Source organism: Methylomonas sp. 11b, from assembly GCF_000515215.1.
GTDB lineage: Bacteria > Pseudomonadota > Gammaproteobacteria > Methylococcales > Methylomonadaceae > Methylomonas.
This window is the reverse complement of sequence record NZ_KI911557.1, coordinates 576,340-691,682: the sequence shown is the minus strand read 5'-3', so window position 1 is coordinate 691,682 and position 115,343 is coordinate 576,340. Positions and strand designations below refer to the sequence as shown.

The window sequence follows — 115,343 nt, the reverse complement described above, 5'->3', positions numbered from 1 at the left end:
AGTCAGGCAGACGAACAGAAAACCGTATTTGCTGGCCCTATCAGACAAGGAATAGACATTGATCGGCTCCATCAAGCGGATCCCGAAGCTGTCGTAACAACTGATAGCCTGACACTTGTATAGGTTTTCGGCGACATTTGATGCCAGTGCATCGACCGACCATAGCGCATGAAAACCGCTCTCGCCAACTTGCTGGGTTTGTGGATCCGGCAGAAATCGGCCGTAAAAGCTGGGATGCTGCCAGGCGGAGGATAGCTCCACGCGGGTTTGCTTGCCGGCCGGAATAAAATCCAACGATTCGATGCCGCGTATTTTTAGCGTGAATGCAAACGGTATATTGATAGCGCCGAACTCGACTGGCGGCGCATCCAGTGTTACGTGCATGCCGTTGGCTTGGGGCATCGGTAATTCAGCACCTTGTTCGAATGCATACTGCTTGCCGCCCCATTCCACGCCAGGTGCTTCCAATACGCCGCGCATATCCGCCAATACGACGCTGGCATAAGGTGTGCCGAAACTGATCTGGCCGTTATGCAGCGGCTTGGGGTTACCGTAACCGCCAGGCAACTTCATGTCGCCCTTGATACTGACATTCAGCACGTAAGAGCGCACTTTAAACAGGCCACGCTGTTTGGTTTCCGTGGCCAGTTCGCCGGCAATATTCAAATGCTCCGGTAGAAAATACAGCAGACGATTATCGACACGTTCGATTTGCTCGCGTTGGGGTTCGCCGTCCTGTTTGGTTTCGATAATTTCGGTCCAGCGTTCGGTGTAAGGTACTACCAGTAAGGGGCCGAACAATTGCTGCGGCCCGGCCGAGCTGGCGGCAATGTCGTTTACCGCCTGTTGTTGGCGCTCGGCGCGTTCGCCAACCAGATTTTTTATCATGCCTATCGGTATCAGCAGTACCAAAGTCAGACCGAACATTATGCAGATCTTTTGCCAGAGTTTTTTTTGCATCGCGTTTATTCCGTAGAGTTAAAAGACGATGGTTAGCATGCTCCGACAAGGTGAGCGGACGATGTGGGGGATGTGAAGCGAGAGTGAAGTTGGCAGGATTGCCGTGTGCATAACGGGAGAGGAGGAGTATGGCTAAGTCTTTAGCCATACCCTAAAAAGCTTAATCTATGGTTTCCACCCAATGGCAACGCTCTTTAACGATAGGCGCGGTGTGCTCGTTAGCAATACCTTTAGCGATCAAGGCAATCACCCGGTCGTCGGTGTCGTAGCCGATATGGGCGTCCATAGGATTAGCCAGCTTACCCAATCCGAACGCATCATAAACTCTGGCGACGTTGATGTTGATGTTGGTGACATTAACGCACAAGCGCGAATCCAGATATTTATTCACAAAATTGTGCGGGATGGCATAGCTCAGCAAATCGTTGGGGTCGCTAAACGCGATCACCGAAGTTTTCGCCATGATCCGTTCGTTGTATTTGGCGCCTGCGGCTTGGCAATAGGTGTCGGCATGATTGGCGACTTCCGGTAGCGCCCGCCCCAATTGCAGCATGGGCAATTGGTTGGACATCATATAGATAGGTATCTCCTTATTTTTTAAGACGTTGGTCAATGCCGCGTAATAGCTGGCTGTTTCGCCGTTGCTCAACTTCGCGGCAATCTGTTGCAGACCGTCAATGGTAATGCGGCTGCCCAAACTATGCGAAATGAAAGCGTAACTGTCGTTATAAAACGGAGTGACGTTCTTGGTGGAACAGGTTTGCTTAGCGTCATCCGGCAGGCTGTTCCAGTCGCCGTGGATCATCCAGCAAAAGGATTGCGCGAATGCCGACAGAATATCTTCGCGCTTCTCGCCCAGGTAAATAATAGGGTCCGGTCCGGTATCGTTGGAGAACTTTTTTAACAGATCGTTGACTTCCGCGCGGCGAAACGACTGTTCTCCGGAGTTATCGTAAGACAGCACTTCTTTTTCCTTGGCGCTGATCTCGGACCAGGTCAGCTCGTAAAACAGCATTTCCTGGGATTTGCTGGCGTCCAGATAACGGTGGATACGCAAATTGCCCAGCGGTCGTTCATCGGCTTTTGCATCGGACAAGCGGATATTTTTGACATTTCTGCTGGTGACGGTCAGATCAAGTTCTTTGGCCAGCTTTTCCATGAACTGCGTGGAGTAACCCGGCAAGTGGTTGCCGACGCCGTGCACCATCAGCAGCTTCATTTTCCGATCATGCACTTCCAGTTGCGGTTTAATGCCTTCGAATTTGTCGCCTTTGATTTCGCAAATGCGGGTATCTTCCGCTTCCTGCTTTTCCAGAATGGCTTCGGTAATACCTTTGCCGAGACTGGCGCAACCGTTTAACAGCAGGCTGATCGCCAGTATCAGCAGCTTGGTGTGGATTTTTTTCATGTCTTGGATAGTGTTTATTGCTAAGGAGTGGAGGTCTTGAAGCGCAGCCTCCGCATTGGCGAATGGCTGCTTGATATCATGCGGAGATTTTATGATAAATCCCGGCTGCTCGGGAGGCTTAATCGGTGCGAGAATTGTAAAACGCGGTAAAAATGGCGTGTTTGCCGCATAAACTGAATTTCGTGCATTGCACCAGCGTAACCAGCTTACTCTTTATCCAGTTTTTTCTTGGCTGCCTCGGCTTCCGCGCCGATTTTTTCCACAGTATCGCGGTATTTGGCCTGCGCCTGGTTGGCATGATCGGCGATGATGCCGTTATCGGTGTTAGCTTCTTTGATCAAGCATTCGAAATAATCACGGGATTTTTGTTGCCAGGTGTTTATAGCCGCAATGCTTTTATTGTAGGCATCGATATTGCCGCCATCGATGGCAGGTGAGTCAGGCACTACGCCGCAACCGCTAGGTTGCCAACTGCCGTTGTTCAGGCTGCCGGCTTGGCCAGGGGTTACAAAAATCAAGGGCAGAAGGGCGGCAAACAGTAGTTTATATGACATGTAGTTAACTCCGTCGATAGAAAAAAGCCAAGAAAAATCAACGCCACGAATGGCAATGTAGGCAACCAAACCGGGCTGGGCAGATTATTCCGCAACTTGAGCAGATTGCCAACGCTTGCGCAGGGCGGTTTAGCTCAACATTTGTCGGATATGCTCGATCTCATCCTTTGCCTGATCGAGGATATTGATGCTTAAATCCGCGTCCAGATTGCCTTTAGCCAGTTTTTTATACGCCGGTAATTCGTCCAGCTTGGGCATTTGTTTGATGTCTATCTTGCCAATAAAGCTGTGCAATTGCGAGATCATGACTATGTCGCTGTAACAGGCCTGTTCGCCGCTGTCGCGGTGCCAGTTTTCGGCATGAATGATCACGTCTTCAAAGTCGCTGGGAAAATCCCATTTGCGGACGATTTGCACGCCTATCGGGCTGCGCAATTCCCTTACCGCTTCGGCCAGATCGCCCGGATTGGCTAAAATCTCCGGTTGCCGGTCGGCATAAGCCAGAATCGGCACCACACCTATGTCGTGAATCAAGCCGGCCAACATGGCCCGATCCGGATCGAAACCGGGGGTTTTGTGAGCAAACACCGCGCTGATCGCCGCTACGTAACTGCTATGGGCCCAAAGATCTTGCATCTTGCGGCGGATCACCGGGGATTTGGCGTTGAACACCGCTTTTAACGCGAAGGCGGTAATGATGTCCTGCGCGGCTTTTAAACCCAAGCGGGTCAAGGCCTCCGGGCAGCTCTCGATCTTGCGCCGGCCTCGGTATAGCGGACTATTGGAGATTTTTACCAAGCGCGCGGTAATGCTGGGGTCGATTTGCACGACTCTGGCGATTTTGTTGCTGTTGGCGTTGGGTTCGTTGATCGCCCGGCGGATTTTTACCGAGACATCCGGGATGGTCGGTAACGCCAAGGAATCGGATTGCATATATTTAAAGCAATCTTGATACAGACGATTTTTTGCCAGTTTGGCGGATAGCGCTTGAGAATGGGCCTCGGTCATTTACTTTGCTTTATTCGGGCAAGCGGCGGGGGATTGGTTTAAAATCCGCTGCTGCATTTTTAAACGTATTTTTAACTATAGACACGCTATGAATTTAACAGGCCCGGATGTTATCACAACCCTCAGCAGCATCAGAGACTATATTCGCTGGGCTGCCAGCCGTTTTGCCGAACATCGGGTTTTTCTAGGACACGGCACTGTCACGCCTTTGGATGAAGCAGCGGCCATTGTGTTGCATACCTTGCATCTGCCTTACGATTTGGATCATAGCTATTTGGATTCGGTACTGACTATGGCCGAACGGCAGGCGGTGGTGGCATTGATCGAACGCCGCATCGTCGAACGTAAACCCTCAGCCTATTTAACCCACGAAGCGATATTTGCCGGCCTGTCGTTTTATGTCGATGAACGGGTCTTGGTGCCGCGCTCGCCCATCGCCGAATTAATCGCCGAACGCTTCGAGCCCTGGGTTGAAGAAACACAGGTGTTCAATATCCTGGATTTATGCACCGGCAGCGCCTGTATCGCTATCGCTTGCGCTTATGCCTTCCCGGATGCACTAGTGGACGCGGTGGAATTGTCGGATGATGCCTTGGCGGTAGCGCAGATCAATATTGAAAAACATGAACTGGAAGAACAGGTCCAGCTTTATCAATCCGATTTATTCAACGAGTTGCCGGCAAAGCCTTACGATATCATCGTCAGCAATCCGCCCTATGTCGCCATCGCCGAATGGGAAAGTCTGCCCGCTGAGTTTCACGCCGAACCCGAGATGGGTTTTACCGGCGGCGAACATGGCCTGGATCTGGTGTTGCGGATTTTGGTTGATGCCAAACGTTATCTGGCGGAGCAGGGCATCTTGATCATCGAAGTGGGCAGCAGCGCCGAAACCTTGCAGGAAATGTTTCCCGACGTGCCGTTCCAATGGCTGGAATTCGAACGTGGCGGCGACGGCGTGTTTTTACTGACTGCCGCACAAGTCTCTCTCTATCACTCACACTTTCGCAGCGCGTTATAACCATGTCCGGAAACAGCATAGGAAAATTATTTACCGTAAGCACCTCTGGCGAAAGCCACGGCCCGGCCTTATTGGCTATCGTCGATGGTTGCCCTCCCGGACTGGAGTTGTCCGAAGCCGATTTGCAAATCGATCTGGACCGGCGCAAACCCGGAACTTCCCGGCATACCACGCAACGCCGGGAAGCCGATGAAGTGAAAATTCTGTCCGGCGTGTTCGAAGGCAAAACCACTGGTTGTCCAATTGGACTGATGATCGAAAACACCGATCAACGCTCCAAGGACTATTCGAAAATTGCCGAGAGCTTCCGGCCTGGTCATGCCGATTACACCTACCAGCACAAATACGGCTTTAGAGATTATCGCGGCGGCGGTCGCTCGTCTGCTCGGGAAACCGCGATGCGGGTCGCAGCAGGCGCCATTGCCAAGAAATATCTATTCCAAGCACATGGCGTCCTGGTGCGCGGCTACTTGTCGCAACTGGGTCCGATCAAAATCGACGCATTCGACTGGAACGAAATTCCCAATAATCCTTTCTTCTGCCCGGATGCCGGTAAAGTTGAAGAAATGGAAAAATACATGGACGCCTTGCGTAAGGAAGGCGAATCCATCGGCGCGAAGATCGAAGTAATTGCCAGCAACGTCCCGCCCGGACTCGGCGAACCGATTTTTGATCGGCTGGATGCCGAACTGGCTTATGCTTTGATGAGCATCAACGCGGTAAAAGGTGTGGAGATTGGCGACGGTTTTGAGTGTATCGATACCAAAGGCACGAAATTTCGTGACGAAATCACCCCGGAAGGCTTTTTAAGCAACCATGCCGGCGGCATTTTAGGTGGGATTTCCAGTGGCCAGGACATCGTGGCCCGGATTGCCTTGAAGCCCACCTCCAGCCTACGTTTGCCGGGCCGTAGCATCAACAGCAAAGGTGAAGTGATTGAAGTGGTCACCGAAGGCCGCCACGATCCTTGCGTCGGCATCCGCGCCACGCCGATTGCCGAAGCGATGGTGGCTATCGTATTGATGGATCATCTGTTACGGCATCGCGCGCAAAACCTGCATGTAAATTCAGGATTGCCGATTCTGCGCTGAATGAGCGTACCTTACTGGCGCTTATCCGGCTTTTACTTTTGCTATTTCGCCACGCTGGGTGCGTTCCTGCCGTTTTGGAGTTTATACCTAAAGCAAGTCGGCTTCGCCGCTACCGAAATCGGCGAACTGACTGCGTTTTTGGTGGCTACCAAGATCATCGCACCGAACTACTGGGGTTGGTTGGCCGACAAAACCGGCCGTAATTTACGCCTGATTCGCATCACCTCTTTGCTGTCCGTACTGTGTTTTGCCGGATTTTTATACCGTAGCGATTACCTATGGTTTGCGGCGGTGACAGTGATTTTCAGTTTTTTCTGGAACGCCACCTTGCCGCAGTTCGAAGCCGCGACCTTGTTTCATCTACAAGCCGAACCGCAGCGTTATAGCCAAATCCGGCTGTGGGGGTCTATCGGCTTTATTGCCGCGGTATTGGGCATCGGTCGGTTTCTGGATCAGTTTAGCATTGCCTATTTGCCGTGGATTATCGGTAGCTTGATGCTGTTGAATTGGTTGATGGCGCTGATTACGCCGGAAGCGAAGCCGCGTCTAACCCATACCGAAACGGGCGGGATTCGGCAGATTTTAATGAAACCGGAGCTGCTGGCATTTTTGCTGGTTTATATGTTGTTGCAAGTCGCTCACGGTCCCTATTACGTATTTTATTCGGTTTACCTAAAACAACATGGCTATTCGGCCACCGAAACCGGTCTGTTGTGGGCCAGCGGCGTAGCGGCAGAGGTATTGCTGTTCATGGCAATGCGGCAATTGTTGAAATGGCTCTCGCCGCGCACATTGTTGCTTGCTTCGGTATTGCTGAGCGTACTGCGTTGGCTGTTAATCGCTGACGGGGTGGATTCGCTGGCATTGACCATCTGTGCGCAAATTCTGCATGCGGCTACCTTTGGTGTGGCGCATGTGGTGGCGATGCAATTGCTGTATCACTATTTCGGCGAGCGCCATCAAAGCAAAGGCCAGGCACTGTACAGCAGTATCAGTTTTGGCTTGGGTGGGATGATAGGCAGTCTGTACAGTGGCTATTTCTGGGATATGCTGGGAGGGCGACTGGTTTATATCATCGCCGCCTTGGTGTGCTGTGTGGCTTTGCTGATTACCTATATCGGCGTGGCTCGGCAATCTCGCCCCGGATTGGGTTAAAATTGAATGGTTTCAAGAAAGAGGGATAGACAACGTGTTTGAAGTAATCAAAAACGGCGGCTGGATGATGGCGCCGATCATCTTATGTTCCATCGTGGCGATGGCGATTATCGGTGAACGCTTTTGGTCCTTGCAGCGTAAACGCATCATTCCCGTCGATTTGGTGCCGTACATTTGGCAATTGCATCGGGATAAAAAGCTGGACGAACCGACCATTCGGCGCATCAAACTCAGTTCGCCATTAGGCCGAATTCTGGCCGCCGGCTTATTGAATCGCAAGCATGGCCGGGAAATCATGAAATCCAGTATCGAAGAAGTCGGCCGGCAGGTGACACACGAGCTGGAGCGTTATTTAAATGCACTGGGCAGCATCGCTTCAATCACGCCTTTGTTAGGATTATTGGGCACAGTGGACGGCATTATCCGGGTGTTTTCCGACATTGCGATAGGCGGGATGGGCGATCCGGCTGTGTTGAGCGGCGGTATCTCCGAAGCTTTGATTTGTACCGCTACCGGTTTAACAGTAGCTATCCCCAGTCTGTTTTTTCACCGTTATTTCGAACGGCTGGTTGACGATCACGTAGTGCGGATGGAAGAAGAATCGCTGCGCCTGATCGACATCATGCAAGGCGCCCGCGAGGATATTTAATGCAATTCCGCCGCAAACGCCGCACGCAGGTCGACATCGGCTTAATTCCGATGATAGACGTGTTGTTGGTTTTACTGTTTTTCTTCATGGTGGCCACCACCTTTCGCCATCATTCCGAACTGAAGATCAACTTGCCGGAAGCCCAAGGCAGCGATGCCACGGAACAGGGTAAAACCATCAATCTATACGTCGATGTAAAAGGCACCTATGCCTTGGCCGGCGACGACAATCAGTTTCATGAGCTGGTTAATCAAAACCTGGAAGGCTTGAAAGCGGCCTTGGCGAAAACCGCCGGCGAGTCCAGGCTGTTACCGTTCATCATCAGCGCCGACGGCAAAGCCCCGCATCAAGCTGTAGTCAGCGCCTTGGATGTGGCGAATCAATTGGGCTTTCACCACATTACTTTTGCCATCAACAGACCGGAAAAACCGTGAACAAGAAACTCGTTAAATGGTTTGAGGACGCCTGGTACAAGGAGATGTATATCTCTGCTTGGCTGATGCCCTGGTCCATGCTCTACGTCGACGCAATCCGCTTGCGGCGCTTTTTGTACCGTATGGGCATATTAAAAAAAACCAGGCTGCCGGTGCCGGTAATCATTGTCGGCAACATCACCGTGGGCGGTACCGGCAAGACGCCGCTGGTGATCTGGATGGTCGAATTCCTGAAACAAAACGGCTACAAACCCGGCGTGATTAGTCGCGGTTATGCCGGCGCCGGCAGCACCAGTCCGCAAGCCGTAACCGCCGAGAGCGACCCGGCGCAAGTGGGTGACGAAGCGGTGTTGTTAGCCAAACGTTGCGCTTGCCCGATTGTGGTGGGAGCGGAGCGAGTAGCGGCGGGCAGGCAATTACTGTCAACCAACGCCTGCGACGTGCTGATTTCCGATGACGGTTTGCAGCATTACGCGCTGGAACGCGACATCGAGATCGTGGTGATAGACGGTCAGCGTCGCTTCGGTAACGGTTACTGCCTACCGGTCGGGCCATTGCGCGAGCCGCAGGAGCGGGTCAAACACGTCGATTTGGTAGTCGTCAACGGCCCGGACGAGTTGCTGGAAGGCGAATTGCCGATGCACTGCAAAGGCCAGCAATTAATTAATTTGCAAACCGGCGAAGTTAAAGCGCTCAGTGACTTCAAAGGCATGGCCTGTCATGCACTGGCGGCGATCGGCAATCCCGCACGCTTTTTTGCGCAACTGGCCGCCGCCGGTCTGAATTGTCAAACTCATGCCTTGCCGGACCATCACCCGTTTACTGCCGAAGACTTGCAATTTAAAGAACCGCGCCCGGTACTTATGACCGAAAAGGACGCGGTGAAATGCGCCCGCTTTGCTACCGACCAGTACTGGTATTTGCCTATCGATGCCGAACTGCCCGAGGCATTTTCCCAACAACTTTTAAAACTACTCAAAGACAAAGCTCATGGATAAAAAACTGCTCGAGATTCTGGCCTGCCCGCTGTGCAAAAGCTCCCTGATTTACGACAAAGACAAACAGGAACTGATTTGCAAAGCCGACAATTTAGCCTTCCCGATCCGCGACGATATTCCGGTGATGCTGGAAGACGAAGCCCGCGAACTGAGTTTTGAAGAATCGGACGCTTTGCGTAAATGAGCGCCGGCTTTAAAGTCGTCATTCCGGCTCGCTACGGTTCTACCCGCTTGCCGGGTAAACCCTTGCTGGACATTGCCGGCAAGCCGATGATCGTCCATGTTTGCGAACGCGCATTGGAAGCCGATGCCGAGCAAGTCGTGGTGGCGACCGACGATCAACGTATCTTCGACGCGGTCGGCGGCTTAGGCTTGCAAGCAGTGATGACCGATCCCAACCACCAGTCCGGCACCGAGCGTATTGCTGAAGTGGCGCGGATTATGGGCTGGGCCGACGAGCAAATCGTGGTTAATTTGCAAGGCGACGAACCATTGATTCCTCCAGCCTACATTCGTGACGCGGCTTTGGCGTTAGCCGGCCAAGACCAGGCTGGGATTGCTACCTTGGCCGCGAAGATTTTGGATGTGGAGGAAATCTTCAATCCGAATGCGGTTAAGGTGGTTTTGGATAAAAACGGTTATGCCTTGTATTTCAGCCGGGCGGCGATTCCATGGAACCGTTCCACTTTTCCTGATAAGCACGATATCGCGTCGTCTGGTTTGCCGCATCTCAGGCATATTGGTATGTATGCTTATACGGTTGGGTTTTTGCAGCGGTATTGCGGGTGGGCTGCGTCGCCGTTAGAAAGTGTCGAGTCGTTGGAGCAGCTTCGGATTCTTTGGCATGGAGAGAGGGTTTTGGTAAAGATTGTGGATAAGACGCCGGAGGCTGGGGTGGATACGGAGGAGGATTTGGTGAGGGTTACTTGGCGTTTGCAATCAAGTGCTCAGAAGTGATCCGTAATATATTTCTGCTGAACCGGCGGATATTGTTCAGAGTTTTGGCCTTGCTATTTATTATTTCTGAAATTACTTATGCTTCAGAGCCTTATTTCAGACATTGTGACTCTGTCTTAGAATCACCTGCTTTTAAGCCGTTGAAGTTGTTTTATGATTCTCGTCCTAATGAACCGCGTCCAGATAATTGTTTTCTACTGAACAAAAGCGAGTTCTTGGTTACTGTAACCAATAGCGGGCGGATTGGTCAGGGTTTGTATTTTTATGATGGAAGCGCCAATTCATACGAGCTTGTGGGCGGACACTCTTGGCCGGATATTTCAATAAAACGTGAGTTTCTCGGCGGGAACCAAAAACGATTCGTTCTAATAAATACGTCGAATCTATATCGAGGTAATTGGGAGTATGGTTACCGGATTCTTTATCTTGTTCCAGGAAAAAAATTACAATCTTTTGCTGTTAAAGATCTTCTTTTCGCTAAGGAAAATCCGGTTTCCGGTTTTTGTGGCCATGATAGCGATGGAGTTGAACTAACGGATATTTCGACTTCTATCAATGGCTTTGATGTAGTCGGTGAAGGAAGTGAGAATGTTCGCGTTGAATTTAATGTCGAAGAGGAAGATTGTAAGACAGGTACGCATCGAAAATATAAACGGGTATTTATGCTCCAAGCAGGCGATTTTACTGAAGTCGAATAGATCATGAATTGACGCTCAACAGCTCTGTGGGCTAAATGTGTCGCTGTCGCGACAGCTAATTCTAACGTCGGTTCTCGGACCGACGACCGAGATACTTTCTTTTGCTCCGCCAAAAGAAAGTATCCAAAGAAAAGGCGGCCCGGATGCGGCTTATTCCCTGCGCTCCGAAGCTTTTGAACGGGGTTGCCTGAAGGGGCTTCCCAGCCCCTGCATGCAACGCGCCGCTTCCTTGCGGCGCCCCTACGGGCTAATCCGTTCAAAAGCTCCGGTGCTCGGCGCGGCATACGGGGAAACACCGTTGCTGTGTAGCAGGGGGATTAATGTATTCTCGTGGTCTTAACGCTCCCTCTCCTTGCGGGAGAGGGTTGGGGTGAGGGGGAAAATACTTGCAGCATTTGTTTGGACTCCCTCATTCTAACCTTCTACCTGTGGGAGAAGTGATGGTTTTGATTATTACGACAGCTTTCCCTTAGGAGTGTGGTTTAGTCCCGTATTTCGACCCCGAGCATCGCAGTTTTTTGCAGGATTAGCCCGTGAGGGGAGCGGCAGGGATGCCGCTCGTTGGCGAAGGGGCAGGAAGCCCCTTTCGCCAACCCCTGCAAAAAACTGTGAAGCGCAGGATCAGGGCGAAATCCGGGTGGCTTTTCTTTTGGATACTTTTCTTTGGCCAAACACAAATTCGCTTGGAGCGAATTTGAACAGCCGATAGGCTGGCCCGAAGGGCGAAAACCAAGGATGGTTTTCGTAGCGAAAAGTATCTCGGCAGTCGGTCCGAGAACCGACTTCAAAAGGCGTCGCGATAGCGACACCTTGTAATTTTATTCAGATTGGTTGAACCGTAGATACAACAATGACCATCATCAACCTTTCCCAAGAACCCCACCAAATCCCCACCTTAGCCCAATGGCACCAAGCCGAATGGTCAAACCTGAATCCCGGCCAAACCCTGGAACACCGCATCGAAAGAATGCAAGCTTATTTAAACGACAAATTAGTTCCGAGCACCTTCATTTACAAACATGAAGGCCAACTGGCCGGCTCCGCAGCCATCATTGAAAGCGACATGGATACACGCCCGGAACTGACGCCATGGTTAGCCAGCGTTTACGTGGCGCCCGAATACCGCCGGCAGGGTTTAGGTGCGAAGCTGGTACAACATGTCATGCTGCAAGCTCAGGCTGCCGGTTTTGCCAAACTCTATCTGTTTACACCGGATCAGGCGAATTTCTACGCAAAACTTGGCTGGACTGCAATTGCCGAAGAATATTATCGTGGTCACCGCGTCACGCTGATGAGCGTGACGCTAAATCTTTCGGAAGACTAGGCGTTCTCCAAACCGAGAATAAAGTCCCATTGCTCGGCATTCACCGGCATGATAGACAGCCGGTTCCCGCGGCGTAGCAAAGCCAGATCGGCCAGTTCGGTTTTCAGTTTCAATTCGCGCAGACTGATATTACGTGATAGCTTTCTGACAAACTTTACATCGACCATATACCAGGTAGGTTTGTCCGGATTACTTTTCGGATCAAAATGTTTGTCGTCCGGGTCAAACGCGGTAAAGTCCGGATAAGATTCGCGCACAACTTGCATGATGCCGACGATGCCTGGTTCGTCGCAGTTGGAATGGTAAAAAAACACCTGATCGCCGATTTTCATGTCGTCGCGCATCATGTTTCGGGCTTGGTAGTTGCGGACACCATCCCAATGCTCGGTTTGTTCGGGTCGGTTAAACAAGTCGTCAATGCCGAAGGTGTCGGGTTCTGATTTCATCAGCCAGTAATTCATAGATTTCCAGTTTGGGATTTGTTGTCAGGTTTTTTCATTTATCCCAAACTCAGACACAATCGGCAAGCAAAATCGCGCAAAACAGTGGCCGAAAACACCAGCAGTGTCGTGGACTCTGAATAGGGGTGGGGTTTTGAAGCCTAGCGATAGCCAGTAGCCATTGAAACCGGGCTTTGTGTGAGCTAAATATTCGCCCGAAGTGGTCTAAACTTGACAGCCAGCGGGACAGCACTCAGGCCTGTCGTGGTATAGTATCCACACCAGTATTGTCGTTAGATAGATAGTGCTTAAATAAATACATATCCGCTTCGTTAAATAATTTCAATTAGTCTATTTACGGAGTTTACAACGGCCTTTTTTAAAGAATACGGTCGGTGTCTATTACTACGGTAGTTTTTCCTATTTCATCTGATTTATGTCTGCTAGTATTAAAAAAAGCAAAAGACGTCGCTATATCAGGTATGCGATTGATCTAAACGCTTTATTGATAATCGACCAAACCGATACACTGGAATGCCGTATTCTGGATTTTTGTAGCGGTGGATTTTATCTGGTTTTTGATAAAACTCATCCGCAGATTGTTTTGCATAAAAATATAAAAATCCGCTTTTCTATTCAATTAGAGTTTGAACTAAAAACTTTTGAAGTAGATGCACAAATAACGCATATCGGCTCGACGGGAGTAGGCCTTGTCACTGAACAGATGCCCGCCACCACGTTTAATGCTTTAAGAAAAATAGCAAGTGTTGGATCGCTGGCCTCAACGCATGACAATTTAGACACTTCACCAGATAATTTAAATCAAGAAAATTATAAAAACACATTTAAACAATTTCTAATAGAAAGTTTGCCTTCATTAGTCGATAGATTTTTTGACTCGCTCGGCGATTGTATGGAAGCTGCGAATACGCATTCTGAGTTTTTTTCAAGTTCGTCGGCTTTTGATGATTTAATTACTACGCTAAAGCTGAATAGAGAGATTATTAGTAGCGAGTTTTGTTGTTCTGTTATATATCAGGTTGATTATATTTCAAGTGACAGTGAAAAAAACTCAGATGCTTTATATCATGATTCGCTTTCATTAATAGAAAAAGACGACTTTGAAGACTGGTTGAATATGTCGGCCGCTATCAGAAAGCTTAAAAACTATTTTGACGACGAGCTTAGTCTTTTAGTTAGAGAATTATGCAGAGTGTTTGGTGTATTTGACAATACGGTCAATAATCCGATTGGTCCGGCGGTTTTATGTGACAGCTTTAGGGAAATATTCTTACAGCTAGAGCTGGGGAGTAATATAAAAAAGGCGATTTATAATTGCTTCGAAAAAACCTTAATTATCGAATTACCTAATTTTTACAAGCAAGCGGCTGCGACTTTATCTAAATTTGAATCGGCACGATTGAAAATGCCGGTTCATAGCAAGCAGAGCGGCCCTGCTTTTGATGCTAAAAATAGCGAAAAGCATCAAGTTTATTTCAATGATTATTTGGATGCAGAACCGATAGCCGTTCACAAAGCCATTCAACCTTTAAGCCAGGTTACAGGCAAATTACTTAACCTGTTAAGTGAAACAATGGGTGTATCCACCGACACTAAGCAGGAGGAAAGCAGTCAGCTGATCAGCAACGCCCAACAGGTATTTGACCCTGCGGAAGTATTATCTGCGATTGCTAAAATTCAAAGGGATATTACCGCTAAATCGGGCCTTCATTTAGATACCACAACACTACAAAAAAGCCTTACCGATAAATTACAAGCTGATAATCCGGAGGCAAAATCGTTGGCCGCAAACGATGTTCAGCGTCTTGAGCTGTATGGCAGGTTTTTTGATGCCTTGTTTGGTGAGCTTGAGTTTTCTAAAGACATTAAAGATTACTTGGAAAGCATTCATTTGCCTTTATTGTCATTACCTATGCAAGGTAATGATTTTCTGGATTCCGAATCGCATCCCGCCCGCAAGATACTTAACCAGCTAGCCGTTCTGGAGCCGGCGATTAAAAGTAATCGGGTAATCAAAAATACTAATATAAAAAATACCGTAGAAAAGGCCATCGCACGGATTTCCGCTGAGTCCATTAGCAATCCTAACGTCTTCACGGAAGTGGAACATGAATTGGAAAGCGTCGCTAAGCAGTTGACCAAATCCAATGAAACCAATGTCAAACGTATTATAGAGCCCTACGAAGGCCAACAAAAATTGGAGGCGGCCAGGCTGACTATTCAGCAGGAAGTCGATAAGCGCATAGCCGGCCGCTCCGTGCCATCGATTATTCCCACGCTGCTTGGGGCGGGATGGCAAGACCTGTTAGTGATTGCCGAGTTAAATAAGGAAGCTAATCCCGAAGAAAAAGCCTCCTATCTGAAAGTTATTGACGATTTACTATTTTGGCTTTACGAACAGGATTCGTTTCTAAATATGCAATCGGTCAGCATTCATACCACACTCAAATTTATCGAAGATAATTTAGGCACGGTTTGTCCTAACTTATTCAAACGCGATAATGTTATTGAGGAGTTATTTGCTTTGCTGGTAGGCAGCGGGGTGCCAAAAGTTAGGAAACCGATGGACACCATCAGAATTCCGGCCTCGAAATCCACGAAGGATGTTATTGAATCTGAATGGGCGGTACAGGTTGCACAACTACAGGTAGGAGAATGGCTGATAATTTATAGAGGTTCGGAAGGTTTTGAGCCGATGAAACTGGTCTGGATAGGGGATGTTTTACCGATTTGCGTTTTTGTTAACCGAGATGGACTAACTAAGTTAGAACTGAGTAAGAGCGAATTAGCATTACTTTTAGAAAACGGCGGGGCTAATAGAATCGAAAGTCTGGACGTGCCCTTAATGGATCGCGCGACCAATCAAATGTTGCAAAACATGCATAGCAAGCTGATTTATAACGCAACGCACGATGCGGAAACCGACCTGCTCACCAAAGACGAGTTTATTAAACAGCTAAAAGTAGAGCTAGTTAAACTCGATAGCACCGGGCATATACTGTGTCATATAGAGGTGTTGGATTTTCGAGTCATTACCAATGTTTGCGGTGTAAATGGCGGTAAACAATTCTTAAAAACTCTCACGCATTTAATTGGCGATCAGTTGCGCGATTGCGATTTATTCGCGCGAATCGGCGATAAATCGTTTGCGGTGCTGTTAAAAGATTGCACTGCGCAAACCGCTTATGATTTAAGCAAAAAACTGTTAAAAGTCATCAGCGAATCGCGATTTCAATGGCAAGATAAAAGCTATACCATCGGTGTAAGTATTGGTTTGGTGCCGTTCGAACAGAATAATTTCGATGTTAACGAGTTGTTGCAAAATGCCGATACTGCCAGTATGTCGGCGGAGCGTTCCGGTCCGAATAATGTATTACTTTTTACGAACGATGACGAGAATTTAAAACGTCAAAATAAAATATACGAATGGATAGGCAATATTGACAAGGTGTTTTCCGAGAATAGATTGTTTTTACGTTGCCAAATGATTGCCGCTGTCGATGAAACCAGTGCTAGCCATCAACATTACGAAATTCTGCTGGGTATTAAAGACGAAAACGATAATATTATTCCGCCCGATCATTTTATACCCGCCGTGGAACGCTGTAAGCGTATGCCGGAAATTGATCAATGGGTAATTACCAATGTGTTGTTGTGGATTGAGAATAATAGAAATTATTTTGATCATATCGATGGATTCGCTATCAATCTATCCGGCCAATCCATTAATAGCGAAGAGTTTTTAGGGTTTCTTAAAGGGATATTAGACTCGACTAGCGTGCCGACAAACAAACTTACTTTCGAAGTCACGGAGACAGTTGCAGCGGAAAGTTTTTACTTAACAAATAGTTTCATCAAAGCAATCAAGCAGTTTAATTGTAAGTTTTCATTGGATGATTTCGGGTCAGGTTACTCTTCCTACTCGTATCTGAAAAATTTAAATATCGATTACCTGAAAATAGATGGGGCTTTTGTTAAAGATATTTTAAATAGTAAAGCCGATATTGCGATAGTGAAATCCATGAACGAAATCGCCCATTCTCTGGGCTTGGCAACCATCGCTGAATACGTTGAAAACGCTGAAATTAGAGAGGTTTTAAAAACCATAGGTGTCGATTTTGCACAAGGCTACGGCGTGCATAAGCCGATGCCGCTTAACGAGTTGGTCATAGAACCACCACCGAGTGCACCGCTTTTTTCATTTGAAGACACCGAGTTTTGGGGATTTTGACAGCGGCGTCTAAAAACACCCAAATTACTGTTGCCACAAACAATTGCCGCTGACTTTGGCTATTTTTGCCAGGCGCTGTTGGTGCGCCAGTTCTTCCTCACTACTACAAGCAATTATTTTTAATGGCGCTCTGTCGGCAGATAGTCGCACGATAGCTTGTTCGCTACCATTGCCGGTGTGATCGCCTTCATCCAGCAAGGAGGCCTGGCCACCAGTCATCAATAAATAGACATCCGCGAGGATTTCGGCGTCGAGCAAAGCGCCATGCAATTCGCGGTGGCTGTTGTCTATGCCGTAGCGTTTACATAAGGCATCCAAACTGTTTCGCGCGCCGGGGTGTTTTTTCCGGGCGTAAGCCAGGGTGTCGAACACAGTGCTGTTGGTTTCAACGCGGCGTTGTTCGCCGGCTAACAGAGCCAATTCGTGATTCAAGAAGCCGACGTCAAACGGTGCGTTGTGAATAATCAGCTCCGCGCCCTGGGTAAAACGCAGAAAGTCTTCGACCACATTGGCGAAGCGAGGCTTATCTTTTAAAAACTCGTTGGTGATGCCATGCACTTCGATAGCGCCGGCATCGATTTCCCGGTCCGGATTCAGATAGACGTGAAAATGATTACGGGTCAAACGCCGGTTAATCAGTTCCACGCAGCCGATTTCGATAATCTTATGGCCTTCCTTGGGGTTGATGCCGGTGGTTTCGGTATCCAGTACCACTTGGCGGATTTGGCGGGGTTGTTGACTCATGGCGTATCCTATCCGCAAAACGCTTTGAGCAATTCGCTTTGCACTTGATAAATGGGTTGATCGCCGGCGCGCAAATGCCGGTATTGGCCGTCGCTTTGCAGTTGCCAGGCTTGGGCGTTATCTCTGAGATACGCATCCAGGTCGTTTAGAATTCGTTCCGCAATCCGCTTGTCGGCGATAGGGAAACAGACCTCCACGCGGCGGAACATATTGCGGTTCATCAAATCGGCGCTCGAGGCGTATACAGCCCAGTCGCCGCCGTTGCAAAACGCATAGATGCGGGTATGTTCCAGGAAGCGGCCGACGATGGAGCGTACTTCGATATTCTCAGAAACACCCGGCACGCCGGGGCGTATACAGCAAACCCCGCGCACGATCATTTTGATTTCCACGCCGGCTTGCGAGGCGCGGTACAGGGCTTGTATGGCCTGCTCCTCAACCACGGCATTGACCTTGATGATAATCTTGGCCGGCTTGCCTTTTTTGGCGTTCTCGATTTCCCTGTCAATCATCTTCATGATGCCGTGATGCAAAGTGAACGGCGATTGCAGAAGTTTATTGAGTTTGCTGACCTTGCCTAAACTGGTCAATTGCATGAATACCCGGCGCACGTCTTCGCCTAGTTCTTTTTCGCAGGTAAACAACCCATAGTCGGTATAAAGCCGGGCGGTTTTTGGATGGTAGTTGCCGGTGCCCAGATGCACATAATTACGTAATGTGCTGCCTTCCTTGCGCAAGACCATGCACATTTTTGCGTGGGTTTTATACCCAACCACGCCATATACCACGTGCGCGGCGGCTTCTTGCAGTTTCGCGGCCAGACCGATATTGTCTTTTTCATCGAAACGCGCCCGCAACTCGATGACAACCGTGACTTCCTTACCGGCGCGGGCAGCCTTGATCAACGCTGCAACGATAGGCGAGTCCACGCCGGTCCGATACAAGGTTTGTTTGATGGCTAATACATCCGGATCCGCAGCGGCTTGACGAATGAAATCCACTACCGGCGAGAAAGACTCGTACGGATGATGTAACAAAATATCCTGCTTGCGGATGCTGGCAAAAATGTCCTTATTGCGACCTAGCGCTGACGGTGTGCTGGATTTAAACGGCGTAAATTTCAGATCGGGCCTTTCGACCATGTTCAATATAGTTTGGATACGGCTTAGATTGACCGGGCCGTTGGCTAAAAATAGTCGGTCAGGTTTTAAATCAAAACGCGCTAACAAGAAATTCACAGTTTCTTCGGGACAATTGCCGTCGATTTCCAGACGCACTTCATCGCCGTAATTGCGCATCGCCAATTCGCCTTCCACGGCCAACATCAAGTCGTCGATCGCGTCGTCGTCGACAAAAAAATCGCTGTTGCGCGTGACCCGGAATTGATAGCAGCCCTTAACCATCATGCCGTTGAACAACTCGTTGACGAAAGCATGAATAATGGAGGACAGAAACACAAAATCGTAAGGGCCGCTATCGGTATCTGTGACAGGTAATTGCACAATACGGGGCAGGGCACGCGGCGCCTGCAAAATCGCCCGGCCGCTGTTCCGCCCAAACGCGTCTTTGCCGGTGAGGGAGATGATGAAATTTAAACTCTTGTTCAAAATCCGCGGAAACGGGTGGGCGGAATCGAGCCCGACCGGAGTCAGAATCGGCAACAGCTCTTCGTTGAAATATTTTTCCAACCAGATTTTTTGCGCCGGGCTCCAGCGGTCACGCCGCAGGAAACGAATATTTTCGGTTTCCAGGCAGGGGATCAGTACTTCGTTAAGCACCCGATATTGCTCGGCGACCAGTTCGTGGGCTTTGATCGAGATTTTTTCGAATTGCTCGTTAATGGTTAAGCCGTCGGAACTGACCAGATTAGGATCCATTTCCGCCATTTGTATCAAGCTGGCGACGCGTACTTCGTAAAACTCGTCCAGGTTGGAACAAGAAATGCATAAGTAATTCAGCCGTTCCAATAGGGGCAGCGTTTCGTCCAGGGCTTGAGCGAGCACCCGAAAATTGAACTCCAATAAGCTGTGTTCGCGGTTGATATAAAGCTCGGGACTAGTTAGATCGATTGATTCCATGTCGGCTGCTGGTTGGATTGGGGTCAGTCGATTATAAATGAAATTTTTTAGCCTTGGGTTACAGCGGCGCTTGAGGTCTGGAACTTGCTATAATCGCCGCCGTAACCTTAACCGGACGTTAAAGTCATGAATTTCCCAACCATAGAATCTTTTGTCGGAAATACGCCATTGGTGCGTCTGCAACGCCTGCCGGTCGCCGGCGGCAATACTATTTTGGTGAAGCTGGAAGGTAACAATCCGGCTGGTTCGGTTAAAGACCGCCCAGCCTTAAGTATGATTCAACATGCCGAAGCGCGCGGCGAGATCAAGCCGGGTGACCGCTTGATCGAAGCCACCAGCGGCAATACCGGCATTGCCTTGGCGATGGCGGCGGCGATTAAGGGTTATAAGATGACCTTGATCATGCCGGACAATATGAGCTCGGAACGCATCGCGTCAATGAAATCCTACGGCGCGGAAATCATCCTGACGCCAGCAAAAGGCAGCATGGAAGGCGCTATCGATTTAGCTCGAGCCATGGAAGCGCGCGGCGAGGGGCGGATTCTGGATCAATTCGCCAACCCCGATAATCCGTTGGCGCATTACGAAGGTACCGGCCCAGAAATCTGGCGCGACACGCACGGCAAAATTACGCATTTCGTCAGCTCTATGGGCACTACTGGTACCATTATGGGCACTTCCCGATATTTGAAAGAGCAAAATCAAGATATTCAAATCGTCGGCGTGCAGCCGGAAGGTGACTCAAAAATCCCCGGCATTCGCCGTTGGCCTAAGGAATATTTACCCAAAATATTTGAATCGGTAAGGGTGGATAGCATCATCGAAGTCAATCAGCTGAACGCGGAAAACACCACGCGAGCCTTGGCGGCGGAAGAGGGCATTTTTGCCGGCGTTTCGTCCGGCGGCGCAGTTTACGCTGCTTTGCAATTGTCTCAACAAGTTGAAAATGCCTTGATCGTGGCGATAGTCTGCGATAGGGGCGACCGCTATTTATCCACCGGCATTTTTCCAACCTAAACAACACAGCTTTATATTGGGTTACACCACGCTAACCCAAGCTACCCAATCGAGCAAATGGCCCACAAGAAAAAACTCCCCTTAGACCCCGTCACCGTTACCATAGAATCTTTGTCTCACGATGGCCGTGGTGTCAGCCATGTCAACGGCAAAGTTGTGTTCATCGATGAAGCCTTGCCCGGCGAAACCCTGGAATTTGTCTATACCGACAGCCGCAAAGATTACGCGGAAGGAAAGGTGGTTAATTTACTGACCCGTTCGGAACATCGGGTAGAGCCTGCTTGTCCGCATTTCGGCAGTTGCGGCGGTTGCAGTTTTCAACACGTTGACGACGCCGAACAGATCAACTTTAAAGAAGACTTGCTCCGCGATCAGTTCCGCCGCATCGGCAAAGTTGAGATTCCGCAAATCTGGGAAGCGCTGACCGGCCCGCATTGGGGTTATCGTAGCAAAGCCCGGATGGGCGTGAAGTGGGTGGCGAAAAAGAATCGGGTGTTAGTGGGCTTTCGTGAACGGCGTAATCCATTTTTAGCGGAAATCGATAGCTGCAAAGTGATGAATCCCATCGTCGGCGAAAAGCTGATTGCCCTAGGCGAGATGATCGCTGGTCTAACAGTGAAAGATAAAATTCCGCAAATCGAAGTCGCTATTGGCGACAACGAATGCGTGCTGGCGTTTCGAGTACTGGAACCGCCTACCGACGCCGATAAACAGAGGCTGCGCGAATTTGCCCATCAGCATCAGGTCAGCATTTGTTTGCAACCAAAAGGTCCTGATACTATCGTGCCTTTGGACGGCGAACCGGAAGTCATCCCGAGTTATGCCCTAGCCGAGCAGGGCGTTAAATTCAATTTCCGTCCGGCGATGTTCACCCAGGTCAATTACCAAATTAATCAAAAAATGGTGACCCGTGCCTTGGCAGCGCTGGAATTGACCAAGGACGATAGGGTGTTGGATTTATTCTGCGGTTTGGGTAACTTCACCCTGCCGCTGGCAACCCAGGCCGGACAGGTGGTGGGGGTGGAAGGCGACTTGCCGCTGGTCAAACATGCCCGCGAAAATGCTAAGTTGAATAATCTGGACAATGTCGAGTTTCATGTCTCCGATTTGACCAAGGACCTGAAAGACCAACCCTGGTCAAAGCAAAAGTTCACTAAAGTGTTGCTGGATCCTTCTCGGGCCGGTGCATCGGAAGTGTTACACAACTTAAAACACTGGCGGCCGGAGCGCATCGTTTACGTGTCTTGCAATCCGTCTACATTGGCACGCGATGCCGGGATTTTGGTAAACGAGCTGGGTTACAAGCTGGTGAAGGCTGGGGTGATGGATATGTTTCCGCAAACCGCGCACGTCGAATCGATAGCCTTGTTTGTAAAATGATTCCCGGTGCTGAGGCAGCCAACACAGCACGGTATATGGAGGTTTCCATTGCCGAGCAACGCCTGCGTTTATTAGACAATGGCGCGCTGCTTGCCGAGTTTCCGGTGTCTACCGCCAAAAACGGTCCCGGTGAGAAAAAGGGTAGCTACTGCACGCCTACCGGCTGGCATAAAATCCGCGCCAAAATCGGTGCAGGCTTGCCGATCAATAGCGTGCTGGCCGGCCGTCGACCGACCGGCGAAATCTACACGCCCGAATTAGCCTTGCTGCATCCGCAACGCGACTGGATCCTTAGTCGCATTCTCTGGTTGGGAGGCCTGGAACCCGGCAAAAACCGCTACGGCGATGTCGATTCCACTTGGCGCTACATCTACATTCACGGCACCCCGGATGGGCTGATGCAAGGCAAGCCGGAATCGCATGGGTGCCTGCGCATGCTTAACGCCGACGTCATTACCTTATTCGACTACGTCGCGGTTGGTTGCCGGGTATGGATTCATGAATAGTTACCTAATTTTATGCCGCGCATCGTTTTAGGCATCGAATACGACGGCAGTGCCTATGCCGGCTGGCAATGGCAAAACGGTAAAGCCACTGTGCAAGGCCAACTGGAACAGGCCTTGAGTAAAATTGCTAATCAGCCGATTACTGTTCTTTGCGCGGGCCGCACCGATGCCGGCGTCCATGCTTTAGAACAGGTGGTACATTTCGATTGTGAGGTCGAGCGTGACATGCATGCTTGGCTGATGGGCGGTAATAGTCAATTGCCCGACGATATTCGCATCACGTGGGCGCAATTGGCGCTCGGTGATTTTCATGCGCGTTACAGCGCCATCGCTCGTGCTTATCGATATGTGATTCTGAATCGACCCATGAAGTCGGCCTTATTAAGAACCCAGGCCACCTGGTGCTACCAGTCGTTGGACGAACAGGCCATGCATCAGGCGGCGCAAGCACTGCTGGGCGAACACGACTTTTCCTCGTTCCGCGCGCAAAGTTGTCAGTCGGTGAGTCCCAATCGTTTAATGCATTTTATCGATGTCTACCGAGACGAGCAGCGAGTGATCATTGATTTATGCGCCAACGCTTTTCTGCATCATATGGTGAGAAATATCGCCGGAGTACTGATGGAAATCGGCATGGGGCGAAGGTCTGGCGCTTGGACCAGCGAGTTGTTGGCTATTAAAGACCGCTCACAAGCGGCAGTCACCGCGCCCCCTCATGGCTTGCACCTGGCAGCCGTGTATTATCCTGAATGTTACGGCATAGGCAAAAATGCGCTATTTGATAAATTACCGGCCGGAGTGAAACGCTATGATTGAAATCTAGCTTGCAGAGAACATTGTTGTTCTCGTGGACCCTGCGCTGTTGGGGAATATTCGGCCCGTCCGCGCAGCGGAACAATCCGCCTGATTGCGTCATCCCCATCCGTATCGCCATGAACGAAGGCCTATTCATGCGCGGAATCGATTCCAACAAGGCCCACACCCCGGGTGCCAAAATAGCAGGCTACTGGTTCGGTAAAACACCGTCAGTTGACTACTTATCCGATAAAAGCAAGTTTTATACTATAAAGATTTGGCAATTCGCCATGGCCGTATACTTGGCAGAATGGCGCGCAAGCCATTTTACAACGCTCTAAAACTAATAAGGCATTCAGGCAAGTAATGTTAACTTGCGCATTCATAGTTGTGGCTTGCCCTTTGGCCTTTAGACTTAGCACTTAAGCCATTTCGGCTAGTGCTTTTGGCAAAACGCCGAGGGTGTAAGAATTTTTGTGTAAACGGCCCTGAGGTAGGAAACTACCGATCCTGACAAGGAGGAAACCATGACCGTATCATCAAAAGCCATACCGGATGACCTACTCGACGCCTTGATGTCGCACTATCAAAAACCCGAGGACCTGATCGGTGCCAATGGTCTGCTGAAGCAGTTGACCAAAGCGATAGTCGAACGGGCCCTGGAAGCGGAAATGACCGCGCACTTGGGCCAAGTGTAAGCATGAGGCGGTGACCAACGCCAGCAGCAATGCCCGAAACGGCAAAAGCCGGAAAACGCTGAAAGGTGACTTCGGCGACTTGCCTATCGAGATTCCCCGCGACCGTCATGGCGAATTCGAACCGCAGATCATTCCTAAGCATCAACGGCGCTGGACCGGTTTCGACGATAAGATCATTTCGTTATATGCCCGAGGACTGACGGTACGGGAAATCCAAGCCCATTTATTCGAGCTTTACGGCACCGAGGTATCCCCCACCTTGATTTCCTCGGTGACCGACGCGGTACTCGAAGAGGTGGGCGTCTGGCAAAGCCGCCCGCTGGATCCGATTTACCCGATTGTGTACCTCGACTGTCTGCATACCAAAGTGCGCGATAGTGGCAGCGTGCGGGTCAAGGCCGTCTATCTGGCCATCGGTGTCAATCTGGACGGCCACAAAGAAGTGCTGGGGCTGTGGATTGCCCAAAGCGAAGGCGCCAAATTTTGGTTGCAAGTGGTCACCGAGCTCAAGAACCGTGGCGTCAACGACATCTTTATCGCCTGTGTCGATGGTCTGAAGGGATTTCCGGAGGCTATCGAAACCGTGTTTCCCAAAGCGGCCGTTCAACTGTGTATTGTCCACTTGGTCCGTCATAGCCTCAACTATGTCAGCTACAAAAGGCGCCAGTCGGTTGCCGACGACCTCAAGCAGATTTATCGAGCCGCAACGGCGAGGGAAGCCGAGCAAAAGCTGACCGAATTCGAGGCCAACTGGCTGGAGACCTATCCCACGATCGCCCCCATCTGGCGACGAAACTGGGGGCACATCATCCCTTTTTTTGACTATCCGCCCGAGATTCGCAAGGTGATCTACACCACCAATACCATCGAATCGGTGAATCGAAGTCTGAGAAAAATCATGAAAAACCGCGCGGTCTTCCCCAGTGATGACGCCTTGTCCAAACTGCTCTATTTGGCGTTGCGCAATATCAGCCAAAATTGGACCATGCCCGTCTACGATTGGAAAGCCGCTTTGAATCGGTTTAGTATTCAGTTCGAAGATCGCTTCCCTAGCCATTAAACCAAACTACCGTTTACACAAAATTTGGGACACTCCCAAAACGCCTTGCCCGCGAAGCAATTTACCTTGCGGGCAAGGCTTTGAGCATGGCGTTTGGCTCTAATACGCTTGCGGCTTTAGTGCAAAGGCTTGCAAGCCATTCTTATCGCTATTCCGACGGAGTGCGAAGGCTAGGCGGAAAGCCAGAAAGCTTCGCAGGTCAGCCTATTTGCTAATCGTGTTTAGCTCGCAAGATGAGTGGCTTGGGTTTTTGGCTTGCCGCCACGGTTAAATCGGACAGACATCGCTTGCCGTAACGTTTCCAAGCCCGCGCCTTTGCCGGCGATTTTCAACGAGGCATAAGCATCCAGGCTAAAACTATAAATATCACTGCCTAGCGCCATGTCGGTATCTTCGCCTCTGCTCAATAAATCGCGCAAGCGATGCAGGCGAGGGCGGAGATTATCGAGAGTAGCTAGATCGACTTGCGCTTCAAGCATATCGAGACCCGGCGGAATTGCTTGCGTATTTTGGGTGGCCACCGTCAGCGTCTGGCGACAGAACGCTTCGGTTTTATCGCCCATTTTCAAGATGGTGCGGCGCTCTTCGGGGGTTAAAACCAGGAAGCCGGCGAAGCGTTCTTCCAAGGTCTTAAGCGCGGTGTCTATATCTGTCAGATCATTGTCGGAAAGGCTTAAAGAAATCAGATGTTGACTCATGTTTATCTCCTTTTGGTGTGGCTGATGCTGCGGATAAAAGGGGCTTTGTCAGCAGAGGAAAAGCGTAGGCTATATTTAGAAAAGCGCGTGATATTATTTGCTAGGAAACGGTGTGATTTTGGTGGAATCTGATTTCCAAGCTCTGGTTTGCAATCGGCGGCAGGCGGCCAATACCCGACTGTCGGACTCACTATCCAATTTTGACAGTTAAGGCAACCGGTGGCCGACTCGACTGTCCGGTATTCGGCGAGAAAATTGACTTTATGTCTGCCCACTATTCGTGGTGGGGATCAGCGCGGAGGGGCCGGGTTAACTGGTATTCCTACCGCGAACTATCAGTTTTAATTTCTTGATGGCGGCAAATGAACGTAATTCTGCCATTCCATCGCCGACTAATCAAAGCCACTAATATTTTTATTGCTCAGCGACTTAGTACATTTGTACTGGTACAAATGTAACGTTGATTAATGACACTATATATTACAAGATTAAACTCAAATGAATTGGTGTTATCGGCCAATTACGGACGACTGCAGTCAGTGGTCAACGGCGAATCTTGATCAATAGCAGCACTTGAATAGTGGATATAGATGTAGGACGCACCATTTTTAGATTTTGAGAAGAGTATTTTAAATGCGCAAATTATTGTTTTTTTAGATTATTTCTCTGCTGCAGAGCTTGTCCTTATGTAGTGATCTATATCTATGCTACTATTTCCTTGCAATTTGTATTTTTGAAATGAATGCTTATCTAATTTAATAAAATAGGACAGAATATGAAAATAAAATCTATTGCTTTATTAACTCTAGTTTTTCCGATAATATCGAATGCGAATTCCGATTCATGCAACGCCCTTTTAAACGTTGGCTTATACAATACAACCATTGCAAGTAGCGCCACTGATGCACATTCATTGGCATTATCTACTTTCTGTTCATTCGACTATAATAACAGCTTTATTTCGAGCGCCCAATCAGCACAAATTGAAGCTTCGTATGGTTTATTTTCAGGTGGCGCAGGTGGTTCTGCTAATCGTCAAGAAATTATTACAAAGCAATCTCAAGTATGTACTTCTGGCTTTAACAGTAGCGCATATTCTAATAAGGCATCTAGTTATTCTCAGTCCGTTTATCAAGGCACATTGGATGCCTGGAATAAATGCCAACAAATAGCGAATAAGGGACTTGTGTTTGAAGTACAGCCAACAAGTACCATGCAGGGTATCGGCGTTTCTATAACAGCTCCTTCAGGGTTCGATGCCACTTTTTTTGGCGTGAACCAAATCGGCTCAGGCACATCTAAATGCACAATAAACGAGAATGGTAATGTAATTACCTCTATTGATAAAAATCCGTTTAAATTCACTGCGTCTTCTAAAGTTACGGTAATATGTAAAAGAAATATGGATAAGCATGGCAATGATTTAAGCGCGGATCAGCAAGATTTAATATTTGTGACAAGTGCGGACAATTTGACAGTCCCTTTACCTGCTATTGGTGCTTTTTCTCGTGTAACCGCAGATAAGATCAAAGAAGATGCTATAACTAGCTCTAACAATACAGCCAACCAAAATGCTCAAACTTTATTTTCCCAAATCAATAATAGTACAACTAGTTTAGTTAGTTCATTACAATCACAAATTACTAGTTTGCAAAATGGTGTTGCTTTAACAACTACAATACCAAAATCTGTTGCAAATGCGGCAGTAAGTGGTTGTATCGATGGGCCGCAAATTGATTGTGCTGCTGCTGCTCATAGATATTGCTTATCTCAAGGATACAAAGGCGGTTTTCCACAAGAATGGGACGGCACAAACATAACTCTTATCTGTGTTAAATAGTCAGCAATCGAGTTACTCCGAAAGGCTGAATATTTAACGCATCTGCAATTGCTGCTGTCACTTAACTTAACCTTTAGGCAACATCACAGGCCGGAATATAACCTCAAGCTGTCATTGTAATTTCAAGCCCAGTGGCAGCTTGGGGTCGATTGTTACAAATTTTTACTTCAAAAAGCCGTCATTCGCCAATAGCGTAATCTTATCGGGATCGGTGGCCGGTAAGGGGAAATATGCGATTTATTGGATTTAATCTCGGGAGATTTAGGCGACGGGTGGACTTTTCCGAGCACGCACAGTGCGAATTCCAATCAAAATCCCCGCTCACTACTACAAAACCACTCAAACTTTGCATACCGACGTTGGCCAAAGAATAAGCGCGTAGCGCAGCTGAGCTAGGCCGTGATCGAGCTTGTCGATTTCACCGGGTCCTGGCAGCGAGTCGATTTTATGGGGTGGGTGTAGAGCCAACATGAAGCAAAAATTCTGATTCGCTGGGCGTCGGCTAATAGTAGGATACGGCTTGGTTTTCAGGCGCATTATCTTTGCCTATGCCTCCACGTCCAATCGACCCTAACACCCTAGCGGCTTCGCGGCTATGTCAGGAATATCGCCGGGGTGCTGATAGAGATTGGTATGGGCCGCAGGTCGGTAGAGTGGACAAACGAGTTGCAGGCGATTCGGGACCGCTCCCAAGCGGCGATGACCGCACCGCTTCGCGGTTTGCATCTAGCGGCTGTGTATTACCCAAATTCAACTGCGTTCACCCAAACCCGCTAACAGCTTTTCCAGTTCGATTTTTGCAAGTTTACCTGTGCCGTTGCGCGGAATCTCGGTAACGAAATGAATTTTTCGCGGCAGAAACACCTCATCCAGATAAGGCTGTAAGCCCAGCCGAATGGTTTGTTTGCTTAGTCCGCTGACCACGACAGCGGCCAATCGGCCATTGTCCTGGGTAAAACAAAAGCCGTCTTCCACGCCGTCTATATCCTGCAAGCGACGGTTCAGTTCGGTCAAGGAAGCACGCTTGCCACCGATTTTCACCATGTCCTGATCCCGGCCCAATACCGAAAAGCGGCCGTCGGCTTGGATTTGCAGCGTGTCTTGCAAAGGCACTACGCCGGCTAAATGCGCGGCTTGCAGACAGGTTTGTCCGTTTTTATCTTGACGCAATCTGCAGCCGGCGTAGGGTCGCCATTGGTTTTCAATTAATGTCTCGCGGCTGGCAAACGACAGGGTTTCGGTGCTGCCATAGATTTCACGCGGGGATTGCCCTAAAATTGCCGCCGTTTCACCGGCCAGCTTTTCGGACAAAGTGTCGGTAGCAGAAATAATGCCGGCCAGATTGTCCCAGGCGGCGTTGGTTTTGATTAAGGATCGCAAATGGGTGGGCGTGGAAGCCAATACCGTCGGCCATGGCGCGGTTTTAATCGTTTGGCGGATGTCTTCGGCGAAGAAAGGGCGGCCATCGTGCAGCACCAGTTGGGAAAACAACGGCCAAAATACCGAAGTTTCCAGGCCGTACATGTGTTGCGGCGGGGTGGTCGAAAGTATCAATAGTTGTTGTTCTGCTAATCCCAGACTGCTTAATGCCATTTCGGCAGATGTTTTGAAGGTATTCAGGCTGTGCGGGCAGGGCTTGGGTTTGCCGGTGCTACCGGAGGTGAAGGCGATTACGGCGGTGCGCTGCCAATCTAAATGCGGTGACGATGCTGCGGTTGCAGAGTTTGGCGCGATGACTTCGAACCAATCCAAACCTGTTTGCTGCGGAGCGTGTTCTCTGGCGATATACGCGCCGGGATAGTCGCGTAGAATTTCCAGGATAACCGCCATTTGCCCGGCGGGTGGCAGCAGGCAAATCTGCCCGCGTACCGTGGCTGCTAACAGGCAGAGACAAAATAGGTAGCGGTTTTCGCATAAATTAAATTGATAGGGCTGATCCGGCAATTGCGCGGCCAGGGCCGTCACGTCGGCCCATAAATTGCCGCGGCTTACCACTTGGCCGTTGTAGAGGGCAAACGGCGCTGTGTGGTTGGAATCGATTGGTGTCTGTGGGGCGGGGATTTTGTGGGATTCCTGCATGGAATGGGCTTTATTCTATTCGGTGCAATGCCGTTAAGTTATGCTTTGGCGTTGTTAATTCCCCTCTTTGAAAAAGAGGGGCAGGGGAGATTTCATAAATAAATCCCCCTCGAGCCCCTTCATGCCCATATGGGTACTTTTCCAACAGGGGAAGAACGTTAACTTAGCGGCATTGCCGCTGTTTCTGAATTTTTACTGGACGTATTTTAACCGGATAAGAGGGTTGGTAAGTAAATGGATGCAGATGTATTGATTATCGGGGCCGGCCCCTCCGGCAGCGTGGCTGCCAAGATGCTGAAACAACTCGGTCACCAAGTGGTGATTCTGGAAAAGGAACAGTTTCCGCGCTTTTCGATTGGCGAAAGCCTGCTACCGCAGTGCATGGCTTTCATGGAAGCCGCTGACATGCTGCCGGCGGTGACGGCGGAAGGTTTTCAATTCAAAAACGGCGCGGCATTTTCCAGAGCCGGCAAACTGACCGAATTCGATTTCACCCAGAAATTCAGCCCAGGCTGGGGCACCACCTTTCAAGTACCGCGCGCCCATTTCGATAAGGTGTTGGCCGATAGCGCCGAAGCGGCCGGCGTGCCCATTCATTACCAACAAACAATTCTGGCAGCCGATTTTAGTAATCCCGGGCATGCCAGCCTGACCAGCGTGGATGCCAGCGGCGTACACAAGGAATGGCGCGCAAAAATGGTATTGGATGCCAGCGGTTTTGGCAGGGTCTTGCCAAGATTGTTGGATCTGGAAACGCCTTCTTCGTTGTCGCCGCGGCGCGCGCTGTTCACGCATATCGAAGATCGGATTACTGTATCTGATTACGACCGCAATAAAATTCTAATTGCTATTCATCCGGAATTTCATGAAGTCTGGTACTGGCTGATTCCGTTTAGTAACGGCAGAAGCTCGCTGGGTGTCGTGACGCCAGCCGGTTTTCTGGACCAGCGCAGCGGCGAGCCGTTGGACGTGCTGAAAGAAATGGCGATGGAGGAGCCGCGGCTCGCTGAGTTATTGACCAACGCCCGTTTCGATACGCCCGCTAATACCATCGGCGGCTACTCGGCCAACGTCAAGCAACTCTATGGCCAGGGTTTTGCCTTACTCGGCAATGCCGGCGAGTTCTTGGATCCGGTGTTTTCATCCGGTGTGACAATTGCGATGAAATCAGCCGCGCTGGCCGTGCCCTTGGTTAACCGGCAATTACGCGGTGAGCCGGTAAACTGGTCTGTCGAATACGAACAGGCTTTGCGCAAGGGCATAGAAGTGTTTCGGGCTTATGTGGAGGCTTGGTACGATGGCCGTTTCCAACAAATCATTTTTGAAGAAGATCAGTTGGCCAGCGTCAAGGCCATGATTTGTTCCATCCTGGCCGGCTATGCGTGGGACGAAGCAAACCCGATGACGCAGCGCTCCGCCAAAAAAATCGAGGCCATCCTGGCAACTTATCAAACTGCCTGAACGGGTGTAGTTTTTGTATTTACGTGATTTAGGCATGGTCTGCGCCCTGGGCGGCAGCAAGGCAGATATTTTAGCCGGGTGGCTTGCCGGTCGCTCCGTTCAGCCGGTACCGTCGGCCTGGCTGAACTCAACCATTCCCGCCTTCGGCGTAATAACCCAGCTACCTGTCATTCCCTCTAAGCTCAAACAATACGATTGCCGCAACAACCGTTTGTTGCTGTCGGCGCTCCACCAGATTGAGGCTTCGGTCGGCAAAGCCATAGCCCGTTACGGCGCGGAACGGATCGGCATAGTGGTCGGCACCAGTACCTCCGGGATTGCCGAGGGTGAAACCGCCGTGCAAGTGTTGCGGGAAACCGGGGGCATGCCAAGCCACTATCACTACAAGCAGCAGGAATTGGGCGGTGCGGCGGAGTTTTTGGCGGCTTACCTGGATATTCGCGGTCCGGCCTACACCGTTTCCACGACATGCTCATCCAGTGCCAATGCCTTGGCCTCAGCGCGCCGCTTGATACGCTTGGGTGTCTGCGATGCGGTGTTGGTGGGTGGTGCCGACAGTTTATGCCGCACCACGCTGGAAGGCTTTTTTGCATTGGGTGCCCTCAGCAAAACCACTTGCAATCCGTTTAGTAAAAATCGCGACGGCACGATGATAGGCGAAGGTGCGGCACTATTTTTGATGACTCGCGAGCCGGGCGACATCGCCTTGCTGGGCGTTGGTGCCAGTGCCGATGCTTATCATATTTCCGCGCCACGCCCCGACGGTAGTTGCGCGTTACTGGCGATGCAGGCTGCGCTGGACGACGCGCAGCTAAAGCCTGAGCAAATCGATTACATCAATCTGCACGGCACCGCAACTTGGCAAAACGATGCGATGGAAAATCGGGCAGTCGGGCAGTTGTTCGGTAGCGATACGTTTTGCAGTTCCAGCAAGCCCTCCATCGGCCATTGTTTGGGAGCGGCCGGTGCGCTCGAAGCGGGTTTGTGCTGGTTGCTACTGTCTGATTTACATCAAGAAAGTCGTTTGCCCCCACATCTGTGGGATGGCGAGCCTGATCCCGATATGGTAAGGCTGCACTTGGTCGGGCTGGAAAACCAGTCGCTAAAGCCGCTACAATACTGCCTCAGCAACTCTTTTTCATTCGGCGGAAACAATGTGTCCTTGCTCATTGGACATCCCTGACAGTCCAGCGGCTTTCCCTTATGCCATCGAAACGCTAGTACCTCAGTCCGGGCGTATGGTGCTTCTGGATAGGGTGCTCGAAGTCGGTGACAGCCATATTGTCGCCGAACTCAATGTCCGCGACGACGGCCTGTTTTCCAGTGCTGAAAATAACGTGCCGGCCTGGGTGGGATTGGAATACATGGCGCAGGCCATTGCGGCGTACTCCGGTTATCATCGCAAGTGCCGGGGCGAAGCGATTGGTTTGGGGTTTTTATTGGGTACCCGTTACTTCGAGTGCTCGGTCGGTAGTTTTCCTTGCGGCACGAAGCTGACCGTGAGGGCGGAAAAGATTATCGAAGCCGCCAACGATATGTCGGTGTTCGGCTGCACGATAGCGGGGCCAAATATCAATGCCAGCTCGAAGTTAAATGTGTTGCTGCCACAGGATTCGCAAAAATTTCTCGCCGGAAAAGGAATATGAGCCAACCAACCATCCTGGTGACGGGATCCAGCCGAGGCATCGGCAAAGCTATTGCCTTGCGTCTTGCTCGCGAGGGCTACGATATTGTCGTCCATTGCCGTAGCCGGCTGGATGAGGCAGAGCAAGTACAAGAACAGATTGTCGAGATGGGTCGCCAGGCCCGAGTGCTGAGTTTTGATTTAGCCGACCGTAGCGCCGCCAAGGACAGTTTGGAAACCGACATCCTGGCCAACGGCGCGTATTATGGTGTGGTCTGTAACGCCGGGCTATCGCGAGACAACGCTTTTCCGGCACTGAGCGGTGAAGACTGGGACCAAGTGCTGCGCAGTAATCTGGATGGCTTTTACAACGTTCTGTTTCCGCTGGTAATGCCGATGATACAACGGCGCAAGCCGGGCCGTATCGTTACCCTGTCTTCAGTGTCCGGTTTGGTCGGTAACCGTGGTCAAGTCAATTACAGCGCGGCCAAGGCCGGCATCATCGGTGCAACTAAAGCGCTCGCAGTGGAATTGGCGAAACGCAAAATCACCGTTAATTGCGTGGCTCCGGGTTTAATCGAGACCGAGATGCTGGAAGGTTTGCCGCTTGAAGAGGCGCTTGCCGCCGTGCCCGCCAAACGCTTAGGTACGCCGGAAGAAGTCGCCGCGTTGGTGGCATTTTTGATGTCCGAAGATGCCGGCTACATTACCCGCCAAGTGATTTCCGTGAATGGAGGTTTGTGTTGACGCGGCGCGTGGTCGTTACCGGTATGGCCGGCTTTTCTCCCATCGGTAACGATTGGCAAGAAATACGCGGCAGACTTTCGGCAAAGCAATCCGGCATCCGCTATATCCCGGAATGGGAGATTTATAACGGTTTGCTTACCCGCTTGGCAGGGCCGGTGGAAAATTTTACGTTACCCGCGCATTACACCCGGAAAAACACCCGCAGCATGGGCAGGGTCTCGCTATTGGCTACCCGCGCGAGCGAACTTGCCATGATCGACGCCGGATTGCTAGGTGATCCGGTCATTAGTAGCGGTCGTACCGGCGTTGCTTACGGTTCATCGGTGGGATCGACGCCGGCTATCGCCGACTTTGGCAGAATGCTGATTAATCATGACATCGGTAATCTAAATGCCACCACCTATCTGAAAATGATGGGCCACACTACCTGCGCTAACGTGGCCTTGTTTTTTCAGGTGCGCGGCCGGATTATTCCATCCGTCAGTGCTTGTACCTCAGGTAGCCAGGGCATAGGTTACGCCTACGAGGCGATCAAATACGGTTTGCAGGATGTAATGCTCGCCGGTGGGGCGGAGGAGCTTTGTCCCACCGAAGCCGCGTTGTTCGATGCGCTGTATGCCACCAGTACCCGGAACTCAGAACCTGAATTAACCCCCAGACCGTTCGACCGCGATCGCGACGGTTTGGTGATAGGCGAGGGTGCTTGCACCTTGGTATTGGAGGAACGGGAACGCGCATTGGCGCGCGGCGCGCGGATCTACGCCGAAGTTGCCGGGTTTGCGACCAATGCCGACGGTGTGCACGCCACGCAACCCAATGCCGACACGATGCAAGTGGTGATGCGTCTGGCATTACAGGATGCGCAGCTTGAGCCGCAGCAAATTGCTTATATCAGCGCGCACGGTACCGCCACCGAGCAGGGCGACATTGCCGAAAGCCAAGCTACTGCGGCGGTGTTTGGCGGCAACACGCCGATTAGCAGTTTGAAAAGTTTCACGGGTCATACCTTGGGTGCTTGTGGGGCCTTGGAAGCCATGGTGGCAATTCAGATGCTGAGGGAAGGCTGGTTTCATCCCAATTTGAATCTGGATAATCTCGATCCGCGTTGTGCCGAACTGGATTATCTGACCGGCGACGGGCGTCATATCCACGCCGACTACATCGTCAGCAATAATTTTGCGTTTGGCGGTATCAACACGTCTTTGGTTTTACAGCGCTGGGATAGCTGAGTTGACCGAAAGCATTGCCGAATCGGGTATCGAAAGCCGTTTGGCGTTCACAGTAAAGCATTGGTGTTTCTGGCAATCCGTGCATCATCCCCAGACCAAGGTCTGGCCCAAAGGTGAAATATTGCCGCATAACCAAGGCAAGGCCGATATGGGGTTTTTACCGGCAATGCAAAGGCGCAGATTATCGCCTTTAGCCAGAGCCGCCTGCGCTGTGGCCTGGCGCTGTCGCGGCGAAAATGGCGACATGCCCTCGGTGTTTTTTTCAAACCATGGCGAAAGTCAGTATTATTTCGAGATGCTGGAAGAGTTGGCAGAGGGCGAACATGTCTCGCCTAGCCGCTTTAGTCAATGTGTACATAATGCCATCGCCGGCTTGGCGAGTTTTCATGGCTCCAGTTTTCTGCCTTATGTCGCCTTGGCCGGCGGTACGGAAGGGCTGTTTTCGGCTTTTCTGGAAGTCGGCGGCATGCTGCTGGATGCTCCCCAGGTTTTGCTTGTCTGCTACGAACAGCCTCTCCCCGACGCTTATTTACCCTTTCTCACCGGCAGTCAAACGACCTGGGCTTTGGCGATGACGCTGGCGAGGTCTGGCGACGTGGGGCCGCAATTGCAGTTGACGCGCGAGCAGGCAAATGGCCCGGCATCGCCGGAAAATGGCTTGCCGAAGTTAGTTCAATCAATCATATCTGGCCAGCAAAGCGGCTATTGTCGGCAGGATAGGGCTATCTGGCATTGGCGTTTGGATGGTGTTTCGTGATTTCGATTGCCAGCAGCGTAAGCGATCTGCCGTAACCCAGGGTATAATCCACGCTTGGCGTAGTAATTTATCGCGCGGTTGGCGCAGATACTTTGGTGCTTGGAGTGATGCCAGAGGACAATACAATATCAACCGATACTCGCTAAATCGAGGCTTTAGAGCGATTGTCAGGCCGAGTCGAGTATCGCAATAGGAAACAACACCCGTATGAAGACCCAAGAAGACGTATTCGCCACCTTAAGAGAATTGATGTCGGAAATGTTCGAGTTAACGCCCGATGACATTACCTTGGAGGCTAATTTGCGGCAGGATTTGGACATCGACAGCATCGATGCGGTGGATTTGATGGTCAGACTGCGCGAGATCACCGGTAAACGCATCAATCCAGAAGACTTCAAAAATGCCCGCACCATTCAGGACGTGGTCGATACCGTTTATCGGATCAGCGCTGAATAGGCTGAATGTTTAAAGACTTTCTCAGCAACCTGGTCCCGACGAAGATTCAGGCAAATCCCGATACCAGCGTTTGCCCAAAATCCCCAGCAGAGCCTCGGCAAATTATCCTTAATGTGATTATCGGGGCAGCGACTGTCAGCTATCCCTTTCTGATTTGGTATTCCGCCGATTATTTTCAGCCGCGGGCTATGGCCCTGGGGTTAGCCGGCCTATTTCTGCTGCGTTACTGGCTGCAAAAACATCGCAATTCGGCCGGCCTAGCCGAGTCTCGGCTGATATTGGCGTGCGCGCTGTTTCTGTTGCTTGGTGCACTGGTTAACGATGCTTACTGGCTGCTAGCTTATCCGGTGTTCGTCAGTCTACTGTTTTTTACGGTATTTTCCTTTAGTTTGATTCATCCGCCGACGGTGGTGGAACGGCTGGCCAGGCTGGAATTTCCGGATCTGCCGGCTCATGGCGTGCTGTATACCCGCAGAGTAACGCTGGTTTGGAGCTGTTTTTTTCTCGGCAATGCGGCAATTTCTTTGCTGACGATTTGCTATGGCGACCGCTGGTTGTGGAGTCTTTACAATGGTTGCATCTCTTATGTACTGATGGGTTTATTGATGGCAGCGGAAATGGCGGTGCGCCGCAAAGTGAAGGCCAGCTTTTGAGTATGGAAAATCAGGGAAGCGAACCAGATGTTTTGTTTCCGGAAACGCTAAGCGAACACATTCAGCTCGATGGTATGGTGCTGGCGTTGCGCATCCCCAAAGATTTAACTTATTTCAACGGTCATTTCGACGAAATTTCGGTGGTGCCCGGAGTCGTGCAGATTCAATGGGCGGTGCATTATGCCCGGCAATACTACGGTTTAGCTCGCGACTTCAGTCATATGGAATCGGTAAAATTCAAAGAGCTGTTGTTACCTGGACAAGAGCTGGAATTAGCATTGCACTATCTGCAACAAGCCGGCAAACTCACTTTTTGTTACCGTTCGGCAACCTGCGAATATAGCTCGGGTAGAATCTACTTTCATGACAACCTTATTTAAGCCCTGCATCCTGATTCCGGTTTATAACCATGAAAAGCCGCTCCCCGGCATTATTGAGCGTTTGGCGGCGCATGAACTGCCTTGTCTGTTGGTGGATGACGGTAGCGATGCGTCCTGCGCCCAGGTGATTCGCGGCTTAGCTGAGCAATATGACTGGGTGCAAAGTATCAGGCTAGAGGTAAACCAAGGTAAGGGCGCGGCGGTCAAGGTCGGCATTCTGGCGGCTCAAGCCCAAGCCTATTCGCACGCGCTGCAAGTCGATGCCGACGGCCAGCACGATTTAAACGATCTGGATAAATTTCTAAGCGCCGCCAGACTAGCGCCGGAAGCAGTGGTTATCGGCCGAGCCCTGTTCGACGCATCGATTCCTAAACTGCGCTACTACGCTCGCTACCTGACCCATATTTGGGTACATATCAACACCTTATCTTTCGCCATCCCCGACTCGATGTGCGGCTACCGGGTTTACCCGCTGGCATCCGCCGCGAACTTAATCCAAAGCATTGCCACGGAAGATCGCATGGGCTTTGATACGGAAATTTTGGTGCGGCTTTATTGGCAAGGGGTGTCTATCGTCTCCATTCCCACCCAGGTTCGCTATCCGCTGGATGGCTTATCGCATTTTCGGGCTTGGGAGGATAATCTGCTGCTCAGTCAAACCCATGCCCGTTTATTTTTCGGTATGTTGTTACGCTGGCCAAAACTGCTGCTGAGGCATTTGCAATGACACGCGCAACTGCCGCTACCCGGCATTGGGCCGCTGTAGAGGAAAACAGCCTGTTGTGGGGCATACAGGCTTTGGTATGGGTATATCGGCTGTTCGGCCGCTGGGTATTTCGTTTATTTTTGCGACCGGTGGTGAGTTACTACTTTCTGGCCGGGCGTCTTGCCCGCGAGTCTTCGAGGGAATATCTGCGGCATCTGTCCAGATTTTACCCGGAGTTGGGTTTAGGCGGCGGGCTCTGGCAAAGTTACCTGCATTTCTTAAGCTTCGGCGAAACCTTGCTGGACAAAATTGTGGTGTGGACCGGCAATATCACGCCGGAACAAGTGGATTTTCCTAATCGCCAGCTGCTGCTGGATTTGATCGAGCAAAAACGTGGCGCCATGCTGCTGTCCGGACACATCGGCAATCTGGAAATCTGTCAGGCCATCGCCACGATGCGCGGCCACATCCATCTCAACATCTTAGTGCATACCAAACATGCCGAGAAGTTCAACCGCCTGCTCGGCAGTCGCGGCAGCGCCACGATACAGCTGATACAAGTGACGGAGCTAAGTCCGGCGATTGCGATCAGCTTGCAGGAAAAGATCGAGCGCGGCGAATTTCTGGTAATGGTGGGAGACAGAGTACCTGTGCAAGGCAGTCGCACCGTGCCGGCCAGCTTTCTGGGAGAGGACGCCGAATTTCCGCAAGGTCCGTATCTGTTGGCTTCCTTGTTGCGTTGTCCGGTTTTTACCCTGTTCTGCTTCCCGGTAGACGGACGCTTCAAAATTCATCTTGAACCGTTCTCGGACAGTATTCGTATCCCGCGAGCCGAACCCAAACGACAAGACATGCTGCAATCTCTGGCCAGACAATATGCCGAACGGTTGGAAACGTATTGCCGCATTGCACCACTGCAATGGTTTAATTTTTACCCGTATTGGCGCAAGCCGGCCGCGGGTGATAGCGGTCAGATAGCCGCCGAGGACAAGTAAATATGTTGCGCGCCGAAGTGGAATTAACTGTGCCGTTTCACGACATTGATCTGCTAAACATCGCTTGGCACGGGCATTATTGCAAATATATCGAGATTGCCCGTTGCGCGATGCTGGATAAAATCGGCTACGGTTACATGGCCATGAAAGAAACAGGATACGTCTGGCCGATTGTGGATTTGCAGTTGCGTTATGTGCGTCCTGCGCAGTTCGAGCAGCGGATTCGGGTATCGGCGGAGCTGGTCGAGTGGGAATACCGGATGAAGATCAAGTATTTGGTCGCCGATGCCGAAACCGGCGAAGTCTTAGCCAAGGGCCATACCATCCAGGCGGCCGTCGATGCGGTCAGCCGCGAAATGTGCTTCGCTTCGCCAGCGGTATTTTTGGAAAAACTCGGCATTAAAATCGATTCGCCCTAGACAGACGCTAGCTATGGCGCTTGTGTTCAGGACTTTCCTGGCTTGTTCTATCTGTTGTACTGTCGCGTCGCTGTTTTGCTCAGCGTCAGCATGTTCCTAACCTTTTGCTCGAGGAATTTTGACTATGTTCAGAAAAAACTGCATTTTGATGTGGCTATGCCTGGCTGTTTTGGCGGTAGGTTGCAAGAAGGACCTGAAACCCGGCGAAGGTGCTGCCGCGGCCGTGCAGCCCGCTCAGGTTTATTACACGCAGTTCAGCCTGTTCGAGGAACAAAACAAGTTTCGCACCACCAATTATCGTAAAGGCCAATTGATTCCGATCAATACGCCGGTCGCGTTGCTGAAGCTGAATTCCGACGAAGCGGTGCTGAGGATAGAATCCAGCGGCCAACTGATTACAGTCGAAAACGTGCAAAAGTTTACCAAGGACGATATGCCCATCGCCTTCAGTAAAATTGCCGGTACCAGTAAGGTCGACCTTAACCAATTTACTGCCGCTGAGCGTGAGAGCATTTTGGTGGGGCAGGTGAAGACAGGCATGAGCAAAAAAGCCGTACTAGCCGCCATCGGCTACCCGCCGCAGCATGTGACGCCTTCGCTGGATAGCGACGAGTGGACTTACTGGTCCAACCTGTTCAACCGCTTTGTGGTGAAATTTAAAAACGGCAAGGTCGATAGTATTGTCGAATAAGCACCAAGCTTTTTATGAATCCAGCCCTTAAGTATCTTCTCTCCCGCGAAAGCGGGAGCGACGATGTGGGCTTCGTGGCGCGGTATAACGGCTCCGAGGAATTTAAGGGCCGGGTTAATAATCGCTGGCCTATTCAAACCCCAATCCTGCTTTTGCCCAAGCTTTGCTGCCTCCTTCCAGATTACTTAAATGCTCGTAACCCAGTTCGTGTAGCGTTTTGGCGGCGGCATTCCCCATTGGGCCGCCTTCGCAATACAGATAAATTGGAGTGGTTTTATCTTGGGGCAGTTTATCCAGGTGTTTCTCGACGCTGTTGTAAGGAATAAACGCATCGGTGCCTTTGATATGGCGCTGCTCCGGGGTATGCACGTCCACCAGAAAAATATCCTGACGTTGCATCAGCTGATTTAACTCCGGCGCCGTGACCATTTGTAAATAATCGGGTGCTTGAAACGCGCAACCGCTCAGAAACAGGGCCAACGCTGCACTGGCATAGGTTTTATTCATGGCTTAAATCTCCGAAATCAGATGGGTGCGTTAGGGATTTTGGCAACGATCCAAGCTTTCGCTTAACGTGACCGTTTGTAAATTCTCGGCGGTAATGGCGTCCAGCAGGGGCGGCAATACCTCCAGAATCACTGGTTGGCCGCTGCTGGTCCGCGCGACGTTACTGTCATGCAACAACAGAATGTCGCCAGCCTTCAGGTCTTTCAATAGTTTTGCCAGAACCACTTGCGGATTGCCGTCGATAGTATCAAAGCCGCGCCGGGTCCAACTCGCCAATTGCAGCCCCAAACGCTTGAGTACCGGATCCAACAGAGGATTTCGCAGGCCTACCGGCGGCCGGAAAAATCGCGGGCGAATGCCGGTCACTTTGGTCAGAGCCTCCTGGGCGGCGTTGAGTTCCGCCATCCAGCCATTTAACAACAGAAACGGCAAATGGTATTGGTGGTGCATGCTGTGATTTTCCACCGCGTGCCCGCGTTTGACGATGTCCCGGCATAGGTCAGGGTAGCGTTGGGCTTTGGCGGCGATACAGAAAAATGTCGCCTTGGCACCGCGCTGCTCCAGAATATCGAGCACGGCCGGGGTGATGTCCGGGTCGGGGCCGTCGTCGATGGTAATGGCGATTTCGCCGCGCGCCACAGAAGCGGGCGGTAACGAGGTCCAGTTAGATCCCGTCCAGTCGCAACGCGGCCAAAGGCCGGCAAAGGTTAACACCAAGTGGTCGACAATAATCGCAGTCAGGGCCCAGGGCCAGATACTAGGCTGCACGGCTACTGCCAACAGCGCAGCGGCGGTTAACCACAAGGAAGCCTTTATCAACGGCGTTGGTTGCCAATCTCGGTAAGCGGAAAAATTCATCATGAGTGGGATAGTGGGTTGGCCTTGTACGCGTCGCCGGTGCCGAGCAAGGCGGCGATCAGGTTTTTCTGCACTTCCGAACTGCCGGAAAACAAGCGGCCGGCCATGGCATCCTGCACCAATTCCGCCAGCGCACTACCCGATTCCAAGCCGGCCGCGCCCATGATCTGCACCGCATCCAGGCTGGATTGCAAGAAAGCCTCTGCGGCGTATAACTTGGTTTGCGCCGACGCCAGGGTAAGGCGTTGACCGGCGTCGCAAAGCCGCGCGCATTCGTTTAACCATAAAGCGATAGTATCCAGCCTTAGCTTCATCTCGGCAATCCGATGGCTGATGGCCTGATGCTTACCCAGATGCACACCGCCCGAGCGCCGCTCACGGCTGTAACGAACCACCTCCGTTAGCTGCCAGTCCATGATGCCGGCAATGCCGGCAAAGACAAAGGCCCGCTCGTATTCCAGCGCCTTCTGGATCATCTGCGTGCCGGCACCGATCTTTCCCAGCAGGCGATCAGCATCGAGCCGGCAATCCTGCAAAATCACACTACCGGTGGCGCTGCCCCGGCAAGCAACCAGCGCGGCTTCATCACTAACACGGCAGCCGTCATCGTTACGGGAAACCAGAAACGCGCAAATCTTGCCTGCCAATTTGGCGTACACCACCAAGCAATCGGCCACGGGGGCGTTGGTGATATAACGCTTTTCGCCGTTCAACACATAACTGTCGCCGCGTAACGCCGCTTGGGTTGTCATCGCCTGTACGTCGGAGCCGCAAGAAGGCTCGGTGATCGCATGCCCGCCCAGCCATTGTCCGCTGATTAAAGGCGGCAGAAATTGTGCTTTCTGCGCCTCGCTGCCGTACAACAGAATAGGAAAAACCGATCCCCACAAATGCGCATTGACTGCCAGCATCAGGCCAGGGTCGCGGCAAGTTTCTCCGAGTCGGCGATGGCTTTTGACTAGTGCAGCAAAGTCATCTGCAAAACCGCCTAAGTGTTGGGGGAGGGCATGGCGGAACACACCCAGCTCGGCGACGGCACGTAGCCGGGCTTTGATTTGGGCATCATTCGGTGGGCCTGCATAAGCGGGTATGCTGGAGAAATCGGGGATTTTAGTCATGATGGAGCTAGTGGCGAACCTAATAAAGCCCAATTGTATCGTTCCCACGCGGAGCTTGGAAACGCAGGAAAATCGCAGCCGTCATGTCGGCAGAAAAATGCAGCACAGTGGCAACAGATCTTGCCTCCTATTCCCAGGCACCCAGCTAAAGGTATCCAGTGGTGGGTGATCAAAACCTTCGCCCACCAATTTAGTTGCTAGTTGTTTTTTCGACATTCGGCCGTGAAGCACAAAAGGTGGCGGTAACTTGCTGTCCAACGCTAACAAAATAGCATCCAGATATTCGGTGCGCTCGTTTAGGACCAGTACTTTTCGTCCCAGATTAAAAGCTGTAATAATCTCCCGAGCAATCGCCGCCGTTCGATACAAACCCAGCCAAATTTTGAACGCCTTGGGTCGGCCAAAAGCCGCCAGAAGAAACAAAAGAGCCAATGGCAAATTTCTAACCTAAAGCCGGCGTAGGGTCCAGGTGAGCTTGCGAACCTCACCGCACGCTACGGGCAGATATGGTTCGCCCCCCTCCATACGGACACGACAATTAGTTTTTTAATATCCAAAATTTTGGATATCTTCAAGCAGGTCTTTAACCTGTTTCCCAATTCTCTTGTGAAAGTGGAACTCTATTTCCTCATCCGTTAGCGAACCGAGTTTAAAATCGAAATATTCAACCAACACGTCTTTTTTCTGATCAAGACTATAGTTATCGAAATTAGGTATGTAGTTAGTCTCGTATCTGCGGTAACTTAGCTCTTTAAAAGCCCGTGAAAATCGTTTCGGTTTTATTCCGACATTAAACCGTTTTATAAGCTTACGGACGTAATTATCTAAAGAATGCAATAGCGATTCATCATTTATTTCTGAAAAGAAGAACAGCCAGCCTTTGCTTTTATTTTCGAACACACAGCCGGTAATTCTTAGATTTAGGCGCCACTCCAGAAATTTTTCATTTTTTAGCTTTGAATGTTTGTGGCTTGTAAATATTGCTGCGATTGATTCTTTAAGCTTTTCGACTGTTTCTGTTCTGGCCGATACACTCCCGTCACTGAACTGATAACCCAAATAATCAAACCGGTCTTTGACGTCGCCAATGCTCGATTTTTCGGGAGCTTTAATGGGGTCGTGCACCCTTAATCCAATTCGGCTAAATCTCGAAATAACATCCTTAGCGACTTTTTCTGCCTGCTTAGAGTCACACAAAATCAGAACATCATCGACATAGCGAGAATATGCGATACCCGGATAAGAATTCATATGCCTGTCTATATTAAGCAAATATACAGCCGCCAAAATGTTTGATATAGCTAATCCTTGAGGCACACCAATTGCGGAAGGTTTATCAGATGCTTTGGATACGATAACTGTGGGCGACGTTATTGCAGCCAGGATGACATTCATTATTCCGGGATCTTTGATACGCTTGCGCAAGCGAGACTCAAGTTCCTTATGCTTGATAGATGGATAAAAGTCCGAAACATCTAGCTTAATGTAGCCAGAATATTTTCCAGATACGACATCAGTTTTTATTCGCTTGATGACATTTTGCGGCAACTCTAAGGATAAGCCTGACTTAAATCTTTCTGAAAGAAATTCACACATTGCTCTCATGGCGATGCGGTCTCTAACTGTCGATATAGCAATTTCCCTTGGCTTTTTTCCTCGACCTTTACTAACAAGTTTTAATTTGTATTTAGTAAACTGATACGTGCCAGCCAATATCTTTTTCGAAAGAATTGCTACCTGATCATTTAATTGCTTACGAAAGGCATATTGATCTAAATTGTCTATCCCTGTCGCTCCAGAATATACAATATGGTCGGTGAATATTTGTTTTAGGTTGTCTTCCGAAAAATAATTAGCGAATTGCTTCCGTACACTCACACTAAATCCTCTCCAAGCCAAAAAATAAGATAATTGGCAAGAAATACAAGAGCATTAGCAATAAATAATGTTTAAATATCCAATAACTTATACTGACCCAGTGATACCAGGTTGGCCTTCTATCTAGGTCTTTTTTTAATTTAGTTTTCGGGTCTTTAGTAGTGGTACAAGTTACATATTCAATACATAAGGCGAGGTAATAGTCGTAATCGGTATGGTTTTCGCAAAGCCCCAAAATTTGCTCATATTCTTTTGATATAGCATCTATATCGGCATTGGCTGTTTTTGCCTTTTGATAAAAAGTATTGAGAGCTTCATAGCATTCTTTGATTAGTCCTGCACGCTCTTTAAAGGAAAGACCGGTAATAAAACCGGACATGCAAAGTATTAACACTGAATAGACTACCCAGATGATTCCGGGCAAATCATTGTTAGGGCCTGAATTGTTGATCTTAAGATAATAAATAGAGGCTGCCACGCCGCAGAACGAATACCACAGCATTAATAGCTGAGATTGAAAGGCATTAGATAAAAGCCTTCTCTCTGCTTGAATCCGTGCTTTTCTTGTCCACCACACATTATCTATAAACGCCATAAATTTCCTTATTAGGGTGTTCCTGAGTGTCTATAAGTAGTAATAGTAACCACCCCTAGCACTAGGGGCAAAACACCGTAGTGTTTAAGAGACAAGCTCTTCAAAATTAGTTGCACTCGTTAGACGAGTGGCCAGTCGAAACTGGCACACTCAGGAACAAAACTGTTCAATTCTTAGCAGACGCCGGATTTTACGCTAAACCATAGCGATTTGCATCGTTCGCCATAGCTCGTAGGATGAGTCGAATCTTTGTGTTGCCGGAGAAACGAGCGAATCCCTCAAGAAGCTAAGGGTTGTTGCTACTCTCCCAATCAAGCATTGCAAATAATATTGAACGACGGGTATTGAACTAATAGTTGCTATTGAATCAATTTGAGCGACTGGCGGCAAAGGGTCGATTGTGCATTTCCATACACCCAAAAGCCACCATTCATTACTTACCTAGTCGTATCGGAACCGGTGGCGGTACTCGTTGTTATGTGCTTCGAGCAAAGCAATCAGTCTTGCGTTTTCAGCTTGAAGATCGGATAAAAGCGCATTACTAGTCATCAATGTCATATTCGGATAACAATATTGCCATATCTTCGCCAACACCCCAGCCGACATTCGAGCCTTGCTTTGCAACTTGCTCGAGTCTGTGTATAAAAGCTGGGCGTTTGGCTTCCGGCAAGGCCATGACATATTTCAATGCTTGTTCGAACATACGCACTAAGGCATCAAAATAGCCTTCATCGTCCATGCCGCAGTAACCCAGGAATACAAACACTTCCTCGCAATAAAAAACCGATAGTTCAGCCAGTCCTTCGGGTTGACCGAGCGCCTTTTTGTAATCGGTAATCGCTTTCTTCGCTTTGGCCACAGAGATGGGTTGATTGCGCATGACATCCGGGCAAATCCAGCGGGAAATCGTGTCCTTATAGGGTTTAAGAATATCCTCGCCCAACCCGAATCGTGCATGCAGAAACGTTTGATTATCTTTATTGGCTGCGTATAGATCCTGTATCAGCCCGATCAGACCAACTCGATCGACGTCAGCCAATTTGGATTTAACGTCGTTCCAGCTTGCTTTGCCTTTTTTCTGTTTGCTAGTCATTTGCTGTCGGTTGTTTTCTTTTGATTCGTTTTTGCAATTACCCTAAGTTATATCATTAGCATTCAGCGCTAACCATCACAGTCAGATAGATTTGACACAGAAAGGGGCTATTTTTCCCGAACGGGAACTTCGATGCTTGTCTCTCGTAAATTCTAAATTAATTTTCCCGTTCGGGAAATTAAACTTGCATATTGATTGTTTTCGCCTAATACTTTCCCGAACGGGAAAAACCTCATGATCAACATCCAATATACCCAACAACTTGGCCAAGCGCTGCGCGCCGCCCGCAAACAGCTCGGATTAACCCAATCCGAACTGGCGTTGGCGGCAGGTGTTGGCGTTCGCTTTATCGTCGACCTCGAAGCCGGCAAGCCGACCGTGCGTCTGGAAACGGTGATGCGCGTTATTGAAGCACTGGGTGGGCAGGTCATGCTCGATGGTCTGCCGGACATAACCGAAGTACCATGAGTTACATGCTCGCCGTCTATTTATTTGATCGTCGAGTGGGAGATTTGGCCCTGGTTGAAGGCAGACTCCAATTTAGCTACAGCGCCGACTGGCTGCAACAAGCCGACGCCGTCCCTCTGTCCTGTTCATTACCGTTGCAAGTAGAGGTTTTCAATGATCTGCAGGCGAGGCCGTTTTTTGCCGGCCTGTTACCGGAAGGCAAATTACGCCAATTGATCGCACGCCAGTTTCAGATCTCGAAACAAAATGACTTTGCTTTGCTCGATCATATTGGCGGTGAATGCGCCGGCGCCGTTTCGCTTTTGCCGCTAGACCGATTGCCCGCTGTATCTGATCAAGCGAACGAGATCGACTGGTTATCCGACTCTGACGTACTAGCCTTGCTGGATGAATTGCCACAGCGGCCGATGCTGGCTGGTCAGGATGGTTTGCGCTTATCATTAGCGGGCGCTCAGGATAAATTGCCGGTGGTGTTTGATGGTCAACGAATCGGTCTGCCCCGCAATGGCTCGCCCAGTAGTCATATTCTCAAACCGGCCATCTCAGCCGTTGAAGACAGTGTGATCAACGAAGGTTTCTGTCTGGCACTGGCAGATGCGATGCAATTCCAGACCGCACAGTCGAGGATTTGTGCCGTTCGCGACCGTTCATTTCTGCTGGTTGAGCGATATGACAGAACTCAAGCTGCAAATGGCCAACGCTTGCGTCTGCATCAGGAGGATTTCTGTCAGGCGCTTGGCGTAATACCAGAATTGAAATATCAGAACGAGGGTGGGCCGGGTTTGGACCAGTGCTTTGACTTGGTCCGCCGCGTGACCCGACCGAGTGCGCCGCAGGTGTTGCGACTGCTGGATGCGGTCATTTTCAATGCCTTGATTGGCAACCACGACTCCCATGCCAAGAACTTTTCTATCTTGTATGCCGACAAGGGAGCAGTTCTGGCACCACTTTATGATGTCCTGTCAACCGCCGTTTATCCCAGCCTGACGCCCAAGATGGCAATGCAGTTGGGTGGCAAATGCAAATTCAGCGAAGTGCAGGCCCGACATTGGGATCGCTTTGCTCAAGCGGCGGGCTTATCGGTAGCGCAAACCCGAAAACGTATCCTCGGTTTGTGCCAACGGCTACCCGTGGTTGCTCGCAGGTTGCAGACATCGGCGAACCATGAATTCGCCGGAAATCCAGTGGTTGAACAAATCGTACAACTGATCGAACAACGCGCGGCACTGACAGTCAGGCGGTTCGCCGGGTTTGATTAAACTCCAAAGCTCTTGGATACGCGACACAGACTATAGCAAGGCCGGTGACTGTCACTTATTGAAATGCTTGGGGTGATCTAATTGATATTTGGAAAAATAGGATAGCTCGCTTTCCTCTGGTGATACAGAGGGCAGATGAGAATAGAGCTTGTTGACCACATTTTTGAACCACAGTGGTCTGTAGATTAAGACAAATATCAGGATTGAGTCGGTGACCGGGACCGGGAGTATTTCCAAGCAGCCGATGGTGACTAAAACTAGAAACCACTTGAGACGCCATAGCAGCGGCGGATTTCTGCGTTTAAAGTGAAATATTTTCTTCATGTTCAACCAGTTTTACCAAGGCGTTATTCAAAGGGAACGTGGCAATCATTAGGCATAAAAAAAGGACCAGGTGTAAACCAAAGTCCTTAATTTTTATGGTGCCTCAGACCGGAATCGAACCGGTACGACCTTTCGGTCGCGAGATTTTAAGTCTCGTGCGTCTACCTATTTCGCCACCGAGGCCTTCTTACTGATGAAGTGCGAAGGCCGCGAATTCTATAGCATTGATTAAATTTGTCAATTGAAAAATGGCAAATTAATGTCGGTTTATCCGTTCGCGATGGCAAATCCTAATAGGCCTTAAACCGCTTGTTTGATTCTGAGTAAGGCATTTTCCAGATTGGTCATGCTGGTGGCAATAGAGATTCTAATGTGGCCAGGGCAGCCGAATGCTGAGCCTGGCACTAGGGCCACGCCGGCTTTTTCGATTAAGAATTCGGCAAATTCCAGATCGTCGTTGATACCGTCCAGTCTGCTCAGCAGTTTTTCCACATTGGGGAACACGTAAAAGGTGCCGTCGGTGGGCAAGCATTCAATACCATCAATACTGTTCAGTTCGGCGACCACATAATCGTGACGCTTTTTAAATTCCACCATCATCGTGTCTATGCAGCCTTGATCACCATTCAGGGCTTCTTCGGCGGCTACTTGCGAGATCGATGTGGGGTTGGAGGTGCTTTGTGACTGAATGATGCACATCGCTTCGATCAACGGTGCTGGCCCTGCTGCATAGCCGATCCGCCAGCCCGTCATCGAATAAGCTTTGGATACGCCGTTTAAGACGATGGTGCGATCATAAAAGCCGGGGTGGGCGTTAAGGATGTTGACGAATTCCCCTTTGTTCCAGAGAATCAACTCGTACATGTCGTCGGTAGCGATCAACACCTCTGGAAAATCCAATAACACGTCGCCCAGCGCTTTTAATTCCGCCAGGCTATAAGCCGCTCCGGTGGGGTTGGACGGACTGTTAATGACCAATAGGCGGGTTTTGGGGGTGATGGCTGCGCGCAGTTGTGCCGGGGTGATTTTAAAATTTTGCGCTTGACCGGCTTCTATTATAACGGGGACGCCATCCGCCAGAAGTACCATATCCGGGTAGGATACCCAGTATGGGGCAGGGATGATGACTTCGTCGCCGGGATTCAGTAGTGCCTGGGCCAGATTGAAAAAACTTTGTTTGCCGCCGCAGGACACCAGGATTTGGTTGGCTTGGTAATCCAGGCCATTGTCGCGTTTGAACTTAGCGATAACGGCTTTTTTTAAGCCGGCGGTACCGTCTACAGCGGTGTATTTGGTAAACCCGGAGTTAATGGCTTTAATGGCGGCGGCTTTAATATGGTCCGGCGTATCAAAGTCCGGCTCGCCGGCACCCAGACCGATAATATCTTTGCCGGCAGCACGCATCGCGGCGGCGCGGGCGGTAATAGCCAGGGTAGGGGACGGTTTGACCGCTTTTACGCGGTTAGACAGGGTAATGCTCATGATGCCTCGGTCGAAATTTACTCAAATGGTTTGCATTATACGGCATAACGCTAAAAGCGCCTTATTCCTGAAACAATCTGCCGGCTTTTAAATCGGCAAAAACCTCAATTCGAAAATTTTAAGCGTCGATCTTCCGCGTAGGCCGCCAGCTCGTTCAGTATCGCTTGATTTGCATTGGGCTCCTCCCGCATCAGCGCAATTTTGGCAGTGAAATGTTCCAGCGTCAGCCCGCCATTCGTTAGTGCACCGGTTAGTTTGTCGCGACAATATTGCTGCCAGAGCAGAGCGTCTTCTATCGATAGGGTATGCGGATAATTCCGGGCGCGATAGCGAAACAGCATTTCCGGCAAACGGACGTCATCGAAATCGGCAGCAAAGTCAGATAGTTTGTCGGGTTTTGCTTGCCTGATTCGCGTCATCATCGCTTTGTCGCTGTTGCTGAAAAATCCGCCGCTGTAAATCATCAAATCAGGATCGTTAGGTGAATCTTGATATTGACGGGTAAATACTTGCGACAGCTTTTCCGCTAAAGGTGGCGCAGTCTGAATCCGCTGCACATTTGCTTCGCATCTGCCTAAATCCAGTTGCAAGCGTTCGGCATCGACTGGGCGTATCACCGACAAAGGCGCCAATACCGGGGCTTTGTTGATATGTACGGTTTTTAACGGGATTCTGGCAACGCCTTCCGGCAGCGCGTCTCTGGCAACAAATAGCCGCTGCTGAATTTCTTCTGCACTTAACTCAAGCAAGGGGGCCGGATCGACCGAAAGGTCGTAAACGATGATTTCGTTGTTATTGCTTGGATGTTGTGCCAGAGGCAAGATCACGGCCAAGCTATTATTCCGTGCCGAAAATCGACCGGAGACATGAATTAAGGGAGTAAAGCTGCCGAGTTGCAATAGGTTTAGCGCAGCGTTTTTATATCGATTGGATAATAAATAGTTGAATAGTTTTGGCTGCCGTTCTTTGATTAATTTGGCCATTGCGATGGTCGCATAGACGTCCGATAACGCATCGTGTGCGGCTTCATGGGCGATGCCGTTGGCTTTGGTGAGTTCTTCCAATTTAAAGCTGGCGACGCCGTCGGCATTGACCGGCCGCTCGATACCTTCCGGTCTTAAGGCTTTGGCGGCCCGGACTACGTCGATAATGTCCCAGCGCGAGTTGCCGTTTTGCCATTCGCGCGCATAGGGATCGTAAAAGTTACGGTAAAGCAGGTTGCGGGTGACTTCATCGTCGAAGCGGATGCTGTTATAACCCACCCCGCAGGTACCGGGTTCTGCGAGCTGTTGATTGATCAAGGCGGCAAACTCTGCTTCGCAAACGCCTCTTTCCGCCGCCAATTGCGGGGTGATACCGGTAATCAGGCAGGCCTCGGGGTGCGGTAAGTAATCGTCGGCAGGCCGGCAGTAGGCCATGACAGGCTGGCCGACGATATTAAAATCATCATCGGTGCGGATGCCGGCAAACTGGCAAGGCCGGTCGCGTTGCGGATCTATGCCGAAGGTTTCGTAATCGTGCCAAAAAAAAGTTGCTGTAGTCATTAAATCCGTGAAGATAGGCGGACAGAGTCGGGAAAATTTCCGCAAACATGCTTTTGCGAATACTTGCGGGCAGATTTTATTTTATAATCGCCCGCTCCATTTTATGTGTCCATCATAGGAAAGTGTTATGAAAAAAACCTCGCTACTCGTTTCTACCGTTTTATTTTTGTTCGCCGGTTTAGCCAATGCTCATGGTCCGGTCAGAGCAAAAATGACAGCCACCATCACTGTCGATGCGCCAGCGGCAAAAGTGTGGGATTTGATCAAGAACTACGACGATATGTCTTGGCACCCAGGCATTAAAAGCGTGAAAGGCGACGGTACCAATAACAAAGGCGCCATCCGCGTTTTGACTTTGGCGAACGGCACTATCACCGAGGAATTAAAAGCCTATGACGCCGCAAAATTCTCTTACAAATACAAAATCACCGATATGAGTTCAACCGGCACTATTAAACATGCCGGCCAAGATGAGCCGCTGCCAGTATTGCCTGTCGGTAACTATGCGGCAGAATTGTCCGTGAACGATAAAGGCGGTAAAGCCGAAATTGAATGGGTGGCCACTTACTACCGTGCTTATGTCAACAACAATCCACCAGCAGAATTGAACGAAGAAACTGCCGATAAAGCGGTTAGCAATGTTCTGAAAACCGGTCTGGAAGCGATTGCCAAAAAAGTAGGCTCAGGTTCCGCGACGGTTGAGATCGACATTAAACGCTAAGTTACTGTTTCCGGTTCTCGGTAATTCGCGCCGAGAACCCTCGCTTCCCCTGCCTGTTATTCTCATCATGTGCATCAGATATTCGTTTTTGGTTTTTTCACTGCTGGCTGTATTCCTATCTAGCGCTAGCGCCGATTCGCGTGCCTTTATTACGAATCAGCTAGATAACTCGGTATCGGTAATCGATACAAAAAGCCAACAAGTAATAGAAACGATCAAAGTAGAGGGTAAGCCTGCCGGCGTTGCCTTGAATCAACCGAAGAAACAAGTGTACATCAGCACCCCGGAAGGCGGCGGTTTTGCGGTTTTAGATGGCGAGAAACTAACTACTTTGACCAAGGTTAAGGTCGGAGGGGCGTCGCTGGGGATCACTGCGGATAGAAAGGGCGAGCAGGTATTTGTCGCCGATTGGTATGAAAACTCGGTGACGGTTTTCGATACCAAAAATTTTGCGAAGATCAAAACCATTACCGTCGGCAAATCGCCATCCGGCATGACGGTCAGTCCGGACAATCGCTGGCTGTATGTCGCCAATCGCATCGACGATTCCATTTCGCAAGTCGATTTGAATAAACTGACAATCCGCAATACCACCAAGGTTGGCGCGCATCCATTCGGCATTGCTGTGGACAGTCAAGGAAAACGACTGTACTCCGCTAACGTGGAAAGCGATAACGTGACCGTTTTGGACGCCCGTAGCATGAAGCGTCTAGCAACCATCAAGGTCGGCGCCAGACCGTATGCAGTTTCATTGGCATTGAACGACAGTCTATTGTTTGTTACGAACCAGGACGATAGCACGGTATCGGTAGTCGATACCGCCACATTGAAGCAGATTGAGGTCATCGCTGTGGGCGATAAGCCGGAAGGTATCAGCACGCATCCTGACGATCAAAAGGTCTACGTTGCCAACTGGTTTGACAACAACGTGTCCGTCATCGACGCAAAAACCCTGAAAGTGGTAAATACCATTAAAACAGGGGAGGGCAGCCGCGCTTTTGGCGAGTTCATCGCGCGCTAGGCGATTCGCCATTTTGATGGCCGCGCTTGTATGGTAGACTGCGCGCCGTTGCTAACCTCATTGAGAAATATATGGCTGAAACCGTTGAAGATTTAACCATTAGTTACGAAGACGGCGGCGTTGAAACTGTCAAGGAACTGGACAAAAAAATCCTGAGTAAGGGCGCGTGGGCCACGGTCATTTACCGTTATCAGGATTGGGAACCGGCTAAGAATCAATATAGCCAGGATAGATTTAGTATTCGCCGCTATCAAAAGCGCAACGGCGAATATCAACAAAAATCCAAATTTAATATTTCCAGCGAAAAACAAGCGCAAGAGTTAATCGACGCGCTACAAGGTTGGTTGGCGGAAGGCCAATAAACAAGCTTAGCTTGGCGAGGCCTAAACCGCCTCGCTACACTAATCCACCCATTCGTAAATCTCGGTCAGGGTCGGATCGCATTTGCAACAGCTGGTACCGCATGAAGAGCCAACTGGGCTTAATCGCACTTTGCCTTTGTTGATCCACTTGCCCAGCATGCCGCGCAAGGCATCGGCATCCATATGAAAATGCAAAACCAGATCGCTCAAGGTGGCCCGGCGTTTCTCCTGCAAATAGCTGCGTAAGTCGGACAGTATCATTGCGGGACTCCACTAGTTTGGCGCACGCCGTAAAATCTCAGCAGGAATAGTACCCCGGCAAAGATAAGCGTTAGTGCCAATATCCAGCCAATTGCCGAATTGGGGTGCTGGGCATAAGTCATGCCTTGGTAGAAGAGGGTGGCAGTCAGGTAAGCCACAAACGTAGTCCAGCACACCACGAATAAAGCCCAACTGCCGTTGGTTTCTTTATATATCGCCGCAGTGGCGGCTACGCACGGCGCATACAGCAAAATGAACAACAAATAGGCAAAGGCGCCGATTTGGCCGTCGAAATGCGCTTGCATGACGCCGAAGGTATCGAGTTTGACTTGCTGCTGTTCCGCTGCCGCAGCCTGGTCTGAGATATTAGCGATGCCCAACCCCAATGGGTCGAGCAGCTTGTCGGCAATGGCCGTCAGGTTGTCCGGTACCGTTTGGCAAGCCTCTAACAAGGCTTGGGTTAAATCAAAACTTTTCTCTTCTTCTGCATGATCAGATACAGCCATTTGACTGTACAACGCGTCCAGTGTACCGACTACCGCTTCCTTGGCCAGCACACCGGTAAAAATGCCGACAGTTGCAGGCCAGTTATCGTGAGCGATACCCATGGGCTGAAATACCGGCGTCAACGCACGGCCAATTTCGCTTAGTACCGATTTATCGCTATTTTCCTGGCCGAAACTGCCGTCGGTACCCAAAGAATTCAACACATTCAACACCAGTACCATAGGCACGATGACTTTGCCGGCGTTGAATATAAAGGTTTTTAAGCGTTCCCAAGTTTTGGTGTATACGCCTTGCAAAGTGGGTAAATGATAGGCGGGCAGCTCCATCAAAAAAGGCGTAGGGTTGCCGCGTAACAAGGTGTGGCGCATGATTAAACCGGTCAACACCGCCACTACAATGCCGAATAAGTACAAACCAAACACCAGATTCTGGCCGCCAACCGGGAAAAAGGCAGCGGCGAACAAGGCATAAACCGGCAGACGGGCGCCGCAAGACATGAACGGATTCATTAAATTGGTCAATACCCGGTCACGCTGATTATCCAGGGTTCGGGTCGCGATAATGGCGGGCACATTGCAGCCAAAACCGACGATCATAGGCACGAACGATTTGCCGGGCAGGCCGATGATGCACATGAACCGGTCCATCACAAAGGCGGCTCTGGACATGTAACCGGAGTCTTCCAGCATCGATAAAAAGATGAACAAAAAGCCGACGATGGGAATAAAAGTAGACACCACTTGAATGCCGCCGCCGATCCCGCTGCTGATTAACACAACCAGCCAAGCAGGCCAATTCATGCCAGTTAATAATTCGCTCAATCCGTCAACCAGCAAGGCGCCGACCGCTTTGTCGAAAAAGTCAACGAAAGCGCTGCCAATGTTGATGGTGAACATGAACATGGCGTACATCACCAACAAAAAGATGGGGATACCCAGGAAGCGGTTTAGAACAACGCTATCAATCTTGTCGGTGGTGCTTCGGGAAACTTCGTTGAGCTTACAGACGCTGGCTTGTACCAGCTGGTTTACCAATCCATAACGAGCGTCGGCAGCTAGGATGTCAATTTCATCTTGGGTTTCGACTTCGATGTCGGCACGCAATTGTTCAGCAACTTTTTGTAGTGCAGTACCAGCAAGTTGCTTTGCTAAAGTGTCGTTTTCGAGCAAACGCAGCGCAAGCCAGCGACTGTCGCAAACTAATTCTATGGATTGTTGCGAGAATTGCGGTTGCAATTGGCTTACCGCAGTTTCTATGGCCGGATGGTAGTCGACTTGCAGTGCCGGAATTGGTTTGCTGATGCAGGCTTTGTTGATAACGTCGCGTAATTCCTTAATACCGGCACCAGTTGCCGCGGTAACCGGCACTACCGGGCAAGCCATTTGTTTTGCGAGCAGTTCGATGTCGATCTTGATACCGCGTTTTTTTACCGCATCCATCATGTTCAGGACCAATATCATCGGTACCCGCATTTCTATCAGCTGCGAGGTCAGGTAAAGATTTCGCTCTATATTGGAGGCATCGACAATATTAATGATTAGATCGGCTTGACGGGAAGCCACGTAATCGCGGGCTACTTTTTCGTCTAGGGAGATACTGTCGTCATCGGCCTCTAAAGAATAGGTGCCGGGTAGATCGACCAGACTTATCTGTTTACCTTGGTGTGTGTATTCGCCAGTTTTTTGTTCAACAGTCACGCCTGGCCAATTGCCGACATGCTGTTTGGAGCCGGTCAATGCATTGAACAGCGTGGTTTTTCCGCAATTTGGGTTACCAACCACGCCAACAGTAAAATCCATACTCATACTTTTTCTATAAGTAAGACCGACGCCTCGTTTTTACGCAGCGACAATGAAAAACCGCGAATTTTGATTTCAACCGGATCGCCCATCGGTGCAAAACGAGTAATGGTGAATTCGGTGCCAGGTGTTAAACCCATAGCCAACAACTTCTTGCGATAAACGCCACCTGATTGATCGAATCCAACTATACGGCCTGTATCGCCAGTCGCCAGCGTTTTAAGATATGTCGACATGCAAGCTAATTAATAATTGTTCTCATTAAGTTGCAATATAGCACATGATCCCAAAGGTACGACAGTATTAGTTTAAGGAATAGTTATAGAGAGCACATAATTCGCATAATGTATATTATGTCAAATTATAACAAGCATCCTAGTTACGCTCTTTCGGCTAATCGTTCATTTGCATAAATTTGTATCCGCTCGATATTGAGGGTGGATAAAACATTTCTGAATTGGTCATACACAAGCTCGTTGCCATATTCTGGAATGGGCCAGCAACGACGACGGTGCCGAACAGTACGGCGACATTCCGACCAAGGAAGCATTGGGGGCGTTGGTATTGCTGCGGGAGCACTTTCCACAACTGTAAATTCGCTTGATCAACGTGGTCGATCTCTACAAATTGGTGCCCGCCAACGAGTATCCGCACGGCCTGTCGGATCGGGATTTTGATAGCTTGTTTACCGTCGATAGACCGGTGATGTTCAACTTTGCACGTGCGCGGCTACAAGGAAAAAGGCAGTATTAACACCCCGCTGGAACTGGCGATTCAAAACGAAAATTACCGCTTTAGTCTGGCAATCGATGCGATAGATCGCATCCCGGCCTTGCAAGTGTCCGGCGCGCACGTCAAAGAAAAGCTGCGCGACCGGCAAATCGACTGCCGCAATTATGTCTACGAACAAGGCATAGACCGCTCGGAACACGATCAATGGCACTGGCTGCATTAAAGTTGACGATAAATAGCACGGTACAACTGCCGCATGCGCCGAATATGCGCGTCAGCTAACGGTTTGTCGCCGTAACGGGCCGCTTCGAACAAACCGGTAAATTCCGCGGCGCTGCGCCGCGCATCGCGATGCCTACGGCTGATTTGCGCCAGATATTCACGGGTATTGGCGGTGTCGGCGCGAGGCACATCGTGCAACGCACACAAGCGCGACATCGCCCGGTAATACTGGCGGGCGGCGGTTTCGCCGCCGGCATGGTGGCCGATCACTCCCAAACGCAGGTAATCCCATTGGCTTATCAGCCAAATCACCCACGGAATTTCCCGCAACAAAGCCCCGAAAGCCAGCAAAATCGCCAACAGAATTACAGCCAGCAAACCCAATATGGCCGCCAGCCAATGCTCGCGCAACCATTGTTTTAGCCATTCCCACCAATCGAAAAACACCGCAACGGCGGGTACCAAAGCCTGTTGTGCCGATTCGCTAAGGTCGGCAATGCGGTTGATTGCCGCCGCTTGCCAGGCCGGCATATGGACTCGCTTAGCGGCGGCACGCATGTCCGCCGGGCTCGGCCAACGGCTGCTGTCCCCCTCGCCTCCACCCGACGCTTGTTGTTGCTCGCCACCCGCTTTTTCGGCTGGCTGACCGGAATCGGTTTGGCCGCCGCTGCCGGCTTGTTCGATATCGCCGCCGGGATTTTGCAAGCTGACCTGGCCGAAACGCCACTCCAGATAAGGCCAGTTGATTTGTGGCGTGATCAGATAAAGCCCGCCACCGATGAGCACGATGGCGGCGGTGGCCGCCAAAATGGCCGCGCCCTGCCCTTGGCTGCTGGGCCGGCCAAGACTGGACCGCTGCAAGTCCGCGCCGCGCCGCTGGACTTGCTCGGCAACCAGACAAAACACCACCGCCACAATATAAGGGGCCAGATAAAACAACATGGTCCAGTCGGCGCGGTAATGCGAGGCGGCGAACAACACGATCGCCAACGACACCAACAGACCAAGATTCATCTCACGCCGGCCGGCGGTGACGCAATTGTAGGAAGCCTGCAACATCGCCAACAGATACAAACCGGCGCGCGGCATCCCCCAAATCGGCATAAATACCAATACGAACAGTAAAAAACCGATAAACAACACCGCCTTTTGCCACACCTTACCCGCTCCCGAAAGCCAGTGGCTTTGCCGCCAACCGACAATGGACGTACCACCGAAGACGATAGCCCAGAACAGCATTTCCCGCGCAAAGCTGCCGTATTGGATATCCAAAAACGCATTGCAGGCAACGGCCAGCCATTGTGCTAGAAACAATCCTACATAGACTGGAAAACTCAGCGGCGATGCGGTCATCGGTTAAACAGCTCCGTTAAGTTGTCGCCTCGCCTTACCGTGACGCAATGCGCGCTCAATTCCAACAAACCGGCGCTCAATGTCCGGTTGCCGTTGTCGCGACGGGACACACTGGCGGCGTTTAGGAAACTGTCACGTTCAAACAATACCGCGAACAAATACACGCCCTTGGCCCGCAGCAAAGCCAGCGCCTGCAGGGTTTCGGCATTGCGTTGGGGCGGCTCCGCCAATAACAGCAATACCGTTTCGCCGCGGATGCAATTCAACGCAATCTCGGTCAGCAATTTGGCATACGGCGTGTTGCCGTCTGCCTCTGCGACTGCCAGCGCGTCAAGAATGGTTTGATAATGAAAATCGCCCTTACCGGACAGAATCCGCAACGGCTGCGCGGCATTAGCCAACACGCGGCTGTGCATGTTCTGGCCACAGGCATAAGCCGCCACGGAGGCGGCAATGCGTATCGCGTATTCCAGGGTGCTGTGCTTGCCGCGGCCGATATTGGCATCCTTGGCTAAATCCAAGGGGATGCAGATGCAGGCTGACGCCAGGGGTTCGAACTCCTTGACCATCAACTCATTCAAGCGTGCCGTGGTCGGCCAATGAATATGCCGAGGATTGTCGCCCCGCCGGTATTCGCGCAGGCCGGAAAACTCAGCAGCACCGGCGCCCTCCGGCAAACAATAACCACCTCGGTGAATCTGGCTGGGCGCGCCGAACAGCGGCAGCGATAGGATAGGAAATACCATCGGGTAAATGGTCAGGGTTTGCAGGGAACGATCAGCGCGGCTGCGCGACTCCGCCAAGCCCAACGGAAAGCTGGACGCCAAGCCCATCGGCCCCAGTTTATAAAAACCGCGCTTTTCGCACAGCAAGGGGACGTCGAAACTACGCGCGCCGCGGCCCGGCACGTAAGCGACGCTGCCCAGCAATTTGTCACCGTCGCTGGCGCCTTGTTCTGCGGCACCGACGAACGGTAAGTGGTCGACCAACTCCACCATGAAGCGCGGCAGCCAGCCGCGATTTTGTACGTCGACCCGAAACACAATGGTTTCGCCTTCCAGCGCCCGTTGCGGCCCGATCCGCCGCACCGACAAACGTTGAAGCAACCAACGCGGCCAGAGCATGCCGGTCAATAAGGCGGCGCTGAGCAATGCGGCGATCAGCCATGGCAGACTCTGCTCGCGGCTGATCGCTGCCAAATACGCGGCCAGCGTAAAGCCGCACAAGATTAAAAATTTCAGCCTCAGCGCCATTGCGGTCTAGCGATCAAACTACCGGCGGTGGCAGCCGGTCGAGAATTTCCGCGAGAATCTCGCCGGCATTGCGCCCCAGTACCGCAGCCTGCGGTTTGACGATCAGGCGGTGTTCCAAAATGGCCGGCGCGATGCTTTTCACCAAATCCGGCGACACGAAATCCCGACCGCGTAAATAAGCCAAGCCTTGCGCACCGCGCGCCAGAGCCAAGGTACCGCGCGGGCTGATCCCCAATCGCAAATCGCTGTGCAGGCGGCTGGCGGCGCTGATGCCGACCATATACTTAGCCACGTCCATACTAATATGCACCGCCTTGACCTGAGCCCGCGCCGCCAGAATATCGGCTTCGGACGTGACGGCCGGCAAGCTGTCGATGGGATGAGTCTGGGTTTGTGCTGCCAATATCCGCATTTCTTGTTCGATACTGGGGTACTCCATGCGCAAGCGCATGAAAAACCGGTCCAGTTGGGCTTCCGGCAAGGCGTGGGTGCCTGCCATATCGATCGGGTTCTGGGTAGCCAGCACCATGAACAGTTTGGGAAGTTCATGTGTATGCCCGTCCACGCTGACATGAAACTCTTCCATGCATTCCAACAGCGCCGATTGAGCGCGCGGCGTGGCCCGGTTGATTTCGTCGGCCAGTAGTAAATGGGTAAATACCGGCCCCGGCCGGAATTCAAAATCGGCGGTTTTTTGATTGTAGATGGCGACGCCGGTAATGTCCGACGGTAATAAATCCGAGGTGCATTGCAGGCGTTTCATATCCACCGCCACGGAACGGGCTAATGCCCTGGCCAACATCGTCTTACCGGTGCCGGGCACATCCTCCAGCAACACATGGCCGCGGCACAGCATCGCCACCACGGCCAATTCGATGACCGGCCGTTTACCGATAATGACTTTTTCGACGTTTTCGATTAAAGAAAGCATGGCATCCATTAGCTCAGGATTGTCCTATTAAAGATATGGGCGGGAAATTAGAGAGCCAAGCTTAGCAGAGCCTGGCCGTTTGTCATTCCAGGCTATGGGTTAATGCGCTTGGCCGCGAATTCGGTATCGGAAAATAGCGCCAACACCGCGAATATCACAATCGCCACCAGTGTCGTGCCCGCTGCGGCAACAGATAAACCAAAAAACGTCAACCAGGAAACAAACGCATAATAAATGGCCGGCATGACGGCTTTATAACCAAAGGATATGCCTAAGACCCCGAGTAATAACCAGATGGCAAAATTCAAACCAACGCTAATCCGCGCCAGGTGATAAACCGGTTTAACAATACGGTCCTTACGCTTGCCCAATCCGAAAAATACCAGGCCATAGAGCACGATCAAAGCCGAACCGTAAACGAATAGTTCCGGGTGCTGGGCTGCCGACGTCGCTTGATCGAAGACATAAAGCACGCTTGCATTTATGTTGCTTTGCGCCAATAGATGGTTTGCCAATGTCCCGGGATTCTTGGACTCCGCAGCGTCCGGAATAAAATCCGGGAAATAGAAAACGGCTTGTTGCGGCACGATTAACGTCGCGTTGAGCAATGTATTCCGCGGATATTCAGCGGCCGGTTTGCCGTTAACCGACAATACGCCCGCCGTAAAACCGATTTCATCGCCGGGCATACCGACGATTCTGCTGATCTGCAGTTTGCCGGCAGCATCGTTAAAGCTGATCAAGCGTCCGGCTGCCAAATCGACTTTAGCGGACATTACCATAAAAGCGTTCTTGGACAATTCCTTGTATAAGGGATTGGGTGATGCCATGCGGCTGATTGGGTGGCACAAAACGGTATAAATGATCGGTAAGCCGAAAACGACCACCGCCAGCAGGCTGAGTAGCGTTGGCCACAACGAAGATTGATTAACGCTCATAGTGATTCATCTCAGTTGAAAGCCCTAAAGACTAGCACAGCCTAAAAACCGTGCATGTCGGTGACGTGGACAGCTGGCTGGCCGGGTTTTGGATATGCCTATTTCTCCGCAATGTTTGGCATTTCATTAACAGCGCCGATTTAAATTCGCTGTTGTGACTGTTGACCAAAAAGGTGTGGAAAAGTAAAAACGCTGCTTAGCCGGCAAAGATTGGAAATTTCTGAAAAAACTAACTTATGCTGCGGCGACCAGCGAGCAGGCTTTGTTGCAACTTGTTGTCGTCGACCCATAAGTCGCCAGCCAACAATTGGGCAATCTGAGCTTTCAGTTCGGGCGCGCGGTCAGCTTCGAAAAATAAGTTATGGACTATGTTGGAATGATAAAAGCGTTCTACAAACAGGCGCATGGTGTTGAAGCCTAGCAAATAATGGTAGTCATCCTCCGCGTGCAACTCGGGGTCGGCTTCCCATCCTTCGGTAAGCCCGAAATGGACGCGGTCGGCAACGCGGGCGGCGCCGGTGAGCGCCAAAAATACACCGGACGAAAACACCGGATCGAGGAAGCCGGCCGCATCGCCGCAGCAGGCATAGCGAACACCGTAGCGGCTTTGGTTGGTGTAACTGAAATCCGCTTCGACCCTTACCGGCGCGAATTGCTCCGCTCCTGTTGTTAAACGACTCAGGAGCGGCGAGGCCGCCAGATAACGGCGCAACAATTCTTCCGCATCGCAGTCCTTGGGACGCGCTTTCTGTACTACCAAGCCCACACTGAGGCGCCGCTCGGCCAGCGGAATGATCCAGATCCAGCCGATGTCCACGACCGGCACGTATATATTGCCGGAACGGAACAATTCATCGGCCTCCTCGCCCGGTTGAATGTTCTCGAAGTGGGTGTATACCGCAAACTTACCCAAATTTTCGATCCGTTTGATGCCTTTGTCTTTTCGGCCCATCAGCGCGCTACGTCCGGTGGCGTCGATCAGATAGCGGCAGCGGTATCGGCTTTTATCAGACACAATGCTGACGTCGTCCGCTTGACAGGAAACATCCAATACTTTTTCTTGCTGATGGGTTTCGACACCGTGTTTCGCGGCGTTTTCAAACAGCATTTGGTCAAACGGTGCGCGCTCTATTTGATAGGTTTTGCGGTGTACGCTCAGCGGGAAATACATACGTTGTTCGGTAGCTTCGTCCATAAATACCGCGCCGTTTTTCGATAGATTGCCGGTACTCCAATCTACGCCCAAACGCTGAATAATGGGCTCACTGAACGGCAGCATGGATTCGCCAATATGAAAGCGCGGATGTTTGCCGCTCTCCAGCAGCAAAACCTTATGACCATATTGCGCCAGCAAGGTCGCAGCCGTCGAGCCGGCCGGGCCGCCACCGACCACCACCACATCATGGTCAAAACTGTTTTGCTTGTTGTTTATCATCTTTAAAGATTGATGGATTAGTCGTTTGGATAACCGTCTTCCGCAGCGTTGTAAATGGCGCGGTAAACAGTCCAGTGCACGCCACCGATACCGGCACCGGTGTAAGTAATGATGCCCACACCTTTGTAAAACTCATCGGTGCGCATCACGTCCGGACCAAAATAAAACGGAATCCAGGCTTTGCCGGTTTGGTAAGACTTGGTGTCGGTGGGTTGGCCGAGAATTTCATGAACCTGGCCCTGGGTCATGCCCAGTTTGAGTTTGGCGAACGGGCTATTGGCGGGGAAGTTACCGTCAATTCGCGAGTCCGGCGCGGTACTGGACTGAGCCGCTGGCGCGCCTGCTTGCGCGGGTGCTTTATTGCTGGATGCGCAGCCAGCGCCCAGCGTTAAAGCGACGAAGAATGCTAATGTTTTATAGTGCTTCACAGAGATACCTTCCGGTTAATTTTGTTAGCGGTCAATAGTAGTTCAGTTACCGCGATTTTTCACCATCGTCTGTTTTCGTATAACAAGATGCCACTATTCATAACCACCCACATTAACTTGCCAACCCGGCGTATGCGAGGTTAGTGCGACGGCTTGCGGCATTCTTCCAGTTAAAGCCGCTTCAAGCAAAGGGATTGCAGCCAAAATTGGCATGCTATTTACCGAATTAGTCCAGGACGCCGGAAAAATGATTTCGCCAACTTGCGGTCTGCCAATGTGCATCAGACGTCCGTCTACTGTTCCGGCCGCCAATAGCAAGGCATAGGCAAAAGCCGGATTACCGGAACCGGGAGCCAGATAGCCCGGCCATACCTCATCGTAACAGACCAGCAATAGCTCGCCGCCCTCACAAGACAACTGGCACCAGGCCTCCAACAAAGCCATTGCCAAGGTATCTGATCCCGCCGCCAGAGCAGTGGCAGGCTGGATACATTGCTGAGCGATACTCCAATAACCCGCCGCAGTATTTTGTACGGAATTATGGAAAGCGCTGGGAGACATTACCCCGTCTGTTTTGACCAGTTCGTTACAAATCTGGTCCGTGGTGTTTATTTCTCCGGCCACGCTGGCAAATATCGCAGGTAAGCTTGAAGGCGAACGCTGTGCTTGCTCGCAGGCAGTGATTGCCGCGCTGAAGGCCATTTGCATCGCCTGGCTGCTACGCCGGCGCAATAGCGGCGGAATAGTCTCGCGATTAATATCATAGGCCGGAAACGGCAGGCTGGCCCGAAATGCGGCGTCCGGCGCACAAACGCCCACGCCAAGCAGACTCATGCATTCCATTAAGCGGCCTCCAACAAGACACTGGCATTGTTGCCGCCAAAGCCAAATGCATTGCTCAAGATCAGTCGGGGGCTGACGTTCAATGCTGGCGCTGCGACAAGCGGAAACCGGCACTCGGGGGCGGGCACTTGCAAACCGCAGGTGCCTGGTAAAAAACAGCGCTCCAAGGCCAACAGACTGACCACGACCTCCACGGCACCGGCCGCGCCCAACGTATGACCGAGTAAACCTTTGACGCCGCTACAGCGCGGCGGATGGGGAAACAAGCGCGCTACCGCTTTAGCCTCGGCGAGATCGTTTAGGGCGCTGGCGGTGGCGTGCAAATTGATGTAATCGACCTCGCTAACATCGTGTCCTGCCAACCGCAGGGCCTGCGCCATTGCGGTGGCGGCACCAAGACCCTCCGGGTGCGGGGCGCTCATATGGTGGGCATCGGAAGACTCACCCACCGCCAAAAGGCGGGGCCTATTTGCATTCTCAGCGCCGGGCTTTTCCAGCAATAGCAAAGCCGCGCCCTCCCCTATGTTGATGCCTTGCCGCCCGGCATCCATCGGATGGCAAGCGTCCGCAGAGATGAGTTGCAAACTGTTGAAACCGCGCAGCGTCAATCGGCATAAACTGTCTACACCGGCGACCAACACCGCGTCGCAACACTCTGAGTTAAGTAAGCGTTGCGCAGCGGCCAAGGCTTTGGCGCTGGACGAACAGGCGGTAGAGATGGCATAGCACGGCCCTTGCAAACCCAGTTCCAATTGCAAAAACTCGGCAGTCGCCTGGGCGGTCTGTACCTTGGTGAAATGGAAGTCACTGGGCATGACGCCGTCTTGTTGTAACCGAGCATAAGCGTTCTCGGAATCGTAGATGCCGGAAGTACTGGTGCCCAATATCAAACCCACTCTTGCCGCCCCGTAGTTTGCGATCACCCGCTCTACATCGGCACGAAAACCACCTTGGTTCAGGGCCTTTAAAGCCAACCTGGCATTACGGCAGTCGTAGGCTTGCAAGTTAGCACTTATTTTCGGTAAAGGTGATATTACTTCGCCCACCAGGGTATCAAAAGGAATAGCAAATAATGTCAGAGGCTTTAGGCAAGTTTGGTTGGCAAGCAGACTGGCGTACAAGGCTTCTACATCATCACCGGCAGCGCTGACGCACTGGTAGGCCGTAACGGCGACGGGAGAGATCAGCGGGGAGATAATCATTAATTCTTTGGCTTTTGGATCAGTAGAGGGCAAAGCAGAAAACCCAAGGTGACCCCCAAGCTTACCGAGAGCGCCAGAATTGGCAAGGTGGGCGTTTTACCCAAACCCAGCGCACCGAAGGACGCAATTGTCGTCAGTGTCGATGAGGCGATGGCGTGATAAGTCACATCGGCGTCTTTGCCGCGATTGTCGATAAAAAAGATGCCGTAATCCACGCATAGCGACACCGACAATAACAGGCCGATCACATGCAGGAAGCTGACTTCCTCACCCATTAGCGCCCAGGTGGCGAAAATGAACAGTACGGAGGCCAGGGAAGGCAGCAAAGTCAACAACACCTTGCGCAGATCGCGTTGTTGTAACCTAATAAACAAGGCCATCACGCCGATGCCGATACCTAGCATCACTAAAGATCGATCGCGATATTTGCTCGCCAAGTGATCGAGTTGATCCTTTTGGCTGAAGTAACGCGTGCCTTCCAAGCCAGCCAAACCGGCTATCAATTTTTCGGGATCGTGCTCACCCAGCCACAGCGTCAACATTACCCCAGTTTGGCCGTTCACTATTTGCCCGGACAGAATGTGCCTTACCGATGATTCCATAACTTGCGCGGGTAACAATGGCTCAGGTGCCGCAGATGACAAACTTCCCAATTTTTCAACTGACAGGCCCGCCTTGGCTAAACCCGCTTGCCAGGCTTGCTGAAACTCCGGCGTCAAACCCTGTTGATAAACCTTATGGTTCTGGGTTTGCAATTGTGCAGATACCAGCCACGGAAACAGACCATGATATTCGCCAAGCACACCGTCCTGCCGCAAGGACTGCAAGCGCCGCTCGGCGGCTTCTGAACGTTGTAGCGCCGTTTCCCAGTCGTCAGCTTGGATCAATACAAAACGGCCCGGTTCGATACTGGAAAAGTGCGAGCGCACCGCCGCATCCTGCTGTTTCAACACATCCATGTCTACCGCCAACTTCTGCATATCGTCCATCCAGCGGATTTGCGGCAGGCATAGCCCGGCTAATACCACGCTGAGTGCGAATAGACCCAGCAAGGCCTTGCGGTAACGACCGCAAAAATCCACCCAAGTCGCGATGCCGGGTAAATGTGCGGAGTGCAGTGCAGAATTAGTCAGCAAGGCCGGCAACACCCAGCGGGTCAAACCCAAAGAGGCGACGATACTGGCCAAGGCAAACACCGCAATTTGCTCAAAGCCGGGAAACCCGGTAAAGCCCAAGGCGCCGTAGCCGATCACGGTGGTCAAGCCGCCCATTAACAAGCTGGGCCACAACAGCCGAACTGCAGCTAAAGGCGTGTTGCGATGTTTGGCGCAATGCACCATCACATGTATAGGATAATCGGAGGAGATGCCGATCAAGCTGGCACCCAAAGCCAGAGTCAGGCTATGCACCTGCGGAAACACCAACGCTGTCGCCAAGGTGCCGATCACAAACGAAGCGCCCTGCACCATCATTACCCAGTGCAAGGCCGAAAACGAATGAAACAGGAATAGAAACACCAAGGCCACGGCCAGGCTGGATACCACCGAAACCAGCGTCACATCCTGACTAATCTCGCTTTGCGCGGCCACGCTAAACACCGGCACCCCAGCCATCGATAACTTAAATATGCCACCGGCTTCTGCATTCAAACTAGCAAAATTGGCGCGGATCGCCGTTTGCAAGCGGGTTTGCGCCTCGGAATCCAGCGCAGCCGGACGGCTTTGCAGGATTAAAGCACCGCCGCTGCCGAGCTTGGCTTGCTGCTGAAATTGGCCCTGCAAAGCCTTGAAGCCGTTCAGAGACAGCAGCAAAGGATCCTGTTTGGCGATGGTTTTCACAAAGCCGCCTTGCGGCGACAGCAGGGCTTGTTTCAATCCGTCGGCCTTGGCCTCCAACTGGGTCGGTTCAAACAATTCCGGCGCTTCTGCTTCCGGATTAAGGCTGAATATGCGGGCGTGGTGTGGCGCATACGAGGCAACGGCATCGACCCAATCTCGGGGCGGCTGATCGGCCGGCCAAATCTGTTCCACCTCATCAAGTTTGGCCAGCTGATTCACCAGTCGAGTGCTGAATGTGGCGACGGAAATGGGGGGTTCGCCGGTATTACTCAGACTGGCCGCTGTGGCTGGATCGGTCTTTTCGATGACTAGTAAGTAGCGCCGCGATAATTCACCAGACTTCAACAAGCCAGCCAATAGCCGGGAATCCTCGTCGTCCGTGGCGGTAAAAAACGCGTTCAGGTCAGTCTCGACCTTGACTTGCCAGAAAGTGATCGCCAACAACGGCAACAGCAGCACGAACCAGCGTTTTCGCCAAACAAAAGACACGCCCTATTCTCCGCTGGCTTCCCGCAACAAACGCGGGAGAGAATAGTCCTGTTGCTGCGCTGCCGTGGCTTTCTGCATGCGGTACTCGGTGGATTCGCCGTCCGACTGCTTGATTAAAATGCGCCGTTGTTCGTCTTTGTCATCGCCTGATATTTCGATAGAAGGGAGATCATCGCCGCTCAGCTCCGGTTTCGGCGTAAGCCGCAAAGTCCATTGCGGGCCTTGCTTTTCGGCGGCGATGGCATAGTTAGGCTGCAATTCTTCGGTACGGCCTTGCAGGATGCTGCGAAACACCTTGATTTGCTCGCCCGCAGGCCCTGCCGAATCCAAAGCCGCGCTGTGGCGCTGGTTTTGCTGTGGATCCCAGTAGAGCATGTGCTGTTCGGCGATAGCCATGATTACCCTCGCCGGTTGCAGTTGCAGTTTGACCAGGCTGCCGTCAGCGCCTGAGAGCATGTAACCTTGGCCATGCCATGGTTTGTCCGCCAGCTCTAGTACGCGGGTTTCATCATAATGAAACTGCGCCTGACCCGTTTGGCGAATGCGCGCCAGCAATTCGGTCAGCACGCTGTCATCGGCCGATCCAGCAATTGGCAATAAAGCCAAGAGCAAGAACATCGCGCGTTTAATCGTCATCCCTTAAATACCTTATGGCCGTTCATAGCGATGACTTTAAACGTCTCCAATGCCGGCGGAATCTCCAAATCCGGAAAACGCCGGTGCCGGTAAAACCACTCGCCGGTTCCGAGTAACCCCATCAACCCATACACCACCACACCGGTGTAAAGTGCCCAAGCGGTTTGCCCCGCGATAGCCGGCAAGGCGGCGCAGATGACTATATTAGAGGCAAAAAATAAGGTCCATATCCAGGTCAGATTCCGGCAATAGTCGGCAATGCCCGGCACTAACTCGGGAAATTGCAAACGCACCAAGCGTTCGATAAACGAAGGTGGCGACCACAGGGTATGTCCGAATAAGAATGTCAGCCACAGATAGGCGAATGATGGCACCAGCCAGACAAAATAAGTCGTCGCGAAATAGGCGCCGCCTAGTAACACCGCGGCCAGTAAAAAACTAGTTAAGCGTGCAACTAAGCCAGACGCGGTAAAACCGCGCCACAGTGTCAATGCTGCAAATACAATGAGTTCAAAGCTGGCAAAGCCCAGACTGGCCAGATAAGCACTGAGGAAGGGATAAGCAACAACAAAACAGGCAATGACGACCGGCTTGATGATATTACCCATACTTAACGGGTACGATTAGCGGCGACGAAGTCTGCGAGCGAGCGGAGAGAGAGAAAAATCTGATTGTTGCGTTCGTCGCCGGAGGTGATCTTGATACCGTATTGACGGTCCAGCATCACGCCAATTTCCAGGGCGTCGATGGAGTCCAAACCCAGTCCACCACCAAATAAAGCATCATCCGGCGACAGGTCATCCGGGACGATGTCTTCCAGGAGCAAGCCTTCGATAAGCATGGTTTTCAATTGGCTGATCAAGTCATCTGACATGGCTGTTTAAATTCCATTAATAAACGCCGGATTCTACACAAAATCCCTTAGAGGTTCAAAATCACTTGGATTGCGGCTCAGGCAATGCCAAAATTGCCAAACGCTTAACCACTCAACACCCCATGCCGATAGATAGATACGTGCGTCCTTTCCTGGCTTTAAAGATCCTGTTATTCACGTTACTCGTCCCTGGCGCGGTGCTGATTTACGTGCCTTATTGGTTACTTTCCGATCCGAACAGCAACTTGCCGCAGGCCAATCTGGCATGGGCTCTGCCCTCAGGACTTTTTATCATCCTGGGTTTGGCTATTTATCTGCGTTGCGCTTGGGATTTTGCCGTCGAGGGCTCGGGTACTCCGGCTCCCATCGATCCGCCGAAGACACTGGTCGTGAGCGGACTGTATCGCCGGACCCGCAATCCGATGTTTCAAGGTGTTCTAATGCTGCTAATGGCGGAATGTGTGTTGTTTGCCGATCCGGCCCTACTGATTTATGCCGGCTCGATTGCCCTGTTTTTTCATATTACCGTGGTATTTCGCGAAGAGCCGGACCTCGCCAGCCGGTTTGGCGCGTCTTATAAACTCTATTGTCGACAGGTGCCGCGCTGGGGCTTTGCGTTAAAAGCCTTTTCGCCAGAGCCCGCTTGATTCGCTTTGCATACAATTTCTTTCTTAACTAATTCACCATTTCACTGCCATGAAGGAAACACTGAAGAATTTCATCTTTGCCGAGCTTATTTACCATGAAGATCCAACCTCATTCGGCGATGACGATAATCTACTGGATGCGGGGCTGGACAGCATGGGTATCATGCGTCTGATCATGTTTGCCGAGAAGGAGTTTGGGGTGACGCTGCCGGACACCGAAATCGAACCGGATAACGTCGGCAGCCTGAATTCTCTGGAAAACTGGCTCCGCCGCAGCGGTTACGCCGGATGACCAATTCCACGGAACAGCTGTTCAATCCTGGCGATTATTTTACCTACGTACTCGACCAGGAGATTCGTAATGCCGGCATGCCCGGCGGTTATTGCGGATTTGCGCTGCAACTGGCGGAAACGCCTGATTTGTCTGGCCTACAGAATCGACTGGATTTACTGGTAGAACGCTTTCCGCAAGCATCCGCCAAAATCGAGCCACGCGGCAAGCGTTTTGCGTGGGTCGCCACCGGCAAGCCCATAGCGCTGGAACTTCATGAATGCCGGGCGGATGCCGATGAAGCGGACGAATCGCAACGCATATTGCTGGAGATTTTCAATCGCCCGGAATCCCGGCCGCTGACCGTACACTGGATAGCCGGTGCAGACGGCGGCACCTTGCTGCTGATCTGGTTGCATCCTTTGTTGGATGCCCGTGGCTGCAAGATCTTGTTGGATTTCCTGTCCTCCGAGCGGCCGGAAAGCTTTAAAGATTCGTTGTCGCTGATCGAAGCCAAATTGGCGCAATGGAGCTTTTGGAAAAAACTGCAATTATTCTTCAAAGCCAAACGCCACAACACACAAGCCAATAGCCTGGACAGTTGCCTGCCTACTCAGGTTGAACAAGGCCCACAACGCCTGAAATTGAAATTACAAAGTTTCGATGCCGACCAATCGCAGCGCATTGCCAAATTGGCACAACAATACACTGGCCTTACTGGCCGCACCCTTTATTACCTGGGCTGTTTCATGCGGGCGATGGAACTGGTGGGACCGCCGGCGGCAAAAGAAGGTTATTGCATCCCGTATGCGTTTAACTTGCGTCGGCAGAATGCGCCAACACCGGTATTTGGCAACCACATCGGCTGCTTGTTCGCCCGCGCTACTCGTCAGCAAGTGCGAGACCGAAACGGCTTGTTTGCACATCTACTCAGCGAACATAAACAAGTGGTTAGGGATGAGCTAGATCTGGCTTATCTGCCGCTGATGTGGCTGGGCCAATGGCTGGCACCGGCCAAGTACGCCAAAATCTTACGCAAGCAACACAGCGGCGGCGAATTGAGCTCGCTGTGGTTTTCCGACATTGGTGAGTTGTCCTGGACCAAGACAGGTTTTCTCGGCGTTCCGGTTACCAATATGTCGCTATTGTGCTGGATGCCTCTACCGCCGGGTTTGGCGCTGTTAGCCTGCCAACTCGATGGCAAGCTGGTTTTGTCCTATAGCTACTTATCGCCGGCGATAGACGAAGCGTGGTTGGATAAGGTAATGTCGAAGATGAACGCCGAGTTGCTGGAAACCGGGGAGAACTGAGTGAAATATCGTTCCCGCGCTCCAGCGTACCCGCGAGGCATAAATGGGAATGCAGTTAGAACCGCTCTGCGGTTCGGGACGCTGGAGCGTCCCAGACGAGGTTCCCACGCCGGAGCGTGGGAACCATAAGTAGACAATATTTTTGCCGAAGTCCTCAAATCATGCTGCTAGAGCCCTTTCTAAAACAATGCCAACTCCAACCCGACGCGCTGGCCTTGCAAGAGCGGGATCGGCAAGTCAATTTTCGGCATCTACTGCAAAAGGCGCAAACCATTGCCTCTGCATTACAAGCCAAGGGCATCCAACCCGGCCAGCCAGTCGCCATTCATCTGGATCGTGGCATAGACGCCGCCATTGCGCTGTTCGGCGTCCTACTGACCGGAGCGAGCTATGTGCCACTGGACTTGAAAAACCCAGCCCCCAGACTGAGCTTTATTGTCACCGACGCCCAGGTGCGCGTAGTCTTGGGTTCGGGTTCCGCGCCGAATTGGCTGGATGAAAACTTGTGGCTGGACATCGCCAGCTTTAGCGAAGGCGTTCCGGAGCCAATCGAAATTCCCGCCGAAGCGCTGGCCGCGATTTTGTACACCTCCGGCTCCACCGGCCAACCGCGTGGCGTAGCGCTCAGTCACCGAGCGATTTCGGCATTCGCTTCATGGGCAACCGGCTTATTGAAACTAACAGCTGCCGACCGCATCGCCAGCAGCGCGCCGTTCTTCTTCGATCTATCCACCTTTGATCTATATGCAGTATTAGGCGCCGGCGCCAGCCTGCATTTCGTGCCATCCGGTTTAACCATGGCCCCAGCCCGTTTGAGCACCTGGCTAAGCGAACAAGCCATCAGCGGCTGGTACACCGTGCCCTCGTTGCTGGCCTTCCTGACCTATAAAGGCAACTTGGCGCAAACACCTTTGGCAGCGTTGCGCTTTCTGATCTTTGCCGGCGAAGTGTTTCCCACCCCGGCGCTGATCGATCTGGCCGCCGGTTTGCCGCAGACGGCCTTGTACAATTTCTTCGGCCCTACCGAAACTAATGTCTGCTGCTATTGGCCGGTGGCGAGGGAACGCTTGATCGCCGAACAATCCATCCCCATCGGCCTACCTGCCGCTGGCTGCGAACTGCATATCGATGCCGAAACCGGCGAGCTCTCGGTACGCGGACCGACTCTAGCCAGCGGCTACTGGCGCGACGGTCGCGTGCAGTCTTTTATGAACGCTGACGGCTGGTATGCCACCGGCGACCGCGCCAGCTTTGAACAAGGCGAATACCGCTTTCATGGCCGCCTGGGCCGCATGCTGAAATGCTCCGGCTACCGCGTCGAGCCGGCGGAAATCGAGACGGTCGTTAATGCCATCCTCGGCGTCAAAGCTTGCGCGGTGATCGGCATAGACGATCCGACTGCCGGCCAGCGTCCGGCATTAGCGGTGGTTTTAGAACTGGGAATGAGCATCGCCGAAGTGCGCAAAACACTGAATATACAATTGCCGGCCTACATGCAACCGAGTCGTTATCTGGTTTTGGAGGAGTTGCCGCTATTGGCGAATGGGAAGTTGGATTACGGCAAAGTGCGGAGCTTACTAGTAGCGTAAAGTTTAGGCGGAAAACCATCAGACTGCGTTTATTGCTGGGCATACTGCAATCGGCGATGATATACGGAAACTTCACAATCATTTGTTGGAGCTCGATGGTGATTCACGAATCGCACTACTGGAAAGCACCGTTGGTTAGAGCCGCTGGCTGGCTCAATCTATTGCGAGTCAATGATAAAAACAGCGAGGCGGCATTGGCGCGCGCTGAACGCGAAATATTTATCGGCTTCTATGCAATCAGGAAGCTACTCAGCGCATTCAAACTCTCTGAGTCAACGAAGCAACTCAAATACGAAATTGAGTGGTTTCCGGGTAAGCCGGGGCGGGCGGTCGACTACTTCAATCGAAGTGAGATCGACGAGCTATTCGACCTAAATCAGAAGTCAGTTGAAACTCGCGACATCGGCTTTCTCTGCAATCAAGTAGTGCACAGCTTCATCTTCATTATTACGCTCGGTGAGAAAGGCGAACTGGAGGGGTTCTTTCTCACATCTGACACCATGCGCTATAGGCGGCTTTACTTTGTCTCAATCGGTTCAGTTCTTCATGCTTTTCGCACCGTTGGGAAAGACTACCCCTCAAAGCAGAGTCTCAAACGAAATGAAGAGACTGGCCAATGGGAGGCATCCGACGGCGAGCCCTAACCCTTCAATCAAGAGGACGTCACCCGGCAAGCCGCGCGCCGCCTCTTATTGAATTCCAGCGAGCACCCAATGGGCCGAAGCGGTTACACCATCACTGAACCTCAGCAAGCGCATTTTATGACCTGCACGGTCGTTGAGTGGCTGCCGGTATTTACCCGACCGGAAACCGTGCAAATCCTGCTCGACTGCTGGCAATTTCAACGGCAACAGGTCGGTTTGAAGCTATACGGTTACGTGGTTCTGGAAAATCACCTGCATTTCATCGCGCAGAGCGCTGCACTGGATAAATGCGTTGCTAGTTTCAAAGCCTTTACCGCGCGGAGAATCATAGATAACTTGCAGGCAAAACAAGCCGAACGCTTGTTGCAACGATTGCGGTTTGCCAAATGCGCGCACAAGCGTGATCGGGAGTTTCAGTTCTGGCAGGAAGGTGTGCATGCGGAGTTGATTCTTAGTGAAGCAATGATGCGGGAGAAATTGGATTATATTCATGCCAATCCGGTGAAGCGGGGTTATGTGAGTTTGCCGGAGCTTTGGCGATATTCCAGTCCTTCTAACTATTTGGGACAGGACGGATTGATCGAGATTGACGTATGGTAATTGTGACGCTGGAGCGTCTGAGGCTGCATTCCCACGCTGGAGCGTGGGAACGATAAAAATTCGTAGCCGGGAAGCTGGAGCGTAAGAACGTACATAAGATACACAACATTTGGCTTACTTTATGACCTCCTTTAGCCTGATCGACGCCGCCGAGCATGACAAACAATTCATATTTGATGCGTTCAAGCTGTCGATGCGCGATTACGTCGATTGGGCATGGGGATGGGACGATGAATTTCAACATACCGGTTTCTGGAGAAACCTTCAGGTGCAAAACTTCAAATTGATTTGCATCGGCGAAGAACCTGCCGGGGCTATCTATGTGCAGGAGGGCGAGCAAAGTCATTGGGTTCGCACCCTGTTTCTGTTACCTGAATTTCAAAGACGAGGAATAGGCTCCACTTTGCTGGCGCAAGAAGCCATTCGGGCAAAAAATCTCAATAAAAAACTGGTGTTAACTGTCATAAAGATAAACCCTGCAAAACGTCTTTATGACCGAATGGGCTTCAGCGTTATTGATGAAGACCGGGTCTCGTATCACATGGAATTAGGCTGATACTTAAAATTGTGTGTGCTGGATGGTTGCTCTATGGCCGCCGCCACTCTAGAGCGTTCGGGGCGGCATTCCCATACGTTACAGCAACGGCGAAAAAACTGCCGTCACGGATTCGCCATGTAATCAAAAAATTCCCGTAGCCAATCCTCGCCGCGCTTTTTCGGAAATTGGTTGGGGTGTTTCTTCACCCATTGCAACGCGTAAATCATCGGCACCGAATCCAGGTCTTTGATGTGGCTGGTGCGCCAAAGTTTGCGGACAATTTTAGACACCTGAAATTTTAACTCGATGTGCCTGACGTGTTCAGGTGTCGGGTTTTGGCAATATTCGGCCGGCGATGTCACCAGGTATTCCCGGCAGGCCAATGGCCGGACCGGATGGATGGAGCAGCTTTCCGCTTCCAAAAACGGACAGGGCACGCCTTGCTGAAAATAAGTCAGCGCGTGTTGCTGCACCGCTTCGTGGCTCGTACCATCAGCCAGCATCCCTTCGAGCCGGCTCAGCCACTGAATAGCGTCCAGTTTTTCGCAAGCGTCGGCAAAGCGTTGCTTGACCGCCGAACGTCTGGGCTCGGGCAATTGTTCGACCACACCGGCGATTTGATAGGCTTCAAATTCCGCCAACGGCACGACTTGTCGGCAGCAGGCACCGCAGCCGGCTTGGCAGGAGATGATCTCCTGGTCCGCAACGAAGGCAGCCACTGCGGTTTCGACAAACGTGTTGTTGAGGCGATGCAGTGTCGGCAGCATTGCCACCGGCGTCACCTTTTGCGTCGGCGTGTTCAATTCCAGTTCGATAGGTTTGCCGTAAAGCGTTAGTTTGATGTTGGCTGGTGTGGTTTTGCTCATGCGTGCTGTTATTAATCGTCTCAAGTTTATGCTGGAAGGCAATGAAGGTATTGGCGTTCATGGTGCCCGCAATGACGTCAAAATGGCGGTCGCCGAGCGAGGGCGACTTTGAATACTCATCAGCCTGCGAGTTCTATCAAGCTTCTTGCGGGTTGATCCAAAATTTATGCAAAAAAATATGCTTGCAGAGCGACCATGTCGTGAGCAGAGATCACACGGTTTTCCCGGCTAATATGCTCCTCTTGCAAACCTGGTATGTAAAATTGCCAAGCTTCCAGCGCACCCAGTTCATCCGGAAGAACGGCATCCTTTATCCCCATCGTGCGGCTTGCCGGCGTGGCTCTACCACGGCTCATTTCCACGGCGAGATTCTGCTTGTGCTTATCGTGCCACTTTTCTTGCGGAGCGAAGGTGCCCCAAAAGCCGGATGCAGTCACTTTTAATGATATTTCGATATAGTTGTCCAATTCATTCCAGTCAATCGGAACCGCAGACATATAGCGCGCCATCGCACTCATATCAATGTTATTAAGCTTAGCTTGTTCGAATCGACCAATAGCGCCTTCGTAGTCTTCCTTAAACGGGCTTACAGAACACCACCATGGCGTTATTCCATACTTGGGATCGGATTTGGCTTCCCCTTTGCTTAATTTGAAAAGTTTGAATCCTGCCGGTAAAGTCTCGACGCGAACCGTGTCTTTAACAAATGCGTCTATATGAGACTGAGGTATATACCAATTGCCAAGCTCTTGCCTTGCTTGGCCTGCCTTAAAATCGCGCTTATCATCAGACCGTCGTTAACGCCTATAGCCGCTCTCCATTTTTCGTTTTCTTACACCCTTTTCCCAAATCCTGCATTTTTTCATTTCGTCGTTTAACTGACAGTATCAAAAGATCAATAGCTGATTTGGTGATGTAAATTATAGTCAGAAATAACCGCCACTCTTGCCGTAGGTCTAAATATTTAAATGTTTATAATGTGGAAATTCCTAATGTTTAACTGTGTTTTTATGTGAATCTTGCCGGGGTGCAGTGACTTAAAATCGGCTGCAAATTGCAAGCCCGGCAGCCTGTTGATTGAGCAATGACCAAAAGCCCAACTCTGTTATCATTGCCTTCCACATGTCGGCAAGCGTGCCGCATCTTATCGATTAGAGTCTTTGTGAATACACCTGAATTTTCGTCCCTGCCGTTAAAACCCGCCCTACTGGAAAACATCGAATCCTTGGGCTACACCCACCTGACACCGATTCAGGCTGAAAGCCTACCGCATATACTAGAAGGCAAGGATGTGATTGCCCAAGCCAAGACCGGTAGCGGCAAGACCGCGGCGTTTGGGATCGGTTTGTTGTCGCGGCTGGATTTAAGCAGCTTTAAAGTGCAAGCCATGGTGATCTGCCCTACCCGCGAACTGGCCGACCAGGTATGTAAGGAAATCAGACAATTGGCCCGCTTTACGCAAAACATTAAAGTTCTGGCCCTGTGCGGCGGCACACCCTTTGCCCCGCAACGCAGCTCACTGGAGCACGGCGTGCATGTGGTGGTGGGGACGCCGGGCCGTTTGCAGGAGCATCTGCAAAAAGCCAGCTTGCGCCTGGATCATTTAAAAGTGTTGGTACTGGACGAGGCCGACCGCATGCTGGACATGGGCTTTGCCGACATCATCTCCGACGTGATCTCTTATGCGCCGACGCATCGGCAAACCCTGTTGTTCTCCGCGACATACGCGGAGCCGATTCGGGCCTTGAGCCAAAAGTTTCAATTCAAACCGGTGTCGGTCAGCGTCGAAACCAGCCATCATGACAACCCTATCGAGCAGCGTTTTCATCAAGTCGACAAAGCCAAGCGCCTGAACGCTTTGGGTTATTTGCTGGCTTATCATCGCCCGGAATCGACGGTGGTGTTTTGTAATACCAAGCGCGAATGTCAGGACGTAGCGGATACTTTGACCAATTGCGGTTTTTCCGTGCAGGCCCTGCACGGTGATTTGGAGCAAAAGGATAGAGATCAGGTATTGGTGCGCTTTGCCAATAAAAGCTGTTCGATTCTGGTCGCTACAGATGTTGCCGCTCGGGGGCTGGACATCAAAGACATGCAGGCAGTGATCAATTACGAACTGCCTTGGGACCCGGAAGTGTACGTGCACAGAATTGGCCGCACCGGCCGAGCTGGCGCGAAAGGCTTGGCGCTGAGTTTGGTCAGCGAAGCAGAGTTGACCCGCGTCAAAGCGATTGAAGACTATATTGCGGGTTCTGTAAAGTGGGACGAAATCGCACCGTTTAAACTGAGCAGCGAACACCGCTTCGAACCGCCGATGATCACGTTGTGGATAGACGGAGGCCGTAAGGACAAGATGCGGCCCGGCGATATTTTGGGGGCATTGACCGGTGCTAACGGCATAGCCGGCGGCGAAGTGGGTAAGATAGACATCTTCGATAAACACGCTTATGTTGCGGTGAAGCGCGGCAGCGCCGATAAAGCCCTGACCTGTTTGCGGGCCGGCAAAATCAAAGGCCGCAATTTCAACGTGCGCAAGTCGCAATGGAATTAGCTTAAAGGCAAAGGCGTTGTTTGCTCGGCTTTAAAGCGCTGATCGGGCATCCCTCCTTCGCGGGTTTGACAGCCACGGTTGGCTCATCGGCGTCTTGGGCTTTTAGAACACCCGGCAATTAAAACAGCGCACAGATAGCCGAATAGCCAAAGCCTGCTATACCTATCCCAGCCGATACCTCCTACTTTAAAAGACTCAAGCCCGTGGCGCCGAAAACTCATATCAGTTACCTGGACACCATTCGCGGTCTGGCGGCCTTGGCCGTTATCAGCGAACATTTCGTTATCGCCTACGGCCTGCCTTGCGAAACACCGCTCTGTCAGCAACTGCTGGATTTCTCCCCGTTACATATTTGGTGGGACGGGGCGGCAGCGGTTTCGATGTTTTTCGTGCTCAGCGGCGTGGTGTTGTCTTTGCGCTATTTTCGCGCGGGACATATACCGGATCTCAGCGAATTTCATTTGGCGCGCTTCTTGATCAACCGGATGTTCCGCATCTGGCTACCGTATTTGCTGGTGTTGCTGATCAGCACGGGGCTGTTTGTGCACACCTTCGATAGCGCGATAGTCAAGACCAGTCTGCCGGCGACCGACTGGATTACCGGCATGTGGCATAATTTTCCATTAACCCAGGCAGACATGCTGCGTGAGAGCTTTTTATTGAAATTGCCCGCCTTGATCGTGCTGCTGCCGCAAGCCTGGACTTTAAGTATCGAACTGGTACTGTCTTTGCTATTGCCGGTAGGCTTGTTGCTGGCGGGACGCGGCACTTCTTGGCTGGTGTTTTTTGGTTTACTGGCCACCAGCCTGTTGGGAGTGTCGATTTTCTTACTGCATTTTCTATTGGGCATGACCATTGCCAGGCACTATACCGACCTAACCCATTATTTATCCGGTCGGCGCTGGCATCGGCGTTTGCTGCTATTAGCGGGCTTGGCCTTTTACACCTGCGCCACGTTTGTGCCGTCCGATATATTTGGCGATACGGCGGTATGGCTCGGCTCCGGCTTGGGCGCGGGCTTGATTTTGATGTTCGTGCTAGGTTCTAAAGATGCACAACGTTTGCTGTCACAGCCGGTGTTAAGGCAAATCGGCAAAGTGTCTTACAGCGCGTATCTCAGTCACATGGCGATTCTGATTTGTCTGACGCCGCTGGTTTTAAAATTTCTGGAAGGGTTTACCGACAATCGGCTGGCACTTTGGTTTGGCGGCTGGCTTATCACCATAGTCTGTGTACAATGCGTTTCCTTGTTGTTTTATCATTGGCTGGAGATACCCAGTATGAGTTTGGGAAGACGAGTGACCGATGCAATAGCCGCCATCGGCAAGCCAACGTTATAATCACTGCTAGTCACTCCATTTCCTAGCCACTTCATCATGCGCCTTGCTACCCTTTCAACAGTATTATTAAGCGTTGCCGCATTGAGCGTTAGCACCGACACAACCGCTGGATCAACTGCCCAAGACTGGGCCAAGATCACCACACCGACCCAGGAATCCAGCCAAAGCATAGGCACCTACACCAGCGGCTGCATCAGCGGCGCGGCGACCCTGCCCCTTGACGGCCAAGGCTATCAAGTCATGCGCTTGTCCCGCCATCGCTATTATGGGCACCCCAATTTAATCGGCTTTATCCAGCACTTGGGCCAATTCAGTGCTGAACAAAAACTGGGCTCGTTGCTGATTGGCGATTTGGGACAACCGCGCGGCGGCCCGACCTTAAGCGGACATCGTAGCCATCAGTCAGGCCTGGATGTGGATATATGGTTTTTGTTATCCGAACAAGCCAGTAACCGGCAATTAACAGCCAACGAACGCGAAACCTGGAGCGCGCCGTCGGTCGTGAACATGCAAAATGATACTATCGATTACCGGCATTGGTCGTTGGATCTGGCAAAAGTGTTGGAAGCGGCCGCTCAGCAACCGGAGGTTGACCGGATTTTCGTCAACGCCAGTATTAAACAAGAGCTATGCAAAAACAAAAGCGCCGGCTCCGCTGAATGGTTGCGCAAGATTCGCCCCTGGTGGAAACATGACGAACATTTTCATGTGCGCTTGAAATGCCCACCGCATAATCCGCATTGCGACTCGCAAGACCCCTTACCTCCTGGAGACGGTTGCGACGCCAGTTTGGCTTGGTGGTTTTCCGCAGAAGCCAAAGCACCGTCGAAAAATGTGCCGCTGCCACCACAGCCGTTACCGGCATTGTGCGAACAGCTGTTACGGCAGCCCTAATTCTCGTGGGAAAACCAAGCTTGTGGGATGAGTCAGGTGCCTCTTCCCACAAGCCTGCCTCGGAATTCTCGGGCTAAAACTCCAGGCGGGCGCCCAATGTAAATAAATGACTTTCCACGTCCCGGTATCCCACCAGCGCGTCGTAGTTCAAAAAGGCGCTTAAGCCCTGTGCAAAGGTGCCCGATACCCCCGTACCTACCGTAAAATAATTCCGGTCCGGCGCGTTAGTCACCGTGTTAAAGGCTAAGCCGCTGCTGTTATCGCCTAGAAAGCGCACCGCGATATTGCGGCTGCCGTCTTTATACTGATGATGCCATTCGCCGCGCACATTGGGCGTAAACACGCCCCATGCCGTACTAACCGCGTAGGAAATCTGGCTACCAACCGTGGTGGTGACCGACTCGACACCCTGATCGGCAAATGCCATTCCCCAGCCACTGCCGCCTGATTCACTAAAACCGTCGACATCGAGTTTGATGTAATTGGCTTTTACGTAGGGATTAAACAGCCATTGTTTTACCGCAAAGTTATAGCCGCTACCCACGCTAACTGAATATTGGTTCCCGGTAGGCGCAGCTTTGGCAAGCGTATTCACAGTTTCACTGGGTACCGTATATTGGATATGCCGCACCGACGCGTAATCGATGGCGCCCATAGTTGCCACACCGTCGAAATACAAGTTATCCGTTGCGTAGTAAGTACTATAAAGCGCGCCGGTGTAAGCATCGCTATCCAAGGTACCGCCGCTGCGGTCGAAACTGGACTCGGTGCGCGTATAGGTAAACGCCGCACCTACAATCAAATCATTACCAAACCGATAGTCTATGCCGGCATTAATGCTGCCGCTATTTAAGTTATAACCCAGTTGATTGACATCCGTATCGACATTGCCGGTGTTGTAATTGCCGTTGACGAAACCGCCCAATCGGTCCCAAACGCCGCCGCTATCGCCCGCCGCGCCGCCAAGCGGATTTGCCAGCGAAGCCAAATTGATCGGCACCGCACCGCTACCCAAGCCGGCAACCTGAAAGCCGCGAGCGCCGGCTCGCAAAGCAGACATCCGTCCGGCAATCGCGTTGAAAGAAGTACGCGTAGCAGAAACACCTTGCGAAGGTATCTGCTCCGGCGAGGTTTGTTGTAGCGCGTTAAATGTTTGCGGTATCGATTGGTTAAGAGCGGAACCCACTACCGCATCGCAGCGATTCTGAAAATCGTCCGAGTTAATTCCCCGCCCGCCTGGACAGGCAATTTCAATTACATTTGCCATATTGCTCTGGCTGGAATTGATGCCGTCGGTATTTTGCAGCAATCCCGCGATAGGCGACACGGCTGGCGTGGCAGCCGAGAAGCTGGAGCCTATCAACAGCACGCCAAGTTTTAACCGTACCAGCGGGTAACTAGGGCCGGATACTGCGCCGGTCTTATTTTGCATCGTCATCATTATTTCTCCCCCCATGAAAATGCTTATGTGCTTTAAAAAATCTAAGTATCAAATCAGCAATTTGGTCTTAGCATAGACGATAACGAAAATACCTACATACTTACTGCGAAATTGCAGAAGTTTAAACTTGTTGCCAGGAAATAAATCAGCGTAAAAGTCGGCATCGCTGATGGGTAAATAGTTACAATAAAACTTTATTCTTTAGTTGAGATAGCCATGCCGCACTTCTTACTTCATCAGCAACTAGCCCAAGATTGTTTCAAGGTGGGGAGTTTTAGCCTGTCGGAATTGTTAATGATGAACGATAGCCAATATCCCTGGTTCATCCTGGTACCAAGGCGCCACAATATCAGAGAAATTTATCAGCTTGACCAGGCGGATAGACAGGCTCTGCAAGCCGAGTCCTGCCTACTTGCCGAGACACTTGTAAATATTTATCACCCCGACAAACTCAATATTGCCGCAATCGGCAATCTCGTACCGCAATTGCATTTGCATCATGTGGTGCGCTACCAAACCGATGAGGCCTGGCCGGCGCCGGTATGGGGAAAGCTCGCCAGCCTACCCTATGCGGGCTACCAGGCAGAACAACGAATCACCCAGCTCCGCTCCGCTCTGCAGCCGCATTTAATCAATTGAGAATCGAATTAATGTTTTCCGTTACCCATTACGTGGTGTGTGACAACGGCCAAAAATAAGCACAAGGCGTTAAAAAATCCTCATGGACATAATCCAGTTGGAGGATGGGCAAGCGAAAATATGAAATACGCTTTCGGCAGCTGAAATAACCCAATTTTTATGTGATTGACGCTGACAATAAAAGCACGTCACAATCAAAAAAAAGTCGCAAAGTAAGGACAGGTGTTCCGTGAACGGGTAAGTCCAGGTGCTTTTAAATACCCTCAAACTAGACTGTGCGAGCATGACAGGCTCAGAAAATTTCGAGCCTAGTAGGCCGATATCGATTGCTGAAATGCGTCGAGCTTAGGGCAGACTGTGTAAAACTTCAAAAGCCATTGTTACTACCATGCCTATTTTCATCATCTGCTGTTTAATATTAAGCACCCTAACCCTAACCCAAAATGCATTTTTACCCTTACTCAATATAGAGGCCGTATGGGGTGCGTGGGCCTGTCTCGCGGTACTCTTTCTGTTGAGCGGTTGTTTGAAATTAGTACCTGGCAAGATATGGCACGACGGTTTTGCCTGCGCGGGCTTATGGACTTGGTACGGTTACTGGAGCCCGCAATTCAGCGACGGCTCGCCGCAATTCAGCGTGTTTCCGGTCTATTTCGCCTTGCTTAGTAGCTGGATGCTGCTGGGTTTAATTAACAAAAGCCCGCAGTTTGATTGGGAATCGCAAGAATCTTTGCGTTATATGCAAAAATATTTGGCCCGCTTCGACACTTGCGTAGTGGCTGGCTTGGTACTAGTTTGTCTGGCATTGCCGGAGCACTATCTATCCTATCCAATTGCCATGACTTTCTTCATCGTCCGTAGCGCTTTTCAGCGCTGTCTGGAGATTATCGATAGCCTGTAAGTTTGGTAAAACCGAATTGTCAGGCCATACATCGGTTTTACCGTTCCTTTACTAAGTACTTAAGTATTGTCTGCCGGAGCAGTGCGGAAGCCCACCTGAAACTGGGTTACCGCTTGCTCCGGCAAGATGCCTAAAATGCGCGGAGCTAAGCTACTTCCTTGGCCTTATCCTGATAGCTGTCGATTTGATCGAAGTTAAGATAACGGTAGGTATCCGCGCTGGTTTGTTCGATGCTGGCGGCGTATTGCATATACTCGGCAACCGTCGGAATCTTACCCAACAACGAGCATACCGCCGCCAATTCCGCTGAAGACAGATAGACGTTGGCGCCGTTACCTAAACGGTTGGGGAAATTACGCGTCGATGTTGAGACCACGGTGGAGCCTTCCGCTACCCGCGCCTGGTTTCCCATGCACAATGAGCAGCCCGGCATTTCGGTGCGGGCACCGACTTTACCGAAAGTGCCGTAATAGCCTTCTTCGATCAATTGGTTTTGGTCCATTTTGGTCGGTGGAGCCACCCACAAACGGGTCGGCAAGGCCCCGGATTTTTCCAGTAATTTGCCGGCAGCTCGGAAATGGCCGATGTTGGTCATGCAGGAACCGATGAACACCTCATCGATTTTAGTGCCGGCGACTTCGGACAGCGGTTTGATGTCGTCCGGATCGTTCGGGCAAGCTAACAGCGGCTCGGTGATTTCGTTCAAATCGATTTCAATAATTTCCGCATACTCAGCATCCTGATCTGCTTCCATCAATACCGGGTTCGCCAACCAATCTTGCATGGCTTTGATCCGGCGTTGGATGGTTCGGACATCGCCGTAACCCTCGGCGATCATCCATTTCAACAAAGTGATATTGGAATTTAGATATTCGCGAATCGGCGCTTCGTTGAGTTTGATGGTGCAACCGCCGGCGGAACGTTCCGCTGAAGCGTCGGATAACTCGAATGCTTGTTCGACTTTTAAATCCGGCAAACCTTCGATCTCCAGAATCCGGCCGGAAAACACGTTTTTCTTGCCTTGCTTGGCGACTGTCAGCGAACCGCTTTTCAGAGCCGCATAGGGAATGGCGTTGACCAAATCCCGCAAGGTAATACCGGGTTGCATTTGGCCTTTGAAACGTACTAACACCGACTCCGGCATGTCCAATGGCATCACGCCGGTCGCGGCGGCAAACGCCACCAAACCGGAGCCCGCAGGAAATGAGATACCAATCGGGAAACGGGTATGCGAGTCGCCGCCAGTGCCGACAGTATCCGGCAATAGCATGCGGTTCAGCCAGGAGTGAATCACACCATCGCCCGGACGCAGGGACACGCCACCACGGGTCATGATAAAGTCCGGCAAGGTATGCTGCATTTGCACGTCGACCGGCTTGGGATAAGCGGCGGTATGACAGAAGGACTGCATCACCAAGTCGGCAGAAAAACCCAGACAGGCCAAGTCTTTCAGTTCGTCGCGCGTCATTGGCCCAGTGGTATCTTGCGAACCGACCGTCGTCATTTTTGGTTCGCAGTAACTACCCGGTCTGACACCGGCCACGCCGCAGGCCTTACCAACCATTTTTTGCGCCAGGGTAAAACCTTTGCCGCTGTCGTGGGCCACGCCTAAGCGACGGAATACGGCCGATGCCGGCAAGCCCAAAAATTGGCGGGCCCGGTCGGTCAAGCCGCGACCGATAATCAGGGGAATCCGGCCACCGGCGCGGACTTCGTCAAAAATCACCTCGGTTTTTAACGCAAACTCGCAGATTACTTCATCCGTACCATGGCGTTTAACGACACCTTGATAAGGATAAATATCGATCACATCGCCCATCGCCATGCCGGTCACGTCGCATTCGATCGGCAAGGCCCCGGAATCTTCCATGGTGTTAAAGAAAATCGGGGCGATCTTGCCGCCTATACAAACCCCGCCGCCACGCTTATTAGGAATGAACGGAATGTCGTCACCCATGAACCACAGCACTGAGTTAGTCGCGGATTTACGTGACGAGCCGGTGCCGACCACGTCGCCGACGTAAGCCACCGGAAAGCCTTTGGCTTTAAGATCGATGATTTGCTGCTCGGCGTTAGTGATGCCGTCGCGCGGCATTTTCAACATGGCTTTGGCATGCAAGGGAATATCCGGCCGCGACCAGGCGTCGGGGGCCGGAGACAGGTCGTCGGTATTAGTTTCGCCGGTAACTTTGAATACGGTAACTGTGAGTTTTTCCGGTACTTCCGGCTTGGCGGTAAACCACTCGGCATCAGCCCAAGATTGCATCACCTGTTTGGCATAAGCGTTTCCAGCTTCGGCTTTTTCCTGCACATCATGGAAGGCATCGAATATCAGTAGAATTTGCGACAAGGCTTTCGCGGCAATCGGTGCCAACGCGGCATTTTCTAGCAATTCAATCAACGGCGCAACGTTGTAACCGCCAAGCATCGTACCCAGTAATTCGGCGGCTTTTTCCGGGGTCAGCACGGGTGACGTCGCTTCGCCTTTTGCAACGGCAGTCAGAAAACCGGCTTTGACATAAGCCGCTTCATCCACGCCGGCTGGAATCCGGTTGGCCAGCAAATCCATTAGAAAATCGGCTTCGCCAACGGGCGGATTTTTAAATAATTCAACCAATGCCGCGACCTGCTCGGCATCCAAGGGTTTAGGCACTACGCCTTCGGTGGCGCGTTCTGCTACGTGTTTTCGGTATTGTTCTAACATGATGGTTTCCGGTGAAAAGATATTAGGCTTGGGATGCTTCGGCGGCGGCTTGTTCGGCGATAAATGTGCGCATATCGTCGTTATCGACTCTGGCATAAATGTCAGCGACACTGAGAGTCAATCCAACCGATTCGAACGGCACGTCATCGCCGAGAAAATAGTGATTGGAGACCCAGCCTTCGCTACGGCGGCAGACTTCGACGTCGACGATGTCTTGTTCGATCAGTACGTATTCCTCTAACGTCGGGATAGTTTGATACAAGCGGCGCTTGAGGGTTTCGTCGCGGCGACGGGTGGATTTTGACAGCACTTCGACGACCAGTACTGCTGCCTCGGCGTAATAGTCATGGGTGGATGTGTCGTTACAGACCACCATGGCATCGGGGTAAAACAAATAGTTACCGATTTTGAGTTTTACGTCGGAGGAGAACGGTTCACATGGTTGGCCACGCAAATGCACGTGCAACGCGGCAGAAACATTACCTTTAATGCGTTCGTGATTTTTACTGGTTCCAGACATCGCCACCAGTTCGCCATCGTCATACTCGTGCTTGGTATCGCTCAGTAATTCCGCCGCCAGATAATCTTCGAGAGAAATCCAGGTTTGCTCAAACTGTGGTTGCGCGCTCATAACCGCCTCCTCCAAACAATCAACTCATCGCGTCAACAATGGCCTGACCCATTTCCTTGGTGCCGTATTTACTGTCAGGGTTCAAGTCCGGGGTGACATAAACACCACCGTTCACAACTTTTTCAATGGCGTTTTGCATGCGGGTAGCGGCTTCGTGTTCGCCCAAATGATTCAGCATCATCACGCCCCCCATCATCACCGCTGTGGGGTTAGCGATATTTCTGCCGGCGATGTCTGGCGCACTGCCATGTACCGCTTCGAACAAAGCCGCGTCGACGCCAATATTCGCGCCGGGAATCAAGCCCAAACCGCCTACCAAACCGGCAGTCAAATCGGACAAAATGTCGCCAAACATATTGGTGGTTACGACTACGTCGAATTGTTCCGGCTTCATGACCATGTGCATACAAGCCGCATCAACGATTTTTTCGTCGAATTCGATATCAGGATATTTTGCCGCTATTTCCCGCGCTGCTCTCAAAAATAAGCCTTGAGTGTATTTCAAGATATTGGCTTTATGACAGACCGTTACTTTCTTACGGTTATTATCGATTGCGTACTTGAAGGCATATTCGACAATACGTTCCGAACCGGCCTTGGTGACCACCGCCAAGCTCTCGGCAATATCCTTGGCCGGAGTCAAATAATGTTCCAAGCCCACATAAAGGCCTTCGGTGTTCTCACGGACGATGACAATATCGACATCGTCGTAACGGGTTTTTACACCCTTCCAGCTTTTCGCCGGACGCACGTTGGCATAGAGATCGTATTGTTTGCGCAGTTCGACGTTGATGCTTCTAAAACCCTCGCCCACCATCGTGGTTAACGGGCCTTTAAAAGCCACCCTGGTTTGCTCAATGGATTCCATCGTAGCATCCGGCAGCGGCGTACCGGTCCTTTCATATGCCGACATACCGGCGTCCGCCTCATGCCAATGAATTTTCGCACCCGAAGCGTTGATCACCGCCACTGCGGCATCCATGATCGAAGGGCCAATCCCATCACCTTTAATCAACGTGACGTTATGCATTCATTTCTCCTAACTTGATAATTAAAAATAACAACTCACTGGGCACGCTTGGCTGTATCGCAATTAGCATCAATTCGCCCTCACAATAAAGCGCCTACATAATGAGTAATAATACACAGTTTCGCAGCCCGCCGCATGGGCAAGCCGCAAGCGGATACGCCTTAATTTCTGGCATCCTTTGGCGACACCGCCAAGCTTACTCGATAAATCCAGCAAAATTCATACCCAAGCACGGCAAGCCGATAATCGGCGTCCGGCATACAAAAAGCGTTATCATCAAACCAGCACTATTTCCAGACCCAAGTCCCGATTAAAACTAACCATGATCACCGTCGATAAGCTGATTTTCGAATACCCCGGCCTACGTGCATTGGACGATGTGTCGTTCAACATCGCCGCCGGCAGCATTACCGCGCTGGTCGGCCCTAACGGTGCCGGCAAAACCACACTATTGCGTTGCATGGCAGCCTTGGATCAACCGGTCAGCGGTTCGATCAATATCGCTGGCATCGACGTGTTGGAACAACCGCGCGATTGCCATCGGATCATCGGCTATCTGTCTGATTTTTTCGGACTTTATCAACGCTTGACTGTGCGGCAATGCCTGCATTACGTGGCCCGCGCCCAGGGCATTTTCGAAGCCGATTTCGCCGCCGCTATCGACGATGTCAGTCGGCGTTTACATATCCAAGATAGATTGGAAAATAGCCCAGCCGAATTATCGCGAGGCTTGCGGCAAAGGGTAGCCATAGCGCAAGCCATCATCCACAAACCGCCGGTGGTGTTACTCGACGAGCCAGCCTCCGGCCTGGACCCGGAAGCCCGCCACGAACTAGCCGAGCTGTTTCTGGACTTGCAAGCGCAAGGCATGACACTGTTGGTGTCCTCCCATATCCTCGCCGAACTGGAAGCTTACTGCACCGACATGCTGGTGCTACGCCAGGGTCGGATCGTGGAGCAAGTCGCGGTAAAAGCACCGTCCTTGTTCAAACCGTTTAAATTGCTTCTGGCAAATCCGGTAGAAAACCTACTTCCGCTCCTGCAATCCCTGCCAGGTATTAAGGTGATAAATAGTGACAATAAACAACAAGCCTTATTGCAAATTGACGCCGACGCCGCGCAACAACACCGGGTATTAAAAGCCCTCATCTCGCTGGATTTACCGGTCTGCGAATTCGCTCCGGCCACCAATAATCTGCAAGACGCTTATTTGCAAACCATCCGCCAAATCGTATGAATCTGAATCCCGAATTTGAACGCCAGCTGATTTTGGAATGCTCGCAAGCCCGGCTGGTCGGCGCGCCTGTGGTGTTGGGCGCGGTGTTTACCTTAACCTATTTCCTAGATGACTATCGGCTAGGCAACATAACCGCGCAAGCCGCACTGACGCTATTCATGCTGATTACGCTGCTATGGGGCACCCGGCAAAGCCTGGACAGCATCGTCGAGGAGTACCGTGACCGTACCTGGGACACGCAACGCTTGTCCGCCCTCGGCCCCTGGCAAATGACCTGGGGCAAACTGCTGGGTAGCACCAGCATGGCCTGGTATTGCGCCGGCATCTGTTTATTGGTTCATGCGCTAGCCACCGACAATCCGGCCGCCCTACCCTTGCTGTTTTTTTACGCTATTGGCACCGCATTATTGGTGCAAAGCACCGGTCTATTGCTGGGTTTACTGGCAGTGCAACGCGGTCAACTTAAAACCGGGTCGATACTAATTTTGGTATTGGTGGGTTTCATCGTTTTTATGCCGTCACTGTCCGATTTAACCGATACGGCAAATTATTTGTCCGGTAATTTTCAAAGTAATTCCTGGTATAGCCTGACGGTTAACTCGCAGACTTTGCACCAAATAAGCCTATTTTTCGCCTTATTCTGGTGCGTAATGGGCAGCTATCGCTTGGTGGCACAAGACTTGGGGTTGCGAAATTTACCCTGGGCCTGGCTGGGTTTTACGCTGTTTTTGATCGTGTATTTGGGCGGCTTTATTCCCAGCTCCAGCTACTCGTTTTCCCTGGCTGCTTTTGCGGTTTGCAGCGTGTTGACTTACGTCGGAGTGATCGTCGAACGGCACGAACCAATGCGTATCAAGCGCTTGCTGGACTATTACCGACAAGCCAACTGGCGCCGAGTTGGAGAAGAACTGCCCTTGAGCGCATTGAGTTTTGCACTAAGCCTGCCGTTTGCGATATTTCTAAGCTTCCAAGAGCAACGATTTGCCTGGCTGGACATCTCCCTGCATGCCTATCCACTGGCTATCGCACTTTTAGTACTACGCGATTGCGCCATTTACCTGTTTTTTTGCTACGGCAAAAATCCGCAACGCGCGTTTAGCCTGAGTTTACTGTCCGCAGCACTGCTGTACGGCATCCTCCCCGGCCTGTTTGCCGCCATCGGCATGACCGGCGTTTCAGCGTTATTCTTTCCACTTTGGGCAGATACCGCATTTTCCGCGTTAGCCTGTGCCGCGCTGCAATGCGCACTAATTTTAAGCCTACTGCTCCAACGCTGGCGGCAAAATATTTAAAGTCTGTAGAACGTGTCTGTGCGTTAGCACACATAACTTGCTTAAGCGCGCCAGAATAGAGAGAATAAAGCCAAGCTACAAAAACAACAATAACTTGGCTATCGGAAAAACTGATGCGCCCTTTGCGCCGCAACGAGTACGATGGTTGCGACCGGGACCCGCGGCATGCGCAAACCAAATCCATTCATCGAGCATCTTTCCAGCCAAGCTTTTTTTCGGGCACCCGCCCGTCGTCCGCTCGAGCGTTTACTCGATACCAAGCTGTCGCTCAGCCCCATCAAACTATTTGCCATCCCCCAGTTTGACGAAGACACCGAACGACAATTTTGGGAAGAACGTTATCTGGTGTTGCTTAGCCCCCTAAAATGGGCCCTGGGCTTGGGCGCCGCCGCATTCCTGGCCTACATCCTGCTGGATCTAAAGATTGGCAATACCTCAAATACCGAAGCGTTGTTAAGGCTGCCTATCGTCCTGGTGCTGGTGGGTTTATTCAGATATCTACATGTCTGCGTGGAAGCGGTAGCCAAAATCAACACCATCGCCAAACTCAGCGCCGGACTGTCCGCAGCCAATTTAATCGCCGTCTTGTTATACGACGGCAACCCCCGCTACTACGCGGAAACCTGGCCGGCCCTGCTGCCCATGTATTTTTTCAGTTACGGGCAAATGTTCATGTCTTTGCGGGCAACAATAGGTTTTGGCTGGAGCACCGCGCTAACCATGCCGATAGCCGGCTATTGGCTTGGACTGACCGTGATTGACTTGATCCCGTCTATCCTAAATCTTTGCATCGTCAATATCTTTGGCGTCTGCACCCGCTGCCAACTGGAAGCTTACGCCCGCAAATCCTTCCGCGAAAAACGTAAAGCTCAACTCAGCGCCGACGACAAAACCCGCTTCTTACAGCAAATGGGCCACAATCTGCGCCAACCTCTGCAAGCCTTGGCCTGCTATGCCGCGGTATTGGACACCGCGCAAACAAACCCACCTAGCAATGGCGCGGCGTTTATGCTCAATCGCATGGGCATGGTGATAGACGAATTGAACGCCGCCTTTAACCATGTATTGGACATTGCTAACCTGGAAACCGGTCGGCAAATTCCGCAGCCGACCAGTATCGATCTGAATACTCTGCTGACCGGCTTGGAAAATCAATACGCCCCGCAAGCCGTCAAGCGCGGTATCCGGCTTAAAGTAGTGTTGCGCCGCCAAGAGCCTTACAACCTATGCAGCGACAGCAACATCCTGCGGCAAATCCTCGGCAATTTGCTGGATAACGCCATCAAATATACCGAGAGTGGCTGGATATTGGTCTCTGCTGTAAAAACCGGTAAGCACCGTCTGACGCTACATATCTGTGACAGCGGCCCTGGGATTGCAGACGATATGCGGGAAGAAGTATTCAAGGAATTTGTCCGCAACCAGCGTCGTCAGAACGACAACAAAGTTCCCGGCCTGGGCATAGGCCTGGCTTACGTGGCCGCCGCCGTCAAATGTTTACCCGACCACAGCTTGAGCTTGATATGTGGCTCGCGTTTTGGATGCGACTTTAAACTCCAGCTGCCAATCGCCGAGCCGATGCTGGCGATACACAATGGATTGAATAAAGACGGCGACTTCTCCGGCTGCTTTGTGATGGTAGTTGACGACGATGCCGAGGTATTACAAGCCATCGCCAAGCAAATAAGGGCCTGGGACTGCCTGGTGCAAGAAGCGTCGTCGCTGGCGGAAACCGCAGAGCTACTAGCCGAAAATGACAGAGACCCGGATTTATTAATCACCGACTTTTACCTGGGCAACCGCGAAACTGCCCACGACATCATCGCCGCAGTCCACAACGCTTGCGGGCCGGTGCCGACCATGATCCTATCTGCCCGCGCCATCTCGGACCACGAAAAAACGCTGTTACCGGAACACACTGCTATCCTGCGTAAACCTGCCGGCGCGAAAGCTCTAATGGAAGCCATGGCTAGAACAATGAAGACCACCAAATGCTTGGACGAAAATCGGTAAAGGAAACTCGGTTTTTAACCTATGGCGACAAGTTAAGCTTTGGCAATGTCATTCCCCTCTTTGAAAAAGAGGGGCCAGGGGAGATTTTCTAAACAAATCCCTTCTCGCTCACGCGCTCCACAGGCATTTTATTTAAACGGCTAAAGCCTTAAGCTTCATCTCCGACAGCTGGATTACATCAAGGCCTAAAGCCCTTCATAACCGCGTTTCATTGATGAGTGGCCATCAATTCCCCACCCCCGGCTTCCCAAACACAATCCCCCGCTCAAATACCTTCACCAACAACTCAGTACGCTTAGCTACCCTAAATTTTTGATAAATCGGCCGCAGGTGATTGCGCACCGTTTGCTCTTCTATACCTAACTGCCGGGCAATCTGCTTATTGCCTATCCCTTGCACCAACCAAGTCAGCACTTCAAACTCACGCGGTGTCAGACCTAAACTGGCCGAGTCGGTCACCTCGGGTATTTCTGTAACGCTACCGACATCCAAACTAGTCGCACGTTGTTGCCCTACTGCCGATGCCGGTAAATACACTTTACCGGCCAATACATCTCGCAACGCATCGACAAAGACCTGCCGAGACACTGTCTTAACGATAAACCCCATCGCTCCCAAACGTAGCGCCTGAAATACCAGCTCCCTATCGTCCAGCCCGGAAAACATTACCACGCACAAATCCGGAAACGCTTCTTTCATTTCCACCAATCCTGATAACCCATCTTTGCCGGGAAGTTGAACGTCCAGCATAACCAGATTCAAGAGTGTTTGCTTGGCCAAGGCCAAGCCCTCGTCAAAGCTCTCCGCTTCGAACACTTGTAACTCAGGGATAATTTGTTTCAAAAGACACGCCACACCCTCGCGGGCGCAGAAGTGGTCGTCAATTAACAAAATATTCACAATCACAAATCTCCCAGTAAACGCCTTTATTTGATTCTACTCGCGGTAAGTTTTGAAATAAATCCAGTACGTTTGTACTGGTACGGAAAACAACTGGCTATTTCAAAGCAATATGATCAAACTCTCATCAGGATAAATCTTGATTTTCAATTTATTGAAAAGTGGACTTTACACTATGCATTATTTCAAGCAGTTCATTATTTTATTCGCTTCATTAATTGTTTCTGGCTGTTCTTTGCTAAATGGTTCACCTGAATCCCCAATAGATATCGATAAGATCAGTGCCGAGATCACGCCGAAATTAGAAAAGTTCGACTCCAACCAAATTACTGATCCTTCAACCCGCAATATAGCAATCAGCCAAGCCCTGACATTAATTGATTTGCGTTATGCCGAGTTCGTTAATAACGCCGGATTACAACAACGTACAAAAGACATGGTCTTCGACTTTGCGGAGCTATCGCTAAACCTAGCCGGAACTGCCGTTGGTACTGCAGGTACCAAAACACTATTGGCTGCTCTATCCACCGGTATATCCGGTACCAATATCGCCTTCGACAAAAACTTTATTTACGAATCCACAGTACCCGCATTAATTATGCAGATGAATGCCGATCGTGCTGAACTCTATAGGATGATCGCAACCGGCATGCAATCAACTTCGACATCAGGCCAAAACGGATACTCATGGGCACAAGCGGTGCATGATCTAATTGACTATTACAACGCCGGTACTCTTCAACACGCGATTAACTCAATCAAGAAAAATGCTGGTAGCAAGCAAGTTGCCGAGGAAAAACTGACTAAGGACTTATTAATGCCGCAACTTGCTACCGAAGACGACGTGAAAATGCGAGCTTCCATCACCAGTAGCTTAAAAAACATTACGGAACAAAATCTAGCCAAGGTAAAAACCAGCTTCGGCCCCCTGAGTAAAGGGTTAGTTCATCTAAACAGATGCAAGATTCTTGGAGAAAATACGGAAGCAACTATTTCAGTTGCAGACGCCAAAAATCTGCTAATCGAATGTATTCGGGATGTCAGCGAAGAAAAAAACAAAGGTGTAACATTTAAAGACGATCTGACCGAAATCAAACAGCAATTTATTACGGTTGGTCTGATTCCAACCAGTTAGGTCATTCTACTTATACACCAAAAGGGAGCCTCTAAAAATAAAGCAAGCTCCTTCTCTCACGGGGAGAAGGTTGGGATCGGGGAATTAAAATCAATTGTTCACATCCCTCACCCTAGACCCGGAGGGAAAGAGAGTTTTTAGAGGTTCCCAAAAATCAATGGAGATTTTTCACTATGAGAATGCGCGGTTATGAAGGCCATTTGAGCCTTGATCAATTACAAACGCAAATACGCTTCGAAGAGGCTGGTTCGTTGGAATTATTCGATTGCGTGACGGCTACTGACAAAAACAACAAACCTCTTAATGTGTGTAAATTTAACGAACTTCCTCCAGGCGACATACCAAAAGATATTTTCTTGGCTGTTACAAATTCACCCAAACCAGCTGGCGCAACCAACAAAGTTTTAACTGACACAGTCATAGTAAACAATCAATTTACGACCGTAGATTTTTATCGGTGAAAAATCAACTATTAATTAATTTAATAGGCATTAAATCCGAATGTATTTTGGAGGGAAAATGGCAGGAATCAACTTCACGCCCGCATTACGAATCGAATATGACTGATTATTCAATACCTGCATCATAAACGCAGGTAAACTAACAGAGGTTGGAAAATTATGTGATCAACTAATTGCCAATCGCGCTCGTTACCAAAATATCGGCAATAACTTGGGAATACCGTGGTTTTTCATTGCCGTGATTCATAACATGGAATCCAGTCAAAAATTCTCGAAACACTTGCATAATGGTGACCCACTCACTGCTCGTACCGTTCAAGTCCCTGCTGGCCGCCCACGCACAGGCAATCCGCCTTTTACCTGGGAAGAAAGCGCTTCCGATGCACTAGTGATGCATAATCTTAATGGGAATAACGATTGGTCTACCGCCGGAGTGCTCTATCAGCTGGAAGCCTACAACGGTTGGGGTTATCGAAAGCACCACCCTGAAGTTCTAAGTCCTTACCTTTGGTCTTTTTCGAATCATTACAGCAGTGGAAAGTACATTGCCGACGGCACATGGTCAGACACGGCGATTTCCAGGCAATGCGGAGCAGCGGTTTTGTTGCGATGCATGGCAGAGCTTGGTGAAATTGACTTTACCGATCAGCCACGACCTGTTGAATCGCCCACCCCATTGGTAGTCAGTTATTCCGAAACCAAGTCCGAAGACCTGAGCACGATTAAACAGGCTGAGGATTTGCAACGCTGGCTTAATACCTTTTCCGGTGTGTTCGTATTGATTGATGGCATACCGGGAAAGAAAACTTCGGACGCTTTCAAACAGGTTACAGGTTCGTTTTTACCGGATGACCCTAGAAACTAGATTGGTCTGAATTACCGGTAAATATATAAATCGGAAAAATGGTCAGATTCCCCGCGGCAAAGCTGATTGTTAATTGCCTAGGCTTTTATGATACTGAGCAAATCCCTCCTTAATTGCAAATATGGACGCTGAAACTCTTGAAGAAAAAGAACTTATTTCTCTAGAGCGAACAAAGCTCGAAAGAGAACGGCTTGAGTTCGAGCAAAAGAAACTACAACGCATGACAATCGGAGTCTCGACGGTTGCAGTCCTCGTATCGCTTCTTCAGGTCGGCATCGCCTATTTACAAAGTCGCCTCTCAACTGCGCAGACAGTTGAGAAATTCATTCCGTACCTTCAAAAACAGGAAACTCGTGATGCAGCTTTACTAACTATGTCAGGATTCGTCGATCAGCAATTTGTCACGCAGTTAGCCGAAAAGTCGAGAGCAACCACCGTTCTCGAAACATTTCAGGTAAAAGGAAGTGAGCGGGAAAAATCACAAGCAACCGCAGCGCTTTCCGAGTTGGATAGAAAGCGTAGAGTTTTAATTGACAAGATCTTTGACTCCAGTAAACCCGCGCGAATCGAAGCGACGACCGAACTAATTCGCCAGTGGAGTACGGATCCCAACATCATCCCACAGCTTATTGAAGTGGCATCAGCAAAACTCGCGAATCAGAGTGGTATTGTCAACACATTGGTGATTTTACGAGAAACTCCCCCTGATATCCTTAGAGCAAACGCCGAGGATCTTGCATCGTTTTTGAGTAAAGCAAAGCTGAATGGTCATCAAACAGCTGGACTTGTAACAGATGTGGAAAATCGCGCAACGGCTTCGCGTTAACACGAGGAATGATATTGCGAGGTTTTTCAAATATTGACACTGGAGCAACTCATAGGAGACAAAAAATGAATGAAAACGTAGCTAAATTGATTGCAATTGCAGAAAATGAGGTCGGCACCCGCGAAGGCGCCACAAACAATACCGGCGCACGCATAGTCGAGTATCAGGGGGCAACTTGGTTGGCACCAGGTGCATGGCCTTGGTGCGCCGCGTTTACAGCCTGGATAATGCGGGAATGGCTCGAAGATGAGAGAGTTCGAGAAGCATTAAATTTGCCATCGTTTTCCCTAGCGGATAAATGGCGCTGTAAAGATGCGAGTGCGTTTGGTTGGGAAAAATGGGCAAAACAAAAAAATTTGCTAGTACTGCCGGAAACAGAAAAAGCCAAGGCCGGCGATTTCGTTATATTCGATTTCTCACATATTGCTTTAGTTGTAAAAGATCAAACTACAGTAAAAGAAAAACTCATAACAATTGAGGGTAATACTAACGGCAAGGGTGATCGAGATAGTGAAACTGGCGATGGCGTGTGGCGAAAAGAACGCCAACCAAGCTTAACCAAAAGCTACGTCCGGATAATACCTGTGTGATCGACTAGTTGTTCACTCTATCAGCTGTGCGCCCTAGCCTCCTGAAATAGACTTCTGAGCATCGGCAACACCTAAGACGAGTCAAATAAGAGGAACCAACATGACCATCACCCTAGGCCCCATTATCGGCCAGACCACCGACACTTCGGTAAAAATCTGGATACGCGGCGCGAAAGGCCCGAATCATGCCAGTCGCGAGTTTTGTTACGGCGCTTTCGATTTATACGATGGCGCGAGGCTGGTAGCTTCGAAATATTGCTTTTTAAAGGATTATTACGATTTCACCGGGGTGGTGTATTTCGATGGTCTAAAAGCCAATACCGCTTATCGGCTGGAATGCGGGCTGGTTTATAAGCGTGACGCACAAGCGCCGGCTACTGATGTTTTGGTGCAGGGACCAGTCGTGAATAGCACCGAAAAAGTCGGCACCACGTTTAAAACTCACCGGCCCAGCAACGATACCACGCTAAATTTTGTGTTCGGTTCCTGTCGCTATTTGTACTGGGACAATTTTGTTTTGAATGACGCGGAAAAAGGCGACAAGACTTTTCGTTCTATTTTCACTCAGCATCAGCAAAATCCGCTGGATTTCTTTTTAGCGGTTGGTGATCAGGTGTATGCCGATCCGTTGAACAAATTGCATGAGTATTCCAACTTCGACGAGTTATGCGAGATTTATCGCAAGTCGTTTAAATTGCCGAATATCCGCGAATTGATGAGTTGCGTGCCCACTTACATGATTCTGGACGATCATGAAATTCGTAACGACTGGTCAAAAAACCAGATGCGCGATGAAAATAGCGGCTTTTTCGCGACGCGGATGCGGGCTTATGCGTCTTACCAGCACCTCCATAATCCTGATACTCCCAACGGCCAGTTTTGGTATACCTTCGACAAAGGACCGTTTCCGTTTTTCGTGATGGATACGCGCACATTGCGGATTAGCGAAGCGACCAGCATCGAGGGTAAAACCATGCTCGGCCGCGAGCAGTTGAATGCGTTTTTGGATTGGCTGCACCAAAACCGCAATGCGCCCGTTAAATTCGTGGTGTCCAGCGTGCCCTTCTTCCCGGACCCTAAGCCTATGAAAGGCAGCGAGGACAAATGGGCCGGCTTTAACGACGAGCGCAGCATGATCCTGGAATTCATTCGCGTGGAAGGGATTAGCGACGTGGTGTTTTTGTCCGGCGACGTGCACAACTCCAGTTTTGCACGGATGCGTTGCTACCAGGACCCACAGTTTTTGTTGACCTCGTTGGTATCATCGCCATTTTATTGGCCCTACCCGCACGAAAGCCAAAGCGACTTTTACGGCGGCAAGACCCTGGAATTTATGCAGTGGTCGGACGGTAGCCGCCGCTTGCGCGACCGTATCGAATACCGCTACGAAGGCGAAGGCTTTATAGGCGATGAAAGCTTTACCCGAGTGTCGGTGGATATCGGCAAGGGCAGGCCTTGGTGTAGCGCGGAGATTTTTGATAGGAAAGGTCAACTGTTTCGTCAATATTCCAAAGCGTTTTTGTTTTAGGGCTTGCCTAAACGCTTCCACTCTCAGAGCAAAATGCTTGCTTTGTTGGAAACCATTCCCGCTCCCTCATTTTATTCTCCTCACCCCAACCCTCTCCAGCAGGAGAGGGAGCTTTATTTGTTATGGTTGGAGCATTTCTGGATTGCCGCTTTCGCGGGAATGACGGTATGTGCCAAGTGCGGCGATTTATTTCCCACCGCCAATTAGCGCTACCATCTCCTCCCGCTGAATCACCTCTTTCTCCTGCAACAGCTCAGCCAACTTATCCAAATAACCGCGTTTCTCGCTCAATATCTTTTGCGCGCGGCGTTCGGCGTCTTCGATTAAACCCTTAATTTCCGCATCGACCACGCGCGCGGTTTCCTCGCTGTAATTGCGTTGTTCGGACATATCGCCGGGTAGGAATTGCAGTTGTTGGCGTTGGCCGTAGATTTGCGGACCCAGTTTTTTACTCATGCCCAAATAGCAGACCATGTTACGGGCAATTTCGCTGGCCTTTTCCAGGTCGTTTTGGGCCCCGGTGGAGATACTTTGCAAAGCCAGCTGTTCGGCGACGCGGCCAGCCAGCAGTATAGCCAACTGATCTTTCAGCTCGTTTTCGGTGGAAAGGTATTTTTCCTCGACGGGTAGTTGCAAGGTAAAGCCCAGCGCTGAGACGCCGCGCGGGATGATGGAGATTTTATGCACCGGCTGACCGGTGGGGACATTTTCCGCGACCAAAGCATGGCCGGCCTCGTGATACGCCACCCGGCGCTTTTCGTCCGGGCCGAGGATACGGTTTTTCTTTTCCGGACCGGCCATCACTCTATCAATGGCAGCTTCGAAATCGGCCATGTTAACGGTGTCGCGGCCGCCGCGTGCTGCCAGGATGGCTGCTTCGTTGGCGATATTGGATAGATCGGCACCGACAAAACCGGGGGTGCGCTTAGCAACCGTGTTCAAGTCGATGTCTTTGTCCAATTGCATGGCTTTGCTATGCAGTTTCAGAATCGCCACACGATCTACCAGGTCGGGTTTATCGACCACAATTTGCCTATCGAAACGGCCGGCGCGCATTAGGGCTTTATCCAGTATCTCCGGTCTATTGGTAGCCGCCATCACCACCACACCGGAAGTGGCGTCGAAGCCATCCATTTCGGTCAATAACTGGTTCAGGGTCTGTTCGCGTTCGTCGTTGCCGCCCAGCATTGCCGGACCGCCACGCGAGCGGCCAATCGCATCCAGTTCGTCGATGAAGATGATGCACGGGGCTTTTTGCCGGGCTTGTTCGAATAAATCCCGCACCCGCGCCGCGCCGATACCGACGAACATTTCGATAAATTCCGAGGCGCTGATGTTAAAAAACGGCACCCCGGCTTCGCCGGACACCGCACGGGCCAATAGCGTTTTACCGGTACCCGGCGAGCCCACCAGCAACACGCCTTTTGGCATCCGCCCGCCCAGCTTTTGCAGTTTTTCCGGGGATTTTAAAAACTCGATGGTTTCCTTCAACTCCTGTTTGGCACTCTCAGCGCCGGCGACGTCGTCGAAGGTGGTTTTCGAGGTTTCCTGCTGGATGCGGATTTTATTGCCCAAATTCAAAAAGCCGCGCCCTGCACCGCCAGTCATTTTCGGCAGCAACCACATCCACAGCCCGGCCAATATCGCGACGGGAATCACCCAGTTGAACAGCAAATTGCTTAACCAGTTGTCGCCGCTCCTGACCACGTATTCGACTTTATGCTCTTGCAGGTTTTTAACCAGCGACTCGTCCCAAAGCGGAATCGTGAAAAAATGCTTGCCGATCTTTTTATCTTCTTCTTTTAAAGTGCCATTGATGAATCGTTGGGTAACCACGGCGTTATCGACTTTATTATCGTTAACGAAGGTTAGAAACTGGCTGTAGGGTATTTCCTGACCTTGAATGCGCTCGCCACCGGCGAACAACGAAAGTACAAATATGCCCAACAATACATACAACCATACCGGAGAGCGCTTGGGTTCTGCGCTGCCGGGTTGATCGGCGCCTGGTTTAGGTTTGGATAGGCTTTGCAACGTCGATTTGAGCCACGCCCAAAACACGCATAACCATTTAACAAAAGTCTGATAAAGCTCGGTTAGTTTTTGCTGGTCTATCATGACGCACTCCCCTCTTGTAGTTATCGAGGCCATTCCAGGGTCCATAATCCGCCATTCAAGTCAAGGTGGGGATTCCGGTTTAGGCCTCTTTTGTTTGTTCACTGTACTCCAGTTTTACCGGTTTTTAGCGAGTAATCAAATGTAATGTACTGGAGACTTTTCACTAAATTTACGGAAATCCAGTTTTTAACTACTTCTAGGCCACAGCTTCGCGTGAGCAACGATATTCAAGGCGCAGGTAAGTGGGATAAGGACAATCTCACTATTTCTTGCCGTTCGGAAAGTGAAAAATGCATCCAAACCTTTGGTATTTTCGTACATCTCTACACAACCGAATTTCCGCATAATCACCTTATCAATTGAGTTGCTGTTTCGTCGCGTTTGCTATTTAATGACCAACGGTCAAAGCAACCCGGGCGCACGGCGTCCCGCAACTCATTTTTCCCAACTTAGAAGGAGGGACAAAATGTCAAACCCGCTTAGTAGGCTGATCGGCAAACTATTCACGGACCCGGTCGAACAAGTCGGCATCGCTCTGCCGTCCGCTACTTTGGTAGCAGTGTTTTTTAATTATCGAGAGCAGATTCACCCTGTCTTGCAGCGTTTGCCCAACCCTTTCGCCGCCAGCACAACGGGCGCGCTGATTTTTCTGCTACTGACGCTGGCAGTTTCCCTCATCGTCAAACGCCTGTCGCACGACTTACTCAATACCGCTTACGATTATTTGTATCGGGACCTCAAGCGTCTGAAATCGGATAGTTGGTACCGGCGCGCGCAAAATTTGGCTTTATCCACCAACGACCCCTTGCTTAGTAAATATCATGAAGCCTTGGATAGACTCAGGGATAACGATAATCCGGTGGTCGCCAAGGTGGAGGCCCTGCAAATTCAATCCAAATTGGCGCGCAGCCTGACCTTGATATTGGCGATCTTTACTTTGGTATTGTTTATCGAAAAGTTGATGTTACTCGGGTTGGTGTGTGGAGGTGTTTCAGGATTAATGCTGTCTAGTTTTTTTAAGGAACGTTGGGCCGCATCTGAATTGGTTTATCAAGCGCTTTACGAAACCTATTACCGCCAGGAGCGCCGCCACCCGATATGGACTTCACCGATTATTCGCATCAACAAACCGGTACAGCCGTCATGCGAGACTGAGGCTGTAGAATAAGAAAATCGTAATTGGCAGAAAAACCCGGTCCGGAGTCGCAGACATCGATTACTAGACCGCCAGATAGACCGGGTATATCATCCGCCCGGCAAGCCTAAATAGAGACCTTAATCGATCAACCGGATCGTTACCAAAAAGGCGGACTTATGCACAAACCGACATATCGACTTAAAGCCTTGGCTTACGCCGGGCTGAGCCTGCTCCCGATTTCCGTTGTCGCTCAAACCGCGGCCGTTAACGGCGAGGACAAACCCATCGCCTTATCCATTCATTTTTTAATTACGCTGGGCATCTTGGCGATAGTTGTGCTCGCCTTTTTGTTGTATCTGCGGCATCTGCAAAAAACCTTTCTGGAAACCTGCACCCGCGAAAAACAACTGGCGCTGTTCTTTCAAAGCCCGGCAGGTCTGCCGGAAGGCACGATACGGGGCGTGATCGCGATGCTGATCGTCACCGCCTCGATGCTGTTTTTAGCCTTACCCAACAACCAGTTCCCGGACGTATTGGGCGGTATCCTCGGCACCATCATCGGTTTTTATTTCGGCGCGCGCGGGCAAAATCGCGATTCCGAAAGCGCCGCATTGCAGCAAGCCCATGAAGCCACGACTCAACGCGACGAAGCCGTCAGTCAGCAACAGCAATCCAAAACCGGTTCCATGCTGGAAACCGTCAGCACCGGCATTGACATGGCCCGTACCGTGGCCGGTTTATTGCCCAAAGACATCGGCGGCAAATACGTCGATCTGGCTAACAAAGTCGAAAAAGGCGTGAATGTCGCCAAAGGCCTGATGGGCGAAGGCAAGATCGAAGATGCACTGCACGCGGTCACCGACACGCAAACCGCACTCGATCAGGACGGTCCCTTAACCGACATCGTCGGCAGCGCCGTGAAAACCTTCGGTGCCACCCTGGGCACCTTTATGCCGCCGGCCGCATTGATCGCCGCGGTAGTAGCCGGTACAGTCAAATTGACCGGTATTTATTACCAAAAATGGAAAGCCCGGATTTTACACATGCCGATTTCGCCGGCAGCCGGTTTGACGCTGGAACCGGTCGACGACAACACCGGCTTCATGTTGCTGCGGCAAAGCCCCTTATTTCGTAACGCCTTCCAGGCGCAAATGGAAAATCCCAAGTTTCTGAAAGAGGCCGTCAACGATTTCATCGGCAATGCCGATTCGGCGGATTTGTTCGAAAAATACGCCGAGCTAGGCGGCTTTCAAACCTTAGAACAATTTGAAGAAGGCCTGGACGAATTCCATCGCACCGCCGCCGACCGGGAATTGAAATCCTTGATCCTGGCCCGCGACCCGGCCATGTTCGGTAGCACCGGTGGTTACGAATCGGTGTTACAAGCCGTGGACAAATTGCATCAAAACCCAGACGCATTGAAAGACCTGGATAGCTTGATCGTGGTGACCGAGAAGTTGCAAGCCGAAGACAAACCGGTCGCCGGCATGATCACCAAAATACTGGAGGGCCAAGCGTCATGAAGCGGAATCTTAAATTCATCATGCCCCTGTTAATAGCAGTTTTGTTAGTCTCCGGCTGCGCGACCCGGCAATTGAAAAACTTTAAAGAAGCCGCCGCTGAAAACAATTGGCAGGAAATCGCCGCAGCGGAAGTCGATTGCAAAGTCGACGACGAGGCCTGCAATCAGCTGCATTTGCTAAAAGGCGATGCCTGTTACCGACTGGCCAAACAAAACACCGACAGCGTCAAAAACTACCAATGCGCCGCCGAGCAACTAGAACAAGGCATTCACCTGACAACCGATTGGGCCAATGCCGAGGCCGTAGTAGGCAAACGCGCCCAGTATTTCGAAAATTGGTGCGAGTCGCTGCGTTTGCTGCGTAGCGAACAAACCAGCACAGCCGCCGCCACGCCTTACAATCAAAAGCTGCACAGTTGTGCCCGCGAATTTCTGCAAGCCCCCGGCGACTTAAAACCGGCCGCCACCTTTTTTCTGCATAACGCCGAACTAGCCGCGATACGTTTCCAAATCAACGACACCGGCAGTTGCCAAGCGCTGAAACAATTGCAACAAAATGAGAGTCAAGCTGCCGCGCAGGCCGCCCAAAGCCGCTACGCCGACCATCATCGGCGCTTGTTAAACGACATCGCCGGGATCAAAGCGTCAATTCCCGGCTGCCCATAAGCCTTTAGCAGATAGGAGCCGGTCATGGCCTTTAGTCGCCCTCTTAAATTTCAACTGCCAATGCTGCGCGGCCGCGATGTTCTTGAAGTACAAACGCGGTTAAAAGCGTTGCAGATTAATGGTGTCGGCCAACCCGATGGATTATTCGGTGCGAAAACCTCCGCAGCGGTCGTGGCATTTCAAACCAGTCGCGGTTTGGACAGCGACGGCATTGTCGGCCCGTTAACCTGGAGCAGTTTGTTCCAGGACGACAGCTTCCCGAATACGCAACGCCCCGCCGCCAACGACGCCGGCAGCACCACCATCGGTCAAGATTTACTCGACGAATTAAAAGCCAGGCATGCCTATCAAGACAGCGTGTCCTGGCAATTAACCGCACAAGGCTTATTGGTAGGCAACGACAATGCGCCACTAGGTAGCGGCGGCGAGCCGAAAACAGTTGCCAAAATCTGGAGCCAATACGGCAGTGCGTTGACGCATTGGTCTACCGAGTTAAACGTACCGGTAGAACTCATCATCGCCACCATCTGCACCGAATCGTCCGGCAATCAAAACGCGGTGCGCGAAGAACCCGGCTTTATCGACGAAGTGCGTACGCCACACAAAATTTCGCCGGGTTTGATGCAGACTTTGATTTCCACCGCCCGAGCGGCCTTGAATAAAGACGACATCGACAAGGCCTGGCTATTAGTCCCCAGCAATTCGATTCAAGCCGGCACCGCCTACATCGCCGGACAATGGAAGCAAACCCATTTCGATCCGCCGAAAGTGGCATGCGCTTACAACGCCGGCGGCATCTATCGTAACGACTCGGCCCGCAATCGCTGGAAAATGCGCCAATATCCCATCGGCAGCGCCGAGCATGCCGACCGTTTTGTCAAATGGTTTAACGATTGTTTTGCGTTTTTCGAGAACAACGGCAGCGCGCCCGAGTGTAGTTTTTTTAATGCTTTGCGCAAATAAGTTTAACTGCTGCACCTGACTCTTAGACTCCCTGAAGCTATCATTTCCTCGAAAGTGAGCGCCGGTAGACCACCGAGCCAATCCAGGCAAGAGGTCTCCCACCTGCATCGGCAGTCGTAAAAGCTCCCTCTCCCGAAGATAAAGGGTTCTGTGTTGGCTTTTGCGACAACCACCTTGGGGAAACGATGTTTGAGCTTAGGGTTAATCACAAGATTGGCTCTTCGGTTCCGAGACTTCCCTACCACCGCCATTTGACAATTCCCTGCCCCAAGGAATCTTAACCTCATGAAGGTGTCGATTGGCGTAAGGTATTGCCGCAACGCCACCATCCATGGCATAACTTCGGCTGACCTTCTTGCCAACATTGAGGCCCAACATGCTGCAAAAACGCCTGATTGCTCTGCTGTTGCTGTTGATCCTGTTACCGACTTTATCGGTCGGTTACATGGCCTATCGGTTTGCCACCGACAATATCCGCACGGATCGCTTTAAGATTGTCAGCCGCGTGGCGGAAAGCCGCCATGAACAACTCAAACTGGTACTGGAACGTGCCGACACCCGTGCCCACGCCTTCCTGGCCGAAGTGCTAATGAAATGCGTGGCGGCGGAGCAATTGAATCGCGCCTGCGCCGCTAATTTCTTGAACGACTATTTACTCACCGAAGGTGCCGCCGGCGCGGTTTTTTTTCGCCGCGACACCCATTCCGGCACGGTCAGCGTCGGCGAGCAACCCGTCGCACTTGCCGATTTAAACGATTTTCAACCAGGACAACTGGCCGACTTCAGCAAACCTTTTCAGGAACAGCCACGTTTTTATTATGTGATTGCCAAAGATGCCAAACTGCCCTGGCAATTGTTGGTCAGCTATCCGGTTAGCCTGATTCAAAATATTTTTGCGGCTCACCCCGACCTGGGTAAATCCGGCGAATCTTTCTTGGCCGACAGCAGCGGTTTTTTTGTTACCAAACCGCGCTATGCGAGCCGACATGGCAACAGCCACCCCATCGCTGCGCAAGCGATGCAAAGCTGCCTGGCCCGGCAAAATGCGGAACTGATGGACAGCGATTACCGCGAGCGTGCAGTTATTCATGGTTTCCGCACTATTCCGGAAACCGGCGGCGGCTGCATCATGGCGCATATCGAACAGGCCGAGGCGCTGGCCCCGATTCAACGCCTGGAAAAACAGATGCTGATCACCGTGCTGGTGTTTGTTGGCTTGACGACGATAATCGCCAACGCCCTGGCCAGACGTATCGTCCGGCCTATCTCACGCCTGACCAGCACCGCCAGACGCATCCGCGACGGCGATTTGTCGGTGCGCGCCGCAGTCAGCGGTCTTGATGAAATCGCCGAACTGGCCAGTTCCTTCAATCACATGACCGATGCGCTGGCCGATGCCCAGCATAATCTGGAAGCAAAAGTCGCCGAGCGCACCCAAGCCCTACGCACGAGCGAGGAACGCTATATGCTTGCAGAGCGGGCTGTTAACGACGGCATCTGGGACTGGGACATTGTGCATCACGAATACTATTTATCGCCGCGCTGGAACAAAATTCTCGGGTATGCCGACGGTGAATTGCCTAACGTGGAATCGATTTTCTTCGAATTAATCCATCCCGACGATAAAGCCCGCGCCAGCGAAGCGTTTCGCAAACACTTGGAACACAACGAGCGTTACACCACCGAACTGCGTTTACGGCACAAGGACGGCAGCTACCGTTGGGTGCTGGATCGGGGGGATGCGTTGCGCGACGCCGAGGGCCGGCCGGTGCGGATGGTCGGCTCCATCACCGACATCACCGAACGCAAGGCGGCGGAAGAGGAGTTGTTGAAATACCGCGAACATCTGGAAGAACTGGTGGCGATGGCTACTACGGAAGTTAAAGCCATCGTCCAAACCGCAGTCAATGGCGTGATTTCCATCGACAGTAGCGGGCTGATTCGGATGTTCAATCCCGCCGCCGAAAAACTGTTCGGCTGGAGCAGCGCCGAAATCGTCGGTAAAAATGTCTCGCTACTGATGCCGGAGCCCGATGCCTCCGCGCACGACAGTTACATTCAACATTTCTTGGCGACCCATCAGGCCAAAATCCTCGGCATCGAGCGGGAGGTCATCGCCCAACGTAAAGACGGCAGCCGTTTTCCCGCCAATTTGGCAGTTGGTCACGGCATTATCTCGGAAGGTCGGCATCTATTTGTCGGCTTTATTTCCGACATCAGCCTGCAAAAACAAGCCGAGCAGGAATTGAGACTAGCTAAGGAAGCCGCCGAGGCAGCCGCTAAAGCCAAGGCCAATTTCCTGGCTAACATGAGCCACGAAATCCGCACGCCGATGAATACCGTCATCGGCTTTGCCGAAGTTGCCTTGCAAGATCAAAACCTGGCCGGTGATACGCGCGGCCATATAAAAACCATCCTCAGTTCCGGCCGGCATCTGCTGAGTGTGATCAACGACATTCTGGACTTCTCTAAAATCGAAGCAGGTAAGGTGGAGCTGGAGTCGGTCTGTTTCAATCTGCCGTTTGCGGTGCAAGAGGCATTGCAGATCATGGGTTTGCGCGCCGCCGAAAAAGGCTTGCGCATCGATTTGGCGATAGAAGCCGGCTTGCCCACGCATTTCGTCGGCGACCCGAACCGTTTGCGGCAGGTGATTTTGAATTTGGTTGGCAACTCGGTAAAGTTCACCGATACCGGCAGCATAGGCGTGACGATCAAGCGCGCGGAAGGTGTCGAGATGTTGCATTTCGCCATCAGCGACACCGGCATCGGTATGACCCCGGAACAAACCGAACACATCTTCGAATCGTTCTCGCAAGCCGATGCCACCACCAGCCGCCGTTTCGGTGGCACCGGCCTGGGTACCACCATCAGCAAACAAATTGTCGAAATGATGGGCGGCCGGATCTGGGTGGAAAGCCAGGCGGGGGTCGGCTCAGTGTTTCATTTCACCGTGCATATGCCGGAATCTGCCAGCGCGGAAAACTGTCTGTACGATGTGAGTTCGGTGCATAGCGTGGCTTATTTCTCCCCACGCCGCTTCAAGGTCTTACTGGCCGAGGACATAGAAGCTAACGCCACGCTGGCGCGCTTACGTCTGGAGCAGCAGGGCCATCAAGTCAGCTGGGTTAAAAACGGCCAGGAAGCGGTGGACGCCTTTCAAAGCGGCGACTACGACTTGATTCTGATGGACCTGCAAATGCCGGTGCTGGACGGTATCGCCGCCACCCGGCAAATTCGTGAACTGGAACAAGTCAGCGGCAGCCATATCCCGATTCTGGCCCTGACCGCCAGCGTGTTGAGCCATGAACGCCGCGAATCGCTGGATGCCGGCATAGACACCATAGTCGGCAAACCTATCGATGTCGACGATTTATTGACGCAGATGGAAAGACTGGTGCCCAAAGGCCAAGGCATTGCCAATACCGGCCTCAGCATCGCCGAACCGCCGAAAGTTGCCGTGGACTTCACGCCGTTGGCCGGCGTCGCGGATTACGAAAAAGGCTTGACCACCTGGCTGGATCCATTGATTTACGCCGATGCCTTATTAAATTTTGCCGAGCAACATGGCGCAGACGGTGCCAAATTACTACGCAATCTACAAGAGCACCCGGAGAATCTCGAAGCGGTCCGGCGCATCGCCCATGCTTTAAAAGGCGTGGCCGGCAATCTGGCCTTACCCGTTATCGCCGGCCTGGCCACTGAGGTTGACGCGCAATTCAAAACCGGCGACCTGCAAAACATCAAGGAATTGATCAAGACGCTGGACGTCGCGCTAAACGCCGCTGTTGAAGCCGTACACCAACTAAAACTGCCGAGCAAACCGGCAGCGGTCGCCGCAACAGCCTTCGATGCGGAACAGGTCGGCAGCCTTTTACAGCAATTGAACACCGCACTGGACAGTTTGAATCCTGACCACGTCGAACCGGTTTTACAAAGGCTTGGCGCGTTTCTCGCCGAAACCGAGCTGAAAGCCATCCGCTTCGAAGTGGATAGTTTCGATTTCGACGCCGCGAAAATCCAAGTTAATCGCTTGGCGGATAAATTAGCGATCACGTTTAAGGAATAAGCCATGAAAGACAGCTACAAAGTATTGCTGGTCGACGACGAACCGAACAATTTGAAAGTGCTTCAGCAAATACTCAAGGACCGCTTTCAACTGCTGTTTGCTATCAACGGCGAAAAAGCCCTGGCGGCCGCCCGGGAACATCAACCCGACATTATTCTGCTGGACATCATGATGCCGAATATGGACGGCTACCAAGTGTGTACGCAGTTAAAAGCCGATCCGCTGACCGCGAAAATCCCGGTGATTTTCGTTACCGCGATGGGAGAAATGGAAAACGAAGCGCGCGGTTTCGATGTCGGCGCGGTCGATTACATCCAAAAACCGGTCTCCGGCCCCATCGTGCTGCGGCGGGTGCAAACTCATCTATCGCTGGTGCGAGTAGATGAACTGGACCAACTCGCTCGTGCTGCCATCGAAATGCTCGGTGACGCCGGCCACTATAACGATCCGTACACCGGCGACCACATCTGGCGCATGGCGGCCTATTCGGCGGCACTGGCCCGCGCTGCCGGCTGGTCGCCATCGCAAGTGGCGATGATGGAATTGGCCGCCCCCACCCACGACACCGGCAAAATCGGCATTCCGCACGGCATTCTTAAGGCGGCGCGAGCGTTGAACGAAGAGGAATGGCCCATCATGCAGTCGCATTCGCAAATCGGTTACGACATACTGAATAAAAGCGACAACCCGGTCTTCAAGATGGCCGCGGAAATCGCCCGCCATCACCACGAAAAATGGGACGGCAGCGGCTACCCGCTGGGCTTGGCGGGCGAAGCGATTCCCGAGTCGGCCCGAATCGTGGCGATAGCCGATGTGTTCGATGCCTTGACCACTAAACGTCCTTACAAAGAACCGTGGCCGCTGGAAGAGACTTTAAAATCGATGCAAAGCATGGCCGGCAGTCACTTCGATCCACGCCTGCTGGCCTTGTTTATAGAGATAATGCCGGAAATCTTACGGCTGAAAGCGGCTTGGGGCCAATAAGCTACTAAATATCGTATCGGTGACGATTTTCCGTAACGATTGCAGTCGGAACCCGGCTTTTCTGTATCCGCCCCTATCACGTTTTCAGTGCTCAGGCCACAGCCTACAAGGCTTGGCGATCCGCTGCATCAAACCCCGTTTAATTCGATAGTTTTGGCATTTTTTATGCTGCGTAATCCTTGTCATCAAATAACCAGGGGCGCGTCATGAAAACTTACGAAAAAATACAAATCGGCGATGTGATCCACAGTAACTGGTATGGCGACGGCACCGTCGCCGACCTGAATGAAACCGGGACAGGCAAAATCAAATTCGGCAGATTTTTTGTGATGTTTCGGGAGTTTGAGATTTTTTACGCAAACGGCTGGATGTTGTCGGTATAAGGTCATTACTACCAGCCGATTGGCTAATGCTGTCGGATACGATGGCGTAAGCGGTATGAGAAATCGCGGAACGCTGCTTAAACAGGTTTTAATTCGGGCATTAACTCGGCGGATGCGCCAATAGACGCATCCGCCGCGAGGTTTGCAAACATTTCATACGGCTGATTCCGTCTTGAAACCGACATAAAAGAATGTGCCTACCTAACTACCTAACTAGCGTCCTCAATAAACAAATTAACCGCCGACAGTCGCTAGGTTTACGATTTAGCCGCACTCTTACTGCCCAATAAAATGGTATGGCGTTGGTAGCCATCGTCTGCTGCCGCGGCCTCTGACTCGGTTTTCCGCAATTGCTCGGCCCGGTCTTTTTCTATGGCTTCTCTGAGCACCTCGCGATAAGACCGATTGATGCTGCTGGCGTACTGCGTGTCTTTTTTTTCTTGCGTTTCGGCGATGGTCTTGGTGGGTTCCGGGTCATAACGCTCTTCAAGTTCCTCAGCCAGTTTTTTCAACTGCTGGCTGATTGCCAAGGCCAATGCAGACGAATGCGTTTTGTTGTCGGCCAAATTGAAAATCCGGATCAGTTCATCCCGTAAATTAAACCCGTACACCACCGGATCGCCGTGCTTTTGCTGAAAATCGTAGGCAATAAAAAAATCCAGCGGATTGGTGGGATTTTTATCGAAGAAGATCGTGGCGCTTTCCATCGTGTAATTCAGCGCCTCGACAAACTGCTTCCTGGCCTGTTCCATTTCGTCAAAGATAAAGTCATCGGCAATTTGTTTTACGATGTATTTCATAATCCGCCCCGGCTTAATTTCGATAGACCCGTCAACATAAAACTCGCTGCATCCTACTCTGTTTCATAGATGGCGGGAATCATTGCCACCGATTGTATCAATTTGCTTTGCTCGTGCACCTATTAACCCGGCCCTGTTTATCACTGGTATGCTGTTCGGGCTGAACTCGTCGAAGCCCGGTCTGGTGCGCACTTCGACAGGCTTTTACCCTAGGACATTAGGGCGAACGGTACGTAAATAATCGAAATATTGCCATTTTTCAGCGCTTTTATGCCTAACAAAATGCCCACCCATCACGCCGATGGCGTTCCCCATGAAGCCATGACACCGAGCACACCGGCAAGCGCTTCAAACACAGCGCCGAGCTTTCCGCACTCGCGATCCTCGGCAACACCGCTAATTCTTCCGCATGTCTCGCTGACGCTCCCCATTACGGTGCGCACCACGCATGTGCAAAAAAAGCACTTCCGAATCAATAGAGTGCATCGTTTTTTATGCGCGCAGAGATGCACCTGCTAATTCCTCCAAATTCGGGCTTGCAGAAAACTGACGTAAAGCACTGTTTGTAAACGTTATTTATAAAAATCCATTAGAAGACTCAATAAACTGGCATCAGCATTGCTTAGTAACAAGCAATACTCCAGTGTAGGAGTGGTAAACCAAAACCCCGCTCACTGTTGAGCACCAAAGACAAAGGCGTCTACTGTCCGGCTTGCAAGCAAGTCGGGCATAGACGCCTTTTTTTTGGCCAATTTTTCTCAATTGACAGGAAACGATATGAAACAGAACAGCATATTCACCCCCAAGACACTAGCCGCCGCGCTAAGCTCGGTCGTCGCACTGGCGGTACTGGGCTTTTCCAACCACAGTTTCGCCGCCGGCAAACTGGAAAAGGAAGACTTGAAATTCGGCTTCATTAAACTGACCGACATGGCACCGCTGGCCGTCGCAGCTGAAAAAGGCTTTTTTGAGGAAGAAGGCCTGTTCGTACAACTGGAAGCGCAAGCCAATTGGAAAGTAGTCATGGATCGCGTGGTGAACGGCGAATTGGATGGTTCGCACATGCTGGCGCCTGCCCCATTAGGTTCCAGCATTGGCTACGGTACTAAAGCCGACATCGTCACCGCTTTCAGCATGGGCTACAACGGTAGCGCGATTACCGTATCCAACGACATCTGGAAACAAATGAAAGCCAACGTGCCGATGGAAGGCGGCAAGCCTGTGCACCCCATCAAAGCCGACGCCTTGAAACCGGTAGTGGATAAATATAAAGCAGAAGGCAAGCCATTCAACATGGCCATGACCTTTCCACCCGGTAGCCACAACGTCAAACTGCGCTATTGGCTGGCCGCCGGTGGCATTAACCCCGGTTTTTACGCGCCGCCCCAAGACACATCCGGCCAAATTAATGCCGACGCCTTATTGGCGGTAACCCCGCCGCCGCAAATGCCGGCCACATTGGAATCAGGGACTATTTTCGGCTACTGCGTCGGCGAACCCTGGAACCAACAAGCGGTGTTTAAAGGCATCGGCGTACCGGTAATCACCGACGACGAACTCTGGAAAGACACCCCGGAAAAAGTCTTCGGCGTCACCCAAGCCTGGGCGGAAAAATATCCGAATACGTATTTAGCCGTCACTAAAGCCTTAATACGCGCTGCGATGTGGCTGGATGCCGAAAACAACAAAAACCGTAAAGAAGCCATCGAAATGCTGTCGCAAAAACAATATGTCGGTGCCGACGTTGACGTGTTGGCGGCCAGCATGAACGGTACTTTTGAATACGAAAAAGGCGACAAACGCTCCCTGCCCGACTTCAACACCTTTTTCCGTCACGGTGCCAGCTATCCCTCCTACAGCAGTGCGATCTGGTATCTGACCCAATTACGCCGCTGGGGAATGATCAACGAATACAAACCCGACAACTGGTATATGGAAACCGCGAAAAAAGTTTATCGCCCTGACATCTATCTGGCTGCCGCAAAAGAACTGGTCGCTGAGGGTAAAGCCAAAGCCGAAGACTTCCCTGCCGACACCAGCATCAAGCCGTCGCAAAACTTTTTCATCGACAAAATTCCGTTCGATGCCAACAAACCTAACGATTATCTGGCCAAATTTGCTATTGGCTTGAAAGGCAAGCAAACCGTCTCCGGCGGCAAAATTGTCGACTAAGAAACTCTGGTGGGTGCTCTACACAAGGATCGTATGTTGATGCAGGGACGCATCCTTTTTACCGACACCATTAAGACAAGCGAGTAAAGACATGACTAATACACTGATCAAATTTTTCAACATCACCGGCCTGACCTGGTTCGTACCCTTAGTCAAAATCGCCGCCGGTGAAAACCCAGCCCAACAAATGCGCCAGTTGTGGCTGGTCATGGGCGTGCCCATCATCGCTTTCATCTTGTTTTTGGGGTTTTGGAGCGTCACCGCCGCGCGGATCAATACTAGCTTGGGCGCTATTCCCGGCCCGGTCGCGGTCTGGTCGGAAGTCAGCGGTCTGGTGACTGAACACTATGCCGAAAAAACCAAAATGGCCGAGTTTTATCAACGCCAGGAATTGCGGAATAAAGAAAAGTTGGCCGAAGACCCCAAAGCGGAAATCAAGCCGCGCCCCTACACCGGCAAGCCGACTTATCTGGACCAAATTCTTACCAGCCTGCGCACCGTGTTTGCCGGCTTTATCATCGCCACGCTGATCGCCGTGCCGCTAGGCATCATCTGCGGCATGAGCCCGGTGCTGAATACCGCGTTTAACCCGCTGATCCAAATCTTCAAACCCGTATCCCCGTTGGCCTGGCTGCCCATCGTCACCTTGGTGGTGAGTGCCATGTATGTTACCGACGACGATTCCTGGTTTGCCAAATCGTTTGTCACCTCGGCCATCACCGTGACTTTATGTTCCTTGTGGCCGACGCTGATCAACACCGCCGTCGGCGTGTCATCGATAGACCGCGACTTGGTCAACGTCGGCAAAGTGTTAAGACTGGATTGGGCCACGCAAATCAAACGCATCATTCTGCCCTCGGCTTTGCCTTATATCTTTACCGGGATGCGCCTATCCTTGGGGGTGGGCTGGATGGTTTTGATCGCTGCCGAGATGCTGGCGCAAAACCCCGGTTTAGGCAAATTCGTCTGGGACGAATTCCAAAACGGCAGTTCCAATTCCTTGAGCAGAATCATGGTGGCGGTATTTACCATCGGTATTATCGGTTTCATTCTCGACCGGGTAATGCACTCGTTACAAAACCTGTTCTCGTTCCAAAAAATCTGAGGATACCGTCATGAGCGCCGCCCAAGCCAAAATCATCGAACTTTCCATGCACAAACAATCCGCCATGTCTTCCGTTCCCGCCAACGATGCGTATAAGCCGCTAGTAGAGTTAAAAAATGTCTGTAAATCCTACGGTGAAGGCAAAGATAAAACCTCCATCCTCAGAGACATCAATCTGGACATTCGCGAAGGCGAGTTCATCGCCATCGTCGGTTTTTCCGGTAGCGGCAAAACCACGTTGATCTCGATGATTGCCGGTCTTATCCATGCCGATAGCGGCGAACTATTGAAACAAGGCCAAGCCATCACCGAACCGGGACCGGATCGCGGCGTGGTATTTCAAAACTATTCATTGATGCCTTGGCTAACGGTTTACGAAAACGTGGCGCTGGCGGTGGATGCGATCTTCAAAGATTGGACGTCGGAGCAACGCCGTGCGCATACCGAGAAATACGTAAAGATGGTGAATCTAGGCCGGGCGATGGACAAAAAACCGGGTGAACTGTCAGGCGGCATGCGCCAACGCGTCAATGTCGCCCGGGCGTTGGCCGCCAACCCGGATATTTTGCTGCTCGACGAACCGCTCAGCGCCCTGGACGCGCTGACCCGCGGCAACTTGCAAGACGAAATCCTGCAAATCTGGGAACAGGATAAAAAGACCGTCATTTTGATTACCAACGACGTGGACGAAGCCATTTACATGGCTGACCGGGTCATTCCTCTCAATCCCGGCCCGGATGCCAGCTTCGGCCCTGCGTTTACGGTCAATCTGGAGCGGCCGCGCGACCGAACCGCGCTGAACCATAACGAGGAATTCAAACGCCTGCGCGCCGAAATCACCCGTTATCTGATGAATATCGGTATGGAAAAAGCCCAGGCCGACGCTGGCGACAAGCTCAAACTGCCGGATGTGCGTCCCAATACTAGCAACGATTGGAAGCTCGACACTTCGGCACTGAAACCCAGCACTCGCGATCTGGGCAAGGCCCGTTATCTGGAGTTTGCCAATCTTTCCAAAATCTACCCCACCCCGGACGGCAACAGCACCGTGAA

The 115,343-nt window shown here is 51.2% G+C and carries 107 protein-coding genes, 1 tRNA gene and 3 pseudogenes (2 of these 111 only partly in view); 68 read left to right on the top strand and 43 right to left on the bottom strand.

Going from position 1 to position 115,343, the window contains the following annotated elements; all coding sequences use genetic code 11:
• From creD to METH11B_RS0103415, 4 genes are all read right to left on the bottom strand, one after another.
• Positions 1-960 carry the 5' portion of a cell envelope integrity protein CreD gene (gene creD, locus METH11B_RS0103430; protein ID WP_026600799.1) on the bottom strand. The gene continues 405 nt to the left of window position 1, outside the view, so only the first 960 of its 1,365 coding nucleotides appear in the window; it begins with the start codon at positions 958-960; its stop codon lies beyond the left edge, outside the window.
• Positions 961-1,120: 160 nt separating this feature from the next.
• Entirely contained in the window at positions 1,121-2,368 is a 1,248-nt protein-coding gene (locus METH11B_RS0103425; RefSeq protein WP_026600798.1) for a hypothetical protein, read from the bottom strand.
• A 206-nt stretch (positions 2,369-2,574) separates the two neighbouring features.
• Positions 2,575-2,922, bottom strand: a complete 348-nt coding sequence (locus METH11B_RS0103420; RefSeq protein WP_026600797.1) for a hypothetical protein — start codon at positions 2,920-2,922, stop codon at positions 2,575-2,577.
• Positions 2,923-3,051: 129 nt separating this feature from the next.
• Positions 3,052-3,930 carry an HDOD domain-containing protein gene (locus tag METH11B_RS0103415; RefSeq protein ID WP_026600796.1) on the bottom strand — a complete coding sequence of 293 codons (879 nt, stop codon included), beginning with the start codon at positions 3,928-3,930 and terminating at the stop codon, positions 3,052-3,054.
• A gap of 88 nt (positions 3,931-4,018) precedes the next feature.
• Here METH11B_RS0103415 and prmB point away from each other — a divergent pair, with 88 nt between their 5' ends.
• From prmB to METH11B_RS0103365, 10 genes are all read left to right on the top strand, one after another.
• Positions 4,019-4,948, top strand: coding sequence for a 50S ribosomal protein L3 N(5)-glutamine methyltransferase (prmB, locus tag METH11B_RS0103410; RefSeq protein ID WP_026600795.1), 930 nt, complete (start codon positions 4,019-4,021; stop codon positions 4,946-4,948).
• A 2-nt stretch (positions 4,949-4,950) separates the two neighbouring features.
• Positions 4,951-6,039 carry a chorismate synthase gene (gene aroC, locus METH11B_RS0103405; RefSeq protein ID WP_026600794.1) on the top strand — a complete coding sequence of 363 codons (1,089 nt, stop codon included), beginning with the start codon at positions 4,951-4,953 and terminating at the stop codon, positions 6,037-6,039.
• Positions 6,040-7,194 (top strand): MFS transporter, encoded by a 1,155-nt coding sequence (locus METH11B_RS0103400; RefSeq protein ID WP_026600793.1) that lies wholly within the window; start codon positions 6,040-6,042, stop codon positions 7,192-7,194.
• Between the two features lie 34 nt (positions 7,195-7,228).
• Positions 7,229-7,843 (top strand): MotA/TolQ/ExbB proton channel family protein, encoded by a 615-nt coding sequence (locus METH11B_RS0103395; protein ID WP_026600792.1) that lies wholly within the window; start codon positions 7,229-7,231, stop codon positions 7,841-7,843.
• On the top strand, positions 7,843-8,277 hold the full coding sequence (locus tag METH11B_RS0103390) for an ExbD/TolR family protein (RefSeq protein WP_026600791.1): 435 nt from the start codon (positions 7,843-7,845) through the stop codon (positions 8,275-8,277). The genes METH11B_RS0103395 and METH11B_RS0103390 overlap by 1 nt, the downstream gene beginning before the upstream one ends.
• A gap of 44 nt (positions 8,278-8,321) precedes the next feature.
• Complete coding sequence (gene lpxK, locus METH11B_RS0103385; protein WP_051427034.1) at positions 8,322-9,275, top strand: tetraacyldisaccharide 4'-kinase; 954 nt, start codon at positions 8,322-8,324, stop codon at positions 9,273-9,275.
• Positions 9,268-9,459, top strand: coding sequence for a Trm112 family protein (locus METH11B_RS0103380; RefSeq protein WP_020481243.1), 192 nt, complete (start codon positions 9,268-9,270; stop codon positions 9,457-9,459). The genes lpxK and METH11B_RS0103380 overlap by 8 nt, the downstream gene beginning before the upstream one ends.
• The gene (kdsB, locus tag METH11B_RS0103375) at positions 9,456-10,232 is read left to right on the top strand and encodes a 3-deoxy-manno-octulosonate cytidylyltransferase (RefSeq protein ID WP_026600789.1); all 777 of its coding nucleotides are present in this window, start codon (positions 9,456-9,458) and stop codon (positions 10,230-10,232) included. The genes METH11B_RS0103380 and kdsB overlap by 4 nt, the downstream gene beginning before the upstream one ends.
• Complete coding sequence (locus METH11B_RS0103370) at positions 10,202-10,930, top strand: hypothetical protein (RefSeq protein ID WP_155931072.1); 729 nt, start codon at positions 10,202-10,204, stop codon at positions 10,928-10,930. Before kdsB ends, METH11B_RS0103370 begins: the two co-directional genes overlap by 31 nt.
• Before the next feature lie 850 nt (positions 10,931-11,780).
• Positions 11,781-12,254 (top strand): GNAT family N-acetyltransferase, encoded by a 474-nt coding sequence (locus METH11B_RS0103365; protein WP_026600787.1) that lies wholly within the window; start codon positions 11,781-11,783, stop codon positions 12,252-12,254.
• Here the strand turns inward: METH11B_RS0103365 and METH11B_RS0103360 are convergent.
• Positions 12,251-12,715: an EVE domain-containing protein gene (locus tag METH11B_RS0103360; protein WP_026600786.1), complete on the bottom strand. Its 465-nt coding sequence runs from the start codon at positions 12,713-12,715 to the stop codon at positions 12,251-12,253. The genes METH11B_RS0103365 and METH11B_RS0103360 overlap by 4 nt on opposite strands.
• Positions 12,716-13,130: 415 nt before the next feature.
• On the opposite strand from METH11B_RS0103360, the gene METH11B_RS0103355 reads away from it, so the two are divergent.
• Positions 13,131-16,946, top strand: a complete 3,816-nt coding sequence (locus METH11B_RS0103355) for a DUF1631 family protein (protein WP_026600785.1) — start codon at positions 13,131-13,133, stop codon at positions 16,944-16,946.
• Positions 16,947-16,970: 24 nt separating this feature from the next.
• On the opposite strand, the gene dnaQ is transcribed toward METH11B_RS0103355, so the two are convergent.
• A complete protein-coding gene (dnaQ, locus tag METH11B_RS0103350; RefSeq protein ID WP_026600784.1) occupies positions 16,971-17,690 on the bottom strand; it encodes a DNA polymerase III subunit epsilon in 720 nt (239 codons plus the stop codon).
• Between the two features lie 8 nt (positions 17,691-17,698).
• A complete protein-coding gene (gene ppk1, locus METH11B_RS0103345) occupies positions 17,699-19,768 on the bottom strand; it encodes a polyphosphate kinase 1 (protein WP_026600783.1) in 2,070 nt (689 codons plus the stop codon).
• Positions 19,769-19,894: 126 nt separating this feature from the next.
• Between ppk1 and cysM the strand changes: the two genes are divergently transcribed.
• From cysM to METH11B_RS0103310, 5 genes and pseudogenes are all read left to right on the top strand, one after another.
• Entirely contained in the window at positions 19,895-20,785 is an 891-nt protein-coding gene (gene cysM / locus METH11B_RS0103340; RefSeq protein ID WP_026600782.1) for a cysteine synthase CysM, read from the top strand.
• A 57-nt stretch (positions 20,786-20,842) separates the two neighbouring features.
• On the top strand, positions 20,843-22,165 hold the full coding sequence (gene rlmD, locus METH11B_RS0103335) for a 23S rRNA (uracil(1939)-C(5))-methyltransferase RlmD (RefSeq protein ID WP_026600781.1): 1,323 nt from the start codon (positions 20,843-20,845) through the stop codon (positions 22,163-22,165).
• 35 nt (positions 22,166-22,200) lie between these two features.
• The gene (locus METH11B_RS0103330) at positions 22,201-22,671 is read left to right on the top strand and encodes a L,D-transpeptidase family protein (protein ID WP_036276756.1); all 471 of its coding nucleotides are present in this window, start codon (positions 22,201-22,203) and stop codon (positions 22,669-22,671) included.
• 12 nt (positions 22,672-22,683) lie between these two features.
• Positions 22,684-23,487 (top strand): tRNA pseudouridine(38-40) synthase TruA, encoded by an 804-nt coding sequence (gene truA / locus METH11B_RS0103325; RefSeq protein WP_026600779.1) that lies wholly within the window; start codon positions 22,684-22,686, stop codon positions 23,485-23,487.
• A 506-nt stretch (positions 23,488-23,993) separates the two neighbouring features.
• A pseudogene (locus METH11B_RS0103310) lies at positions 23,994-25,224 on the top strand (IS256 family transposase).
• Between the two features lie 221 nt (positions 25,225-25,445).
• On the opposite strand, the gene METH11B_RS0103305 reads toward METH11B_RS0103310, so the two are convergent.
• Positions 25,446-25,922 (bottom strand): hypothetical protein, encoded by a 477-nt coding sequence (locus METH11B_RS0103305; RefSeq protein ID WP_026600776.1) that lies wholly within the window; start codon positions 25,920-25,922, stop codon positions 25,446-25,448.
• A gap of 775 nt (positions 25,923-26,697) precedes the next feature.
• Here METH11B_RS0103305 and METH11B_RS29015 point away from each other — a divergent pair.
• Positions 26,698-27,762 carry a hypothetical protein gene (locus tag METH11B_RS29015; protein WP_155931071.1) on the top strand — a complete coding sequence of 355 codons (1,065 nt, stop codon included), beginning with the start codon at positions 26,698-26,700 and terminating at the stop codon, positions 27,760-27,762.
• Between the two features lie 597 nt (positions 27,763-28,359).
• Positions 28,360-28,539 (top strand): annotated as a pseudogene (locus tag METH11B_RS28320) (tRNA pseudouridine(38-40) synthase TruA); the annotation flags it as partial.
• Here METH11B_RS28320 and METH11B_RS0103290 read toward each other — a convergent pair.
• A complete protein-coding gene (locus METH11B_RS0103290) occupies positions 28,513-29,841 on the bottom strand; it encodes an AMP-binding protein (protein WP_026600773.1) in 1,329 nt (442 codons plus the stop codon). The pseudogene METH11B_RS28320 and the gene METH11B_RS0103290 sit on opposite strands and share 27 nt — an antisense overlap.
• A 234-nt stretch (positions 29,842-30,075) precedes the next feature.
• Between METH11B_RS0103290 and METH11B_RS0103285 the strand changes: the two genes are divergently transcribed.
• The 13 genes from METH11B_RS0103285 to METH11B_RS0103225 all read left to right on the top strand — a co-directional run bounded on the left by METH11B_RS0103285 (position 30,076) and on the right by METH11B_RS0103225 (position 39,959).
• Positions 30,076-31,302, top strand: coding sequence for an NAD(P)/FAD-dependent oxidoreductase (locus METH11B_RS0103285; protein ID WP_026600772.1), 1,227 nt, complete (start codon positions 30,076-30,078; stop codon positions 31,300-31,302).
• 13 nt (positions 31,303-31,315) lie between these two features.
• Complete coding sequence (locus tag METH11B_RS0103280; RefSeq protein WP_081733743.1) at positions 31,316-32,485, top strand: beta-ketoacyl-[acyl-carrier-protein] synthase family protein; 1,170 nt, start codon at positions 31,316-31,318, stop codon at positions 32,483-32,485.
• The gene (locus tag METH11B_RS0103275) at positions 32,457-32,948 is read left to right on the top strand and encodes an ApeP family dehydratase (RefSeq protein ID WP_231499574.1); all 492 of its coding nucleotides are present in this window, start codon (positions 32,457-32,459) and stop codon (positions 32,946-32,948) included. Before METH11B_RS0103280 ends, METH11B_RS0103275 begins: the two co-directional genes overlap by 29 nt.
• On the top strand, positions 32,945-33,673 hold the full coding sequence (gene fabG, locus METH11B_RS0103270; protein WP_026600769.1) for a 3-oxoacyl-ACP reductase FabG: 729 nt from the start codon (positions 32,945-32,947) through the stop codon (positions 33,671-33,673). Before METH11B_RS0103275 ends, fabG begins: the two co-directional genes overlap by 4 nt.
• Positions 33,667-34,902, top strand: a complete 1,236-nt coding sequence (locus METH11B_RS0103265) for a beta-ketoacyl-ACP synthase (RefSeq protein ID WP_026600768.1) — start codon at positions 33,667-33,669, stop codon at positions 34,900-34,902. Before fabG ends, METH11B_RS0103265 begins: the two co-directional genes overlap by 7 nt.
• Position 34,903: 1 nt before the next feature.
• A complete protein-coding gene (locus tag METH11B_RS0103260; RefSeq protein WP_026600767.1) occupies positions 34,904-35,659 on the top strand; it encodes a beta-ketoacyl synthase chain length factor in 756 nt (251 codons plus the stop codon).
• A gap of 207 nt (positions 35,660-35,866) precedes the next feature.
• Complete coding sequence (locus tag METH11B_RS0103255; RefSeq protein WP_020481223.1) at positions 35,867-36,115, top strand: acyl carrier protein; 249 nt, start codon at positions 35,867-35,869, stop codon at positions 36,113-36,115.
• Positions 36,116-36,120: 5 nt separating this feature from the next.
• A complete protein-coding gene (locus METH11B_RS0103250) occupies positions 36,121-36,768 on the top strand; it encodes a membrane protein (protein WP_026600766.1) in 648 nt (215 codons plus the stop codon).
• Positions 36,769-36,770: 2 nt separating this feature from the next.
• Positions 36,771-37,148 (top strand): ApeI family dehydratase, encoded by a 378-nt coding sequence (locus METH11B_RS0103245; protein WP_026600765.1) that lies wholly within the window; start codon positions 36,771-36,773, stop codon positions 37,146-37,148.
• Entirely contained in the window at positions 37,132-37,875 is a 744-nt protein-coding gene (locus tag METH11B_RS0103240; protein ID WP_026600764.1) for a glycosyltransferase family 2 protein, read from the top strand. Before METH11B_RS0103245 ends, METH11B_RS0103240 begins: the two co-directional genes overlap by 17 nt.
• Positions 37,872-38,849, top strand: coding sequence for an LpxL/LpxP family acyltransferase (locus tag METH11B_RS0103235; RefSeq protein WP_026600763.1), 978 nt, complete (start codon positions 37,872-37,874; stop codon positions 38,847-38,849). The genes METH11B_RS0103240 and METH11B_RS0103235 overlap by 4 nt, the downstream gene beginning before the upstream one ends.
• Positions 38,850-38,851: 2 nt before the next feature.
• Positions 38,852-39,268, top strand: a complete 417-nt coding sequence (locus METH11B_RS0103230; protein WP_020481218.1) for an acyl-CoA thioesterase — start codon at positions 38,852-38,854, stop codon at positions 39,266-39,268.
• Between the two features lie 124 nt (positions 39,269-39,392).
• Positions 39,393-39,959 carry a hypothetical protein gene (locus tag METH11B_RS0103225; protein ID WP_026600762.1) on the top strand — a complete coding sequence of 189 codons (567 nt, stop codon included), beginning with the start codon at positions 39,393-39,395 and terminating at the stop codon, positions 39,957-39,959.
• Positions 39,960-40,088: 129 nt separating this feature from the next.
• Here METH11B_RS0103225 and METH11B_RS0103220 read toward each other — a convergent pair whose 3' ends face one another.
• The 7 genes from METH11B_RS0103220 to METH11B_RS29355 form a co-directional block, all read right to left on the bottom strand.
• Positions 40,089-40,466 carry a rhodanese-like domain-containing protein gene (locus METH11B_RS0103220; RefSeq protein WP_026600761.1) on the bottom strand — a complete coding sequence of 126 codons (378 nt, stop codon included), beginning with the start codon at positions 40,464-40,466 and terminating at the stop codon, positions 40,089-40,091.
• A gap of 30 nt (positions 40,467-40,496) precedes the next feature.
• Positions 40,497-41,327, bottom strand: a complete 831-nt coding sequence (locus METH11B_RS0103215; protein WP_231499573.1) for a polysaccharide deacetylase family protein — start codon at positions 41,325-41,327, stop codon at positions 40,497-40,499.
• Positions 41,324-42,442: an acyl-CoA dehydrogenase family protein gene (locus METH11B_RS0103210; protein ID WP_026600759.1), complete on the bottom strand. Its 1,119-nt coding sequence runs from the start codon at positions 42,440-42,442 to the stop codon at positions 41,324-41,326. Before METH11B_RS0103210 ends, METH11B_RS0103215 begins: the two co-directional genes overlap by 4 nt.
• Before the next feature lie 81 nt (positions 42,443-42,523).
• Positions 42,524-42,874, bottom strand: a complete 351-nt coding sequence (locus METH11B_RS29360; RefSeq protein ID WP_197026925.1) for a hypothetical protein — start codon at positions 42,872-42,874, stop codon at positions 42,524-42,526.
• Positions 42,875-42,988: 114 nt separating this feature from the next.
• On the bottom strand, positions 42,989-44,320 hold the full coding sequence (locus METH11B_RS0103200) for a reverse transcriptase domain-containing protein (RefSeq protein WP_026600757.1): 1,332 nt from the start codon (positions 44,318-44,320) through the stop codon (positions 42,989-42,991).
• A gap of 1 nt (position 44,321) precedes the next feature.
• The gene (locus METH11B_RS0103195) at positions 44,322-44,915 is read right to left on the bottom strand and encodes an SLATT domain-containing protein (RefSeq protein ID WP_026600756.1); all 594 of its coding nucleotides are present in this window, start codon (positions 44,913-44,915) and stop codon (positions 44,322-44,324) included.
• A 541-nt stretch (positions 44,916-45,456) separates the two neighbouring features.
• Positions 45,457-46,008: a hypothetical protein gene (locus METH11B_RS29355; RefSeq protein ID WP_026600755.1), complete on the bottom strand. Its 552-nt coding sequence runs from the start codon at positions 46,006-46,008 to the stop codon at positions 45,457-45,459.
• A 234-nt stretch (positions 46,009-46,242) separates the two neighbouring features.
• Here METH11B_RS29355 and METH11B_RS0103185 point away from each other — a divergent pair, with 234 nt between their 5' ends.
• Together METH11B_RS0103185 and METH11B_RS0103180 are read left to right on the top strand one after the other, a co-directional pair.
• Entirely contained in the window at positions 46,243-46,476 is a 234-nt protein-coding gene (locus tag METH11B_RS0103185) for a helix-turn-helix transcriptional regulator (protein ID WP_026600754.1), read from the top strand.
• Positions 46,473-47,735, top strand: a complete 1,263-nt coding sequence (locus METH11B_RS0103180) for a type II toxin-antitoxin system HipA family toxin (RefSeq protein WP_026600753.1) — start codon at positions 46,473-46,475, stop codon at positions 47,733-47,735. The genes METH11B_RS0103185 and METH11B_RS0103180 overlap by 4 nt, the downstream gene beginning before the upstream one ends.
• A gap of 420 nt (positions 47,736-48,155) precedes the next feature.
• Here the strand turns inward: METH11B_RS0103180 and METH11B_RS0103175 are convergent.
• The 3 genes from METH11B_RS0103175 to sbcB form a co-directional block, all read right to left on the bottom strand.
• Positions 48,156-48,242, bottom strand: a tRNA-Leu gene (locus METH11B_RS0103175).
• Between the two features lie 117 nt (positions 48,243-48,359).
• Positions 48,360-49,541, bottom strand: a complete 1,182-nt coding sequence (locus tag METH11B_RS0103170) for a pyridoxal phosphate-dependent aminotransferase (RefSeq protein ID WP_026600752.1) — start codon at positions 49,539-49,541, stop codon at positions 48,360-48,362.
• Between the two features lie 104 nt (positions 49,542-49,645).
• Positions 49,646-51,085: an exodeoxyribonuclease I gene (gene sbcB / locus METH11B_RS0103165; RefSeq protein ID WP_026600751.1), complete on the bottom strand. Its 1,440-nt coding sequence runs from the start codon at positions 51,083-51,085 to the stop codon at positions 49,646-49,648.
• A gap of 127 nt (positions 51,086-51,212) precedes the next feature.
• On the opposite strand from sbcB, the gene METH11B_RS0103160 reads away from it, so the two are divergent.
• From METH11B_RS0103160 to METH11B_RS0103150, 3 genes are all read left to right on the top strand, one after another.
• Positions 51,213-51,806: an SRPBCC family protein gene (locus tag METH11B_RS0103160; protein WP_026600750.1), complete on the top strand. Its 594-nt coding sequence runs from the start codon at positions 51,213-51,215 to the stop codon at positions 51,804-51,806.
• A gap of 88 nt (positions 51,807-51,894) precedes the next feature.
• Complete coding sequence (locus tag METH11B_RS0103155) at positions 51,895-52,827, top strand: YVTN family beta-propeller repeat protein (protein WP_231499572.1); 933 nt, start codon at positions 51,895-51,897, stop codon at positions 52,825-52,827.
• A gap of 71 nt (positions 52,828-52,898) precedes the next feature.
• On the top strand, positions 52,899-53,189 hold the full coding sequence (locus tag METH11B_RS0103150) for a hypothetical protein (protein WP_020481204.1): 291 nt from the start codon (positions 52,899-52,901) through the stop codon (positions 53,187-53,189).
• A 39-nt stretch (positions 53,190-53,228) separates the two neighbouring features.
• Here METH11B_RS0103150 and METH11B_RS0103145 read toward each other — a convergent pair whose 3' ends face one another.
• The 3 genes from METH11B_RS0103145 to METH11B_RS0103135 are packed head-to-tail and all read right to left on the bottom strand — an operon-like array spanning position 53,229 to position 55,992.
• Entirely contained in the window at positions 53,229-53,450 is a 222-nt protein-coding gene (locus tag METH11B_RS0103145) for a FeoC-like transcriptional regulator (protein ID WP_020481203.1), read from the bottom strand.
• Positions 53,447-55,762 (bottom strand): Fe(2+) transporter permease subunit FeoB, encoded by a 2,316-nt coding sequence (gene feoB, locus METH11B_RS0103140; RefSeq protein WP_026600748.1) that lies wholly within the window; start codon positions 55,760-55,762, stop codon positions 53,447-53,449. Before feoB ends, METH11B_RS0103145 begins: the two co-directional genes overlap by 4 nt.
• Positions 55,759-55,992: a FeoA family protein gene (locus METH11B_RS0103135; protein ID WP_020481201.1), complete on the bottom strand. Its 234-nt coding sequence runs from the start codon at positions 55,990-55,992 to the stop codon at positions 55,759-55,761. Before METH11B_RS0103135 ends, feoB begins: the two co-directional genes overlap by 4 nt.
• 220 nt (positions 55,993-56,212) lie before the next feature.
• On the opposite strand from METH11B_RS0103135, the pseudogene METH11B_RS28300 reads away from it, so the two are divergent.
• Positions 56,213-56,711 (top strand): annotated as a pseudogene (locus tag METH11B_RS28300) (phosphoketolase); the annotation flags it as partial.
• Here the strand turns inward: METH11B_RS28300 and METH11B_RS0103120 are convergent.
• From METH11B_RS0103120 to METH11B_RS0103065, 12 genes are all read right to left on the bottom strand, one after another.
• Positions 56,708-58,063 carry a DUF4129 domain-containing protein gene (locus METH11B_RS0103120; RefSeq protein ID WP_026600745.1) on the bottom strand — a complete coding sequence of 452 codons (1,356 nt, stop codon included), beginning with the start codon at positions 58,061-58,063 and terminating at the stop codon, positions 56,708-56,710. The pseudogene METH11B_RS28300 and the gene METH11B_RS0103120 sit on opposite strands and share 4 nt — an antisense overlap.
• Entirely contained in the window at positions 58,060-59,316 is a 1,257-nt protein-coding gene (locus METH11B_RS0103115; protein WP_026600744.1) for a DUF58 domain-containing protein, read from the bottom strand. The genes METH11B_RS0103120 and METH11B_RS0103115 overlap by 4 nt, the downstream gene beginning before the upstream one ends.
• 13 nt (positions 59,317-59,329) lie before the next feature.
• Entirely contained in the window at positions 59,330-60,256 is a 927-nt protein-coding gene (locus METH11B_RS0103110; protein ID WP_026600743.1) for an AAA family ATPase, read from the bottom strand.
• Between the two features lie 83 nt (positions 60,257-60,339).
• A complete protein-coding gene (locus tag METH11B_RS0103105; RefSeq protein ID WP_026600742.1) occupies positions 60,340-61,185 on the bottom strand; it encodes a S26 family signal peptidase in 846 nt (281 codons plus the stop codon).
• A 229-nt stretch (positions 61,186-61,414) separates the two neighbouring features.
• The gene (locus METH11B_RS0103100; protein WP_026600741.1) at positions 61,415-62,620 is read right to left on the bottom strand and encodes an NAD(P)/FAD-dependent oxidoreductase; all 1,206 of its coding nucleotides are present in this window, start codon (positions 62,618-62,620) and stop codon (positions 61,415-61,417) included.
• A gap of 17 nt (positions 62,621-62,637) precedes the next feature.
• The gene (bamE, locus tag METH11B_RS0103095; protein ID WP_026600740.1) at positions 62,638-63,048 is read right to left on the bottom strand and encodes an outer membrane protein assembly factor BamE domain-containing protein; all 411 of its coding nucleotides are present in this window, start codon (positions 63,046-63,048) and stop codon (positions 62,638-62,640) included.
• Positions 63,049-63,141: 93 nt separating this feature from the next.
• Positions 63,142-63,891, bottom strand: coding sequence for a beta-ketoacyl synthase chain length factor (locus METH11B_RS0103090; RefSeq protein ID WP_026600739.1), 750 nt, complete (start codon positions 63,889-63,891; stop codon positions 63,142-63,144).
• Positions 63,891-65,093: a beta-ketoacyl-ACP synthase gene (locus METH11B_RS0103085; protein WP_026600738.1), complete on the bottom strand. Its 1,203-nt coding sequence runs from the start codon at positions 65,091-65,093 to the stop codon at positions 63,891-63,893. The genes METH11B_RS0103090 and METH11B_RS0103085 overlap by 1 nt, the downstream gene beginning before the upstream one ends.
• A complete protein-coding gene (locus METH11B_RS0103080) occupies positions 65,093-67,420 on the bottom strand; it encodes an MMPL family transporter (RefSeq protein WP_026600737.1) in 2,328 nt (775 codons plus the stop codon). The genes METH11B_RS0103085 and METH11B_RS0103080 overlap by 1 nt, the downstream gene beginning before the upstream one ends.
• 3 nt (positions 67,421-67,423) lie before the next feature.
• Positions 67,424-68,056, bottom strand: coding sequence for a LolA family protein (locus METH11B_RS0103075; protein ID WP_026600736.1), 633 nt, complete (start codon positions 68,054-68,056; stop codon positions 67,424-67,426).
• Positions 68,053-68,664, bottom strand: coding sequence for a hypothetical protein (locus METH11B_RS0103070; protein WP_026600735.1), 612 nt, complete (start codon positions 68,662-68,664; stop codon positions 68,053-68,055). The genes METH11B_RS0103075 and METH11B_RS0103070 overlap by 4 nt, the downstream gene beginning before the upstream one ends.
• Positions 68,665-68,666: 2 nt before the next feature.
• The gene (locus METH11B_RS0103065) at positions 68,667-68,930 is read right to left on the bottom strand and encodes a phosphopantetheine-binding protein (RefSeq protein ID WP_020481178.1); all 264 of its coding nucleotides are present in this window, start codon (positions 68,928-68,930) and stop codon (positions 68,667-68,669) included.
• 65 nt (positions 68,931-68,995) lie between these two features.
• On the opposite strand from METH11B_RS0103065, the gene METH11B_RS0103060 reads away from it, so the two are divergent.
• The 7 genes from METH11B_RS0103060 to METH11B_RS0103030 all read left to right on the top strand — a co-directional run bounded on the left by METH11B_RS0103060 (position 68,996) and on the right by METH11B_RS0103030 (position 74,547).
• The gene (locus METH11B_RS0103060; RefSeq protein ID WP_026600734.1) at positions 68,996-69,577 is read left to right on the top strand and encodes a methyltransferase family protein; all 582 of its coding nucleotides are present in this window, start codon (positions 68,996-68,998) and stop codon (positions 69,575-69,577) included.
• Positions 69,578-69,626: 49 nt separating this feature from the next.
• Complete coding sequence (locus tag METH11B_RS0103055; RefSeq protein ID WP_026600733.1) at positions 69,627-69,869, top strand: phosphopantetheine-binding protein; 243 nt, start codon at positions 69,627-69,629, stop codon at positions 69,867-69,869.
• A complete protein-coding gene (locus METH11B_RS0103050) occupies positions 69,866-71,158 on the top strand; it encodes a hypothetical protein (protein WP_026600732.1) in 1,293 nt (430 codons plus the stop codon). The genes METH11B_RS0103055 and METH11B_RS0103050 overlap by 4 nt, the downstream gene beginning before the upstream one ends.
• Before the next feature lie 161 nt (positions 71,159-71,319).
• Positions 71,320-72,747: an amino acid adenylation domain-containing protein gene (locus tag METH11B_RS0103045; protein ID WP_026600731.1), complete on the top strand. Its 1,428-nt coding sequence runs from the start codon at positions 71,320-71,322 to the stop codon at positions 72,745-72,747.
• Positions 72,748-72,842: 95 nt separating this feature from the next.
• Positions 72,843-73,391: a hypothetical protein gene (locus METH11B_RS0103040; protein ID WP_026600730.1), complete on the top strand. Its 549-nt coding sequence runs from the start codon at positions 72,843-72,845 to the stop codon at positions 73,389-73,391.
• A gap of 69 nt (positions 73,392-73,460) precedes the next feature.
• Positions 73,461-73,991 (top strand): REP-associated tyrosine transposase, encoded by a 531-nt coding sequence (locus tag METH11B_RS0103035; protein WP_026600729.1) that lies wholly within the window; start codon positions 73,461-73,463, stop codon positions 73,989-73,991.
• A gap of 109 nt (positions 73,992-74,100) precedes the next feature.
• Positions 74,101-74,547: a GNAT family N-acetyltransferase gene (locus METH11B_RS0103030; RefSeq protein WP_155931070.1), complete on the top strand. Its 447-nt coding sequence runs from the start codon at positions 74,101-74,103 to the stop codon at positions 74,545-74,547.
• A gap of 104 nt (positions 74,548-74,651) precedes the next feature.
• Here the strand turns inward: METH11B_RS0103030 and METH11B_RS0103025 are convergent, their stop codons facing one another.
• Positions 74,652-75,395: a YkgJ family cysteine cluster protein gene (locus METH11B_RS0103025; protein WP_026600727.1), complete on the bottom strand. Its 744-nt coding sequence runs from the start codon at positions 75,393-75,395 to the stop codon at positions 74,652-74,654.
• A gap of 164 nt (positions 75,396-75,559) precedes the next feature.
• Positions 75,560-75,913: a hypothetical protein gene (locus tag METH11B_RS0103020; RefSeq protein ID WP_155931069.1), complete on the bottom strand. Its 354-nt coding sequence runs from the start codon at positions 75,911-75,913 to the stop codon at positions 75,560-75,562.
• 644 nt (positions 75,914-76,557) lie between these two features.
• Between METH11B_RS0103020 and dbpA the strand changes: the two genes are divergently transcribed.
• The 3 genes from dbpA to mepA all read left to right on the top strand — a co-directional run bounded on the left by dbpA (position 76,558) and on the right by mepA (position 80,180).
• A complete protein-coding gene (gene dbpA / locus METH11B_RS0103015; protein WP_026600725.1) occupies positions 76,558-77,946 on the top strand; it encodes an ATP-dependent RNA helicase DbpA in 1,389 nt (462 codons plus the stop codon).
• A gap of 203 nt (positions 77,947-78,149) precedes the next feature.
• Entirely contained in the window at positions 78,150-79,286 is a 1,137-nt protein-coding gene (locus tag METH11B_RS0103010; protein ID WP_026600724.1) for an acyltransferase family protein, read from the top strand.
• A gap of 36 nt (positions 79,287-79,322) precedes the next feature.
• A complete protein-coding gene (gene mepA, locus METH11B_RS0103005) occupies positions 79,323-80,180 on the top strand; it encodes a penicillin-insensitive murein endopeptidase (RefSeq protein ID WP_026600723.1) in 858 nt (285 codons plus the stop codon).
• Positions 80,181-80,253: 73 nt separating this feature from the next.
• On the opposite strand, the gene METH11B_RS0103000 is transcribed toward mepA, so the two are convergent.
• Positions 80,254-81,621 carry an autotransporter outer membrane beta-barrel domain-containing protein gene (locus tag METH11B_RS0103000; RefSeq protein WP_026600722.1) on the bottom strand — a complete coding sequence of 456 codons (1,368 nt, stop codon included), beginning with the start codon at positions 81,619-81,621 and terminating at the stop codon, positions 80,254-80,256.
• Positions 81,622-81,837: 216 nt separating this feature from the next.
• Here METH11B_RS0103000 and METH11B_RS0102995 point away from each other — a divergent pair, with 216 nt between their 5' ends.
• Positions 81,838-82,260 (top strand): HIT domain-containing protein, encoded by a 423-nt coding sequence (locus tag METH11B_RS0102995; protein WP_026600721.1) that lies wholly within the window; start codon positions 81,838-81,840, stop codon positions 82,258-82,260.
• 526 nt (positions 82,261-82,786) lie between these two features.
• Positions 82,787-83,161 carry a DUF2975 domain-containing protein gene (locus METH11B_RS0102990; RefSeq protein WP_231499571.1) on the top strand — a complete coding sequence of 125 codons (375 nt, stop codon included), beginning with the start codon at positions 82,787-82,789 and terminating at the stop codon, positions 83,159-83,161.
• Between the two features lie 145 nt (positions 83,162-83,306).
• Here the strand turns inward: METH11B_RS0102990 and acnB are convergent, their stop codons facing one another.
• Genes acnB through METH11B_RS0102975 form a run of 3 tightly spaced genes read right to left on the bottom strand, consistent with a single transcriptional unit; the run spans position 83,307 to position 87,526 of the window.
• Positions 83,307-85,865, bottom strand: coding sequence for a bifunctional aconitate hydratase 2/2-methylisocitrate dehydratase (gene acnB, locus METH11B_RS0102985; protein WP_026600719.1), 2,559 nt, complete (start codon positions 85,863-85,865; stop codon positions 83,307-83,309).
• Between the two features lie 22 nt (positions 85,866-85,887).
• Positions 85,888-86,496, bottom strand: a complete 609-nt coding sequence (locus METH11B_RS0102980) for a Uma2 family endonuclease (protein WP_026600718.1) — start codon at positions 86,494-86,496, stop codon at positions 85,888-85,890.
• 19 nt (positions 86,497-86,515) lie between these two features.
• Positions 86,516-87,526, bottom strand: a complete 1,011-nt coding sequence (locus METH11B_RS0102975) for an isocitrate/isopropylmalate dehydrogenase family protein (RefSeq protein ID WP_026600717.1) — start codon at positions 87,524-87,526, stop codon at positions 86,516-86,518.
• Between the two features lie 178 nt (positions 87,527-87,704).
• Here METH11B_RS0102975 and METH11B_RS0102970 point away from each other — a divergent pair, with 178 nt between their 5' ends.
• From METH11B_RS0102970 to METH11B_RS0102960, 3 genes are all read left to right on the top strand, one after another.
• Complete coding sequence (locus METH11B_RS0102970) at positions 87,705-88,763, top strand: ABC transporter ATP-binding protein (protein ID WP_026600716.1); 1,059 nt, start codon at positions 87,705-87,707, stop codon at positions 88,761-88,763.
• Positions 88,760-90,055 (top strand): ABC transporter permease, encoded by a 1,296-nt coding sequence (locus METH11B_RS0102965; protein ID WP_026600715.1) that lies wholly within the window; start codon positions 88,760-88,762, stop codon positions 90,053-90,055. Before METH11B_RS0102970 ends, METH11B_RS0102965 begins: the two co-directional genes overlap by 4 nt.
• A 165-nt stretch (positions 90,056-90,220) precedes the next feature.
• On the top strand, positions 90,221-92,068 hold the full coding sequence (locus METH11B_RS0102960; protein ID WP_231499570.1) for a hybrid sensor histidine kinase/response regulator: 1,848 nt from the start codon (positions 90,221-90,223) through the stop codon (positions 92,066-92,068).
• A 225-nt stretch (positions 92,069-92,293) separates the two neighbouring features.
• Here METH11B_RS0102960 and METH11B_RS0102955 read toward each other — a convergent pair whose 3' ends face one another.
• Entirely contained in the window at positions 92,294-92,968 is a 675-nt protein-coding gene (locus tag METH11B_RS0102955; protein ID WP_036276736.1) for a response regulator, read from the bottom strand.
• 139 nt (positions 92,969-93,107) lie between these two features.
• Here METH11B_RS0102955 and METH11B_RS0102950 point away from each other — a divergent pair, with 139 nt between their 5' ends.
• The 6 genes from METH11B_RS0102950 to METH11B_RS0102925 all read left to right on the top strand — a co-directional run bounded on the left by METH11B_RS0102950 (position 93,108) and on the right by METH11B_RS0102925 (position 98,373).
• Positions 93,108-94,103 carry a hypothetical protein gene (locus METH11B_RS0102950; protein WP_155931068.1) on the top strand — a complete coding sequence of 332 codons (996 nt, stop codon included), beginning with the start codon at positions 93,108-93,110 and terminating at the stop codon, positions 94,101-94,103.
• A 173-nt stretch (positions 94,104-94,276) separates the two neighbouring features.
• Positions 94,277-94,564, top strand: a complete 288-nt coding sequence (locus METH11B_RS0102945; protein ID WP_152428767.1) for a hypothetical protein — start codon at positions 94,277-94,279, stop codon at positions 94,562-94,564.
• A 250-nt stretch (positions 94,565-94,814) separates the two neighbouring features.
• On the top strand, positions 94,815-95,429 hold the full coding sequence (locus METH11B_RS26100; protein WP_197026924.1) for a hypothetical protein: 615 nt from the start codon (positions 94,815-94,817) through the stop codon (positions 95,427-95,429).
• 121 nt (positions 95,430-95,550) lie between these two features.
• Positions 95,551-96,255, top strand: coding sequence for a hypothetical protein (locus tag METH11B_RS0102935; protein ID WP_026600710.1), 705 nt, complete (start codon positions 95,551-95,553; stop codon positions 96,253-96,255).
• Between the two features lie 65 nt (positions 96,256-96,320).
• Positions 96,321-96,845 (top strand): CHAP domain-containing protein, encoded by a 525-nt coding sequence (locus tag METH11B_RS0102930; RefSeq protein ID WP_020481147.1) that lies wholly within the window; start codon positions 96,321-96,323, stop codon positions 96,843-96,845.
• Positions 96,846-96,945: 100 nt separating this feature from the next.
• Positions 96,946-98,373, top strand: a complete 1,428-nt coding sequence (locus METH11B_RS0102925; RefSeq protein ID WP_026600709.1) for an alkaline phosphatase D family protein — start codon at positions 96,946-96,948, stop codon at positions 98,371-98,373.
• A gap of 186 nt (positions 98,374-98,559) precedes the next feature.
• On the opposite strand, the gene ftsH is transcribed toward METH11B_RS0102925, so the two are convergent.
• Positions 98,560-100,491 (bottom strand): ATP-dependent zinc metalloprotease FtsH, encoded by a 1,932-nt coding sequence (ftsH, locus tag METH11B_RS0102920; RefSeq protein ID WP_026600708.1) that lies wholly within the window; start codon positions 100,489-100,491, stop codon positions 98,560-98,562.
• A 466-nt stretch (positions 100,492-100,957) separates the two neighbouring features.
• Between ftsH and METH11B_RS0102915 the strand changes: the two genes are divergently transcribed.
• The 7 genes from METH11B_RS0102915 to METH11B_RS29005 all read left to right on the top strand — a co-directional run bounded on the left by METH11B_RS0102915 (position 100,958) and on the right by METH11B_RS29005 (position 110,213).
• Entirely contained in the window at positions 100,958-101,659 is a 702-nt protein-coding gene (locus METH11B_RS0102915; protein ID WP_026600707.1) for a hypothetical protein, read from the top strand.
• A 146-nt stretch (positions 101,660-101,805) separates the two neighbouring features.
• Positions 101,806-103,152 (top strand): hypothetical protein, encoded by a 1,347-nt coding sequence (locus METH11B_RS0102910; RefSeq protein ID WP_026600706.1) that lies wholly within the window; start codon positions 101,806-101,808, stop codon positions 103,150-103,152.
• On the top strand, positions 103,149-103,817 hold the full coding sequence (locus tag METH11B_RS0102905) for a hypothetical protein (RefSeq protein WP_020481142.1): 669 nt from the start codon (positions 103,149-103,151) through the stop codon (positions 103,815-103,817). The genes METH11B_RS0102910 and METH11B_RS0102905 overlap by 4 nt, the downstream gene beginning before the upstream one ends.
• A gap of 24 nt (positions 103,818-103,841) precedes the next feature.
• Positions 103,842-104,780 carry a peptidoglycan-binding protein gene (locus METH11B_RS29010; protein ID WP_026600705.1) on the top strand — a complete coding sequence of 313 codons (939 nt, stop codon included), beginning with the start codon at positions 103,842-103,844 and terminating at the stop codon, positions 104,778-104,780.
• Positions 104,781-105,156: 376 nt separating this feature from the next.
• Positions 105,157-108,846 carry a PAS domain S-box protein gene (locus METH11B_RS27565; protein WP_026600703.1) on the top strand — a complete coding sequence of 1,230 codons (3,690 nt, stop codon included), beginning with the start codon at positions 105,157-105,159 and terminating at the stop codon, positions 108,844-108,846.
• Positions 108,847-108,849: 3 nt separating this feature from the next.
• The gene (locus tag METH11B_RS0102885) at positions 108,850-109,830 is read left to right on the top strand and encodes a response regulator (protein WP_026600702.1); all 981 of its coding nucleotides are present in this window, start codon (positions 108,850-108,852) and stop codon (positions 109,828-109,830) included.
• A gap of 206 nt (positions 109,831-110,036) precedes the next feature.
• Positions 110,037-110,213 (top strand): hypothetical protein, encoded by a 177-nt coding sequence (locus METH11B_RS29005; RefSeq protein ID WP_155931067.1) that lies wholly within the window; start codon positions 110,037-110,039, stop codon positions 110,211-110,213.
• A 257-nt stretch (positions 110,214-110,470) separates the two neighbouring features.
• On the opposite strand, the gene METH11B_RS0102875 is transcribed toward METH11B_RS29005, so the two are convergent.
• A complete protein-coding gene (locus METH11B_RS0102875) occupies positions 110,471-111,013 on the bottom strand; it encodes a hypothetical protein (protein ID WP_020481136.1) in 543 nt (180 codons plus the stop codon).
• Between the two features lie 777 nt (positions 111,014-111,790).
• On the opposite strand from METH11B_RS0102875, the gene METH11B_RS0102870 reads away from it, so the two are divergent.
• From METH11B_RS0102870 to METH11B_RS0102860, 3 genes are all read left to right on the top strand, one after another.
• Complete coding sequence (locus tag METH11B_RS0102870; RefSeq protein ID WP_020481134.1) at positions 111,791-113,185, top strand: CmpA/NrtA family ABC transporter substrate-binding protein; 1,395 nt, start codon at positions 111,791-111,793, stop codon at positions 113,183-113,185.
• A 91-nt stretch (positions 113,186-113,276) separates the two neighbouring features.
• On the top strand, positions 113,277-114,290 hold the full coding sequence (locus METH11B_RS0102865; RefSeq protein ID WP_026600701.1) for an ABC transporter permease: 1,014 nt from the start codon (positions 113,277-113,279) through the stop codon (positions 114,288-114,290).
• A gap of 10 nt (positions 114,291-114,300) precedes the next feature.
• Positions 114,301-115,343, top strand: partial view of a nitrate ABC transporter ATP-binding protein gene (locus tag METH11B_RS0102860; RefSeq protein ID WP_026600700.1) — the 5' portion only. Its footprint extends 718 nt past the window's final position; the window shows 1,043 of its 1,761 coding nt (coding positions 1-1,043); the start codon lies at positions 114,301-114,303; its stop codon lies off the right edge, out of view.

What these genes read in the sequence shown, in the direction of transcription:
- METH11B_RS0103145 (WP_020481203.1), bottom strand. Translation starts at nt 53,450, where the DNA reads ATGATACTGTCCGACTTACGCAGCTATTTGCAGGAGAAACGCCGGGCC.
- METH11B_RS0103225 (WP_026600762.1), top strand. Translation starts at nt 39,393, where the DNA reads ATGTTCAGAAAAAACTGCATTTTGATGTGGCTATGCCTGGCTGTTTTG.
- METH11B_RS27565 (WP_026600703.1), top strand. Translation starts at nt 105,157, where the DNA reads ATGCTGCAAAAACGCCTGATTGCTCTGCTGTTGCTGTTGATCCTGTTA.
- lpxK (WP_051427034.1), top strand. Translation starts at nt 8,322, where the DNA reads ATGTATATCTCTGCTTGGCTGATGCCCTGGTCCATGCTCTACGTCGAC.
- METH11B_RS0103255 (WP_020481223.1), top strand. Translation starts at nt 35,867, where the DNA reads ATGAAGACCCAAGAAGACGTATTCGCCACCTTAAGAGAATTGATGTCG.
- METH11B_RS0103250 (WP_026600766.1), top strand. Translation starts at nt 36,121, where the DNA reads ATGTTTAAAGACTTTCTCAGCAACCTGGTCCCGACGAAGATTCAGGCA.
- METH11B_RS0103275 (WP_231499574.1), top strand. Translation starts at nt 32,457, where the DNA reads ATGTGTCCTTGCTCATTGGACATCCCTGACAGTCCAGCGGCTTTCCCT.
- METH11B_RS0103070 (WP_026600735.1), bottom strand. Translation starts at nt 68,664, where the DNA reads ATGGGTAATATCATCAAGCCGGTCGTCATTGCCTGTTTTGTTGTTGCT.
- METH11B_RS0103390 (WP_026600791.1), top strand. Translation starts at nt 7,843, where the DNA reads ATGCAATTCCGCCGCAAACGCCGCACGCAGGTCGACATCGGCTTAATT.
- METH11B_RS0102930 (WP_020481147.1), top strand. Translation starts at nt 96,321, where the DNA reads ATGAATGAAAACGTAGCTAAATTGATTGCAATTGCAGAAAATGAGGTC.
- METH11B_RS0103360 (WP_026600786.1), bottom strand. Translation starts at nt 12,715, where the DNA reads ATGAATTACTGGCTGATGAAATCAGAACCCGACACCTTCGGCATTGAC.
- METH11B_RS0103050 (WP_026600732.1), top strand. Translation starts at nt 69,866, where the DNA reads ATGACCAATTCCACGGAACAGCTGTTCAATCCTGGCGATTATTTTACC.
- METH11B_RS0103380 (WP_020481243.1), top strand. Translation starts at nt 9,268, where the DNA reads ATGGATAAAAAACTGCTCGAGATTCTGGCCTGCCCGCTGTGCAAAAGC.
- METH11B_RS0103305 (WP_026600776.1), bottom strand. Translation starts at nt 25,922, where the DNA reads ATGAGTCAACATCTGATTTCTTTAAGCCTTTCCGACAATGATCTGACA.
- METH11B_RS0102935 (WP_026600710.1), top strand. Translation starts at nt 95,551, where the DNA reads ATGGACGCTGAAACTCTTGAAGAAAAAGAACTTATTTCTCTAGAGCGA.
- METH11B_RS0103110 (WP_026600743.1), bottom strand. Translation starts at nt 60,256, where the DNA reads ATGGATGCCATGCTTTCTTTAATCGAAAACGTCGAAAAAGTCATTATC.
- METH11B_RS0103230 (WP_020481218.1), top strand. Translation starts at nt 38,852, where the DNA reads ATGTTGCGCGCCGAAGTGGAATTAACTGTGCCGTTTCACGACATTGAT.
- METH11B_RS0103085 (WP_026600738.1), bottom strand. Translation starts at nt 65,093, where the DNA reads ATGATTATCTCCCCGCTGATCTCTCCCGTCGCCGTTACGGCCTACCAG.
- METH11B_RS0103365 (WP_026600787.1), top strand. Translation starts at nt 11,781, where the DNA reads ATGACCATCATCAACCTTTCCCAAGAACCCCACCAAATCCCCACCTTA.
- METH11B_RS0103240 (WP_026600764.1), top strand. Translation starts at nt 37,132, where the DNA reads ATGACAACCTTATTTAAGCCCTGCATCCTGATTCCGGTTTATAACCAT.
- METH11B_RS29015 (WP_155931071.1), top strand. Translation starts at nt 26,698, where the DNA reads ATGAAAATAAAATCTATTGCTTTATTAACTCTAGTTTTTCCGATAATA.
- METH11B_RS29005 (WP_155931067.1), top strand. Translation starts at nt 110,037, where the DNA reads ATGAAAACTTACGAAAAAATACAAATCGGCGATGTGATCCACAGTAAC.
- METH11B_RS0103425 (WP_026600798.1), bottom strand. Translation starts at nt 2,368, where the DNA reads ATGAAAAAAATCCACACCAAGCTGCTGATACTGGCGATCAGCCTGCTG.
- METH11B_RS0102925 (WP_026600709.1), top strand. Translation starts at nt 96,946, where the DNA reads ATGACCATCACCCTAGGCCCCATTATCGGCCAGACCACCGACACTTCG.
- METH11B_RS0103160 (WP_026600750.1), top strand. Translation starts at nt 51,213, where the DNA reads ATGAAAAAAACCTCGCTACTCGTTTCTACCGTTTTATTTTTGTTCGCC.
- cysM (WP_026600782.1), top strand. Translation starts at nt 19,895, where the DNA reads ATGAATTTCCCAACCATAGAATCTTTTGTCGGAAATACGCCATTGGTG.
- METH11B_RS0102960 (WP_231499570.1), top strand. Translation starts at nt 90,221, where the DNA reads ATGCGCAAACCAAATCCATTCATCGAGCATCTTTCCAGCCAAGCTTTT.
- prmB (WP_026600795.1), top strand. Translation starts at nt 4,019, where the DNA reads ATGAATTTAACAGGCCCGGATGTTATCACAACCCTCAGCAGCATCAGA.
- METH11B_RS0102870 (WP_020481134.1), top strand. Translation starts at nt 111,791, where the DNA reads ATGAAACAGAACAGCATATTCACCCCCAAGACACTAGCCGCCGCGCTA.
- METH11B_RS0103220 (WP_026600761.1), bottom strand. Translation starts at nt 40,466, where the DNA reads ATGAATAAAACCTATGCCAGTGCAGCGTTGGCCCTGTTTCTGAGCGGT.
- METH11B_RS0102975 (WP_026600717.1), bottom strand. Translation starts at nt 87,526, where the DNA reads ATGCATAACGTCACGTTGATTAAAGGTGATGGGATTGGCCCTTCGATC.
- sbcB (WP_026600751.1), bottom strand. Translation starts at nt 51,085, where the DNA reads ATGACTACAGCAACTTTTTTTTGGCACGATTACGAAACCTTCGGCATA.
- METH11B_RS0103040 (WP_026600730.1), top strand. Translation starts at nt 72,843, where the DNA reads ATGGTGATTCACGAATCGCACTACTGGAAAGCACCGTTGGTTAGAGCC.
- METH11B_RS0103290 (WP_026600773.1), bottom strand. Translation starts at nt 29,841, where the DNA reads ATGCAGGAATCCCACAAAATCCCCGCCCCACAGACACCAATCGATTCC.
- METH11B_RS0102885 (WP_026600702.1), top strand. Translation starts at nt 108,850, where the DNA reads ATGAAAGACAGCTACAAAGTATTGCTGGTCGACGACGAACCGAACAAT.
- METH11B_RS0102915 (WP_026600707.1), top strand. Translation starts at nt 100,958, where the DNA reads ATGTCAAACCCGCTTAGTAGGCTGATCGGCAAACTATTCACGGACCCG.
- METH11B_RS0103020 (WP_155931069.1), bottom strand. Translation starts at nt 75,913, where the DNA reads ATGAGTGCGATGGCGCGCTATATGTCTGCGGTTCCGATTGACTGGAAT.
- METH11B_RS0103045 (WP_026600731.1), top strand. Translation starts at nt 71,320, where the DNA reads ATGCTGCTAGAGCCCTTTCTAAAACAATGCCAACTCCAACCCGACGCG.
- aroC (WP_026600794.1), top strand. Translation starts at nt 4,951, where the DNA reads ATGTCCGGAAACAGCATAGGAAAATTATTTACCGTAAGCACCTCTGGC.
- METH11B_RS0103055 (WP_026600733.1), top strand. Translation starts at nt 69,627, where the DNA reads ATGAAGGAAACACTGAAGAATTTCATCTTTGCCGAGCTTATTTACCAT.
- METH11B_RS0103065 (WP_020481178.1), bottom strand. Translation starts at nt 68,930, where the DNA reads ATGTCAGATGACTTGATCAGCCAATTGAAAACCATGCTTATCGAAGGC.
- METH11B_RS0103420 (WP_026600797.1), bottom strand. Translation starts at nt 2,922, where the DNA reads ATGTCATATAAACTACTGTTTGCCGCCCTTCTGCCCTTGATTTTTGTA.
- rlmD (WP_026600781.1), top strand. Translation starts at nt 20,843, where the DNA reads ATGGCCCACAAGAAAAAACTCCCCTTAGACCCCGTCACCGTTACCATA.
- kdsB (WP_026600789.1), top strand. Translation starts at nt 9,456, where the DNA reads ATGAGCGCCGGCTTTAAAGTCGTCATTCCGGCTCGCTACGGTTCTACC.
- METH11B_RS0103235 (WP_026600763.1), top strand. Translation starts at nt 37,872, where the DNA reads ATGACACGCGCAACTGCCGCTACCCGGCATTGGGCCGCTGTAGAGGAA.
- METH11B_RS0103415 (WP_026600796.1), bottom strand. Translation starts at nt 3,930, where the DNA reads ATGACCGAGGCCCATTCTCAAGCGCTATCCGCCAAACTGGCAAAAAAT.
- METH11B_RS0103355 (WP_026600785.1), top strand. Translation starts at nt 13,131, where the DNA reads ATGTCTGCTAGTATTAAAAAAAGCAAAAGACGTCGCTATATCAGGTAT.
- METH11B_RS0103035 (WP_026600729.1), top strand. Translation starts at nt 73,461, where the DNA reads ATGGGCCGAAGCGGTTACACCATCACTGAACCTCAGCAAGCGCATTTT.
- METH11B_RS0103170 (WP_026600752.1), bottom strand. Translation starts at nt 49,541, where the DNA reads ATGAGCATTACCCTGTCTAACCGCGTAAAAGCGGTCAAACCGTCCCCT.
- METH11B_RS0102995 (WP_026600721.1), top strand. Translation starts at nt 81,838, where the DNA reads ATGCCGCACTTCTTACTTCATCAGCAACTAGCCCAAGATTGTTTCAAG.
- METH11B_RS0103090 (WP_026600739.1), bottom strand. Translation starts at nt 63,891, where the DNA reads ATGGAATGCATGAGTCTGCTTGGCGTGGGCGTTTGTGCGCCGGACGCC.
- mepA (WP_026600723.1), top strand. Translation starts at nt 79,323, where the DNA reads ATGCGCCTTGCTACCCTTTCAACAGTATTATTAAGCGTTGCCGCATTG.
- METH11B_RS0103100 (WP_026600741.1), bottom strand. Translation starts at nt 62,620, where the DNA reads ATGATAAACAACAAGCAAAACAGTTTTGACCATGATGTGGTGGTGGTC.
- METH11B_RS0103215 (WP_231499573.1), bottom strand. Translation starts at nt 41,327, where the DNA reads ATGATGAATTTTTCCGCTTACCGAGATTGGCAACCAACGCCGTTGATA.
- METH11B_RS0103330 (WP_036276756.1), top strand. Translation starts at nt 22,201, where the DNA reads ATGGAGGTTTCCATTGCCGAGCAACGCCTGCGTTTATTAGACAATGGC.
- METH11B_RS0103120 (WP_026600745.1), bottom strand. Translation starts at nt 58,063, where the DNA reads ATGACCGCATCGCCGCTGAGTTTTCCAGTCTATGTAGGATTGTTTCTA.
- METH11B_RS0103185 (WP_026600754.1), top strand. Translation starts at nt 46,243, where the DNA reads ATGATCAACATCCAATATACCCAACAACTTGGCCAAGCGCTGCGCGCC.
- METH11B_RS0103245 (WP_026600765.1), top strand. Translation starts at nt 36,771, where the DNA reads ATGGAAAATCAGGGAAGCGAACCAGATGTTTTGTTTCCGGAAACGCTA.
- METH11B_RS0103150 (WP_020481204.1), top strand. Translation starts at nt 52,899, where the DNA reads ATGGCTGAAACCGTTGAAGATTTAACCATTAGTTACGAAGACGGCGGC.
- dnaQ (WP_026600784.1), bottom strand. Translation starts at nt 17,690, where the DNA reads ATGAGTCAACAACCCCGCCAAATCCGCCAAGTGGTACTGGATACCGAA.
- METH11B_RS0102945 (WP_152428767.1), top strand. Translation starts at nt 94,277, where the DNA reads ATGAGAATGCGCGGTTATGAAGGCCATTTGAGCCTTGATCAATTACAA.
- fabG (WP_026600769.1), top strand. Translation starts at nt 32,945, where the DNA reads ATGAGCCAACCAACCATCCTGGTGACGGGATCCAGCCGAGGCATCGGC.
- METH11B_RS0102965 (WP_026600715.1), top strand. Translation starts at nt 88,760, where the DNA reads ATGAATCTGAATCCCGAATTTGAACGCCAGCTGATTTTGGAATGCTCG.
- METH11B_RS0103025 (WP_026600727.1), bottom strand. Translation starts at nt 75,395, where the DNA reads ATGAGCAAAACCACACCAGCCAACATCAAACTAACGCTTTACGGCAAA.
- METH11B_RS0102980 (WP_026600718.1), bottom strand. Translation starts at nt 86,496, where the DNA reads ATGAGCGCGCAACCACAGTTTGAGCAAACCTGGATTTCTCTCGAAGAT.
- METH11B_RS0103180 (WP_026600753.1), top strand. Translation starts at nt 46,473, where the DNA reads ATGAGTTACATGCTCGCCGTCTATTTATTTGATCGTCGAGTGGGAGAT.
- METH11B_RS0103400 (WP_026600793.1), top strand. Translation starts at nt 6,040, where the DNA reads ATGAGCGTACCTTACTGGCGCTTATCCGGCTTTTACTTTTGCTATTTC.
- ppk1 (WP_026600783.1), bottom strand. Translation starts at nt 19,768, where the DNA reads ATGGAATCAATCGATCTAACTAGTCCCGAGCTTTATATCAACCGCGAA.
- METH11B_RS0103195 (WP_026600756.1), bottom strand. Translation starts at nt 44,915, where the DNA reads ATGGCGTTTATAGATAATGTGTGGTGGACAAGAAAAGCACGGATTCAA.
- METH11B_RS0102905 (WP_020481142.1), top strand. Translation starts at nt 103,149, where the DNA reads ATGAAGCGGAATCTTAAATTCATCATGCCCCTGTTAATAGCAGTTTTG.
- METH11B_RS26100 (WP_197026924.1), top strand. Translation starts at nt 94,815, where the DNA reads ATGGAATCCAGTCAAAAATTCTCGAAACACTTGCATAATGGTGACCCA.
- METH11B_RS0103210 (WP_026600759.1), bottom strand. Translation starts at nt 42,442, where the DNA reads ATGACTAAAATCCCCGATTTCTCCAGCATACCCGCTTATGCAGGCCCA.
- METH11B_RS29355 (WP_026600755.1), bottom strand. Translation starts at nt 46,008, where the DNA reads ATGACTAGCAAACAGAAAAAAGGCAAAGCAAGCTGGAACGACGTTAAA.
- METH11B_RS0102875 (WP_020481136.1), bottom strand. Translation starts at nt 111,013, where the DNA reads ATGAAATACATCGTAAAACAAATTGCCGATGACTTTATCTTTGACGAA.
- truA (WP_026600779.1), top strand. Translation starts at nt 22,684, where the DNA reads ATGCCGCGCATCGTTTTAGGCATCGAATACGACGGCAGTGCCTATGCC.
- METH11B_RS0103075 (WP_026600736.1), bottom strand. Translation starts at nt 68,056, where the DNA reads ATGACGATTAAACGCGCGATGTTCTTGCTCTTGGCTTTATTGCCAATT.
- METH11B_RS0102865 (WP_026600701.1), top strand. Translation starts at nt 113,277, where the DNA reads ATGACTAATACACTGATCAAATTTTTCAACATCACCGGCCTGACCTGG.
- METH11B_RS0103105 (WP_026600742.1), bottom strand. Translation starts at nt 61,185, where the DNA reads ATGAGCGTTAATCAATCTTCGTTGTGGCCAACGCTACTCAGCCTGCTG.
- METH11B_RS0103285 (WP_026600772.1), top strand. Translation starts at nt 30,076, where the DNA reads ATGGATGCAGATGTATTGATTATCGGGGCCGGCCCCTCCGGCAGCGTG.
- ftsH (WP_026600708.1), bottom strand. Translation starts at nt 100,491, where the DNA reads ATGATAGACCAGCAAAAACTAACCGAGCTTTATCAGACTTTTGTTAAA.
- METH11B_RS0103000 (WP_026600722.1), bottom strand. Translation starts at nt 81,621, where the DNA reads ATGATGACGATGCAAAATAAGACCGGCGCAGTATCCGGCCCTAGTTAC.
- METH11B_RS29010 (WP_026600705.1), top strand. Translation starts at nt 103,842, where the DNA reads ATGGCCTTTAGTCGCCCTCTTAAATTTCAACTGCCAATGCTGCGCGGC.
- METH11B_RS0102910 (WP_026600706.1), top strand. Translation starts at nt 101,806, where the DNA reads ATGCACAAACCGACATATCGACTTAAAGCCTTGGCTTACGCCGGGCTG.
- acnB (WP_026600719.1), bottom strand. Translation starts at nt 85,865, where the DNA reads ATGTTAGAACAATACCGAAAACACGTAGCAGAACGCGCCACCGAAGGC.
- feoB (WP_026600748.1), bottom strand. Translation starts at nt 55,762, where the DNA reads ATGAGTATGGATTTTACTGTTGGCGTGGTTGGTAACCCAAATTGCGGA.
- METH11B_RS0103135 (WP_020481201.1), bottom strand. Translation starts at nt 55,992, where the DNA reads ATGTCGACATATCTTAAAACGCTGGCGACTGGCGATACAGGCCGTATA.
- METH11B_RS0103115 (WP_026600744.1), bottom strand. Translation starts at nt 59,316, where the DNA reads ATGGCGCTGAGGCTGAAATTTTTAATCTTGTGCGGCTTTACGCTGGCC.